The organism is Bremerella sp. TYQ1 (assembly GCF_020150455.1).
In the GTDB taxonomy this organism is placed as follows: domain Bacteria; phylum Planctomycetota; class Planctomycetia; order Pirellulales; family Pirellulaceae; genus Bremerella; species Bremerella volcania_A.
This window is the reverse complement of sequence record NZ_CP083740.1, coordinates 980,418-1,095,760: the sequence shown is the minus strand read 5'-3', so window position 1 is coordinate 1,095,760 and position 115,343 is coordinate 980,418. Positions and strand designations below refer to the sequence as shown.

76 protein-coding genes (2 of these 76 cut by a window edge) are annotated in these 115,343 nt (G+C 50.7%); 24 read left to right on the top strand and 52 right to left on the bottom strand.

The genetic code is table 11. From position 1 onward, the window contains the following. Together LA756_RS03995 and LA756_RS03990 are read right to left on the bottom strand one after the other, a co-directional pair. Positions 1 to 875: the 5' end (the start) of an FtsX-like permease family protein gene (locus tag LA756_RS03995; RefSeq protein WP_224438588.1), read on the bottom strand. The gene continues 1,909 nt to the left of window position 1, outside the view; only the first 875 of its 2,784 coding nucleotides appear in the window; it begins with the start codon at positions 873 to 875; its stop codon lies beyond the left edge, outside the window. After that, positions 872 to 1,675, bottom strand: coding sequence for an ABC transporter ATP-binding protein (locus LA756_RS03990; RefSeq protein WP_224438587.1), 804 nt, complete (start codon positions 1,673 to 1,675; stop codon positions 872 to 874). Before LA756_RS03990 ends, LA756_RS03995 begins: the two co-directional genes overlap by 4 nt. Positions 1,676 to 2,190: 515 nt before the next feature. Here LA756_RS03990 and LA756_RS03985 point away from each other — a divergent pair. From LA756_RS03985 to LA756_RS03975, 3 genes are all read left to right on the top strand, one after another. Then, a complete protein-coding gene (locus tag LA756_RS03985; protein WP_224438586.1) occupies positions 2,191 to 2,847 on the top strand; it encodes a PepSY-associated TM helix domain-containing protein in 657 nt (218 codons plus the stop codon). Between the two features lie 120 nt (positions 2,848 to 2,967). After that, the gene (locus LA756_RS03980) at positions 2,968 to 3,414 is read left to right on the top strand and encodes a DUF2271 domain-containing protein (protein WP_261362086.1); all 447 of its coding nucleotides are present in this window, start codon (positions 2,968 to 2,970) and stop codon (positions 3,412 to 3,414) included. Between the two features lie 69 nt (positions 3,415 to 3,483). Beyond that, positions 3,484 to 4,290, top strand: coding sequence for a DUF4198 domain-containing protein (locus tag LA756_RS03975; protein WP_224438585.1), 807 nt, complete (start codon positions 3,484 to 3,486; stop codon positions 4,288 to 4,290). A gap of 220 nt (positions 4,291 to 4,510) precedes the next feature. Here the strand turns inward: LA756_RS03975 and LA756_RS03970 are convergent, their stop codons facing one another. After that, positions 4,511 to 5,500: an alpha/beta hydrolase gene (locus LA756_RS03970; RefSeq protein WP_224438584.1), complete on the bottom strand. Its 990-nt coding sequence runs from the start codon at positions 5,498 to 5,500 to the stop codon at positions 4,511 to 4,513. A 494-nt stretch (positions 5,501 to 5,994) separates the two neighbouring features. On the opposite strand from LA756_RS03970, the gene LA756_RS03965 reads away from it, so the two are divergent. The 4 genes from LA756_RS03965 to LA756_RS03950 all read left to right on the top strand — a co-directional run bounded on the left by LA756_RS03965 (position 5,995) and on the right by LA756_RS03950 (position 13,490). Beyond that, entirely contained in the window at positions 5,995 to 8,727 is a 2,733-nt protein-coding gene (locus tag LA756_RS03965) for a hypothetical protein (protein WP_224438583.1), read from the top strand. 99 nt (positions 8,728 to 8,826) lie between these two features. Beyond that, positions 8,827 to 9,873, top strand: coding sequence for an NAD(P)-dependent oxidoreductase (locus LA756_RS03960; RefSeq protein WP_224438582.1), 1,047 nt, complete (start codon positions 8,827 to 8,829; stop codon positions 9,871 to 9,873). After that, positions 9,860 to 10,966 carry a dihydrodipicolinate synthase family protein gene (locus tag LA756_RS03955; protein WP_224438581.1) on the top strand — a complete coding sequence of 369 codons (1,107 nt, stop codon included), beginning with the start codon at positions 9,860 to 9,862 and terminating at the stop codon, positions 10,964 to 10,966. Before LA756_RS03960 ends, LA756_RS03955 begins: the two co-directional genes overlap by 14 nt. Positions 10,967 to 11,183: 217 nt before the next feature. Beyond that, a complete protein-coding gene (locus tag LA756_RS03950) occupies positions 11,184 to 13,490 on the top strand; it encodes a hypothetical protein (protein ID WP_224438580.1) in 2,307 nt (768 codons plus the stop codon). A 94-nt stretch (positions 13,491 to 13,584) separates the two neighbouring features. Here LA756_RS03950 and LA756_RS03945 read toward each other — a convergent pair whose 3' ends face one another. The 7 genes from LA756_RS03945 to LA756_RS03915 form a co-directional block, all read right to left on the bottom strand. Further along, positions 13,585 to 16,656, bottom strand: coding sequence for an efflux RND transporter permease subunit (locus tag LA756_RS03945; RefSeq protein WP_224438579.1), 3,072 nt, complete (start codon positions 16,654 to 16,656; stop codon positions 13,585 to 13,587). A gap of 49 nt (positions 16,657 to 16,705) precedes the next feature. After that, positions 16,706 to 17,956 (bottom strand): efflux RND transporter periplasmic adaptor subunit, encoded by a 1,251-nt coding sequence (locus LA756_RS03940; protein WP_224438578.1) that lies wholly within the window; start codon positions 17,954 to 17,956, stop codon positions 16,706 to 16,708. A 20-nt stretch (positions 17,957 to 17,976) separates the two neighbouring features. Next, entirely contained in the window at positions 17,977 to 18,837 is an 861-nt protein-coding gene (locus LA756_RS03935) for a hypothetical protein (protein WP_224438577.1), read from the bottom strand. A 572-nt stretch (positions 18,838 to 19,409) separates the two neighbouring features. Further along, positions 19,410 to 20,306 (bottom strand): SgcJ/EcaC family oxidoreductase, encoded by an 897-nt coding sequence (locus tag LA756_RS03930; protein WP_224438576.1) that lies wholly within the window; start codon positions 20,304 to 20,306, stop codon positions 19,410 to 19,412. A gap of 497 nt (positions 20,307 to 20,803) precedes the next feature. After that, complete coding sequence (locus LA756_RS03925) at positions 20,804 to 22,861, bottom strand: serine/threonine protein kinase (protein WP_224438575.1); 2,058 nt, start codon at positions 22,859 to 22,861, stop codon at positions 20,804 to 20,806. 387 nt (positions 22,862 to 23,248) lie between these two features. Next, positions 23,249 to 24,001, bottom strand: coding sequence for an esterase family protein (locus LA756_RS03920; RefSeq protein WP_224438574.1), 753 nt, complete (start codon positions 23,999 to 24,001; stop codon positions 23,249 to 23,251). 261 nt (positions 24,002 to 24,262) lie between these two features. Continuing rightward, entirely contained in the window at positions 24,263 to 25,786 is a 1,524-nt protein-coding gene (locus LA756_RS03915) for a sulfatase-like hydrolase/transferase (RefSeq protein WP_224438573.1), read from the bottom strand. A gap of 311 nt (positions 25,787 to 26,097) precedes the next feature. Here LA756_RS03915 and LA756_RS03910 point away from each other — a divergent pair, with 311 nt between their 5' ends. Then, positions 26,098 to 27,084, top strand: coding sequence for a DUF1559 domain-containing protein (locus LA756_RS03910; protein WP_224438572.1), 987 nt, complete (start codon positions 26,098 to 26,100; stop codon positions 27,082 to 27,084). 268 nt (positions 27,085 to 27,352) lie between these two features. Here the strand turns inward: LA756_RS03910 and LA756_RS03905 are convergent, their stop codons facing one another. From LA756_RS03905 to LA756_RS27230, 27 genes are all read right to left on the bottom strand, one after another. Continuing rightward, a complete protein-coding gene (locus LA756_RS03905) occupies positions 27,353 to 28,135 on the bottom strand; it encodes a DUF4198 domain-containing protein (protein ID WP_224438571.1) in 783 nt (260 codons plus the stop codon). 60 nt (positions 28,136 to 28,195) lie between these two features. Further along, complete coding sequence (locus tag LA756_RS03900) at positions 28,196 to 29,146, bottom strand: hypothetical protein (RefSeq protein WP_224438570.1); 951 nt, start codon at positions 29,144 to 29,146, stop codon at positions 28,196 to 28,198. A gap of 379 nt (positions 29,147 to 29,525) precedes the next feature. After that, positions 29,526 to 29,792: a hypothetical protein gene (locus LA756_RS03895; protein ID WP_224438569.1), complete on the bottom strand. Its 267-nt coding sequence runs from the start codon at positions 29,790 to 29,792 to the stop codon at positions 29,526 to 29,528. Positions 29,793 to 29,846: 54 nt separating this feature from the next. After that, complete coding sequence (locus LA756_RS03890) at positions 29,847 to 30,869, bottom strand: DUF1559 domain-containing protein (protein WP_224438568.1); 1,023 nt, start codon at positions 30,867 to 30,869, stop codon at positions 29,847 to 29,849. A gap of 404 nt (positions 30,870 to 31,273) precedes the next feature. Then, positions 31,274 to 33,352, bottom strand: coding sequence for a serine/threonine-protein kinase (locus tag LA756_RS03885; RefSeq protein WP_224440472.1), 2,079 nt, complete (start codon positions 33,350 to 33,352; stop codon positions 31,274 to 31,276). Positions 33,353 to 33,355: 3 nt separating this feature from the next. Beyond that, entirely contained in the window at positions 33,356 to 33,640 is a 285-nt protein-coding gene (locus LA756_RS03880) for a hypothetical protein (RefSeq protein WP_224438567.1), read from the bottom strand. Positions 33,641 to 33,727: 87 nt separating this feature from the next. Beyond that, positions 33,728 to 34,285 (bottom strand): sigma-70 family RNA polymerase sigma factor, encoded by a 558-nt coding sequence (locus tag LA756_RS03875; RefSeq protein WP_224438566.1) that lies wholly within the window; start codon positions 34,283 to 34,285, stop codon positions 33,728 to 33,730. Positions 34,286 to 34,647: 362 nt separating this feature from the next. Further along, entirely contained in the window at positions 34,648 to 35,208 is a 561-nt protein-coding gene (locus tag LA756_RS03870) for a tetratricopeptide repeat protein (RefSeq protein WP_224440471.1), read from the bottom strand. Positions 35,209 to 35,380: 172 nt separating this feature from the next. Continuing rightward, positions 35,381 to 35,947: a hypothetical protein gene (locus LA756_RS03865; protein ID WP_224438565.1), complete on the bottom strand. Its 567-nt coding sequence runs from the start codon at positions 35,945 to 35,947 to the stop codon at positions 35,381 to 35,383. Between the two features lie 36 nt (positions 35,948 to 35,983). Continuing rightward, complete coding sequence (locus LA756_RS03860; RefSeq protein ID WP_224438564.1) at positions 35,984 to 37,579, bottom strand: type II and III secretion system protein family protein; 1,596 nt, start codon at positions 37,577 to 37,579, stop codon at positions 35,984 to 35,986. Positions 37,580 to 38,019: 440 nt separating this feature from the next. Further along, positions 38,020 to 38,355 carry a DUF192 domain-containing protein gene (locus LA756_RS27300; protein ID WP_224440470.1) on the bottom strand — a complete coding sequence of 112 codons (336 nt, stop codon included), beginning with the start codon at positions 38,353 to 38,355 and terminating at the stop codon, positions 38,020 to 38,022. A 68-nt stretch (positions 38,356 to 38,423) separates the two neighbouring features. After that, positions 38,424 to 39,344, bottom strand: coding sequence for a type II secretion system F family protein (locus LA756_RS03850; RefSeq protein WP_224438563.1), 921 nt, complete (start codon positions 39,342 to 39,344; stop codon positions 38,424 to 38,426). A 1-nt stretch (position 39,345) separates the two neighbouring features. Then, entirely contained in the window at positions 39,346 to 40,206 is an 861-nt protein-coding gene (locus LA756_RS03845; RefSeq protein WP_224438562.1) for a type II secretion system F family protein, read from the bottom strand. After that, a complete protein-coding gene (locus tag LA756_RS03840) occupies positions 40,206 to 41,603 on the bottom strand; it encodes a CpaF family protein (RefSeq protein ID WP_224438561.1) in 1,398 nt (465 codons plus the stop codon). Before LA756_RS03840 ends, LA756_RS03845 begins: the two co-directional genes overlap by 1 nt. Then, positions 41,600 to 42,856 carry an AAA family ATPase gene (locus LA756_RS03835; protein WP_224438560.1) on the bottom strand — a complete coding sequence of 419 codons (1,257 nt, stop codon included), beginning with the start codon at positions 42,854 to 42,856 and terminating at the stop codon, positions 41,600 to 41,602. The genes LA756_RS03840 and LA756_RS03835 overlap by 4 nt, the downstream gene beginning before the upstream one ends. 5 nt (positions 42,857 to 42,861) lie before the next feature. Next, positions 42,862 to 43,863 (bottom strand): Tad domain-containing protein, encoded by a 1,002-nt coding sequence (locus LA756_RS03830; RefSeq protein WP_261362084.1) that lies wholly within the window; start codon positions 43,861 to 43,863, stop codon positions 42,862 to 42,864. A 41-nt stretch (positions 43,864 to 43,904) separates the two neighbouring features. Then, positions 43,905 to 45,767 (bottom strand): hypothetical protein, encoded by a 1,863-nt coding sequence (locus tag LA756_RS03825; RefSeq protein WP_224438558.1) that lies wholly within the window; start codon positions 45,765 to 45,767, stop codon positions 43,905 to 43,907. Between the two features lie 15 nt (positions 45,768 to 45,782). Beyond that, on the bottom strand, positions 45,783 to 46,589 hold the full coding sequence (locus LA756_RS03820) for a TadE/TadG family type IV pilus assembly protein (protein ID WP_224438557.1): 807 nt from the start codon (positions 46,587 to 46,589) through the stop codon (positions 45,783 to 45,785). Between the two features lie 51 nt (positions 46,590 to 46,640). Then, a complete protein-coding gene (locus LA756_RS03815) occupies positions 46,641 to 47,081 on the bottom strand; it encodes a prepilin peptidase (protein WP_224438556.1) in 441 nt (146 codons plus the stop codon). A gap of 106 nt (positions 47,082 to 47,187) precedes the next feature. Continuing rightward, entirely contained in the window at positions 47,188 to 47,538 is a 351-nt protein-coding gene (locus LA756_RS03810) for a Flp family type IVb pilin (protein WP_224438555.1), read from the bottom strand. A gap of 1,081 nt (positions 47,539 to 48,619) precedes the next feature. Further along, positions 48,620 to 49,792: a DUF1559 domain-containing protein gene (locus LA756_RS03805; protein WP_224438554.1), complete on the bottom strand. Its 1,173-nt coding sequence runs from the start codon at positions 49,790 to 49,792 to the stop codon at positions 48,620 to 48,622. A 315-nt stretch (positions 49,793 to 50,107) separates the two neighbouring features. Then, complete coding sequence (locus LA756_RS03800) at positions 50,108 to 50,599, bottom strand: hypothetical protein (RefSeq protein WP_224438553.1); 492 nt, start codon at positions 50,597 to 50,599, stop codon at positions 50,108 to 50,110. Positions 50,600 to 51,329: 730 nt separating this feature from the next. Beyond that, complete coding sequence (locus LA756_RS03795) at positions 51,330 to 53,015, bottom strand: nucleoside recognition domain-containing protein (RefSeq protein ID WP_224438552.1); 1,686 nt, start codon at positions 53,013 to 53,015, stop codon at positions 51,330 to 51,332. A 21-nt stretch (positions 53,016 to 53,036) separates the two neighbouring features. Further along, the gene (locus LA756_RS03790; protein ID WP_224438551.1) at positions 53,037 to 54,185 is read right to left on the bottom strand and encodes an NAD(P)/FAD-dependent oxidoreductase; all 1,149 of its coding nucleotides are present in this window, start codon (positions 54,183 to 54,185) and stop codon (positions 53,037 to 53,039) included. Next, positions 54,182 to 55,432: a zinc metallochaperone GTPase ZigA gene (gene zigA, locus LA756_RS03785; RefSeq protein WP_224438550.1), complete on the bottom strand. Its 1,251-nt coding sequence runs from the start codon at positions 55,430 to 55,432 to the stop codon at positions 54,182 to 54,184. The genes LA756_RS03790 and zigA overlap by 4 nt, the downstream gene beginning before the upstream one ends. A 59-nt stretch (positions 55,433 to 55,491) precedes the next feature. Further along, the gene (locus LA756_RS03780) at positions 55,492 to 56,010 is read right to left on the bottom strand and encodes a hypothetical protein (RefSeq protein WP_224438549.1); all 519 of its coding nucleotides are present in this window, start codon (positions 56,008 to 56,010) and stop codon (positions 55,492 to 55,494) included. A 217-nt stretch (positions 56,011 to 56,227) separates the two neighbouring features. Beyond that, positions 56,228 to 57,859, bottom strand: a complete 1,632-nt coding sequence (locus LA756_RS27230) for a prepilin peptidase (RefSeq protein WP_315858340.1) — start codon at positions 57,857 to 57,859, stop codon at positions 56,228 to 56,230. Positions 57,860 to 58,137: 278 nt separating this feature from the next. On the opposite strand from LA756_RS27230, the gene LA756_RS03770 reads away from it, so the two are divergent. From LA756_RS03770 to LA756_RS03760, 3 genes are all read left to right on the top strand, one after another. Continuing rightward, positions 58,138 to 58,587, top strand: a complete 450-nt coding sequence (locus LA756_RS03770) for a transthyretin-like family protein (protein ID WP_224438548.1) — start codon at positions 58,138 to 58,140, stop codon at positions 58,585 to 58,587. Between the two features lie 83 nt (positions 58,588 to 58,670). Further along, complete coding sequence (locus LA756_RS03765; protein WP_224438547.1) at positions 58,671 to 59,618, top strand: DUF1559 domain-containing protein; 948 nt, start codon at positions 58,671 to 58,673, stop codon at positions 59,616 to 59,618. Between the two features lie 48 nt (positions 59,619 to 59,666). Beyond that, positions 59,667 to 61,025 (top strand): PQQ-binding-like beta-propeller repeat protein, encoded by a 1,359-nt coding sequence (locus LA756_RS03760; RefSeq protein WP_224438546.1) that lies wholly within the window; start codon positions 59,667 to 59,669, stop codon positions 61,023 to 61,025. 211 nt (positions 61,026 to 61,236) lie between these two features. Here the strand turns inward: LA756_RS03760 and LA756_RS03755 are convergent, their stop codons facing one another. Continuing rightward, positions 61,237 to 63,060: a DUF5060 domain-containing protein gene (locus LA756_RS03755; RefSeq protein WP_224440469.1), complete on the bottom strand. Its 1,824-nt coding sequence runs from the start codon at positions 63,058 to 63,060 to the stop codon at positions 61,237 to 61,239. Positions 63,061 to 63,890: 830 nt separating this feature from the next. On the opposite strand from LA756_RS03755, the gene LA756_RS03750 reads away from it, so the two are divergent. Continuing rightward, positions 63,891 to 66,506, top strand: coding sequence for a PSD1 and planctomycete cytochrome C domain-containing protein (locus tag LA756_RS03750; protein ID WP_224438545.1), 2,616 nt, complete (start codon positions 63,891 to 63,893; stop codon positions 66,504 to 66,506). A gap of 14 nt (positions 66,507 to 66,520) precedes the next feature. Next, positions 66,521 to 67,978: a DUF1501 domain-containing protein gene (locus LA756_RS03745; RefSeq protein ID WP_224438544.1), complete on the top strand. Its 1,458-nt coding sequence runs from the start codon at positions 66,521 to 66,523 to the stop codon at positions 67,976 to 67,978. A 507-nt stretch (positions 67,979 to 68,485) separates the two neighbouring features. Here LA756_RS03745 and LA756_RS03740 read toward each other — a convergent pair. Together LA756_RS03740 and LA756_RS03735 are read right to left on the bottom strand one after the other, a co-directional pair. Beyond that, a complete protein-coding gene (locus LA756_RS03740; RefSeq protein ID WP_224438543.1) occupies positions 68,486 to 71,662 on the bottom strand; it encodes an efflux RND transporter permease subunit in 3,177 nt (1,058 codons plus the stop codon). A gap of 9 nt (positions 71,663 to 71,671) precedes the next feature. After that, positions 71,672 to 72,916 (bottom strand): efflux RND transporter periplasmic adaptor subunit, encoded by a 1,245-nt coding sequence (locus tag LA756_RS03735; RefSeq protein WP_224438542.1) that lies wholly within the window; start codon positions 72,914 to 72,916, stop codon positions 71,672 to 71,674. Between the two features lie 359 nt (positions 72,917 to 73,275). Here LA756_RS03735 and LA756_RS03730 point away from each other — a divergent pair, with 359 nt between their 5' ends. Together LA756_RS03730 and LA756_RS03725 are read left to right on the top strand one after the other, a co-directional pair. Beyond that, the gene (locus LA756_RS03730; protein WP_224438541.1) at positions 73,276 to 74,886 is read left to right on the top strand and encodes an efflux transporter outer membrane subunit; all 1,611 of its coding nucleotides are present in this window, start codon (positions 73,276 to 73,278) and stop codon (positions 74,884 to 74,886) included. Positions 74,887 to 75,750: 864 nt separating this feature from the next. Then, positions 75,751 to 76,305, top strand: coding sequence for a hypothetical protein (locus LA756_RS03725; protein ID WP_224440468.1), 555 nt, complete (start codon positions 75,751 to 75,753; stop codon positions 76,303 to 76,305). Positions 76,306 to 77,025: 720 nt separating this feature from the next. Here the strand turns inward: LA756_RS03725 and LA756_RS03720 are convergent. Beyond that, the gene (locus tag LA756_RS03720) at positions 77,026 to 78,507 is read right to left on the bottom strand and encodes a sodium:proton antiporter (RefSeq protein ID WP_224438540.1); all 1,482 of its coding nucleotides are present in this window, start codon (positions 78,505 to 78,507) and stop codon (positions 77,026 to 77,028) included. A gap of 566 nt (positions 78,508 to 79,073) precedes the next feature. Here LA756_RS03720 and LA756_RS03715 point away from each other — a divergent pair. From LA756_RS03715 to LA756_RS03705, 3 genes are all read left to right on the top strand, one after another. Next, a complete protein-coding gene (locus LA756_RS03715) occupies positions 79,074 to 81,053 on the top strand; it encodes a DUF1592 domain-containing protein (RefSeq protein WP_224438539.1) in 1,980 nt (659 codons plus the stop codon). Positions 81,054 to 81,132: 79 nt separating this feature from the next. Beyond that, entirely contained in the window at positions 81,133 to 82,575 is a 1,443-nt protein-coding gene (locus LA756_RS03710) for a sulfatase (RefSeq protein ID WP_224438538.1), read from the top strand. A 60-nt stretch (positions 82,576 to 82,635) separates the two neighbouring features. Then, positions 82,636 to 84,015: a DUF1552 domain-containing protein gene (locus LA756_RS03705; protein ID WP_224438537.1), complete on the top strand. Its 1,380-nt coding sequence runs from the start codon at positions 82,636 to 82,638 to the stop codon at positions 84,013 to 84,015. Positions 84,016 to 84,134: 119 nt separating this feature from the next. Here LA756_RS03705 and LA756_RS03700 read toward each other — a convergent pair whose 3' ends face one another. Further along, a complete protein-coding gene (locus tag LA756_RS03700) occupies positions 84,135 to 85,025 on the bottom strand; it encodes an SDR family oxidoreductase (protein WP_224438536.1) in 891 nt (296 codons plus the stop codon). A 558-nt stretch (positions 85,026 to 85,583) separates the two neighbouring features. Here LA756_RS03700 and LA756_RS03695 point away from each other — a divergent pair. The 4 genes from LA756_RS03695 (at position 85,584) to LA756_RS03680 (ending at position 95,432) form a co-directional block, all read left to right on the top strand. Continuing rightward, a complete protein-coding gene (locus tag LA756_RS03695; protein ID WP_224438535.1) occupies positions 85,584 to 90,944 on the top strand; it encodes a PAS domain S-box protein in 5,361 nt (1,786 codons plus the stop codon). Between the two features lie 236 nt (positions 90,945 to 91,180). Next, positions 91,181 to 92,266, top strand: coding sequence for a 2,3-diaminopropionate biosynthesis protein SbnA (sbnA, locus tag LA756_RS03690; RefSeq protein WP_224438534.1), 1,086 nt, complete (start codon positions 91,181 to 91,183; stop codon positions 92,264 to 92,266). Further along, a complete protein-coding gene (locus tag LA756_RS03685; RefSeq protein ID WP_224438533.1) occupies positions 92,266 to 93,981 on the top strand; it encodes an FAD/NAD(P)-binding protein in 1,716 nt (571 codons plus the stop codon). The genes sbnA and LA756_RS03685 overlap by 1 nt, the downstream gene beginning before the upstream one ends. After that, positions 93,978 to 95,432: a Y4yA family PLP-dependent enzyme gene (locus LA756_RS03680; protein ID WP_224438532.1), complete on the top strand. Its 1,455-nt coding sequence runs from the start codon at positions 93,978 to 93,980 to the stop codon at positions 95,430 to 95,432. Before LA756_RS03685 ends, LA756_RS03680 begins: the two co-directional genes overlap by 4 nt. 16 nt (positions 95,433 to 95,448) lie before the next feature. Here the strand turns inward: LA756_RS03680 and LA756_RS03675 are convergent, their stop codons facing one another. Next, positions 95,449 to 96,165: a hypothetical protein gene (locus LA756_RS03675; RefSeq protein ID WP_224438531.1), complete on the bottom strand. Its 717-nt coding sequence runs from the start codon at positions 96,163 to 96,165 to the stop codon at positions 95,449 to 95,451. A gap of 744 nt (positions 96,166 to 96,909) precedes the next feature. Continuing rightward, positions 96,910 to 100,431 (bottom strand): SHD1 domain-containing protein, encoded by a 3,522-nt coding sequence (locus LA756_RS03670; protein ID WP_224438530.1) that lies wholly within the window; start codon positions 100,429 to 100,431, stop codon positions 96,910 to 96,912. A 72-nt stretch (positions 100,432 to 100,503) separates the two neighbouring features. Between LA756_RS03670 and LA756_RS03665 the strand changes: the two genes are divergently transcribed. Beyond that, positions 100,504 to 100,665 carry a hypothetical protein gene (locus tag LA756_RS03665; protein WP_224438529.1) on the top strand — a complete coding sequence of 54 codons (162 nt, stop codon included), beginning with the start codon at positions 100,504 to 100,506 and terminating at the stop codon, positions 100,663 to 100,665. A 296-nt stretch (positions 100,666 to 100,961) separates the two neighbouring features. On the opposite strand, the gene LA756_RS03660 is transcribed toward LA756_RS03665, so the two are convergent. Genes LA756_RS03660 through LA756_RS03650 form a run of 3 tightly spaced genes read right to left on the bottom strand, consistent with a single transcriptional unit; the run spans position 100,962 to position 106,974 of the window. Beyond that, on the bottom strand, positions 100,962 to 101,915 hold the full coding sequence (locus LA756_RS03660; RefSeq protein ID WP_224438528.1) for a CsgG/HfaB family protein: 954 nt from the start codon (positions 101,913 to 101,915) through the stop codon (positions 100,962 to 100,964). Positions 101,916 to 101,919: 4 nt separating this feature from the next. Next, entirely contained in the window at positions 101,920 to 102,969 is a 1,050-nt protein-coding gene (locus LA756_RS03655) for a hypothetical protein (RefSeq protein ID WP_224438527.1), read from the bottom strand. A gap of 21 nt (positions 102,970 to 102,990) precedes the next feature. Continuing rightward, entirely contained in the window at positions 102,991 to 106,974 is a 3,984-nt protein-coding gene (locus LA756_RS03650) for an SHD1 domain-containing protein (RefSeq protein ID WP_224438526.1), read from the bottom strand. 686 nt (positions 106,975 to 107,660) lie between these two features. Between LA756_RS03650 and LA756_RS03645 the strand changes: the two genes are divergently transcribed. Further along, positions 107,661 to 109,964: a peroxiredoxin family protein gene (locus tag LA756_RS03645; protein ID WP_224440467.1), complete on the top strand. Its 2,304-nt coding sequence runs from the start codon at positions 107,661 to 107,663 to the stop codon at positions 109,962 to 109,964. 626 nt (positions 109,965 to 110,590) lie between these two features. Here LA756_RS03645 and LA756_RS03640 read toward each other — a convergent pair. From LA756_RS03640 to LA756_RS03620, 5 genes are all read right to left on the bottom strand, one after another. Beyond that, positions 110,591 to 111,544 (bottom strand): zinc-binding dehydrogenase, encoded by a 954-nt coding sequence (locus LA756_RS03640; RefSeq protein ID WP_224438525.1) that lies wholly within the window; start codon positions 111,542 to 111,544, stop codon positions 110,591 to 110,593. A gap of 31 nt (positions 111,545 to 111,575) precedes the next feature. Further along, a complete protein-coding gene (locus LA756_RS03635) occupies positions 111,576 to 113,357 on the bottom strand; it encodes an amidohydrolase (RefSeq protein ID WP_224438524.1) in 1,782 nt (593 codons plus the stop codon). Positions 113,358 to 113,380: 23 nt separating this feature from the next. Next, positions 113,381 to 113,920: an antibiotic biosynthesis monooxygenase gene (locus tag LA756_RS03630; RefSeq protein WP_224438523.1), complete on the bottom strand. Its 540-nt coding sequence runs from the start codon at positions 113,918 to 113,920 to the stop codon at positions 113,381 to 113,383. Between the two features lie 77 nt (positions 113,921 to 113,997). Next, positions 113,998 to 114,669: a hydrolase gene (locus LA756_RS03625; protein WP_224438522.1), complete on the bottom strand. Its 672-nt coding sequence runs from the start codon at positions 114,667 to 114,669 to the stop codon at positions 113,998 to 114,000. 82 nt (positions 114,670 to 114,751) lie between these two features. After that, positions 114,752 to 115,343: the 3' portion of a hydrolase gene (locus LA756_RS03620; RefSeq protein WP_224438521.1), read on the bottom strand. It continues 47 nt past the right edge of the window; the window shows 592 of its 639 coding nt (coding positions 48-639); its start codon lies beyond the right edge, outside the window; its stop codon occupies positions 114,752 to 114,754.

The window sequence follows — 115,343 nt, the reverse complement described above, 5'->3', positions numbered from 1 at the left end:
GCAGATGCCAGGATGGACAGTGCGGTCACAAAGTATGCCTGTTTCCGTGCCCCTTCCGCTTCAAATCCAGACGAGATCTTCGAGCGGATGTCATCTGTACGAAGTAGCTCAACGGCCGGATTCGCAGATGCGATTGCATCCTCCAAAACATCTGCTGTCTTGGAAGGACGCATACGGACTTCGATCAGATTAGTTGGGTGCGTATCACCAGTAAGTGTTGGCACGAGTTGCATTGGAACGTAGGCAGCCAGCGAAGCGGGGCCTCGGTTCACGCCGCCAGGCGCTCCGCCTTTGGTACGCGTCATGGCAAACTCAACCTCTGACTCAGGTTGTTGAACAATACCAACGACATCCAAATCAACGACTTCACCGTTCACTGTTCTGAATCGTATTGCGTCCCCTGGTTTCAGCCCGAGTGCATCAGATACTCCGCTGCTGACAACGGACTCAGTTTGAGAGTTAGGGTCGAGCCATCTCCCTTCCATAAGTGGGTAGCGAGATTCGGGCGAATCGGTTCCGACAACGCTCGGCCAAAACCGTCGCGGAGGTGCCCCTGCATCAGGCAATGGATTCGCCCGTCGAAACATCATTTTGAATTGAGTAACAGGATTGGCCGACTCTACAGCCGGATGGCTGGCTACGGCACTGATAACTTCCGGTGAGATCTGTTGATCTGCATCTTTGGGCACAACGAACGTTGTGTAATTGCCGATAAAGTCGTCGGTTTGTTCGTCAAATTGTGACGCGATCGCTTCATATGCTGAGACAACCCACAGAACGACACCAATTGCGGCAATCATTGCCAACGCCGTCAGGAGTAATCGTACTTTTTGCTGCCGTGCGTGGGCGACAAACAACTTCCAAGACAAGCTCATACAGCACCTACCGTTGTTTGGCCGGAGACGATCTCCTGATAGCGAATCGCGAGAGACTGGGCATCCGGTACCTGCTCCGCTTTCCAGTCAGAACAAACTGTTCCATCTTTCATAACGACGATACGATTTGCCCATGCCGCAACCGCAGGTTCATGCGTCACCATTACGATGCTTCGCCCTTCTTCTTCGTTGAGTTCTTTTAGAAGCGAACAAATCGCATTTCCGTTTCCGGAATCGAGACTACCTGTCGGCTCATCGGCTAAGATGATTGCGGGGTCCGTCACCAATGCTCGAGCGATCGCGACTCGCTGTTGTTCGCCACCACTCATCGCATCGGGCCGATGTCCGAGGCGATCGCCAAGACCGAGGCGTTCTAGAAGCTGGGTGGCTCGCTGCTTTGCATCGACATTCGGACGGCTTCCTTCCGCCAAGAGAGGCAGCATTACGTTTTCGATGGCGGTCAATGCGGTGACCAGATTGAACTGCTGAAACACCAAGCCGATTCTGCGACGTCGAAAATCGGTCAGCTTGGCGTCCGATAAGCTCGAAAGCTTCTCACCTTCGACAAAAACCGATCCGGTATCAGGACGCGTAAGCCCTGCCATCACATGCAGCAGAGTACTTTTGCCGCAACCGCTCGGTCCCATGATTGCGGTGAATTCACCCGATTGAACGGAGAGCGTAACGCCGTTCAAAGCGTTGACTTGGTTCGCTCCCTGGCGGAACGTTTTTACGAGGTTTTCCGTGCGTAATGGGGGTGAATCGGCGGCGTTTTGGTTTGGGGATGTCTCGTTCGACATTCTTCTTCCTTCGATCAAACACGGATGCAATGGGACGACGAAAGCCGTTTAAATGGCGAATTCTTGTCCAACGAATCGGGGCTATACGAATCGTCAAACGGGCTTTCGAGACAAACTTCCTGTCATGAACCTAAGTCATTGTGATGTTACGAGTTGGCGCAATCGACGGCATCACAAGGGCGACTGAAGTGGAACGTTCAGGACAATAAAATTCCAAAACGCACTTTCAGAAATTGCCAAATGGCTAAGCCTAGCTGGTAGATGTGGCTTGGCAGTCGCTATGAGAAACAAGTTGTGAATAACCTAAGATATCGCCCCAATGTTTAGCTGGCAAGTCATTCGTTAGCCAAGTAATCTTTGGGCAAGGTTCGCGCAGACTTCGCGCAAACTCGGCGCAAAGTTTGATTTGGTTACTCTGCTTGCCAATTGCGCGCTAACGGTATAGACTCGCTAGGACTTTCACTATTGAGATCCTGTCTCACCACCTTCCTGGTCGAGAGCTTACGTTGGCAGAAGTGACTTCCTCAACGACGAGTGACGCAAAAGAAAAAGCCAGTCGCGACAAGAAACGCCGCGCCTACTGGATGCGAACGATGATCCAGTGGCATTGGATCAGCTCGGCAATCAGCCTGGTCGGAATGCTGCTCTTCACCATCACTGGCATCACGCTCAATCATCCCAGCGAGATTACCGTTGAACCAACCGTGACGACGCTGACGGCCGAGATTCCCTCGGACATGCTGGTTTCTTTGAACGAACAAACCACGGAAGAAGATGCCCCGCTTCCCCGAGAATTATCAAAATGGCTTAGCGGTCAATTTGGCAAAACGGTCGGCTCTCGTCCTGCGGAATGGTCGGAAGAAGAAATCTACTTGTCGATGCAAGGCCCCGGCTCAGATGCCTGGCTGGCAATTGATCGTGAAACTGGTTTCGTTGAATACGAACATACCAACCGTGGTTGGATTTCATACTTCAACGATTTGCACAAGGGTCGCAACACCGGAGTTGCGTGGAAGTGGTTCATCGACATTTTTGCGGTCGCCACGCTGATCTTCTGCATCACCGGATTGTTTCTTCTTTACTTTCACGCACGCCATCGTCGGATGACTTGGCCTTTGGTCACCCTTGGGCTGATTCTCCCCTTGCTTTTGGCAATGCTTTTTATTCATTAAGAAATAAGCGAGTTCTCCTTCAGGAGTCATCATTAAATGCTGCATGCTAAACCACCAATGTTTTTAACGTTCATTCTTCTCTTAATCTTTACTGCGACGTCCTACGCGGCGGAATTGCAAGTGAGTGTTGAGATCCCCAGACTGAACGTGTCGGAGTACCATCGCCCTTACATTGCGGTGTGGATTCAGGACGGCAACCGCAAAGTTGCTGCCAATTTGGCCGTCTGGTACCAGATGGACTCGCCAGGTGATGAAGTCGGCACGAAGTGGCTTCCCGATCTTCGGCAGTGGTGGCGACGAACCGGTCGAAGTCTCGATCTTCCTGTCGACGGTGTAAGCGGAGCCACGCGTCCTGCTGGCTCTCACGATCTGAAATTCTCAGAATCCGATAAGCAGTTGTCTGGCCTCAAGCCTGGCGATTACACCCTCATCGTCGAAGCGGCGCGCGAAGTTGGCGGCCGAGAATTGCTTGAAATTCCATTCACTTGGCCTGTTCAAAAATCATTCAAAGAAGAAGTGCGCGGTAAAGAGGAGTTAGGCAAAGTTTCGCTCTCGATTGAGCCGTAACCCAGTCTAATTCTATCGGTCGAAGTTTCACTTTCAGAGTCTTTCCTATTTCCCCCTCAGGAGATTTCAATGCTTCGCTCATTTGTTCCGGCGATCGCTTTGCTGATGTGCGTACCACTGTCGGCGTTCGCTCACAAAGTTTGGTTGTTGCCATCCCAAACGGTTCTCTCTGGTGCCGAACCGCTCGTTACCGTCGACGCGGCCGTTTCCAATGACTTGTTCTACTTCAATCACTTCCCACTGCAGCTTACCAATTTGGCCGTGACGGCACCTGATGGTTCCAAGGTCGAAGCTGAAAATCAAGCCACTTTGCGATATCGCAGCGTGTTCGATGTTCCTCTGAAGCAGGAAGGGACTTACCGCATTGCGATCGATAACCATGGCTTGTTCGGAAGCTGGGAAGAAAATGGCGAACGTCGCCGTTGGCGCGGCACACCTGAATCTTTTGCAAAAGAAGTTCCTTCCAACGCGACGAATCTAAAAGTTTCGGAGAGTATCGGACGCATTGAAACGTATGTGACCAATGGTGGACCAACGGAAAAAGTCTTCGAGTCAACCGGCAAAGGTATCGAGTTGGTTCCTATCACCCATCCGAACGACCTGTACGCTGGCGAAAAGGGGACGTTCCGTTTCCTGGTAGACGGTAAGCCAATGGCTGGTCTCAAAGTTGAAGTCATTCGCGGTGGAACGCGCTATCGCGACGCCCAAGAGGACCAGCACGTCGAGACGAATGCCCAAGGCGAATTCACCGTCGAATGGAAAGAGCCTGGCATGTATTGGTTGGAAACGTCTTTCCAAGACGAAAACACAACCATTACACAAGCACAAAACCGACGATTAAGCTATGCAGCAACGTTTGAAGTCCTGCCGCAGTAAGCTTGCGTTTTTCTAGAAAGCGAACGGCCTGGTGCGAATCTGCGACACCAGGCCGTCACTGCTTATCTCCACTGTTCTTCCAAGCGTTGTGTATTTGACCGACACGACGTATCTGTCTTGATCGGATGCCTCTCAACCAACGCATTTGCCTTCTCTGGCTCGATGACATACTTCTACGGACTAACCGTAGTCACTTAAGTGCCCGCCGAGGAACGGTATCTCAGTTTGTTTCCCGTCGACGCATTGGACCGGAGCGATGTGACTGTGGGAACGCAAAGTGAAATGCCTCGATCAATGCAGGCGGAACAACCGTACCATGATTTTCACCTGAGAACTCTCGATATTTCACCTCCAGCTTATCCGACTTAATTTGCATCAGTCGATTCGCGAAATCGGCCGTCGTTCCAAAGGCGGTACTAGCAGCGGTAGGGTCTAACGCCGCGGCAGGTCCTTGATTTCCGGCCAACTCTAATTCGCCGACTTCGATAAAAAGCTTTTTGGGCGCGGCCAAACTTTGGACGTTCTTCACGAACTGTCTTTCAGCGGTTAAAAGTGCATAGTCATTCCACCAACCGCTCGGGCTGATCGCAATGTAGGTTTGAAATGCATTAGGCTGGGTGAAGAAGGCATGCATCACAAACAGTCCACCAAAGGAATGGCCGACGATCGCGTGATCCGAGGAACTTGCCGAATACTTCTCGACGATTCTTGGTTTCAGTTCGTTGACAATGAAACTAAGAAATTGGTCCGCGCCGCCAGACTCCGGCCAACCTCGACCGCCTCGCGATGGGGGCAGCTTAGCCGGATCTGCTTTCGTTGTCATGTCGAACGTTCGACGCTGCATGTCGAACTGTCCATCCGATGGATAGCCAATCCCAACGACAATCGCTCCACCCACCGAGCCTCGCGATCGCAAGCGATTTAAACTGGCCGCCAGAGGAAAATAAGCATTCGCATCGAGTACATAAAGCACTGGTAAATCCGAAGGAACGGTGTTCCCTTCGGGCGTTGCGACAAATATCCGATACTCCCGACCTTCTTTTGACTTCAGATCAAAAACTTCTGCATTGGGAAAGACATACTCACTCTCTGATACCTGGGCCGCTTTCGGCGGTGGAACCTCATCCGCGGAAACTTGCGAATGTGTCAGGATAATACCCAGAGCAATAACGAGGTAAATCAGCAGGTGGAGTATGCCAGCAAGTTTCATGGGTTGTCGTGTGCATAATAAAAGAGTGGACGAAGCTTCATCAGAATAATTGACCGTAGCCGAGCATATGGTCCTTCGCAAGTGCTATCGCTCGGCGTTACGCTGCACGAGGTTGACATTCCTTCCAGCATCTTTGGACTGGGATATTGGCTGTTCATGCAGCCAAAATTCGCAGGAGGACGAATTCCGGTAAACGGTCTTAGAGCCTCCTCGCAAGTTCAACAACTAACGTCGCACCTGCCCCTCTTGCAGGCTAATCGGAAACCATTTCTTAGCCGCGATCTAGATTACTCGTGACAAAAACAAATGGCCTTGCTATGATGCCACGTGACATCATGATTGTGGCGAATGGCCGCTAACATTCCAGAGATACGAGCTTGCGAGATGTCGATTCATTGAACCGGCCGTTTCGCGATTCCCCCGCCTAGGCGACGCACGACCGACCACCCAACGTCGCCCGCAACCATTTCAATCCAGAATTTTAGGATTAGAAAATGCTAAAACGTTTCCTGACACTGTTGTTCTGCGCGAGTGTTGTTCTTCTGTTGGATCGAACCACTTGTGAGGCTGCCGAGGTAATTGAGCTTTCGGATAGTGGGGCAACCAAACTGATCGCCAGCAACGCGGATGTCTCTGCAGAATATGCCGAGCTCGTCGAGGATGAGCGATTGGAGGGGCTGCCTGGAATTACGTTGAAAGAAAACGCTGACGCAGGCGTCGCCACGGATCGCCAAGAGCCTGACGCGACATTCCTTGTCAAAGCACCTACGAAAGGCATCTACCTGATACGGACGTTTGCCGTTGTCGATGACCATGGGAATAAGCTCATGGAGGAAGCGAAAGGTAAATATGACTCACTCTTCATGAAGCTTCAGGTCGATGAGACACGTCCAACGAAACGTGTTGTGTACGTTCCTTGGCATCGGCCACACCAGGTTACGGGAAAGTTCCACTTTAACGGTGACGAGCAGAAGCTGAAAATCTGGCTGCCTCAAGGTGTTCGCCTTGGATATGTCACGATTCAGCCCTACGTCGCCCCGGCAGTTCCTGAAGCTGCACAAGACTATCGTCCTAAGTGGACGCCGCCTGCAAGTCATCCACGACTATGGTGCAACGAAGAAACTCTTCCGCTTATTCGTTCTCGATTGAAATCTGATGAGCACCATGAGGTTTGGGATAAGCTTGCTCGAACGGCGACACAACCGTTTGAGATTACGTTCGCCGAGAACGAAGAAACGCCGCACAATGCCTCGCTAGAGAAGGCAGCTGAAACGAAAGCCTTCTACTACTTGATGACCGGTGACGAGAAAGTTGGTCGCGAGGCGGTTCAGTTGATGAACGATTACCTCGAGCGTGTTGAGTTTGGCAACATTCTCGACATTACTCGAGAGGTTGGCCGCGCCATTTACACCGGTTCGCTTGTGTTCGATTGGTGCCACGATCTGCTTAGTGACAACGAACAAGCCACGCTGCATAAGAATCTCATGCGATTGGCAATGGATATGGAGTGTGGCTGGCCACCGTTCCGCCAAACGATCATCACCGGCCATGGCGCCGAGGCTCAGATCAATCGCGACCTGTTGAGCATGAGCATTGCCCTGTATGAACGAGATCCGACGTTGTACCAGTACACATCGTACGTGATTCTCGAACACTTGGTTCCCATGCGAAAGTTTGAGTTTCAGTCTCCGCGATACAACCAGGGCGTCAGTTACGGAGCGTTTCGGTTCGGTTGGGAAATGCACGGCGCGTGGCTCTTCTATCGCATGACCGGCGAACCGGCCTTCGATGAGAACATCAAGGAAGTACGCAAGTTTTGGCAGTACATGAGAATGCCGGATGGAATGATGCTTCGCGACGGCGATGGTTCGAGTGGCGTCTCCGATGGACGATTCAACTATTGGAAGTACCCTCGAACGATGTTGTTGATGTACGCCTATGCCCAGGACCCGATCTTGAAGGCGGACTTCTACCGACAGGGCGGCCCGGCGAGTGACCCGATCATGTTCCTCCTGTTGAACGATCCAACACTGGAGCCAATCGAAAGCCTCGAGTCGCTTCCATTGACAAAAGACTTTGGGCCGGTGTTGGGCTCGATGGTTGCCAGAACCGGGTGGGACATCAGCCTCGATAGCAACGACGTGGTCGCTGAGATCAAGGGAGGTGGCTATCTCTTCGGAAACCATCAGCACTCGGATGCTGGATCGTTACAGGTCTATTACCGAGGACTTCAAGTCGCGGATCTGGGGCTCTACAAGTTCTACGGCACCCCGTACGATCGTAACTTCAACAAGCGATCGATCGCCCATAGCATGATGCTTGCTGTTGACCCGGACGAAACATTTCGAAGAGCCGAGTCGAACGACGGCGGCACGCGTTACAACCAAGTGGCTCCGCGGACTCCCAAAGAAGTCCTTAGCAATCCGTGGTTCGATAACGGGAAAGTCATTGCTACCAGCATTGGGCCATCCACCGACAAACCGCTTTTCAGCTACTTCAAAGCGAACTTGACGAAGGCCTATTCAAAGAAGATGGCGGACTATAGTCGCGGCTTTTGCTTTCTCAACATGTTTCGTAGTGACGTTCCCGCGGTTATCGTTCTGACCGACGATATGACGACCGCGAAGCCGGAGTTCCAGAAGTATTGGCAAATCAATACGCTGAACGAACCGCAAGTGACGAACGATGGATTCATCCTTTGGAACCAGCGAAAGGAACTTGAAGGAAAGACGCATGTGCACGTTCTTAAACCGGCTGCGAACAATCGCACTATTGAAGTGCTCAGCGGCAGCGATGCGACAAACGTCTTTGGCATGCAGCTTGACCCGCCGCCATCTTCAGCGCCTGAGGCCAACGGCTACAGAGTTATGGTTTCGCCAAAAGACGACGCCAAACGGGATCGCTTCCTGACGGTGTTACAAATGGTCGACGGTAACTCGAAACCGTTGCCAGTCGATTTTCAGGAACAAGAGGAAACGTACGTCATTGCCATTGCAGATAGATTGGTCGTCATGAGCAACGACTCAGGGTTCGTCGAGAATTCGTTTTCTCTGCGAATACCAGACGATTCTCAGCGTCAGGTAGGCCTGCTTGGCTTGAAATCTGGGCACTGGACCATTTCAAGCGACAACGGGCAACCGGCTATTCGCGCAGAAGTGAAAAAGGGAGATCACGCCATCTACTTTCAAGCCAACCCAGGCAAGTACGAAGTCGAACTTGCTGAATAAACTTACTCGTCCAACGGCCGTTGACGAAGCTGCCGTTTTCCGCTTTTCGGCAGACATGCGAACCAAAGCATGTTCCCATTCGTGAAAGAGACCACCGGTATGACAGACTCAGAATCGCCCATGATTGAAATCAACGACGAAGATCAACTTGACCAATGGCTGACCACGCCGAGCCAAGCATTGATCGAATTCATGCGTCAGTTGCGCGGAGATATTTTGATTCTCGGGGCTGGCGGTAAAATGGGACCATCACTTGCGGTTAAGGCTCGTCGAGCCGTTACCGAAGCAGGATCCGACTGTCAGGTTATTGCGGCAAGTCGCTTTTCCGATAGTCGATCCGAACAGTGGTTAAACGACCAGGGCGTTTGCACCCATAAGGTCGACCTTTTGGATCGTGCTTCTGTCGAACAACTGCCGGAAGCTGACAATATCATCTTTCTCGTAGGCTCAAAATTCGGGACGAGTACCAATCCATCGCAGACATGGATGGCCAATACCATTGTCCCAGCGAATGTCCTTGAGCGATTTCCTCGCTCTCGCTTTGTGGCCTTATCGACGGGCAACGTTTATCCTTTTTCGCCAATCGAATCTGGCGGTTCGCGTGAGACAGATCCTGTTGGCCCTATCGGCGAGTATGCTCAAGCGGCCCTCGGTCGTGAACGAGTGTTTCAGCATTATTCCGTCGCTAATGGCACTGAAGTCGTTTTGGTTCGGCTCAACTACGCGGTCGACCTCCGCTACGGCGTCCTGGTCGATATCGCAACCAAAGTTCAGTCAGGCACTCCGATCGACCTTACTTGCGGATATCTAAACTGCGTCTGGCAAGGCGATGCCAACGATGCGATTCTTCGGAGTTTGGCTTTGGCCGCTTCTCCGTCGCATGTCATCAATTTGACCGGCGAAGAAACATTGTCTGTGCGAAGTATCGCGGAAGAGTTCGGAAAGCTGATAGGAAAACAAGTCAGTTTCGTCGGCGAAGAAGCTCCAACCGCGCTGTTGAGTAACTCCACTGAAACGTGGCGACAGCTAGGAATACCGGAGACTTCGACCAATACCATCCTCCAGCAAACTGCCAATTGGGTCTCACGCGACGGACGTCTGCTCAACAAACCAACGCATTTCGAGGTGCGCAATGGAGCCTTCTAAAGCATCTTCACTCACGCATTACAACCGCTTCCCGTTACCTCAGCCGTGGGTAATGGACGCTATCCGCTCTGGTATTGCTATTCCTGCTCACCCACTGGCACTGACTTCCGATTACAAATTGGACGAGCGACGCCAACGTGCGCTAGCAAGATACTATCACGCTGCTGGGGCAGGCGGCTTGGCCGTAGGAGTTCACACGACTCAGTTTGAAATTCGTCAGCCGCAATACGGGCTGTTTCAGCCGGTATTGGAACTGGCTGCCGAGACGGCGAGAAATTGCGACGCAACTACCGATCGTCAAACCGTGCTTCTAGCCGGTATTTGTGGTGATACGGACCAGGCTGTTTCCGAAGCACGGATCGCTCGCGAGCTGGGCTATCATGTTGGGATGATTTCGCTCTCTGCATTAAAGAACTCAACCGACGAGGAACTCGTCCGTCATTGCGAGTCCGTAGCAGCCGAAATTCCTATCTTTGGCTTCTACATGCAGTCAGCCGTTGGAGGACGTGAACTGTCGTCCAAATTCTGGCGAGAGTTGGCCTGTATTCCTAATCTGCTTGGAATAAAGATTGCTCCGTTTGATCGGTATAAAACACTCGAGGTTGTGCGTGCTGTCGCTGAATCAGGGCGTTCCAACGAAGTTGCCCTTTACACAGGCAATGACGATAACATCGTCCTCGATTTATTAAATGAGTACGAAGTTGGAGCCCCGCAACATCCCACGCGGCTCCGGATTGTTGGCGGTCTCCTTGGACACTGGGCATGTTGGACCAAATGTGCCGTGGAGCTGCTACAGGAGTGTAAAGCGACGTGGAAGGAAGTTGATATTCCTTCCCGTTTATTGACACTTGCATCTCAGGTCACTGACTGTAACGCGGCATTGTTTGATGCTCGAAATAACTTTCATGGATGCGTGGTCGGTATTCATTACGCTCTTCAGAAGCAAGGGTTACTCGAGAACCTAAATTTGCTGGATCGCAATATCGGTCTTACGTCTGGACAAAAAGAGGAAATAGACCGAGTCCACCAAGCCTATCCTCATCTACACGATGACGATTTCGTTCAAACCCACCTGGATGAATGGTTACGTTAGCTTGGAAACACTCGCAGTATATAACGTTGCATTAGACGCTGCTTAACTTCCGCCCGCCCTGCCCTTCCCGCCAATCTGCCTGTTGCTTGGATAGAGTGAATCGATGCCCACCCCTGACAACTCCGCTTCTGAATCAGATAGAACGTTTCAACGTCGAACGGCCCTCGCCTTATTGGGAATGGGAGGGTTCGCATGGGCAAACAAGACAGCCTTGGCGATGTCCGCCTCGGAAGCTTCCAGTAGCGAAACGGATCAACCGTTTTACTCTCTGCCGACCGTCGCGGATATGAAACAGTGGAACGATCTGAAACGTGACACGATCATCTGTACCTTAGGCTACTTTGCCCCAGGCGACGGAGGCAGTGCATTCTATGTCGTCAAAGAAGCCGATAAAGATCGTTCCGCGAACGATGGAGATGTGATTGCACTTAAAAACGATCTGCAGGCTCGCTTACTTCCAGATGGGCCCATCAACTATCACATGTTCGGTGCCAAAGCAGATGGCACCAGCGACGATGGCGTTCAGATTAAACGTGCCCACGTCTTTGCTGAAAAACATCAGATACCTGTCATCCATCGCTCTGGTGAATTCTGGATTGAGAAGACGAACAGCATTCCAATCACAACCAATGTGGATTGGGGTAACACGATCTTCCATATCAACGAAAAGTTTAACGAGAAAGCGAAGCCTCGTTTTGTCGTCAAAAGCGGATCGCCTGGGAAACGAATCGACTTGGATGATTCGCAGAAAGCTTCGCTTCTCAAGAAACTTCGGCCTGGCGTGGCAGCAATTTCTGAGTTAGCACCCTACAAAAACTGCCTTGTGAGTTTTGTCGACAAAAATGATCAGATTGGATTTCGAGCGGGAAGCAAATACAAGGGACAATCTTGGAACCGAGAAGAGCTGTTCTACGTCGAGCAAGATGGACGAATCGTGGGAGACATTGCTTGGGAATTTAAGGATTACACGTCGCTTACGGCCTATCCTTGCGACGATTCTTATTTAACGATCGAAGGCGGCGGGTTTTACCTTTCCGGTGACGTACCTGGCGATACTTACAACGGCTATTACAGCAATGGGTTTCGCGTAGAGCGAAGTCGCACGATCATCCGTAATCAGTGGATGGGACTTGAGCCTGGCCAGCGCGACACATCGATGCAACCGCGGAGCGGCTTTTATAGTCTGAGCCGGGTATACGATACCGTTCTGGAAAACATTCGACTGATTCCGTGGGAACAAAATCGGTCTGATCCCAAGAAACGCGTCGCAGCAGGAACGTACGGAATCAGTGGCGGGAGAATGCTTAACTGCACATTCCGAAACTTAACGGCCGAAGGCACCTGGCTTCATTGGGGAGTCTTTGGGACTAATATCAACAAGAATTTTCGGATCGAAAATTGCCGACTGAACCGGGTCGATGTCCACTTTCATTGTTGGAATTTGACGATCCAAGATTCGATTATCGGAATGCGGGGCATATCGGTAACGGGGGGAGGAACGTTGACCGTAGAGAATACGGTTGAGCATAGCAATTCGCTGATAAATCTGCGGCGCGATTTTGGGGCGAAATGGGATGGCGATATTCACATTCGCAATTGTCGACTTGTGCCTCCTCATGACCGCCCCGCGACTGTTGTCTATTGCCACCCTTCGCAGTTCGACTATGGTTACCCAATCGGTTGTGCACGTACGATTACGATCGAGAACTTAGTTGTTGACTACAGTAACTTCCCCGAATCACGCTCGTTAGTTTGGTTGTTGAACTTGCCTGCGATGAAAGATACCGAGGAGAACCAGAGCGGTACCTTCTTCCCGCACCTGATCGCGGTTCGCAATGTTAGCGTGCGGGGACGTAGCCAGGGAGTTCGTCTGATTAACGTCCCTGATCCTTACGGGTACACGCTATCGCAGAAGGGGGACTTCAACGGCGATCTACTTCAGGCCAATTGCCAAATGGTTTTCGAGAATATTCAGTTGGAGGATATCGCAGAATCTGCCCCGGATCACCCTGACAGTGCACATCTTCGCCTCGGAAGCACGGGTGAAACAAAATATGCCGAAGACCGAGGACTTTACCCGCGGATCCGAATTACTGAGTGTTCACCTCTTAGTATGTATTTGGGCGGAAGCGCCGCGAGTGTTAGCATTTCCAACTGCCAGATCGACCGGCTAACGGCATCTCAGACCGGGCCGTTGAAAGGGAAGTTGGTACTGGATAACTGTTCCCTGCGACCCAAAGTTGAAAAGGGTACTTCTCCGATCTACGCCCTTGATGCCGAACTCGGCACGCACTTGACCAATTGCACCATTCATCCTCCAATCGTCGAGGGCAAGTCGGAGCCTGACGATTTTGATCGGATTGATTTCGTCCAAATGAACAAGATCGTACGGTACTTCCATGCCAATACGACTCTTTCCAACGAGATGCTGCGCGATTTAAAAGACAAGAAGCAGATGCTGGAGCCAGGATTCATTGCGATGCTGAAAAGCCACCATGCCCTTGAACCGGACAAGCTGGCCTAACTGCCAGCCGGGTCAATTTGCGGTCGTAAATGCTCACTAATCCATACCCGACCCAAGAGGCAAAGCTCTGCAGGCGGGTAACTGATCGTAGCCACTACTGCTCCGATTTTGGAACGGCAATGCCGTACAGCAAAGCATAGAGCGTCGGCACCATCACCATTGTGAGAAGGGTTCCTACGATCAGACCAAAGAAGATCGTTACAGCTAGGGCCACCCAGAAGACGTCTTGCAACATCGGCAACACTCCTAGGACGGTCGTACCAGCCGCGTTCACGACGGGATTCAATCGCGACACGGCCGCTTCGACAACCGCATGATACGGAGTTAACCCCTTCCCCAGATTTGCGTTGACTTCATCTAGTAAGACCACCACGTTCTTAATCATCATCCCGGAGAGACTCATCGCTCCGAGCAACGCAATAAATCCGAACGGCGTGTTGGTAAGCAGGAGACCGCCGGTGATCCCAATGATCACAAACGGGATTACACCAATGCAAATCATCATAGGCCGGAAGCCGTTGAAGAGTGCGACCAAAATGAAAAGCATCACAACGAACGCGGGGACAATCCCTGGGACCAGCGCCTCCTGAGACTGCTTCGCGCTTAAATACTCGCCATCCCAATCGAGGCGGTAGCCTGGTGGGAGTTCAATAGCCTCGAATTTCGCCAAAACCTCATTCCGGAGCGTAGGTGCGGTCACGTTGTCAGGCGAGCATTGAACGGTAATTGCCCGACGGCGATCCCAGCGCCAAATCAGAGGGTTCTCCCAAGTGACTTCGACACCATCAATAACTTGAGAAGCGGGAACAGCATGCGTCGCAAATTTTGGCGTGATCAATAATTCATCCAACGATGTGGCGGCTTGCTCTCGTTCAGATTCAATATTCCGCGCGACAATGGGAACGATATCGTCTTCTTGGCGATATTGGCCCACGACAACACCATCCGTTGCACGGAGCATGGCACGCGAAAGATCTTCTCGAGAAATGCCAGACCATCGGGCTCGTTCTTCATTGAATTGTGGAGAAAGAACTTGGACTGGCTCGCGCCAATTTACCCGAACTTCCTTGGCCGACGGCGTATCACGGAGAATGTTTGCACCTTTTTCAGCTAACTGGCGAAGGACGTCTGGATCGGCATTCGCTGGACCACTAAACCGTGCTTCAACCTTCCAATCGTCGAAAGCACCAACGGCATACTTTCTGACACGGACCATCGCTTCGGGGACATTTTCCTGAACCCAAGCGTCGGTATCGGCAACTAGTTCATTGACGCCAGATAGCGAATTCGTATTGATAATAATCTGTGCGTAGGAGGAATACGGATCTTCAGCGCTGACAGGTAAATAAAATCGAGGTGGTCCCTTACCGATGAAAGTGCTGACAGATGCCGTAGCGTCATGCTGCTGAACAAAATCTTCGATTCGTTGAACATCAAGACTGGTTTGCTGAATTCTCGTTCCTTCAGGCGCCCAATAGTCGATCATGACCTGCAATCGACTTGAGTCAGGAAAATACAGTTGCGGCACCCAGCGAAAGCCAACAACGGCGACAAGCAGCAGTGCGACCATGCTTCCCAAAAATAAAATCCGGAATCGGATCGTCCATCGCAGTAAGCCTCGAAACAACTGGTAGAACTTGCTCTGATAAGGCTCCGCGGTGGTGCCGCTTTGCTTAGGCGCAGGTAGCATCGCGATACAAAGCAATGGAGCGATGGTCTGACAGAAAAGCCAGCTCAGTAGAAGCGAGATGGCAACGACGGTGAACAAGCTACCGGCGTATTCTCCCGTATCGTAGCTGGACGCGAAAATTGGAAAGAACGCCATACATGCAACGACGGTAGCTCCCAGCAAAGGAATCGAAGGACCGCTTGCTGCTTCTATCGCAGCCTTCTTGCGATCCATGCCTTGAGAAATACGGACCATGATCCCGTCGGTCACCACAATCGCATTATCGACCATCATCCCCATCGCAATGATGAGTGCCCCTAGAGATATCCGGTGCAAATCGATACCCATGATGGCCATAACGATAAATGTTCCCAGGATAGGGAAGACCAAACCGCTGATTCCAATAATAATGCCAGGCCGAATTCCCATGGTTATGGCGAGCAGCGCCAGGACGATAGCCACGGCTTCGATCAAGCTGACCATGAACGACCGAATGGACTCAGCAACTTGGTCAGATTGCCACGAGATCCGCTCGACGTTGATCCCGATGGGTAAATCAGCAAGGAGCTGATTGATGCGTCGGTCAATTCTTTTACCTACCTCGACCACGTTCTCACCGGCGGAAGGAGCGATGGCAAGTGCAATGGCTTGTCGCCCGTTGTGACGGAGCATATGACTAGGCGGATCGATGTAACCAGTATGGACTGTCGCGAAGTCACGGATACGAATGATCTCGTCCCGTCCATCAACAACGCCTGCGATCGCCAGATCACCGATTTCCTCAGGACTACCAAATTCGCCGGTGGGTGAAATGCGCATTCGCTGCGTCAGATAATCAACTTCGCCTGCGTCAACAACCAGATTTTGCCCCTGCAGAGTATCAATGATTTGGGCAGGGGTAAGGTTCAGTTCGGCTAGTTGCGCAGAGGAGACTTCCAGGTAAACACGTTTCTCTTGTACGCCCCAAAAATCGACGCGAGCGACTCCTTTGACGACGCTTAATTCCTTCCGCATATCTTTGACGTACTTCTCCAGTTCGGCGTAACTGAAGCCATCGCTGCTCACCGCAAGAAGAAAGCCATAGACATTACCAAAGTCATCGCCAACGACGGGCTTCCCGGCCCCGCTGGGCAAAGTTGGCTGCACGTCTGCAACCTTTTTTCGGAGTACATCCCAGACTTGCGGAAGCCGGTCTGACCAATAATTGCTTTTGATATCGACTTTAATAATGGAAAGCCCAGGACGTGAATTGGAATAAACATTCTTCAATTCCGTCATTTCTTGGAGCTTGGTTTCGATCCGGTCAGTAACTTCCAGTTCCACCTGCTCGGCACTTGCCCCAGGATAGGTCGTCGTGATGACGGCCGTTTTCACAGAGAACTCGGGGTCTTCCAATTGACCAAGCTGAAAATAGCAGAAGACTCCTCCGACGATGATCAAGAGAACACCGAAGTAGGCAACAGCTCGTTTTTCAATCGACAACGCAGCCAAACTCATGGACGATCCATTCACGTTAAACGACAGGAACTGAATTTCCTGCTTCGAGCTATTTAGGAAGTTTGACTTCTTGTCCGTCACGCAAAGAGTTAACGCCGGAGATCACGACCAGATCTCCGCTCGTTAAGCCGTCAGAAACGGTAATACCGACTGGGGTGAGGCCTCCAGTTTCTATTTCACGACGTGCGACTTTACTCGTGTTTGGATCGACAATCCAAACAAACGTTTGTGGACTGTCTGAAGGAGTAAACAATGCATTCGTCGGAACAATTAGCTCTTCAGGAACATCGTCATCCGATTCCACAGGATGATTACGAACCGTCGCAGCCATACCAGGTAAAATCTGAATATCATCAGGCTGATCGATCTCGATCGTTACCGGGTAAGTACGTGTCGTCTGCGAAGCTTCGCGGCTGACCTTTGTCACTTTGCCGAAGAACTCCTTTCCAGGAAACGCATCGAAGTGACATGAGACCTTCTTCACTTGCGGAACCAGGGAAATGAGCGTTTCCGGAACTTGAATGGTGATTTCGATTTGAGTTGTATTCAGCAAGCGAAAGACGGGCTGTTTGGCCTGAACGGTCTGAAAGTTATCGACGAATCGTGCCGCGACTTCACCGTCAAACGGAGCTGTCATCGTCGCGTAGTCCAATTGATTCTTCGCCGATTTTACTGCCGCTTCCAACGCTCGAATCTCGGCTCGCTTCGCTTCGAGATCTTCTTCTCGCGCTCCCTTCATCCCGATGTTGAGCGCTTCTTCAGCACTTCGGACATCAGCCGCCGTACTTTCCATTCGAGCCAGCGTGATATCGAACTGAGACTGCGAGATGGCTTTCGACTTGATCAAATCTTCACTGCGTTTGTGCTCTGCGGTGGCCTGCTCGAAAATAGATTTGGCTTGTTCCAACGCTGCCGTAAGTTGGGCGATTTCTTCAGGCCTCGCCCCACTTTCCATGGCGGATAGATTTGCCTTCGCACGCTCTAAGTTACCCTGATTACTTGCCAAGGCAGCCTCGAAGTCGCGGGGGTCGATGACCGCAATCACTTGTCCCTTTTTGACGAGGTCGCCGACATCGACAGGAACTGAGACAAGTGGCCCTGACACCTGGAACGACAGATCGACTTCGTCTTTGGCTTTGGCCCGTCCAGGAAACTCTCGACTATTAACGGCCGTCAAGTTTCCGACTTGAATGGTCCGAACGGGTCGGATTGGTGGAGCCTCTGCAGGCGGAGCACCGCACCCTAAAATTGCTAGGAGCAACGTCGCCGTCGTGGCAACCGATCCTCGATACCTCAACATGATAGATCGTCCGTAGTTGTTTAAGGGTTTTGGGCGTCAGGGTCGTCCAAGTGCACCAAAAGCCACTGCTGGGTAGTCCCATCTGCAAAGTGAACCAGTGCTGGTGCGGTATCTTTCGTGAGATTGGAAATGCCCGCCTCCATGATAGGACGCGACTTTCCGACGACATTCCAAGCACATCGTTGCGTTTTCTTATCAACCATGCCTTCGATGGTTTGTGTCTCATTCGTAACGGTGTTATTCAGCGTTCCGGAAATGATTCCTTCTTTACTGATTGCCAATTGTAGAAATAGAGTTGGGTCAGGTCCTTCACTCTGTCCATCTTCGGTCAGTGCAAAGACACCCAGTGGCATCCATTCGCATTCTTCCGCAGGGATATCAGGCGCACTTTGGGCGATCTCTTCGGCTTGAGCGGCATACTCTGCTTCGGTGCAGTAAACCTGATCTCCGTAGTAGACCGAGCCATCTTCGTAGTAAACGTTCTCGCCGTACTCGTAGTAATATGGTTCCGACCAACCATAGTCGACCCAACCTGTTACTCCAGACCATGCGGCCCAGCGAAATGGCCGTGTTATTGCCCAGGCTCCCCATAGCGGATGATCGGACCAGAAATCACGAATTGGATGGTCGTGAACGTGATCACGTATCTCGTCCCTTCGCTCTTGTCGATGCTCGTGACGCTCGCCTCGATTATCAATTCGATCGGGACGATTCCCAGCGATAGGTCTTTCCCCAGACCCAGGACGATCTCCTAATCCAGGCCGCTCGCCTGGGCCGGGACGATCGGCGATTCCTGGACGGTCCCCTGTGCCCGGTCGATCAGCAATCCCCGGTCTATCTCCCCCTGGCCGATTTCCCGCGCCGGGGCGTTCGGCAGGCAACGTACTTGGACGGGAAGATGAGTCTCGAAGGAAATCTGCTGCAGCACTTCCAGCCGTAGCGCCTCCTATCGCTCCAGCAGCGTTACCAGGGAGCGTGCTTGGGCGCGTTCCTGACGGAAGATTGCTTGGACGTGACCCCGGTGACGAGCCTAGTCCCAGAAACTTTTGAACGTCACTAGAGCTTGGGCGGCCTCCCCCGCTCGCGCCACCAGGCCGTGAACCGAGTGAACTACCAGGACGACTTGCACCTCCCGCGGGACGAGTGCTCGGTCTAGGAGGTGTGACGCTCGGACGGGAAACGCTAGGCCGAGATATACTTGGACTTGATGGTCGAGATGCAGGTCTTGGCGCGGGACGACTTACCGCTGGCGAACGGCTGACCGACGGTCGACTAGCCCCGCTGCTAAATCCACCTCCACGAGCTCCTCCACCGCGACCACCTCTCGCAGAGGCATCATTCACAACGAGCAGGCTCACTGCAAGCGTCACAAGCATGAGAGAGTAGGATCGTTTCATTTCACCGCCTCAGAATAGATCGATTGGATTATTTGGTAGGTTTCGTTGAGGTGCAACTAGTCCATTAACTTCCGGCGGACAACGACAGGATCTACGTTGGGCAATAGTTCACCGCCGACGACGCGCGAAACCGATTGCCAGGTGAACGAGTCGTCGTTAATCTTTTGGAACATATTCACGGAAGACGATTTGCTTCCATCAGGAGCCACTCCCTGGATTTGGACTTGCCAGGCGTCACCCTTTTGGCCCCAAACTCCTTCGCCGAAGCCACCATCTGAATCAAACACCCAGGATCGGATTTGCTTTGTCGACGGGTCCCAGCCGATGATCTGCATACCAGATACTTCAATGCGATCTCGAACACTGACCGCAAACATCCGTCGAATGAAATTACGGTTTTTGGTCCATTCACACGTCGTTTCTACGGTGGTGTCTTCGTCCTCATCTATCCACGAACCAATCATCCATTCCAACGGTTTCAACTGTTCATAGTTAGTCGAAGCGACAGGAACAGTTTCTTCTGTGACTCGATCTAGCAGCCACTTACCATCTCGTTTGACGTAGATGGCTGTGTACTGGGTATCTTCAGGATCTGATTCCGGATGAAGAATACGAGCCGTCCCAAACTCGGCAGCGACCGTAGGTGAAATAAATTGCACAGAATCGGTCGTCGTTGTAATTTTGATCCCTTGGTTTGCAGCGAAGATCCCTGAGAATTGAGATTCGATCGCGGTTTGGCCAACTACCTGCGCTCCGCTGTCAGGATTCGTATAAACCGCGTCCGGGGACCACATCGAAGCCAATAGCTTCGCGTCCCCAGCATTGAATGCGTCGGAGTAGTCTTGAACAGCCTTGCGAATCATTGCTTCGTCGTCAGCCTGGTCTGCTGAAAGGGGTACGACCAAGGACGTCCAACAAATCATTCCGAACAAGATGGCTTGAATACGATTCATCTATTTGATTCCCGATCGTTCAAATGCAAATGACGGGCGGCAGGGTCTTCTGCAATTAACTCAGCGCTGGACGGTCAACTGACTCGGTAAGACCCAAGTCAGGTCAACGGTATTTGTAGTATACGGTAAAGATTTTCGGATGTCGCTCGGCTACGCCATTTTCGGTTCGCGGTTAAATATTGCGACCAGATTTCGGAGGATTAGGAATCCACGAGCGTCCTCGCGTGGTGTGTTTGTTTAGGAGAATGCCTAAATCCAGCTTCCTTTTCACGAAGTCCTGGGCCAAGACGGTACGGCGGCCTAATAGAAATTAAAATACCGCGGAGAGATTTGGTGTTTCAATCTTTGGCATGAGAAGTTTTCGCAAGTTCATGGGAAAACGATATTGCTCAAACGGAATCATTCCTAGAATCTCACTTCAGCAATTGCGCAAACGGTGAGGTACGTTGAAAACGATCAAAAGCATACGTTCGAACGTTTTCCAACAAATCGAAGACCTATTTAGGTAATTCGACAGTTACTTCTAGATGGCCGTCGCTGGTCGAGATCGACTCTCGATCTAATGAAGTGGGCCTGTTTCGCTGCCACCAGGTCTCTGCGTCGGCTTCCGTCCATGACTGCTCAACAGAACAAGCCGCCAATTCCTTGCTCAGCTGTCGCGCATTTTGTGGCCGCTCGTGTGGATCTTTGGAGAGACATCGAAGAATCAGTTTTTCTAAGTCGGCGGAAGAAGAATGCTCGGATCGCTCGCTGAACGGCAACGGGGATGAATCAACATGTTGCTTGATGATGTCTAATAGGCCATTGCCGTCAAAAACAGGGCTCCCTGTGAGCAGGAAATAGCCCACTGCGCCGACAGCATACAGATCACTTCGCGCATCGACGGAACTGGAATCCTGTATCGCCTCAGGCGACAAGTACAAGGGTGTTCCCACAATTCCAGTATTCTGGGTAATCGATATCTGCTTTTTGGAGTCGATCGATTTTACAAGGCCGAAGTCTAACACTTTGACAAGATCAAACACTCCACCCCTGGAATTCACAATGATGTTCGCAGGTTTAATATCGCGATGGATCAAGCCAACGGAATGAGCTTCGTGCAAAGATGCACAAATTTGACGAAGTATCGAAACCACACGACCATCTGGCTGCGCACCGTGAAGCTGGACCAGGTCTTCCAGATTCAGCCCGTCCAGATATTCCATTGCGTAGTAAAAAACACCATCTTCGGTCCGACCATAGTCGTAGATGGCGATCGTGTTGGGATGGTTCAACTGAGTAGTGTGCTGTACTTCTCGTTCAAAGCGGGCGATGGATTGCTCATCGCTCTTTTCAGAATCAAGAAACTTCACCGCAGTAGGTCGATGCAGCAGAGCGTGATGAGCACGGTAGACAACCCCCATGCCACCTTCTCCAAGCTTCTCGTCCAATGTGTACTGCCCCAAGCGACGCGCTTCCGATGTCGCCTGACGCATCGCGGACTGCAATTTGGCGATTCGCAAAGTGAATACAAAAATTATCGCCGCGGCAACCGCTAGTAACCCTAGTAGACTAAAGAATACGTTTCGCAGGATCGTGAGGGATCGAAACGCCTCCGAAACTGAAATCTCTGTTGCGACGCCAATCCCATATTCTGGCAGCCAAGTCCATGCACCAACGACTTGTGCACCTCGATAACCATGGTAGCCCGCCACATCGACGCCCGACTTACCATCGATTGCTGCTGTGGCCATCTTCGTAAGTGGCAGATCCGAGCGAACTTGATTTGATCTTCTGCCTGAAGTTAGATCGATGCCTGGGTCTCGGATCGATAAGTTCAAAATGGAGTTTTCATGATCCGAAAGTAGTCCATATTGCCTCAGTTCCGCATCAAAGCGACTTTCAGACACGATGATTCCACTATCATCAAACGCGTAGGTTTCGCCCGTATCTCCAGATCTCGCGACGCTAAGAATAGGTAGAAACTCCTCGGCTGGTACGATCCGAAGTCCCAATGCACCGATGATTTGCCCGTCCTTATTCTCGATTGGAGCTAAGGCAAACATCGTAGGTCGCTCTGCTCGTAACTCTCCTTGGGAGTCTGGCAGAAGGACTTGGCTTTTCGTCGGATACGCAACAGTCGGTTCACCATTTAAAGCTCGTTTCAGGGCAATATTCGTAGAACCGAAAACGGCTGGACGACCGACAGGATCATTTCGAGCTGCAGCCACAACAAGACCATCTGAATTGACGATTATAAAACCGTTATATTCTTGCGCTTCGAGGGTCGGCTGCAGTTCTTCTCTCAGGTCATCGAGCTCTGGCCGTCGCAACAAATCGATCTGGCGAATTCCTTCCTCTTTGGCAAAATCGATAAGCGTAGTGGCTAATGCGGCGACTTGTATATCGTTAGCCTCTGTAACAGCGTTCGCCTCTTGCGATCGCATCCAGATTCGTAAGGCAGTAACGTCCGTTTCTAAAAGCATCTGCAATTCGGAGGCTAGTTCATCGCGAATCGACTTCTCGAGGACACCCCGCAGAACCCAGCCTAACGTCGCTAAAAATACGGCAGCCAAGATTGGCCATATCCAAACATGCTTCATCTGAAACATATTCGTCTTCACTGCAGACAAGACTAAGCTGCGTGCTTTGACAACGAATGCATGCGATCTATTTGACGAATTGTCCGGCGTTGGCATTACATGTCACGCTTAAAGCGTCGTACCTAATGGATCGTTCCGACTGGATTGATGCACTGTTTCACTTAGGTGGTCACCCGCCGCTTGGCTGAGCAGGTCTCGGTATCAACTTCCACCATCGAAAGGGGATTCGTATCGTCTAGCGAACCAAGCAGTCCATCAAGTGTACTTCACCTCCGATGAAACATTTTGATTAAATTGTCGCCATTCGTTTACATTGCGCTGTGCCGAATTGCAAATACCGGGCTGAACCGATTGGGCAATTCACTTAGCCGGTAAAGCCCCTGATTGCCGAAAGCTTTCAGCGTGGAACTCAACGATTTCTTTGCCACGTTTTTCGTATATCTTTTGAGCACTATGCGGTGCTCCGTCAACGATAATTCGCTGGAAGGGAATTTTGAGGGACTGCAGAAACTCCATGTACTGAAGATTATTGGAGTAGTTAAATCCCTCGGTACCGACATGCAGCATGATGCGTAGTGGTGGCTTTTTCGTGTCCGCATACTTCCTTGCCAGATCCCAGGCATTGTCGCCAGGTGCAAACACCAAACTGGGGTTCTCTCGTCCGTTATCTTCCGAAATTCTTTTTTCCGTTGCGTATCCGGACCCGCCTGGAGCTGCAGAGTAAAACAGTTCTGGGTGCTTGAACATGATCCGCGTGGTGCCCCGGCCCCCTTGTGAAAAGCCTTCAATACCGCGACCTTCGCGATTCGCAATGGTGCGGTAGTTCTGGTCAATAAATGGAATCAACTCTTTCACGAAGACATCCTCACCCATCGCATTCATGCAATCGGCTAGATTGTAATGACTCACTGGCCCTCCATTGACGAAAACGTAGATCATCTCCGGTGTTTTCGCATCCGTCATGTAGCGATGAATGTAGTTTGTCAGACCGACGCTTTTGTTTTCATTTCCGGGACGACCACCATGCAGGTAATACACGACGGGATAACGACGATCGATGTCCGATGCATATGACGGAGGCAGGTAGATGCAGTAACCTACTGCCTGGTTCATTGAGGGACTCTGAAAAATCCCATGCTGAACGCCTGTCGGTAGCTTGCGAGTCGGGTTGACCCATTTGAATGGCGGTGGTGTTTTCTTTTTTGCTTGCTGTGCACTCAAGTCAGACGTGTGAGCGACGGAACAAACAGTCATCAAGACAAAAACTAAATTTCGAAACATCATACTCATTGATCAATGCTTTTGACGGGGGAGTTACCGATTACGTTGAGTAGCTAGTCCATTGAATGGGACGCGAGCTGGCAACAACGAAGTCTAGTTGGAATCGGAATCTTTGTAGGTGCCAACCAACTGTTCCGGGCTGTCGGGATCTAACTTCCAAAAAGGTGGGGGAATGAAACCTTCCTTTCCAATTCCATAGGCAGGAATGGCGTCCTCTGGTTGGAGTGCGCGAAACTCGATCAATTGCTTTGCCAATTGGTGAACCTTTCCCGGCTTCTGTTTCGCGAGATCTTTCTTTTCATATAAATCTTGGGCGAGATGGTACAAACGAACTCGATGAGTGTCACTTTCTAATTGCTTAATGTCCGTAAACTGCGGACCATTGACCACCAGCTTCCATCCTTCGTCAATAATAGCCAAATGCTCTGACTTGGGACCAGATTGCCCATGATACGAATACCATGGTCTGTCCAACGTTTGTGAGTCTTCGGAATTGAAAAGGGAGATCAATTCAATGCCATCGATCGTGTTATTCGTTAGGGAGGCACATTGACCACCGGCCGCGGCGACAAGCGTTGGTAAAACGTCGATGTAACCACTTACCTGGTCGGAGCTAATCCCTGCTTCAATTTTTGCAGGCCATCGAACGCATGCTGGCACGCGAATTCCGCCCTCGAAAACGGTCAGTTTTGATCCCTTCAAAGGCTTGTTGATATCACGGAGATTCCCTACGCCGCCGTTGTCGCTAAAGAACCAGACGATCGTATTGTCCGACTCTCCCGTTGAATCAATAGCTCGAAGAATGGTGCCGATACCTTCATCCATTCGCCCGATCATTGCTTTGTAGATATCGCGTTTCGTTGCTCCACGGCCGTTCCCTTCCGAGGCATCCACGTACTTTTTCAATGCATCGTCAGGGGCCTGAAATGGGGAGTGCGGAGCATTGAACGGAACGTAGCAGAAATAAGGAGAATCTGACGTCGCAGACTGCCTGATCCATTGGGCAGCGGCGTTAGCAATTAAATCCGTTGCGTACCCTTGTTCACTGGACGTCTCGTACCCTAAATGCCAATCACGAACACCGTCTCGTGAAAGCTCGAAGTAATCGATAGCACCATTGTAGTGGCCGTAAAAATGAGTGAAGCCTTGGCTCAAAGGGTGCCACTTGGCACGTCGATGGCCAAGATGCCATTTGCCGAAGATCCCGCGATTCTCGTAGCCCAGCGTTGCTAACATCTCCGGAAGCGTCACCTCCGACGTTGGCATACCAAAATCGCGATAGGGAGGAATCACTGCCCGGGCACAACCGAATCGAATCGGATAGCGTCCCGTCATCATGCCGGCTCGTGTTGGAGAACACATTGGAGCTACGTAGAACCGATTAAGTGCAATTCCCTCGGCAACCAACGAATCGATGTTAGGCGTCTGAAATTCTTCGTTGTGATAACCTACCGAATTCCAACCAAGATCATCTGCAAGAAGGATGACAATGTTAGGAAGTTCGCTCGTCGTAGAGCGGATCTCTGAAGCACTTTGCGAAGCTTGATCCGCCGCGAAGACACGCGCAGAAAGAAGGATCAAAAGAATCACGGGTGAAGCACTAATGCGGGCAATCATAAATCATTTTCTCGCAGTCCAATGAAATTTGAAGACTCATTGTAAATTGCCGCTGCTTGCCCTCAAAAAAGAAATCAGTCGATAAGTGGCCGACTCGTAGAATTGCTCTAGTCCGATCCCTTGCCCAATCGATAGCGAGCACCACCGCGTTACGGATTCCCAAAAGATCTACAACCTCCTTGCGTAAATTTTCTTGACACGCCATCAAATATCAGTAGATTCAGAATATCCCACGGGGGATCTCTCTTCTCCATCCATGCTATTCAAGATCCGTTATTCAAGCTTCTGTTTCATTTTTCAGGGTCAATGACATGAGAAACGGTCGTCACGCATTTACTCTCGTAGAACTTTTAGTTGTCATAGCGATCATTGGTGTTTTGATTGCGCTTCTTTTGCCAGCCGTCCAACAGGCCCGTGAGGCAGCGCGACGGATGCAGTGTTCTAATAACTTCAAGCAAATGGGATTGGCACTGCATAACTACCACGACACGTTTGGATCGTTCCCCTATGGAGCACGTGCGGGAACAGTTACCTATCCCAATTTGTCAGGGGTGAATTGGAGAACTTCTATCTTGCCGTTTCTCGAACAGAATGCTCTGTTTGATCAACTTGACTTCGAAACTGGAAGTTTTAGCGGGTACCGTAGCTTTCCATTCGCTGGAAGCAATTTGGTCCTCGAAGGGTTGGTTATCGACGGTTACATCTGTCCGTCTAGCCCAGTAGATCCCTTAGTTGCCGCACCTGGCGGGCTTAATAATCCTGCCGATGGAGACAAAGCAGGAATGATGCATCACTATGTCGGCATCGCTGGAGCCTATCCAGATCCTGCGGGCCGCACTGATGTCGTCAAGCAAACTTCCAGGGGATACGCAGCGGGAACTGGCATGCTTCGGCCAGGTCAAGTGACGAAGTTTCGAGATGCTACTGACGGTACCTCGAATAGTCTGGCTGTTGCTGAACAGTCTGCGATGGTTGGGAACGAAGTCATCGCAGCTAACTACGGGGGTGGTTGGACCGGGCAACTAGCAAATTACCCCGTGAGTTCCATTACCAGCAGTTCTGACAATTATTACTACACCGGTCTGACCACCGTACGTTGGCAAATTAACTACGACACCAAGACTTCATCATCGAGTAGCCAACCGTACGAGAACAACACCATTCTCAACTCATTCCACCCTGGCGGGATCTTAGGAATGCTAGGTGATGGATCAACCAGGTTCATTCCCGAAACCATCGACATGGAAACACTGCGGCGTGTCAGCACGTGCAATGATGGCCTCACCGCATCGCTCTAAGTCTTGCAAAAAATGCTCAACAGAGCCAATGAAGTTCGCTAACTCTACAGGCTACTCATGTTAGCTATTTAGATAACCCACAACGGATCCGACCAAAAGAGTTGGTCGGATCCAGATCTCGCGAAGTCAGAGGAGCTTACGGCACAACGTAATTGGCGCGAAAGACACGACTTCCCAACAGAACTCGTATCTTGGACAGTTGTCTAGTTCGCCGTCGCAAAAAAGACCTGGAATTGCCCATTTGCAAAGCCAATTTTTCTTAACGAGCCTACTCAATATCCAGAATAAGACTGCTAACGAGAGCCGTCTTGGCATACTCTTTTCCGTTAACTTTCCCGGCTTCGTCCAGTAAGGTTTTACTTCTGATGGCGTAACGGCCTTTGGAAACTCCATCTAACTTTGCAATGCCGTTTTCGTCAGTTGATAAACGCTGCCGTTCGCCTTTGACATCTGTAATGGAAACACTTAGCTGCTTGGCTGGTTCTCCATCAAGATAAGCGGCAATAACAAGCGTGCTTCCTTCTAATCGTGGGATAAGTTCTAAGCGATAGGAAAGATGCTCGAACGCCTTATCAGCGTCTTTGTTTTTAATGGCATTTGATGTCACGTATTTGCAGAAATACCATTCACGTATGGGCGGTTCTTCTTTGTGTTCCCGAGAGGAACTTTCTTTCGCTTGGGATGTCTGGCTTACTCCACTTCCTGACGCTGGTTTTAGTCGTCGTGACTCTTTCACGCCAATGTCGCATACCGTTGCGAGCATCTTCGCCGGATTTGTTAGGTTAGCCGACATCTCAGCCGTCTCCTCATCCAGTTCAATTTTTTTCATCGGTATCGCTACCGGAGCAGAGTCGGGACTTACCGCGTAAACCTTCGCTTTAAGGATTCGATGAATCATGCTTGCGCGGCCAGGTTCGGGGCTATCGCTGTACCACAATTTAACGACGTTGTCCTCGCCGTCAGGCACCAAGACCCAAAGTGAATGGGCTAAAGAAGGAGTTGGCACAAAGGCAAACGCGACAAGTACGATGATTGCGAATAGACGATTCATAGGTATCGATTTCCGTGGCAGTTTGAGATACTGCAAATTGTGTCAGGAGTGCGTCAGTGTTTAGGAAATCATCTCTACCCACATGACGTAACCGATTATGCCGGCCAATGCGACGCTTATGCCAAGCAGGGCAGTTCCGATTGGACGAGTACGCTTGATCTGCCACCACATGACCACGCCTGAGATTCCCCAGAAGCACATCGTGAAGGACATTGCATCGACGAAGACTGCCCAAATCGATCGAACGTTGACTTCCTCGCCTGGGTATCCGCGTGCTTTGTGAAGTTGAAGGAGGTATCGCCGAAACGACATACTCGACAACTGTGCTTCGCCTTCCTCAGGCTTATCTTCCGTTCCTGAAACTGATCCTGTTGCAACGTCGTATTGAACGTTCCAGGTTTTTTTATCGTCTTTGATTTTGAACGATAACGGTTCCAGGGAAACCGCGGAAATGGACGCCCCTTCAAATCCGCTTCGAGCTAGAATCGTCGGCAATGCCTCTTCGAAGAGCATGATTGGCGAGTCAGCGACTTCCAGGCCAGAATCAATTGCGAATGGGGCTACATTGGCTCGACTCCCTCGTCGCGATGGACTCCGCTGTTCACCAGTTTTCAATTCACCTTTGTTTCCCTTTGGTTTGTCAGCGTCACTCTTTTCATTTTTTGAATCTCCCTGATTCCGCTCGGAATTTGGTTGGTATTCTCCCTTTGCCTCTTTGCTGTTGCCTCCACCGCCGTTACCGCCACCACCTCCGCCTTTGCGTCGACGAGGTTCACGAATCGTTCCGCCATCCGCGGTTTCGTTCAGAAACACCTGGTAGTCTTTTTGATCTGCACCAACGAACGCTGCGTTCAAGCCCGTTCGGCCGTGGGAGATCTTTTCGGGATCGAGCAAGGTATATTTGCTGTCACTCGTTTCATTCAATTCGGCGACCACTAAATTGGCGATGTCGGCAGCAGGAATCATTTGCCCTAAGGATGTCCCTTCAACGGCATCCTGGGAGAAAGACATCTGGAATGTATCCGAGAACCAAGTCGGATGATTGAATAGCACGCCGGTCACTCCGTATAGGAAAACCCACGGCAGGAGAAATAGACCGGTGTACAGATGAAGACGTCTTGTCCACTGCATTGCTTCACGTGAAAAGGCATTCCGTTTCGGTGAAGGCTTGGCGTCAGTGGGCTTTTTCCCCTCAGAATTTTTGGCAGCTTGACGCAATACTTCTAATGGCGACAGCTCCTTCTTACTACCCTCGCCGGGTGCTGCTCCCTTAGACTTCGTTTTGTCCGGTGCATCGGCAATACTTGAGGATGGCGGGTTCATACGGAAACGTTCCTTAGTATGGATCTACGACTAAATTGCGTTAAAAACCAATAGACTGCCAGTAACCCTAACCATCCGTGGTTTTCTTTTTTGCTCGAGCATCCTTGATGATCTGCTTCCGCTGCTCTTGGGTAAGCCTTCCAACAATATTGGGATTCTCCAAGTCTTCTACGGTGAACTTCTGAGCATCCTGGTCTGAGTAGCGTTGGACGTTTTCTGGTTCACTCGGGATCTCCTCCCCTTCACATCCCGTCACGACTAAGATCGTCAGGACGGTCAGCAGACCTGCCAATGAACGGAAGGACGATGTGTAAGTGCGGCAAAAAGTAATCATGGGAGTCGTTCTCTTCTCTATCTCGCTCGTCATCAATGGTCAGGAGCAAACACATTAGTACTGATCAGCGGGCGTCACTTCCCCGAATGATTTCGTACCTAGTGCCACATAGATCTGCTCGTTGATCGTTTCTGAGATAAAGTGCACCGAGCCATCTCCAAAGATGAACAATCCTCCGCCTGGGTGATCGCTACGGAACGCGGCGGCGCCATAAGTCAAAGCATCGGTGGGCAGCGAGGCAGGAGTTGTTGTCGTATCCGTGTTGAATTTGTAGGCAACGGTGCCGTAGCCATATCCTCCCCAACCACATGCCCAGGCAGGACCATTTTCGGATCGAACTTCCGGTGTGGCTGGATCGCTATCGTCATCAACCGTATAGCTGTAGGTCGACTCGCCAACCATGAACGTGTTCGAGAGCCCGTCGGTGATGTCTCGCATCTTGCGATGCTTATAGATTCCGATCATCCCCATTTCTTCTCCATCGTCGGGGTGAGGGTTGCCAGACCGAACACCAATTCGACTCCCCTTGATGCTGCGGTTACCGATACAAGCAAGATAGCTACTTGGGGCAAGGACTCGTGTTACTCCACCGAAAGTACCGGGTGGCTCCGGCATCGAGGGGCAAAGAAAGAGCTGCAACGACGTTCCAGCCCATTGAAAATTGTTCCCCTCAGCTGTTCGCGACACATAACTTCCGTTGACGCTAAAGTCATACGAATCGCCAGCGATCGTGCTAAATGGCTCCTCCATTTTGTAGATATCGCGAAGAGCACGCTGTTCGACGTATGGGAGAATCTGAACGAATAGACTGTTATGGTCGCCTCGTCCTCCCCCGGTTCCAAATTCAACACGATAGGCCGCACAAGGAAGCTCGCGCATCGTGTCATGGAAGTTGTGAGAGGCGAGTCCAATCTGGCGTAAGTTATTTTGACAACTCATACGCCGAGCGGCCTCTCGTGCCTGCTGCACTGCTGGAAGAAGTAAAGCGATGAGAACGCCAATAATGGCAATTACGACTAAGAGTTCGACAAGTGTGAACGCTTTGTGAGTACGAATAGCCAGCTTGCCGCGCAACATTTGGAAAATCTCCGTGAATCAAATCATTATGGATGTGCGATACTTCTGACGATCCTTCGAATGATTCGTATCAAAGAATCGAAGTGATGCGCCAAAGCAACGCGAAGAATCAAAGGTATCGGGGCCTAGCATGGCTGGAGGGCGACAGAGTGCAGACCTCTGTCGAATCTGGCTGTTCGAGCTTTCGTGTGGAGCACAGAACGTGTTCTGGCACTTCACAAAGCATCTCGTTCTCGGCAATTACCAATGACTAAAGTCAAAATTCGACTTTCGCCAAGTACATACGAAAAAGGAGGAGCGGCAGGGACAAGAAAGATGACACTTTGTCTCAATTCGCCTTGAGACGGACGCTTACTTTTGGCCGAATAGTGCTGTGCAGCAAACCGAATGAGATATTCACATCCCTAAGGGTTCAGCACGGGAGATGTTCTTGGGACTAACGGATAATCATCAACGGAAGAATTATTTTCACCCACTAGCATCCACGGAGTGAGCTGCTCCATCGAAGGTGTTATTGCAACTCGATGATTTAAGACCGCCAACGCTTTTTGCCGTCGAAGTTGGAATCGAGGGTCGACGGGAGGCAATTCACCATGAATGAGCTGGTACGCTTCCCGATAATGAATGACTAATTCCAACCAGGCAAACCATTTCATTGGCGGTGCTCCGTTGAGTTGTTCGATCGACTCATCTAATGAATTATCAAGTAGTTCTTTGGAACGACGCAGCGACTCATTCGCTTTATCTAACTGCCCTGAGTGATGGTAGGCAATTGCGAGAAGGGGCAAGCCAATTCCAATCCCACGCCAGTCAGGCACATCGGTATGAGATTCCTGTAAACGGTCGATGGCCTGATCGATATTACCTAGCCTCAGGTGTGCCCAACCAGCGAGATACGGTTTAACACCAAAGGGCATTAATGAGCTTCGCGTCGGCTCACCTGAAGGCAACGAGGATTGGTCAAGAATAAGCTGTTCGGCCTGCTGCAGAACACGCAACAAATCAACTCGCGTTTGCTCGCCCACAAGTTGGCCACGAAGTTTTGTTCCAATGAATCCTCCCTGTGAAGATTCCAATTGATGAACGATTTGAGAGCAGGCCTCCTTATCGCCATAACAATGAAGCAAAAGGGAAACACCTTGAAATTCAATTCCGTCGACAGGAGCCCCCAACTCAATTGCCTTTGAATAATCGGCAAATGCAGCATCCCAAATTCCAAGACGTGCGAGTAGCGATGCACGTTCCACCCAAACCGAAAAGTGTTCAGGCGATTCCTTCGTTGCTTGCGTAAAAGCCTGATAGGCTTCTTCCCAATGGCCCGATTGAACATACGCTTCGCCGGTGACCAGTAAAGAATTGGCTTTTTTCAATCGTTGCGTAAAGCTCTCGATTTCCTCCTTAGAACGATTGGCACGCATTTCGTATTCCCGTGCTTGCTCCATCGCTCGATATGCGACATGGGCTTGCCACAAGCTGACAGTTGTGGCAAGGATTAAAGATAATAAGATGACAGAAGCAGTCGTCAAAGCAATCCGATTACGCCTTGCGAATTTCGAGAAGAGATACCATCTCGAAGTCGGACGAGCCTCGACTGTCTCTTCACGCAAGTAACGTTTGACGTCATCAGCCAATGCCGCAGCACTCACATAGCGTCGTGAGCGATCCTTCTCAAGCGCTTTCATCACGATACAGTCGAGATCTCCTTTTAGAAGTGATTTAAGCTGCACTGAGTCGAGTCGCCGGTTTTTGGACATTGTCGCGGAGCTATCAGCTCCCATCGTGCTGACCCGTGTACTTGGGCGAGGCGGTTCGTCATCGCGAATTAGTCGTCTTAACTCATCAAAACTAGCCCCGCTGACGCGCGCAGAATTCACCGGCGTTTCGCCGGTAAGAAGTTCATAAAGAACGACTCCTAAAGAATAAATATCACTCCGCGTATCCACATCAGTGTTACTCATTTCAGCCTGCTCTGGACTCATGTAAGCAGGCGTCCCCATCATGGCCGCGAATCGCGTGTAGATTGTTTGGGCAACGAGATCGTACGTCATCGCTTTGACGAGCCCAAAGTCAATAACCTTTGGAACGGCACGACCATCTTGCATCGTGACTAAAATGTTCGATGGCTTGAGATCTCGATGGATAATGCTTTTCTGATGAGCGTGTTGGACTGCGCCACAAATCGAAATGAATAGCTCGAGACGCTGGCGAATATCTAAACGATGGTTGTCACAGAACTCATCGAGTCTTACACCTCGAATCAGCTCCATAACGAAGTACGGCTGTTTTGTTTCTGTGACTCCAGCGTCAAAGATTCGAGCAATATTTTCGTGGTCCATCATCGCTAACGCTTGGCGTTCTGCCTCGAAGCGACTTACGATTTGCTGCGAAGCGATACCAGGCTTAACGATCTTAATTGCCACCCGTCTACGAACAGGCTCCAATTGATCAGCGACGAAAACGAGTCCAAAGCCCCCTTCCCCGATCAGTTACATAAGTTTATAGGAACCGATCATCGTACCAGGAGCGTACTCAGGTTCCTGCCACTCTATGTTTTTCTCTAGCTTGGGAGCATTGGGCGATGGCTGAACAATTGCCGAAAGAGGCCTGTCGACGAGATTTCTTTCACGGTCGTTTTCTTCGAGTAACGCCACAATTGCGTCGTGAAGTTCGTCGTTTCCCATGCACGCATCGCGAACGTAGGCATTGCGTTGTTCAACTGGTTCTATTTCCAACGCATTACAGAAAATGGACTTTTCCAGCTCGATCGACATCCCGAGTATCCGTGCGTGCTGTTAAAGAATAGTCTGACTAGGTAATACGCGAATGCCGGCCAATCGGGGCCATTCTTAGTCAAATTCTTAAGCCTTCGATCCCAATTCACGACCGAGCCAAGCACGGACGAAAGCCCAATTTCTCTTTACTGTTCGTGGCGACATCTCTAGGACCTCAGCAGTTTCATCGATCGTTAGCCCGACAAAATACCGAAGCTCTACTAACCTCGCTAACGCAGGATCGGATTCCGAGAGCTTCGTAAGTGCTTGATCTAGATCCAGGAGGTCATCAAGATTTGGAAAGTTCACAACGACATCGTAGTCTTCGATGCTAAATCGATTGAGATTACCGCCACGCTTGAGACTCTTACGGCGACGAATGTTCTCGATGACAATATGTCGCATCACCTCGCCAGCCGTGGCGTAAAAATGCCCACGGTTCTCCCAGTGCTTCTTTTCGCCTCGCGCTATTCGAAGATAGGCTTCATGCACGAGAGACGTTACCTGAAGCGTTTGCCCACTGGGCACGTTACGCAAACGGAAACTAGCTAAGCGACGCAATTCCGAGTAGATCAACGGAAGCAAGTCGTTCGAGCATTCATTGCCTGAAGGGAGTTGGTTTAGAATCGGCGTAATGGTGGACATTGCGTACCATGCGATTCGTTAGAAATGAATTACGACGAAGCCTAATCGAAAAACTTCCCACCCCTAGGAAGATAATTTGAGCGATCAAGCCCTGCGCTCAGCATCGAGGGGCTACACTTAATGAGACTGATTCTCACCAATGCAGACATTGCTGTCAATCAGTAAGACTAGAAATTCTTAGCACGCGAACTTATTGAACTTCGGAGAAAGAAGTTGCGCTGAACTTCCAACCGATGATTGGTCGACGTCCTGAACGGATCTACGGATCTGTAATCTGTTCGGCCCTACGAATTTCACATCGTAGTCAATTGTAGCTTCGTAAAAGTCACTTTGCTGACAGAGGCATGCCGTATCGTCGTCAATCATCTTCTTACGTTTGGGCGATTCGCCGCGAGCGCGGGCAAATGATCAAGACCGTCCAGGAACTTTCGCGACATATCCTGTTTGGGATCCACGCTAAGAGCTTCCTGGAATGCCAATCGGGCCTCATGATCTCTATTTTCCTGGGAGAAGAGCACACCCATGTTGTGATGGGCGATGGCAGGACCCACCGCGTTTTCATAGGTTGCATAAGCTTCCTCTAGTCGATTCTGCTTAAAAAGGGCCCTTGCTAGATTGGTCTGCGCTTGCGGATGACTGGGGGATATTTCTAGCGCTTGGCGAAACTCCCCTTCTGCTCTTTCTAACTTACCTCGTTGCAAGTAAAAGAAACCGAAATCGTTGTGAAGGTCTGGATCGTTAGGAGATTTGGAAAGAGCGATGGTGAACTCGCTTTCCGCCTTGTCTGAGATGCCGAGCTCATCGTAAAGGATGGCTAGTTGCTTGGAGTAATCATGAGCCTGCGGGTCCTCGGCGCGTGCTCGTTCCAACAGTAATGCCGCTTCTCGAAAGTGACCCTCTTGATGAAGCGTTTGAGCAGTCACCAAGCACGCTTTTACCTTGGGGTTCTTAGTCGAAGCAGGCTTTGCTACGTTGACGGCATTGCCTGATTCCAAACTTGGTGACTTTGGGCTCCATGTTTTGCAGCCAACCAACGTCACTAATACGATTGAAACAAGGAATAGTACTTGGCAACTTCGGATCATGGTTTGCTCCTTAGTAGCCAAATTGAATGGAATTGCCAGTGCCAGGGTTACCAGAGAATCCCTGAGCACTGCCTGTCCTGATTTGTGAGCCGCCAAGATACGTACTCGAAACGCTCGGTGCTTCTATTCCATACATCGGTTCCGCTTTCGCGTACCCAAGCACTACCCATTGCTGCGGCTCGGGAAAGTCCGTCTTGGCGAGAATGCCTTGAATGTAGGCTAGCCGTAGCTGATCCAGCTCTTGGTTTTCCGATACTTCGATAACAATCGGTGAACCAAGGCGTATCGCTAAGTCAGGAAGATCGGCCAAGTGACGTTTTCCGAATGGCCCGAGCTCCGCCGATGCACCAATCCACTCTGCCCTGTAGATAGTTAGTTTGTCGATATCGGCAGCGTTGGTATGCACTTGTTGCCATCCGCAGGCATACGTGCCCAGAGGCTGTGGTACTGCTCCCGGCGGGATATCGGCACATCGATCCCAACAGAAAGGGCTGCCACATTTGGTACAACAACCCGTCTGCCACAGACAGATCGTTAGAACCAGCATCGCCCATGCTTTGTTTTGAAATTGGGTCATGGCGTAATCACTCACGCTTCTGTTTTTTGAAGCAAACTATTTGTACAGGATTGGTTGATCACAGCAGTTGAATGCACGACCTGTCGGACCGATTAGGAATTGGCATTCATCACAATGATTTCCCACGTGTTGACGGTGATAGTCAGTACGAACGGGACTGCGATATCCCTTGGTGTGACGACTTTCGAGTCGATTCAAGAGAAAGAATTCGATATCGTTTGGTTCGTGAATATCATCACCAGGCAACGCTGGCCCGGTACATGCGTCGATGGGATGGACCAACTGAGGAGTGATCAAAACGACAAGCTCCTGCTCATCCGCAGATGTCTGATTCAAACCACCTGTACTTCCAATGACAGGAAGATCGCCCCAGAACGGAATTCTTTGGGCATTACTTCCAAAGTTATGTTGAATCAGTCCAGCAACCGCCAATGTCTGCCCTTCTCGCAGTTCGACTGTAGTACTGAAATCGTTTGATTGAAGCCCCGACACACTCGTCCCACCTGCCGCACTACTACCACCAACATTCGTTCCAAGGTTTTCATCTCGGCTACTGACCGTCGCATTGACAACCAGACGTATACGATCCCGATCAACAATGTTGGGGGTGAAATTGAGCTGCACACCGAAAGGTATGAACTGCACTCCCTGCGCGGAACCACCATTTGTGATGATTGCTGACGGAACAGGAAACTGTCCGCCTGCACTAAAACTTGCCGTCTGCCCGTTAAGGGTAGTCAGCGTTGGCTCCGCGAGTGACTTTGCAAGGTCCAACTGACGCAATGCTCGGATGGCGATATCGATCTGGCCCCCATCTAATGAGGCCATGATATTCCCGGCATTTGCCGAAGATGACAAACCTCCGGAAAGAATGCCTGCGGTCGTTTGCTGAAATACGGTTCCGGCGTCGTTTGCAACCGAGAAATCCATTCCAATACTGCGTGCGGCGCTGCGATTGACCTCAGCAACGGTCACTTTCAGCATGACTTGCTGGTCGCCCGGGATCTGTAACAAGTTGACAATATTTGCATCACGAAGCGTCTGAGAAAGTGTATCAATCTGCTGCTGCACGACATTATCTGTCACTGTAGCTACCGTTTGATCTCGGAGCACGATCTCGCCATTTTGAAGCTGTGGTCGCGATGCAGTGCCTGGAGCATTTGCGGCGACAACCTGCAAGATTTGAACAGCCTCGATCGAGTCTTTCGCCTGTCCTCGGACGATCAGTTGATTTCCTACAAATTGCAGTTCGACATAACTATTGGGAAATGCCTGATTGATCTCGTTGCTCAAGTTCGTATAGGTCGCTGACAACTGCTGCGCCGTTTCTACATCAGGCAGCACACGAATTAAATAACTAAGGATCCTCTGTCCACTTTGCTGTGTTGGGTCAGCAACCCAAATATTTAGGACTGTCGTACCTCGCCGAACGCCTACCAACGAGATTTCTCTGTCAGAGATAACCTGATAAGTGGCGATCCGGTCATCTGGAAGATAGATCCGGATGGGAGTTTCCTTAAAAACGAGAATTCGAGGTCGCCCTTCGATAATCGTTAGAGTGTTTTCAGGGTCAATTGTTCCTTGAACAAACTCCCCATACTCTTTTTGAATAGCCTCCGAAGGCTGAGGCACTCTCAACCCCGGCGGAATATCTTCCAGTCGTTCGAGCCGATCGACTTGCGGTATCACTGGCGGCTGGTCCACGAACACCGGAGGTTGAGCGACCTCTAACGGACGACTTGGGGCCTGAGCGATACGAACCGTCGACAAAGGCTGGTCTGTCTGAAAATTGTGAACAAGTGGTTGCTGCGTACTCTGAGCCGTTGCAGAAGAAATCGCCCCACCAAGAACGATTAAGATTGCCAGCGATTTATTGAACAAGAATGCACGCAACATCGAGCCATACCAGGTTCGAGGAATGTCCGTGCGCAATGTGATCCATTGAATTGCACGGCTCTGCTGATTATCAAGTCCCTTTGCGTGCTACCTTACAGCAACACGACTTGATATCGGCAAAATCGTTGCATGCGATGCAGCCCGTTTATCCGAAACGGCTGAGATTTGGAAGTGTCTTAACGCCCACCCATGCTAGCAAGGCACTTATGGAACGTAATGTTCTGGTCAAATGTATTATGTAACGAGACTTCTTGTCCGACTTCCAGCAAAGGCTTTGTGCGAGAAGTCGTTTCAATTACAAAACCAGCCTTCTTGTTAGTGGCAACAGTAATCCATGGTCTCGCATTTAGCTTGCGGGAAAGTACCTCGCCTGACGATGAGCAAAAATAGATATCAATGGAAAAACGCATGAACTGCGTGTGCACGGAATGACACGGGGCGAGCAGAAGCCCTTCGTTGCTTTCTAACCGTCGAGCAAGCTGAAGCCCTCGAAACCGGCTCCAAAATGTCATCGCCAATTGCAGTCGCGTAAGCAATACAGCTCCAGATTGCGCATCGATCAACTGAGTAGTCGGTCGCATTAGAAGTTGCGTACTTGGGTAAAAGTATCTGCCATTTGGATCAACTGGATGAATACCGGGCCAAGCGTCCAGACAAAGAGCCCCGGCAGAAAACAGATCACCAGTGGGAACATTCTCTTCGTAGCGAGTCCCATGGCGAACATATTGGCCCGTTCTCGACGGCGTGAACGCAAGTCATCTGCCTGTCTTCTAAGAACGTCGGAAATCCCCATACCCACTTGATCTGCTTGTACAAGTGCCGATGTCAAAATGGATAGTCCTGGCACATCAGCTCGCCACGCAAGACGGCGAAGACACTCTGAGCGCGCACGACCAGACATAACATCAGCTTGGTAACTCCGAAGCTCTTTGCCCAGCGGTCGAATTGCTAGGCGTGTCTCCATGACACGGGAGAGCGCCGCATCAAACCCAAGGCCAGCTTGGCTAAGTGTCGCTAATAGTTCCATTGCTAATGGCAAGTCTTGTTCAATTTTTTGTACCCGATCCCTTCGTCGCTGACGAACGATAAGCCATGGCGTGAGGCCAAGCGTGACCGCAAGAAACCAGGGGGCTAGGTAGGCAAGCGGAAGAAAAACTTCTCCCGTACCTCCAGGGACCAATGTAATCGTCCGAATCATCAGCAACTGTGCGCCGCTAAAAACAAACAGAAGAGCAACGATCGCTCCAACAGCCACAAACATGATCGTGGAGACTAGCCACCAAGTCCATGCGTCCTCACTTCGATACCCTGCACGATACAACCAGCGTTTAAGCCAAGCCATATCTCGAAGATCTGTCTCGCTTGTCTCGACACTTTCCTCGTTAGAATTCCAACGTGATTGAGTCAATTGCCAGGCCCGCAGCATACGCCACAGTAGGGCAATTCCAATAAATGAAATCCCCCAAAAGCTCGCAACGAAGAAAATCCAAAAGTTACTCATTTCAAAATTTCGGCCGGCTCATCCAATGCATCCAAACGATTCCAACAGCTTGCAGCAGCATCGAGCCTGCAACAAAAAACTCCCCCGTTGGTGAAGTAACGAATGCCTTCATCTGATCTGGACTATTTCTCCACATTACTAACGCAATAAAGTAAGTCAGTCCGAGAATTGCGATCGTCGATATATCGGACTGCGTCGCATTCGATCGAATGCGACGGGCAATTTCCAAACGATCACGAATCGTTTGCCCAACAGCGGAAAGTGTAGGTGTCAGATTTCCGCCTACTTCCCAGTGAACAGACAATGCGGAGGCGAATAATAGGTAGGTATCAAGTGGAATACGAGCAGCGAGTTGAGCAAAAACGGTCCGAGCATCCTCGCCGAAATTGATTTTCCCTAATATCTCTTTGAACTGCCCACGAAGAGGATCTCGCAGTTCTTCGATAACAACGCTCATCGACGTGCTGAGACCAGCCCCTGCTCCCAGGGTTCCAATCATCAGGTCAATTGCTTCGGCCAATTGCTCTTCCAATTTTGCAGCCTGCCGCTGTGCATTCCAGACTTCCAAAATCACGAGGAGCAATGCAACGATCAGCCCCATCGTTAGAGAAATCACGACACTTAAGCCAACCAACCAAAACACCATAACCGATGCAAACGCTCCGCAAATCCAGGGAAGCCAAAGATAGCGGCGAATAACTTGGCGTTGTGGTAGCGGTTGGGTATTTTGCTCGTCGATTAGCTCGACAATTTCAAGGGATTGAAAGCGATCCAGGGCTAACGCACGCAACTGAGCCTGATGCATTCGATACGCCACCATGCCAAGGACACCAATCGTTCCGAGTAGGATTACCGTTCCCACTACGATCCTCCGGCCTGAAACAGCGACATAGGAAGGTCGGTTCCGAGAGCTCGGAGTTGATCAACCACGCGAGGAACAATTCCTGTGCTTTGATGTTGCCCCTGAATTCGTTTGCCCTCACGGCCTTGATGACGGAAGCGATAGATCTCTTGAAGTTGGGGCGTATTTCCCTCGAGTCCGGCGATTTCTGCAATGGATTCCACCCGACGTACACCATCTTCATAGCGACGCACATGCACGATGACCTGGATTGCAGAAACGATTTGCTCTCGAATGGCACGTGAAGGTAGATCAAGTCCTGCCATCAATACCATGGTCTCAAGTCGGCTCAAAGCGTCTCGGGGACTGTTTGCGTGAATCGTCGTCAAGCTTCCATCATGCCCAGTATTCATCGCCTGAAGCATATCGAGTGCTTCGCCGCTACGCACTTCCCCTATAATGATTCGATCCGGTCGCATACGCAGCGAATTCACCATGAGGTCACGTGATGTTATGACTCCTCGCCCCTCAACATTTGGAGGACGGGTTTCCATTCGGACGACATGTGTTTGATCGAGCATTAGTTCTGCCGCATCCTCAATCGTCACGATTCTCTCGCGGTCAGGAATCGATTCAGCTACCGCGCCAAGGAACGTCGATTTACCAGAGCCAGTACCACCGGAGACAAGGATGTTACGCCGACCAATCACCATGTATTGCAAGAACTGGTGCATAGTTTCCGAGAACATACCTAGTTGCAGCAGATCATCGGCTCTTAGACGTCGCTTGCCAAAACGACGAATCGAAAGTGTTGGGCCATCGATCGTTGCCGGTGGGAGCGTTGCATTTACACGACTGCCATCCGCTAAACGAGCGTCGACCATTGGCGAACCTTCATCGATACGGCGTCCTACTCGAGAAGCAATTCGCTGAATTATACGGATGAGATGGTCATCATCGCGAAATTGAACTTTAGTCTGTTCTAACTGGCCAAATCTCTCCACGTAAATCTGATGTGGCCCATTTACCAGAATATCGGTTACCGCCGGATCTGCCATCAGGCTGGCCAAAGGACCGACGCCTAAGGTTTCCTCCAAAAGATCATCGACCAACCGAGCCCGTTCCTGATCATTCAATGGAACGACAGTTTCTTCGAGTGCCTGATCGACAAAATCCCGTACGAAGCGATTCAGATCCGATTCACTTGCCCCGATTAAGTTACGACGATCTAGGTCATCGAGTAACGTTCGATGCAAATCAGCCTTAACGTTTAAGTAGTTAACGCTTCCAGATTCATTCGCCAACGGAACTGAAGTTTGCAGCGTTTGGCTGCGTTTCTTCTCTTCACGCTTCATCCGCTGAAGGGGAACGGACGCAGTATTGCGACCAAAAAGATCACGCAGTGAATCGTCGCTCATCGATGCTCCTTCAGCTGAACTTCCAGGAGACCGTGACCATTTTTCACATCTTGGCTCGAGTTTCCATTAACCGGAAATGCAACACCGTTGGCATGTAGCTCACCGCGTGTCTTCGCTACTTCATTTATGAAACGCTTAAGTTCGCGTCCAAACCCAAAGTAGCCTCGAGCCGTTGTCGCGATGGGAATGCCTGTGTTTGCAGCACCAATAACGTTTCGATCGTATGGAAACACCCAGTCAATCGGACGCCGAAGTCTTGTTGCAATGTCGCTTGGACTTAAACTCCCCGATACGCGTTGCTGACGATTTAAAATGATCTCCGTTTGATCTGCTGGATAGGAGAACTTCTCGAGGAGCTCAATTAGCTTGGCCGTTCCAAGAAGAGTTGGAATGACGTTTTCTGTGACAACAAAAGCCCGTGATGTCAAATCAAGAATTGCCAATGAAATCGCATCAAATACGGGAAACGTATCGACAACTACGTAGTTGTAAGAGCGGCGAGCAAGTGACAAGACTTGCGTCATGACTTCCTCATCGACCTTTGCTGCCTCGACGGCATCTCTTGGCGCCGCCAACAAATGGAGTCCAGACGAGTGAGTTACCGCCATCTCTTGAATGAGCGTGGTATCCAAACGGCTCTGTTCCTTTGCCGCTTCCGTGAGGGTTGCCGAAGGCCGGAGATCAAGCATCGACGCAGCAACTCCAAGTTGTAGTGATGCATCGACCAGCAATACTTGTCCAGGGAACTGCTGAGCAAGTCCAACCGCGGTGTTAATGGCCAAGGTAGATTTGCCAACACCGCCTTTGTTGCTAACAAAGGCAACTACAGCTCCAAGTTTCGCCGGCGCCTTCTGAGCACTCTTCTCTACGCGTCGGACTAACTCATCAAGTTCTCCAAGCGAGAATGGATAGTGAAGGAAATCCTTCACGCCGCTCCTCAGCACATCAATTACGACCTGACTTTCAGACGTGCTCCCAGAGAATGCCCCGTCCCTGATTACGCCGACAACTGTCGTGTTTGGAGAAACGGCAGACATCTCTCTCGCAAACGATTGAATCGGCAAACTATTATCTCGCATCTCAACCAATGCAATTTCCGGATGGCGAGTGCGAGCGATCTCGACAGCTTGACGATTGTCTTGAGCGGCTACCACGACGAACGAGCGATCCTCGAACGACGACAACAAATCTTGCAATTCGTCTCGTAACTTTGGGTCCCGGGTAACGGTAAGTACTTGAGGTTTGGTGGACACGAGCGTTAGTCTTCTAAGAATTCATTCGCGGGGGTCAACGATAGGCAATAAGTCTGGACAAAGTTATCTTGAGACAAGCTAAGGAGTTGGTGGTATTCCTCGAGACTTGGACGGTCATCACCCTCAGCGTCGAGCAACAATCGATTTGTCGCATTTGTTTCAGCCACGTGACCGGCCTGAGGCTCGCCATCTATCACAAAGCCAAATCCGACGATGCGATCCGAAACGGAAGGAGCATAAATGGCAACGTATCCAGTTGGAGAAGTTGCTGGGTCTAATTCTTGGTCAGGAGCGATGTTGCCAACGCTATACCAACTGGGTAGTTTGCCTTCCGCGATAATGATTGCATGAACAATTGAATCGTTCCATTCGTCGAGTGAAGCCGCGTATTGAACGCCGCCAACAGGCTCTCCATCTTGCTTTACAATAGGCGGTCCCATCGCCAATGCAGGAGTGATCGAGGCGATTGAAGCTGATCTAAGGCATATTCCCCGATAGATCGCCTCGCTTGGTCTTGACGGTGTGCGGATTGTCGCACGTCCGAAAAGGTATGGCTGCGGCATAGAATCATTTCGAACACCATCAACCGGAGCGACTGCCGAGCGTCTTATGCGGGCTATGAAAGTTCTCTCAGTTTCGCTGTACTCTAAGTCTCCGTTGGGAACGTTTTCAGCATTCGACGCGAGATTAGGTATCCATCGCTTTCCGCGGGGATCTTCTACGACGCCTCCTGATGGTGGTAAATCATTATTAATGCTCAAAACAGATTGCTGAGTAGCGTACGATTCGAAGTTCTGATCGATGTTTGGGTGAAAAGTTTGAGCTGCCAGCCAGCGCGGCTTATCTCGGTTCGAGTCGCCCGTGAGCTCTTCTCGAAGTCCTGCGATTGCGGCAGTATCGGTTGCCGACTGCATCTGTCGAAAGTGGACTCTCGCCAATCCCAAATCAATGACTAATGCCGCCATTCCAAGAACTATCCAAAGCAACATAGCAAATAAAACCAGCACGTAGCCTTGTCGTTGTCTTTGTAGACATCGGGAGATTCTCATCACTCTCCCCCCTTATCGTTTGCATTTCCCCCGTCTTCCAAGGGTAATAAATCACCAAGGTTCAGCGGTTTCGTGGGTGAGCTCTTTCGATCCCCTAAGAAGACAATCGGTTGACGATCGCTTCCAATCATCGAGTCGAGAACATGAACTGATTCTGTAGGGTCTGCTGAATCGGAAATTGGCTCGACATCATTCTCATTTCTATTTCCCCTGAGGATGGCCGTTAATCGCGTTTCAACGGCCAAAACCTCACTCAATTTTGAGATCTCATCCGGAGAAACGGCGATGACCATGGGAGATTGAACATCTTGTTGGGTACTACCATTAACCGCACCATGCATCCGCATTGCCGACGAGCCAGGCGGTGCAATCACAGTCGCTCCGCGGAGAACGACCTGGGTATGAGCTCCGGCATCGAGTCGTAGACCACCTTGCCGAATTGCGGAGGAAACCGCTAGATCTTTGGCACCAATACGCTGTGCCATCTTTTGGAAATCAACCGGCCGTGTGGCGATCAGGTCGAATCGATCCCCCAGCCCAAGCCCCGCGACTCCGTTAAGCTTGGACGCATCGACCGTATAAGCAACTTGTCCGGCAGGCACAGCCGCAGAAAGCCCAGACGATGTTCCTACAGGGAAGAAATCTTGTTCCGTAAAGAACGTTCCAGGCGCTTTGGCGCGTCGAACGACGCGACCCACAATTTGATCTGAAGTCGCCAGAACATTCAGATCTTTCACTTGTTCATCGGCGAGCAGGATGGTCCGTGGCTGTCTCGCTCCACCAGGTATTAACTGCGATAGGTGCAACTCCGTATACGGAATCGTTTCTCGTGGAGTAACGACTACTCGCGTCATTCCCTCAGGAATATTTGATTCCAGTTCGGCACTTGGACGTCCCGAGTGAGCGACGACGGTAATAGGAACGTCCATTGCCAGTACTTCGGTGACTGAAGGTATGTCACCTTCGTGAACTGCTAAAACGACCTCTTCAACAGGAGTGTTTCTTGTTGATGTACCATCGATTAACGAAGATGAGGTAGTCGTTTTGGCACGGCGATAAACGGGTGTAATTACTTGAACATCGCTGGCGATTAAATGCGGTTCGGAAATATCTTTGTCGCGAGATTTCGTTGATTGTTTGCCAGCCATCATGGACGACGCAAGAAGACCATTTCCGGCCAATGCTCCACCGCTACCTACTTTTTCGATGGGAACGCTTGCAAGAAGGTCAACTTTATCGCCAATGTTCAAGCCGTGGATGCCAACTAGCTTACCCGCCTCTAGCGTGTAGGCCTTCATTCCATTAGGAACACCACCGACAGTTCCAGCTCGAGTTCCCTCAGGTAAGAAATTACCCTCCGTAAAACCGAAATTGGCTGATTTGTTCCGATCAAGCACGCGACCGATGATATTTCCCAAACGCAGATAAGCACCTCCCACTTCGTCGACATTGGGCAAAGGCACTTCGTCGCCGGACGAAAGAATAAAGACAGGATAGGTTCCTCCTTGAATTTCTTTTGTTTCAATCGACTGAACGACACCTTCTGTGATCTCGCCACTCAGAGTCGTTCCTTTGAGCTTACTACCCACGGCAGAGGCCGGCGGCATTTTCATGTAGCGGATTTGGCCGGTTTCGAAATCGATGAGATCATCCCGTCCAACACGATGGTAGGCTGCCAAGGGACGAGGGTTTGATGGGATCTGCAGCGTTGGCGGTTCCGGAGCTTTCAAAAATGGAATTTCGATTCCAAGTGCTACCAGCGTGCCTAACGTGCCTGCGAATAACACGGCCGGCAAAACCAACACAAGAAGCAGTGGCAGGAAAATGGACGGGCGTCGGGACGAAGTATTTCTTTTGGCCATGTTCAATTTCGCAAATTAAGGCGTAAATATTTCTCTGCGATAGATCGCCTGGCCAGTTACGATCCGTCGATATGGCCTCACTTGTGTGCCCCATTCATATTGACGTCCGAGTCCATTCTCACCGCCATAAAGTTCAACTCTTGGGTCAAGTCGATTGGGAGCACCAACGTTAAACTCTGAACTTGGGTTTGAAACTTCGATGAACTTGGTGTTTGGATCACCGAACTGGGAGTCAGCAAGAGGCGACTCCATTGCCGTCAAAAATGCGGAGTGCACCGGGTAATTGATACGAAGAGCAACAACACCACCACGATCGGTCATCGGAGGGAAAACGCTATCGCCTGACTCATCGACCAGTTCCTCGACTACATCGATCCAGTCGCCATCTTCGGAGAAGTCCGCGTCAAAGGTTCTAGCAATTTGAATCCGGGTCTGACCACCAATTTGCCGTTCTCGCGCTCCAGGAATACGAAACGTTTCACCGTCGTCGACCATGACAACGGAAAGCTGTCGATTGACCAAAGGCCAAGATTGAATTGTCTCAGCAAGGTTTTCTCCCTCGCTGTACTCGTAAATCAGAAGCGATTCCCTGAAGAGCGAATCCTCAATGGTCTCGGTTCTAAGAACTTCTCGTAAACTTGGTGCTGTTACGCTGGCTGGGGTTCGAGAAACCTCTCTAGCCAAAAGATCGGCCGATAACTGCACTTGCTGTGCCACGTAAAGAGCATGTCCGAAGGTAAAAATTGCCCCTAGCAGGAGGTAAAGCACCAACGCAACAAGGGCGAATTCGACCAGGGATTGACCTTTCCTTTGCGTATTCATGTCACTTTCCGAGGCTATACGATACTATCTTTGAAATTAGCAGTCCTGTTGCTATACGATGTCTACCTTGTAAATCCATTCCAATATTCCACAACCCACTAGACCTGCTAAGATTGCCGGTACGTAGGCGTAGTCTTTCTGGCCACGCAATGCGGCAATAATTGCCAGAACTCCGCCAGCTATGGCCATGGCCAGAAGCGTTATCAATAGCCCAATTGGACCGATCACCCAACCCAAAGTTGTGATCAATTTCACGTCTCCCCCTCCCAGAGCGCCGAGCCAGAAGAAGGGTAACGTAGCAATCACACCTAAGCCGAAGCCTAGAGTCAGGGCTATCCAAGGGAGTTCAATCCAACCAATCACCTTGGCAACCAACCCCCAGCACAGCAGGACAATGGAAAGCCAATCTGGTATCTCTCGCGTCCGTAGATCACAGACAGTTGCGATCGCCAGCACGCACAAGGGCACCAAAATTGTCCAATCAACCGTCACGAAATGCCTGATGGATTTGGTCGTAAAATGAGAACCCCCGTGGGCCGCACAAGGCAAACCCACGGAGGTCCTACGCAAAGGTACGCGTAATAAGCGTAGCTATCTTCTACTCGCCCGCTTCCAGCACCAAACCGCCAAATGCGTTACGAGGAGTCGTATTTAGGCCGACATTTACACCTAGACGCGGGGTCTCGGAATTTGCTGCAATTCCTTGAGCATCCAACGCAATCGTGCCTTCTTCGGCTGACGTGGTTTCAATAAGTTTGCCACTGGCGATCGGGCCGTTATCGTCAACATGAGCCCCTGGCAAAACGGTAGCAACAGCAGCGATCAGGTCGCTGGTTTTGTGACCGAAGACGGAAACAGCTGCAGCACAGATTAGGGCCACGCCAGCGATGATCAAACCGTATTCGACTAAACCCTGCCCCTTACGGTTTCGGAAAAGCTTCAAAATCATGGGGAGAACACCTTGTCATAAAAATCTAACATTTGGAACATAATCCCGCCGTAAATGCAGGAAACACTTACCTTTGCGTCCGCACGTTGGAATGGCGCCGATTGGTCGTGGGCTACCAATCTTGGTTTGTATCAGCCTGCGAGCATTTTGATTGCCAACAATGGCCTAAAGGCAACTGCAATACTGCCCTGCATCGCAAACTAGATCAGCTAGAACTGTTCTCGTGACTGTTTCATTCGTCCCGTTGGCGAAGTAGCCAAAGAAGACAGTCTTCACAGAGAACGCATAGTCGTGACGTGTAAGCGGCTGAAAAGCGAATGCACAATTTCTTACTTGCTGCCGAAACAACGAAGCCAGGATAAGATCATCCAGCGGTCGAAGCTTCTAATGAGCTTTCGCCATAGATACCGCCACTAAAGAGAAATTGGCGGCGCTCGTCCCTGATATGCCAGAACAAAGTTCGACTCGGGGCGTTGAAGTTTTGAGAATGATTGAGCAACCGCGAGCGAATGCCATTGATGCATCGCTACCGTTGCCGGAGTAACCTGCTTAAGGCTTGCTAAAAGTTTGCATAGCCCACAATCGTGCTGATCTCGCATTGTGCCATCGAACTGGCCTGAGGTCTCAGCAAGCGCCGTAGCCGTGTCTGGCAAGGATTTATGCGAGTGACCACAGCAAGATGTGCTTGCACCGTGCGAGTGCCCATCGTGCAAATGATGCTGATGCCCATGCTCACTCGATGCGGAGTGGCATGTCCAGCCGTGGCAATGCCCGGCATGTCCCATCCCTGGCAGCGAATGCAACGCATCCCCGAACCCTACTACGATAAGCAGGGCAGCAGAGAGCAAGATCGATGTGCTGCGGTAAAGGGGTGAAGTCATGACCGAACTGATTTTCACTGAAAGCAATGTTACTTTCCGTATTGTTGATACAACCGGAATTAGTGTCAATGCCTTAGCGTATAAATTGCATGTTAATAGATATGTATTTTTAAGATCGATTGCGATAGAAGCGAGACCATAGGAGCCATCGGACTTCCAGCACTACTTGAAATGACGAGATCCAAGAGCCGGCCATCAAACTACCTTGGAGCAGGAACAATCGGTTTCTTATGGTCACGAAACCCATCGATATGGAGCCACCAATACTCTGTGTCTTCGCCGCAGATAGGGCAGAGGCCGTCGCCGGACCCTCCTCGAGGCGGTCTGACGAGTGAAGGAGGCACATACTCTCCTGTCGGCGGGTCTCCCGGCACAGGATTCACGCCACCATCGTCGCCCGGTGGATAATCTCCATGCGAGCCATCATCGCCGGGGGAACTGCCTCCCCCGGTGTTACCCAAGTCGTCCACGAAGCCTTGAATCGATTCACTGATCAAATCAATACTTGTAGCCTTGGCGAGGACGTCAGCTTCAATTTGGTCTCGTAGCATTTCGACGTGGGCATCGCCGTAAACAAAGAAGACACCTCCTGGATGCCAACTTCGAAAATTGTCGACCGATTCGTCGTGATTTAGTCCAATGGATGATGTCCCCAGGATTCGGGCAAATGGATACGCAATACCTGGTCCCGCTCCGATCCATGTTGCGGCGGCTTGGTTCTCAGATTTAGAGGATCCACGTTCGCCTACGAGCACGGTATTGGACGAACCGTAGTAGAAGTCGGCAAGCTTTACTTTGCTGTTGTGGTGGAAAGGACCTCGAATTGCGCCGCCGTCGCATTGTTGCCCGGTAAATGCGAGCGAATCACATCCAGACGGTCTTCCTAGCCCAAAGTTTGCGACGTAGTTAGACTCTGGCAACTCGTATAAAGAAATACCGTGATCGACGAATTGAAGTGGTGGAGTATCGATGTCAGACGGACAATGAAACAAACCGATTGCCTGTGTTCTCACGACATCATTAGCTGGATGCAGAATAAGCCAATCCAAGGCAATTCGATTGGCCAAATTGTCTTGCTCAATAAATGGGAGCAAATGCGCCGCCCATCCCCAACCGGTTGGGCCCAAAACGTCGTGCTCGACAGACTCTGATTTTCCCGTCCAGCCAGGGGGGAATTTACCATGAACATCGTGATGATTGAGGAGTCCAATTCCTAACTGACGCAGCTGGCTTTTGCACTGTCCCTGACGTGCAGCTTCGCGACTCTGCTGGATCGCAGGCAATAACAATGCGAGAAGGAGTCCTAAGATTCCAATAACGACAAGGACTTCGACAAGCGTGAAGCCGGTTTTCTTATCGCTGCAGATGCACACGGCATGGTCCTTGCTGACAAGAACGAACAGTAGTCCCTGTACCAACAGGGTCTTCAGTTCGAAAAATTAATAGAAAAAAAGGCTGCGCTGAGCGTTTTTCCCAAAAGTGGACCTTCGCGTGCCTTCAGTCTAGTTATTGAGATAAATGGCTGCAAGTGAATCAGATTTGGAATAAGAAGCCGCCGTTTGATGGGAATTGACGGAGCATTTCTGCCTGCGGACTGTATCGTCGCACTAGTATGGGGAAAGAGAGATCCAGCTTAGAAACCATCGGCGTATGAAAAAGCTGCCGACTCCATAGAAACAAGCCGGCAGCTAGTGTAGTTTTACCGCGGAACGCTGTTTCTCAGCAGCTTGCGACTTTTCGAAGAGTTGCTTTATTCCTTTCATCAGCTCTTCATGTTCTGAATGCAGTTTCTCATGTAGCTTCGCAAACTCTTCGTGCTTTTTCATGAATTGCGCGTGCTGTTCCTCTTGAGCTTCGTGGTCACTCGCATCACCAGACTTTTCATGTGCTTCGATTTCTTCGTCGTGGTGGTGTGCATGATCTTCGTGGGCTCGAATTTCCTCGTCGTGTTCAGCTAATTCGGCGTCATGCTCAAGATTCTCCGCTTGCAATCGCATTAACATCGAAAGAGCTTTCAGGTGTTGCACGTGCCACTTAGCGTGTTCTGCCTGCCATTTATCATGCTCAAGATGGGCCGCTTCGTGCTCTTTTTTCATTTCTGCATGGTCATCGGCATTTACAGCCCCACAAAGAAAAAGAGCAACAGCGAAAGGTGTGACGAAAGGTACGACAGTCTTCATGGAATTTCCACCTTTTAAATTTGATAACGGATCTGCCAACTACGAACCTTTGCGTGTCTTAAGTCATAGCTCTCATGGCACAATTGGTCAAATTTGTCACAGAGTGCGTTGCGGCGTTTTCAGATGAAAACGTCTTCGCTATCGGAGATATTGTGCGAAAGCTCTTGCCAGGAAGAGACGAATTGCCGGGCAGGGATTGAAGAACGTTTGCTATTGTTCCACGAAAAAAGCGTCATCTCCCGGTACTGGAGGCCTAGCCTAGAAATCACATCGGTTTCGTAGCTAATGATCCAGTCGATCAGGCGGAGTGTTAACTCCAGATACCGTCCTCGATTGTCGTCCGTGATTGGCGCCGACGACGGCAAATCAGATTCAGACCAGGGTGGATTGATCAACTCCGGTTCTGCCATAAACCGCGGAGCGAATTTGTTCCGGAATAGAAAGACGCCCCCTAGATTACGATCTCCGAAGAACGCGCCGAATCCTCGTAAGACAACGCTCTGCCCCTCGGAAATTGACAATCGATAAACGCTACTGGAACAGTCCTCCCTTTCGGGCGGAGGCTTGAGCTGATCAAAACCTTGCTCGACGAGCCAGTTACCCTGAGGACGCAAAACATCGCGTCCCCAGCACCAGCATTGCTGATTAAATAGGTCGGCAGCACGCCGGCGAAGTTTTTCGACCCCTCGTACTCTCGACGCTACGAGGGGGCTCTGCATGTTACGTTTGATCACAGAATCCACGATGCTCCCCAGGCAAGAATCAATGAGAATGCCACAGCGAATCCACCCTGGCGTAGAAGTAGCCAAGCTGCTTTCCGCCAGTTTGTTTCTCTGGCAATAGTGAGAGCTGTCACCAAGCATGGCAGCAGTACGCCAGCCAGATAGACCGCTGTAAGTACCTGAGCTGCCGACATAGGAGTCGTAAATCCTTGGTCGCCTGCGAAAAGAAAAATCCCATCCTTTCGAATCGATGACAGAATAACCGGCAGGGAAGCCTCCGCTGGTAGATTAAAGATTGCCATTACAGGACCAATGCTGCTTGACATCGCGTCAAGAACTCCCAGTTGCGCCAAGAGCGATGCGATGATACAGATCACTACAAAGATAGGCATCGCCTGAAAAAAGAACTGCTGGATCGTTGAACGAGATTCACGCCATAACGCTCCAATAGTTGGCCACTGCATGAATGGGCGTCGGGGAGTCATCAAGATGTTCAGTTCGTCTCGGCCGGTGCGTGTCGATGACAGTCTTAGAAATATCACTGTGGTAAGAAAAAGATAGGACAAGTACGCGAGACTTAGCAGTGCGGGACTATTGCCAAGCTGATTCGCTGCTGATGATAAAACTGCGAGCGTAGCCGGAAGTTGGTAGCTGCAAGCCGCGCCAAAAGCAATTGCCGCTACGGCCGTATCTCGCGAGCATCCGGAGCAGGCACGTGTACTAACAACAGCGGGAACGTTGCAGCCGAACCCCATCATGATTCTGACGATATCTCTTCCACTTAGTCCAATTGGTCGGACGTAGGGATGAAGAGCAATATTGATTCGTTCAACGAGTCCGGTAGTCTTGTAGACGCCGAGAATGACAGAGAACAAAACGACCGTGGGTAGCGCCCAGACAAGTAGAAATGGCCCCATATCAAGCAAACCATAGCCAAACCCATCGGTCTTGTTGGTCACAAGCACTCGCAGCCAACCCGGCCAAGTGGATTGAATCGAAGCCACAAGTGGCTCAAGCCACGTCTCAACGATTGGGTGCAGGATATTAGCCAGTTCGTTCGCACCAAAGATAGTTGCAAATGCAGGTAGAACCAGCATTGCGGTTGCGAACAATGGTCCCAAAATGCGATGCTCCAAGATGCCAGGCTTAGGTTCGATCCGCCATCCTGCACGTGATTTTAAGTGACTGTTCGCAAACTCTGCTGGTGTTTGCAACGCTTCTCGGATCTTTCGTAGCTGACGTTCTTTTAAGCAGCGGCCGTCAACCGCGATAAAAGGGACGCCAGACTCATTCGAAAGACGTTCAAGTGCTTCCATGGCCGCTTCGCCAGGCTGAACTTTGTCCCAGTAGGAGACAACGACTATCCCTTTCTTTCCGTTGACCAATGGGAGTAACTCAGTTAAGTCGTCGTCAAGCTGCGTGGCCTGCGCCACGAGCACTACCGTTTCATGCTCTCCTAGAGCATTCAATGCATGTCGAGTAGTCTCAGTATCCGATTGCCGAAAGATACCCGGGGTATCCATAAACACGAGGCCATCCGTCTGGTAGCGATCTACCGCGACGGTGGATCCACGGAAATTGGCAACGTTCGCCGGTAAGCCTGCCAGCGATGAGACAAGAGTCGACTTGCCAGCGCTTTCCATGCCAACAACCAATACTGTTTGGCAGGCTGACTCGGTCAATAGCTTGGACATTGTTTTCAGTCTTTCACGTAACTAGCAGGCGCAGTCTTCGCCACAGCAGGAGAGATCATCGAGATACATGCCCCATTGGCGATACATTTCCAACTGCTCGGCGGGAAGCCCCAACCGGTCAGCAATCGCCTTGGCAACGACCGCAAATCGCTGTCTAAACTTGTAAATAAAGCAGAAGACATGCTGGTCGTGACGTACCATCGGTCCGACAAGAAAAAGTCCTGGAGCGATTGTTGACTCGTCGCTATTGGTAAGAAGAGGGAAGCCATCTTCTTCTCGCGACTCAAACAGGCTGGAAACTAAGCGAACGCTTCCACGAAACCCTGTGGCCAAGATAGGTGAGGTCTTCGAGGCAAATGTCTCGCCTGACGTGCATAGAACGCGATACTCGTCGGTTCCTTTTTCGACCTCGTAGACGTCGACGCCACTGACAAGCCGAACCCGGTCCGCCACGTCTTTTTGTCGAAGCCTTTGAACGGTGTACGTCGACAAGCTCGTGCTTGGGTCACTATCATCTCGCTTCCATGGAGCATTTTCAGATCGGTCTAGGACGGTGACCTTCTTACCCGACTTAGCAAGATGAACGGCCGCATCAATCCCGCTCTCATAACCACCTATAACAAGGCAATCGTCCGCAGGCAGTTCTTTCCATGATTTCACGCTGGCATTGTGGATACAATGCTCGCTTCCAGGGAATGGCCGATCCTGTGGATACTGAAATTCACCGCCTGCCCAGATCACAAAGCGTGCATGCAGCTTACCCTCGTTCGTCTTGACTAAGTAACCGCGATGACGTGCCACGATCTCGTTGACTTCCGTACCGACGCGAACCGGTAGCTGAAAGAACTCTGCGACATTCTGCAGGAATGCAGCATATTGTCGCCCGTTTGGATGCTCTTCCTGCAAGCTAAATGCCGGCGAAGTCCCTATGGCGACTGCGTTGATATCGAGCATGCCTACCGAGTTCGTGGGAAACGACGGCGTGATAAACCGCATTTCTTTGGGCCAACGAGCGAAGGACGCTCCCACTTCATGACGGTCGAGAATCAGGAAGTTCTCGATGCCTGCATGCAATAGCGCAACCCCGACTCCCACACCCGCCGCACCGGCGCCGACGACGATTACATCAAACTCGTCCTGGAAAGACTGCTCCTTGTCATCGGCTATCATTCTGATCCGACCTCCTCTGATTCGCTTTCATCAATTTGAATCGCAGGTAATGGATCTGGCAGGTCTTTCCATACCTCTGGCCCTGAGGCATATTCCAAATCAGTCAAAAGGCATTTGTGCAATCGCTCTTCAATCAGCTCCTGGTCTAGATCGATACCGATAAATACCAGCTCCTGCCGACGATCACCGTACTTACCGTCGAACTGACTCAACAATTGCGTCCGCTCTTGTGCTTCGTCAGGCCAATACTCGTCGTTTGCTGCATCCCACCAGATTCCTGCAGGATTAAGTTGAATAGAGACGCCTGCCTGAGCCCACTGATAGGCATAGTCGTGGCGTGTAGCGAACCAAGCGAACCCTTTGCTTCTCAGCACGCCGGCGAGGAAGCTCTTTTCGCTGTTGAGCATGTTCCAAAGCCGTTCAGCGTGAAAAGGTCGCCGAGATCGGAACACGAAGCTGCCGATGTTGTACTCTTCGGTTTCCGTCGCCTCTTCACCACGAGGAGTTGTAAGCCATTCGGGATGTTCCTCTGCTTCTTGTAGGCTGAAGAGTCCAGTTCCCAGAATGCGTGAAAGGGGAACTTGGCCATGTTCGGTTGTTAGAATTTGAGCTGTTGGATTAAGACGCTCAAGAATTGACTTAAGCAAGTTTAACTGGTCTAAATCGACCAAATCTGATTTGTTAACCAGGATAACATTTGCAAACTCGACTTGATCGACCAGAAGATCGACAACGTTGCGAGTATCTTCTTCACTCAACCCGATCTTGCGGTCAACAAGATCGTCCCAAGACCCAAAGTCTTTCATAAAGTTCAGGGCATCAATCACAGTTACCATGGTGTCCAAAGAAGCAAAGTCCGAAAGGCTTTGACCTTCCTCGTCTACAAAAGTAAACGTTTCGGCAACTGGGAGCGGCTCGCTAATACCGGTGCTTTCGATAAGCAGGTAATCAAATCGCCCCTCCTGTGCCAGACGGCTTACTTCCACCAAGAGGTCTTCACGCAATGTGCAGCAGATACAACCATTGGTCATTTCGACCAGTTGTTCCTCGGTCCGACTAAGTGCTGCGTTTCCATCCCGAACAATCGCCGCATCGATATTGACTTCGCTCATGTCATTTACGATGACGGCAACTTTCAAACCTTCACGATTAGAAAGAATATGATTGAGAACCGTCGTTTTTCCCGCTCCTAGGAAACCAGACAGAACAGTCACAGGAAGTTGCGGCGAAGAGTTGTTGGTGATCATGGATATCCTTTTCAAGCGGGGAACCAATAGGAACCTGGCAAAGATTGTCTCGATACAAATTATTCAGGATGATGAAGCGCCAGATTAACTTCCACGCGTCGAGAACGTCGACGTTCCAGCTCCTCGTAGAGATTTTTCTGAATGGTTTCACGCTTCTCAGGTAACAGGTGACAAAGTTCATCGGAAAGGAAAAGCAAACCAGCATTGGATGCGTTATCGGGAACTTCAATTAGGCGAATTCCGTGGTTCGACAGTCGTTCTCGCCAAATAGCGTCATCCGGCAAAGTTGACCCCGCCTGATAGAAATAGACACTACAAGCGCGTAGCCTAACTGCACGACGATTCATCGTTTGATACGAGGGCAACTCTCCCGTCTGGATCCAAGCCATCGCATCCCGAGATTCAAACAATGTTCCGCCTCCAACACGAACTCCTAGCAACACAGACGCCTCAGCCAATAGGTCGGGCTGTTTTGCTCCGATTGATCTTGGCAATTCTCTCTCCTGAGCTTCGGCGGCTACTGCGCTACAGATAAGCAAGAAGCACGACAAATACATTGCGAAGCGAACGCAGAACATGTCCTTCCTCCTGGATAAAGCTGAACACTTCCCTCCTGCGTGTCTTCTCGGAACACCCGTGCAACTCCATTGCACATCCAACGATGTCGCAATTCTACGCAAATGCAACTCGTTTGCAAGCAGTCGTTCTTGTATAGCGATCAGACAGTCAGAAGTTCTGCTAGAAGACCAGACAGACTCAGTTGCCAAAAAAAGACTCAGAGTTGCCGATCGAGTTTTAGATTTCTCTCTCTACCCTGTCGAATAGATAGGATTTATCGAGACTTTTAGGATTCGCTCCCGAGATCATGTAACGATTTCCTACCAAGAGCGATCCGTAGATCATGGCAACGCCTAGCCATCCAGGTACCGATGTCAGATGACTAGGCCACCAAGGCGCACCATACTCAATCGCAAACCGCCAGACGATGTGATGAACGAAGAATGCGACGAAGAAATGGACCGTGATTGGTAGACTTTCAAGGCCCAATCGCGGCAACAATGAAGCGACCACTCTCAACAGCAATCCGATAACCGTCACTGCAATGACCGCTTGCCAGCCCAACGTAATGCCGACTACAGCCAGAAAACTGACGACTTGTCCATTGGAGCCAACATTCGACTTGGTGGAACTTATCCCCAGCTTAGTTAGAAATCCGAGTACTGCGCCAGCTAAACAGCCACTGAAGCATTGCAATCCGGCTTGAAGACTTGGAGCTGACAGCCAGGTGGATGCATTAGTGATCAGTGGCACAGGCATAAGATGCGGCACGATTAGCGGAGGCAAAAGTAGCATCGCTAGTGTTGACCACTTTGTTCTTGAATTCACTCTCTCGCCGTCAATGTCAATCAAGACGCATGAGAGCAAGACGCACAAGGCAAGACAGTGGTACGCATACATTCCGATGAGATCCCACTTGGTGTACATCAAGATCCAGACCACTCCGCTGTATGTGTTCGGCTGACGTACTGGGATATTCGCACCACCCGAGATTAGTTCAACAAAATATAGCGTGAGAAAGAGCAGTGCCGTGGTGAGCTCAACAATTGGATATCGGGCAGAAATCTTGGAATGACAAGCACGGCAGCGTCCCCCCAACATAAGCCAACCAAATATCGGCACGTTGTCGCGTCCCTTAATTTGCGTGCCACATTGTGGGCAACTTGAACGCTGAAAGACGACGGACTGCCCCCGCGGAACACGATAAGCCACGACGTTCAAGAAGCTGCCAATCGTTGCTCCAAACGCGAAAAACCAGAGAGCGCTGAATGCCTCCATGCTGCGAAGCCGGACCATTTCAGCAAAAGAAAGATACTCTCGCATTTGTACCGAGGGAGAAGGGAATATCTGGTTAGTGATCCATTCACTTGTAGGAATAAGGATCATGTAGACAACAAATGCAAATACCACGCTCCAGAACGCCGCTTGCTTCCATTTGAGACGCTTCCAGAGTGAGGTGGTCCGGAGATGCAGTCTAGGCACGAATTCCGCAAAGTCAGCGTATACAATCAGACCCAACATTGCTAAGAAGATCTGTGGAGAGAAGAGATTAAGGGCCGGATGAGGAATCGACAAATCGCCGTGCCAGATTAGGTAAACAGGACCTACCAATCCGAGAGTCACTAGAGGCGTAAACCAGCGACCGCAGAAGTATCCTCGTGCGCGGCATAGGATCCAAATTCCAGCGACGATAATGGCTAGTCCTTGTGGTGCAAACAAGACGCCTATCGACCACGCAAGAATTCCAAATATCGATTGGAACATAAGCCCCATCGCCAGGTATTCGCCGGTCAAGCTGCGCTGAAAAACAGGACATTCTTGCTCAAATTGGACTGCCGAATCGTTTAGATCGAGCTTTTCTCCCGACATATCCAACCCGTTTGCTCCGCATTATCTTTGCTCAACGAATCTTTCTGCGGCAGAAACACTACGCCCGCTCTGATCGAAGCAGTAGGCGAGATTTGACCTATCACAATGGGTCGATTCCTTGCCGCATAGCTTCGAATGCCGCGACAACCTGTCATGGTGAGTTCATTCTGACGCCTGCCTCGTGAGGCAATTAACTTTTTTGCCACCCAGGACGTCTTGCGAGTGTATTGCATGTAGATATACTACACAAGACACTTCAGAGGAGTTTAGGCAAAGAGATGATTAGTAACCTGAAATTCGCAACTCTGGCGGCGGTGGGTTTATTGACCCTAGGCTGTTCCTCTTCCAGTGACCCAGGCGAACCTAAGCACTTCGTCAGAGGGGTGGTACATGTCAACGGCGAACCAGCCCATAGGGTAGCGGTTACCTTTCACCACAACGATACAAGCCTGCCCTCTGGCAAACGGTTCGCAACCGGTGTAACGGACGAGTCAGGACAGTTTGAACTATCTAGTGAAGGAGACCGAGACGGGACAATTGCAGGAAACTATTCGGTTACCTTCGCTTGGTTGTCGGCCAATGATATCTCGGCATATGACATGTTTAGAGGAACGTTTTCTAAACCTGAAACCAGTACGTACAACGTCATCGTACCGCGTTCAGGACAAGAGGAATTGATCTTCGATCTGAATGTTCCAGAAGAAAAACTTCGACGTCCAAAAAAGTAGTGTCTTTGCTACTTTGATTTCGTTAATCAAAGCAGCAAATTACAATTCTTCCTAACCCAATTTGGGCAACCTTGAGATCTAAGATGACGCGTTCTAAGAAACGAACTGGGTTTACGCTGGTCGAACTTCTGGTAGTCATTGCCATTATTGGAATATTGATCGGCCTACTTCTTCCTGCAGTCCAGCAAGCACGCGAAGCCGCGCGACGACTTGAGTGCTCAAACAACTTAAAGCAGCTTGGCCTGGCAATTCACAACTATCATGACACACATGGAAAGTTTCCAAACAATAATCCGTTGGTTCAAAGAAGCTCTGACAGCAAAAGATTTATTCAGGGGCCTTGGACGATAGCAATCCTCCCATTCCTTGAGCAAACCAATCTCTATGATCAATGGGATCAGAACCTTGGTTTTGGAGAAGGATCGAATCGTGCTTTACTCACGACTCCCGTTCCTGCGTATCGCTGTCCCTCTACGCCGGGCCCTGAAATCGCGACTTTCGCGGGAATTACGTCACCTTCGTTTGACGCGGACCGAGATTCCATTAGTGATGGAGTAGCTTATGACGCGACGGCAGTTGATTACCATGCACCCATTTCCGCTCATACACCTCCCATGGACTCTTCGTCCGCTCGTGTGGATGCGGCCATGCCGCAACTGTCGTCTGTCGGGTTTCGCGACATCACCGATGGTACTAGCAATACGATACTATTCGCCGAAGTCGCTGGATTTCCTAAACGATATAATCGAGGCAGTGCGGTCGGTGACAATGCAGCCGTTTTCGGTCACCTTGGCGCATGGAACCGTATTCTAACGATACGTAGTGACGCTTCCGGCTCGACACTATATGGCGGAAATTGCCTGATCAACTGCACCAACTACGCGTCGACGAATCTTTACTCATTCCATCCAGGTGGCGCACAAATCTGTCTCGTTGATGGATCCGTTAGGTTTCTGTCGGAAACAGTCGAAATGGATACCTTCTTTCGGCTGATGGCTTCACAGGATGGCTTACCGCTTGGTGATTATTAACAAAGTCCTGCACCCATTCTTAATCAAAACGAAAACCCAGCGCTAAATATGAATCCTTTTCGTCATTTCCTATACGCTCTTATTCTGGCGGCAACAATTCAACAAGTCTGCTTGGCAGCTTCGCCGAATGTGTGGGGAGCATTTCTAGGAATAGACCACTCACCCATCGATCCCAGCAGCATTCCAATCGCTTGGTCTCCAACAAAAAATATTGCTTGGTCGATGCCGCTGAAAGGCTATGGACAGTCGAGCCCGGTTATCTTTGGTAATCGAGTCTTCGTGACCACGATCGAAGGCCCTAACAAGGAAAAGAATATTGTAAGTTGCTTTGACTTAAACACTGGTGAGTTTCAGTGGCATAAATCCTTCGTCAGCAGCGATCCAGTAAAAAACAGTACTTTTGTAAGTCGTGCTGCCCCAACACCTGTGGTTGATAAGCATTGTGTTTATTGTTTTTTCGAAAGCGGCGACATAATCGCATTAACTCACGCCGGAGAAACAAAGTGGCAGATATCTCTTTCCCAAAAGTACGGCAAGTTTGAAAACGAATACGGACTTGGTTCCTCCCCAATCATGACTCAGGGCACGCTCTTCGTGTTGATCGATGACCCGGGCCCTTCTTATTTAATTGCTCTGGATTGCAAGACAGGAACGATCGTCTGGAAGACTGACCGCATGAGTCGAGGAAGTTGGACTTCTCCTATGCTCTTGAGAATTGGCGATGAAACCCAGATCCTCTGCAGTTCCGCAGGAACTATCGACGCATATTCTCACAAAGATGGTTCACTATTGTGGACTTATGAAGGTGTTGGCGGAAACCGTATTTGCAGTCCATTCGTTTTCGCCGACGGATCGTTCCTTGTAGGTTCACAGACAAGCCGTGAGTTTAAGGACGAAGATTCGGTAAAACAATCCAACTTCGCTATGAAAGTTCACAAGAAAGGGGATACTTGGTCTCCTGAGATTTTATGGCGCAACGAGAAAATGACTCCTGGAATGGCTTCTCCCGTTGCTTTCGGAGGGTATGCCTACTGGCTTGGTCGAACGGGGGCAGTACTTTGCTTTGACGTCAGTACAGGCGAAGAGAAATACGCGGAAAGAATTCAGCAGTCCTGCTGGGCAACGCCACTGGCGATCGGCGATCGACTCTATCTCTTTGGAAAAGATGGTCTAACAACAGTGATCTCTGTTGGCCCTAAGTTTAATGTGCTCGCAGAGAATCAGCTTTGGGACGAAGAGGCTATTACCACTGACCAATCTATTATCGATCGTGAAACAGAGCCACGTCGCAAGGCCGCGGCAGCCATGCACGCGGGCCCAGAAGTCATGGGAGTAGCCTGCGTAAGCGGATCATTAGTGATTCGTACGGGAGATCGGCTTTTCTGCGTAAGACTTACCAATAAATAAGAAGCACAATGAGCTAAGACAGTGACTAGCTCATTTGAAGGTTTTAGTAATTTCGCGTTTAGACTCCGACGACGTACCGAGAGAATAGATCACGTTTGCAATGATATCTGCGAGGTCGTGATTGCTATTCAATGCAGTAGTTATCTTAGCTTCAGACCACGCAACGATCTTCGACTTCTCAGGCATTCCGCCAATGGACAATCGTCGTGACTTACTTCCGTATCATGACCAACCAATCCTGATCGACTTCTCTTGGTGGAGCTCCTAGTGTCACCACTGCTCCCCCTTTAACTTGAGTGAAACTCCCCTGCTGAAGTTTCTCACCCGTCCGCGGATTAAACCAACTTACTTGGTATGCTCGAGCATCGTCTGACAAATTAAGCTTCGCTTGACCTCCTTGGCTTAGATAGGCAAGGTATATCGAACCAGGTTTGGCAAAGCAGTACGCTGGACCAGAATCCGAATTAACTTTCAGCAGAGAATCCATGTTTCGCATTTCCCAGAATGGGATCTCATGCGCGTCAAAGAATTCCAACGCGATGCGGCAGTAATCCCAAGACTTGTCTCGACTGCGAAGATCTTCGCAAATCAAGTCGTTTTGAGGAAGCTTATAACCGAAGTAGTACTCGACCCCTGCCCCACCGGCCATGAGCGTTCCCCACAAGGTTTGCTTTCGGATGTCATGTAGGTCGTATGTTTTGTTCTTTTCGCCAGCCTTTCCGTCACTCCCTTCGTATCCGGGATCTGCGGGAACACCAAATGACGCAGGTCCTTGTTCGTCGTTGGCACATACCCACGGACGTCCTGTCTTGGCCGACTCGGTAATCCATTTCAACGTTCGGGAGTGTGCTTGATTCCATCCGTTCTGCAGGGATGCCCCAGTGAGAACAGACTGGTCACCTATCAGTGGTGGGTAAACTTTATCCTGCTGATTGGGAAACGTATGAATCACAAGGTGATGATCATACGGATCAACATCTCGAATGTATTTAGCCATCTCACGCTGCTGCTTGGGAGTCTGCGTGTTCTCCTCGCCCAGATTCCAATTCAACGCAAGTTCGTAACCAAACCGTGCCACCAACTCTCGGCAATACAATTTACGCTCGGTCCCTAAATCTCCATTGTCAAGCGATGTAGGAACGTCGTCGTCCATTTCAGTTTCCTGCATTTTGAAGTGCAGGTAGACACCCTTCGATTGTGCGTGGTCAAAAACGATTTGCCATTGGTCAAGTTTCGAGCAGTCGTAGTGAAGTGGGTCGTTTCGCGAAACAAATGGCCACACATTATCGCCGTCACCACCGGCGTTATATGGCAAAAACGAAATGCTGTTACACCCCTTATCGGCGATGTAATTGACTGCACCTATCATTCCTTTACCCTTGCCATTCTTCCAGGTCGGATCTCCGGCTTTCCAATCTTGGATATGAGCCTTCCAGGTCTTCAAGGGGATTTTTGGTTTGTGGGCGCTCGTGTTGTCGAAGTCTTGATACGCCAAAAAGGTCTCTGGAGCATCTGGGCCAGCCTTTAAGTAGTACTCGCCGGAACCTTTAAATTGCAGGTAGTGCTTTCCGACATATTCCAGGCGACCACGTCCACGGAAATCACGTCCCGTTTTGTCGGAAGGTTCTACTTGGAAACTTCCTGTGATACCTTCAGCACGTTCGACTAGCTCTGATCTTGCTTGTTCGTCTACGGCGCAATTCTTTCCTTGCACAAAGTGAACAGTGTAAGTCCACTTGCCAGGCTTATCAGGCGAAAGGTGAGCTCGCCACTTATTTCCCGATGTAGCCGAACTCTCAGCGGCATTGCCATCAGCCGCAAAGTATCCCGGAATAGAATAACGAGGACTGCCCGACTCGTGCTGGAAGTCAACCGTCATGCTATAGTCCGTAAAAGGATTTGGGGCAGAGTCGGTCTCATTTGCCTCGGGGCCATTCAACGTCAACGTAACTTTATGCCAAGCCTTGAGCTCTCCGCTTAATAGGTCATCATCAGCCTGGGCGTAGCCCACTCCAACAGCAAAGCCACCAATCATAAATGCCACGAAAAGATAATTCTGCCAGCCTGACCACCACGCGCGAGTAACTAAACAAAGGTGGAGCATTTTCGAGATTCTCCGAGAAGAGTTTGCAACAAGATGGATGTATGTCACTTTTTTAACGCGATGAACCCAAGTAATCCATCAATATCATCAGACATTTCTGAACATTGCGTCTTTTGGCTTGGGCTTAGCTTTCGCATCCGCAGGCACTCTTCGGGCATCGCCGCGATATGCAGAGAGACCGATAAGTTGGTCCATCCACCGACATGAATGGAATGACTTTCGGTAGAGAACCGGAGCTACGCGCCTGGCCCGCGAAGTTCAGGACATTCGTCGCCAGTGTTCCCATGATTTGCCAAACGCCATGGGAACTACTATCGAACTTTCAATGGCAATCACCTCACGGCGGTCTTAGTAACCTGAGACCAAGGCGGACCTTAATCAGTCACCAGGACACTTCGAGGCGATCCATCTAAATTATGCCTCCGAGACGGCTTAATGATGTGTGTTGCCGTCGATCGCACATCGCTGTCGTCCGTCCTTTGACAAGCCAAGATTGCATTCCGAAGAAAAGGAGCGACAACCCACTGAAGGAATCTGATTCACAATATTCTCAGTTCGATTTTGCTCATTCCAGATTTCCCCCAATTAACGGAAACCACAAGTCCAAGTACCGCGAACCATTAGAGCGAGCAGCATCTATCCAAAATTTTTGGGGTGACTCTCTTTTCCGATAGCACTATACTGAGACGTCACCTCCCAAACCCGCCCGCGTTTCTCTCGCAACTTCCTCCCCCTCCTTCCATAGGCAATCTCAGGTGAACATGATGTCTCGTGGAATCGCCGTCGTATTTTTGATTGTGTTCTCTGGCAACTGCTATGCCCAAGTTGAGGTTCATTTCGAATCGGAAGTCCGTGGGATCTTTAAAACCCATTGTTTTCATTGCCATGGCGAGGAGGAAAATGTTGAAGGTGGACTCGACCTCCGCTTAGTACGGTGGATGCTTGACGGAGGTGATTCAGGTGTGGCGATTGTTGCCGGCAAGCCTGAAAAAAGCTTGATCTACCAACGACTCGTATCGCATGAAATGCCGCCCGATGCCAGCAAGCAGATCTCAACGGATGAACTAGCAAAAGTAGAACATTGGATCCGTGGTGGCGCAAAGACAGCTCGTCCCGAACCGGAGTCATTAGGAGATGATTATCTCATCACTGACGAAGAACGGGCTCACTGGGCATACCAAACCATCAAACGACCGGAAGTTCCTCATGTCGAACATGCCGACAGCGTCGCTAATCCAATCGATGCGTTTCTTTTGGCGAAGCTGGAGAAACATGGTCATCAATTTAATGAGCCCGCAACAGCAGATCATCTCGTCCGAAGACTTTCATTTGATCTACTGGGTCTTCCTCCAGAAATAAAATGGATCAGTGAGTTGCAAACGAGCCAAGATCCGAACCACTGGAACACATTGGTTGACAAGTTGCTTGCGTCGCCACACTACGGAGAACGCTGGGGAAGGCACTGGCTAGATGTCGCAGGCTACGCTGACAGCGAAGGATATAGCGACGTTGACGCAGAGCGACCACATGCTTGGCGATACCGCGACTATGTGATTCGAGCATTTAATGAAGGGATGCCGTTCGACCAGTTTATTCGTGAACAATTAGCCGGGGACGAATTGATAACTTCCCCCATGAACAACCTTTCCCCCAAAGACGTTGAACTGCTCGCGGCGACTGGTTTTTTGCGAATGGCTCCCGATGGCACCGGCGGTGCTGTTGATGACGCTCAACAAGCAAGAAATGACACAATCGCCGATACGATACACATCGTGTCTTCTTCGCTGATGTCGGTCACGTTATCGTGCGCCCAGTGTCACGATCACCGCTACGATCCCATATCGCAGGAGGACTACTATTGCTTTCGTGCGGTGTTTGATCCAGCTTTCGATTGGCAGAAATGGAAGAACCCCAGACAACGGCTCATCTCACTTTACACAGACGCTGATCGCCGAGCGGCGGCCGAGGTTGAAAAAGAGGCGAAACTTATTGACGCCGCTGTCCTCAAAAAGAGAAATGAGTTCATCGCTTCGACATTTGAAGAGCAACTCGCAAAGCTTCCCGATGAAATTCATGAGTTGGCTCGATCCGCCTTTACCACGGATGTAAAAAAACGTACACCAGAGCAAAAAGAAATATTCCGTAAGCATCCTAACCTAAACGTTTCGGCCAGTTCGCTCTATCTCTACAACCGCGAGGCAGCGGATGAGCTAAAGAAGATGCAGAAAGACGCGGCTGACGTCCGCGCGAAGAAACCAAAGCAGGAATACGTACGTGCGTTAACGGAGGCACCGGGGAATGTTCCGACCAGCCGACTATTCTATCGCGGTGATTACGCACAACCGAAACAAGAACTAACACCGGCCGGTTTGACGATCGTTCGTCAGACCTCAGACCTAGCAGAGATACCGCTTTCATCGTCAGGTTTACCGACGTCCGGAAGACGTTTAGCTCTTGCCGATTATCTAACTGATCCCAAGCATCCACTGACCGCCCGAGCAATTATGAATCGTGTTTGGATGCATCACTTTGGCATTGGCCTAGTTACAACGCCAACTGACTTTGGCGTGTTAGGCGATCCGCCAACCCACCCTCGATTGCTCGATTGGCTGGCCGCTGAATTTATTGCGAGTGGCTGGGACTTGAAACACATGCACCGACTGATCTTAACCTCCAACGCATGGAGACAGGCAGTTCGTGATAATGCCGCACTCAAAGCAGCAGATCCCGACAATCGATGGTATGGAGGTGCTCGTTTAAGACGGCTTGATGCGGAGGCGATTCGCGATAGCTTACTAATGATCTCTGGCGAGTTGAATCCGAAACAGTTCGGGCCCCCGGTCCCAGTCATGCCGGACGTTGTAGGACGTATCGTGATCGGCAAGGAAAATTCGAGTGCGGGACGACCTGGCGAAGTTATTGATATGAAAGGAGAGGAACTTCGGAGGAGTATTTACATTCAAGTGCGCCGCAGTCGCCCTCTGAGCATGATGGAAACATTCGATCAACCCGCCATGAGCCCGAATTGTGATCAACGGCGGCCATCGACTAGTGCTACTCAGTCTTTGCTTATGCTCAACAGTGTCGACTTGATCGAACGTTCTCGAATGACTGCGTCACTACTCATTAAGGCGTTTCCTGATGATCCAGCCAAAAGGATTGAGTTGGCCTGGTTAAAGATGTATAGCCGTAGGATCGAAGAGCAAGAATTGTCCGACGCTCAGGCATTCGTCCAGTCAATGACAAACGATCTTAAAACACAAACAGCCTATCAACCAAAAGCGGAAAAGCCACCAGGTCGATCCGCCGATGAGGAAGCGCTTGCCATATTGTGCCAAGTTCTGCTTAGTTCCAATGAGTTCTTGTACGTTCAATAACATTAAGGAAAAACATGAATTCACCTCATGAACTTGCCGTCGGCAGTCGTCGCCACTTTATGGCCACCAGCGCGATGAGCCTTGGTTCATTGGCTTTTTCCTGGATGCAGCAGCAGGAAGCTTTGGCTGCTGAACAAGATAAACCACCAATTGGACCACAACTTTTCGATACGACGCCAAAGGTTCCTGCGAAACCGCCTACTGCTAAGGCGATGATTTCGCTTTGGATGCAAGGAGGACCAAGTCATCACGACCTCTTCGATCCTAAACCGGAAATGAAAAAGTATGATGGGAAGGAATTCCCCGGCGAACTGAAACAAGACAACAAAGCCCAAGCCAGCTCGAAGGTTTTCGCGTCCCCCTGGAAGTTTTCTCCGAGTGGACAATGTGGAATGGGGCTTTCAGAACTTTTGCCGCACCTGCAAACGGTCGCCGACGAAATATGCTTAATTCGCTCGATGAAAACCGGGGTAAACAACCACGGCCAATCAATTCGTGCGTTACAGGGAGGTCGTATCACCGGCGGTCGACCAACTCTTGGAAGCTGGATGACCTACGGCCTGGGTTCGGAAGCCGACAATCTACCAGCGTTCGTTGCGCTGATTGACCCAGGACAACTTCCGGTGCTTGGAGTCGAGAATTGGTCAAATGGATGGCTACCGTCGATCTACCAGGGAACGGTAATTCGGCCAACCGAACCGAGAATCTTGGATCTTACTCCACCAGCTCATCTAAAAGGATCTGCCCAGCAAAAGACTCTGGAGTACCTAAAGAAGCTAAATTCCCGCCACATCCGGCACTTCGCCGACACATCGGACCTTCAAGCGAGGATGGCCAGTTATCAGCTGGCAGCCAAAATGCAATTGGCAGCTACCGAAGCGCTCGACCTGTCTCAGGAGACGGAGGCGACCAAAAAGATGTACGGGATTGATCAAAAGGAGACGGCCGATTACGGCAGCCGTTGCTTGATAGCACGACGTCTAATTGAACGAGGCGTTCGCTTCGTTCAGGTTTATACCTCGAATCAGCTCTGGGATAGCCACGGCCGTATCGCGACGTTACTCCCGAATGCCTGTAAGAAGGTAGACCAGCCATCTGCCGCATTAGTCGCTGACCTGAAGCAACGGGGATTGCTCGACGAGACGGTGGTTCACTGGGGTGGTGAAATGGGACGCTTACCGGTCGTGCAGAACGATGCAGGCCCCACAAAGATTGGACGTGATCACAACACCTATGGTTTCAGTATGTGGGTTGCAGGTGGTGGATTTCGAGGAGGTTACGTCCATGGCAAGACCGACGAATGGGGACACCACGCGGTCGAAGGAGTAGTCAACCACTTCGACTATCACGCTACCCTGCTCCATCTTTTCGGGCTAGAGCACGAAAAGCTTACCTTTCGTCGAAACGAACAAGATCAGACACTGACCGACGGACAACCCGCAAAGATCATCCATGAGCTACTCAACGTCTAAACGAGAGTCCGACTGCGTAGCCCCGATATGCTTACAAACTACTGGGTTCCACCAAAAAGGTGTCAGAGTTTTGTGATGACGATCGCGAGTACCATGTCGCCCATGATCTCCTGACGAAGTAAGTTTCCAGCCTTATCAATCATCGCAAGATGAATTTGACTCCCGAAGGCGTTGCACACCAATAATTCGTTTTTGCCATCCTAAGCTAAAACAATAATCAGCGTTCGTGCTATAAGACTTCGGCGCGATCACATGCGGCAGGAGGAAGGATAGGCGAGAAATGATTCTAAGTCATGATCATGACACATGGACGCCACAACGCACAAGCCTGTTCGCTGTGACGTGGGTCCCTGCTATAAGCGGTGTCAAAGCAGAACTCCTCCTTGAGGTACGCGACCTAAGCAGCGAGCGCACTACTCACAGCCGACTACGATAATCCCGGCTTCTGGCAATTTCTAATCCGTTCGACAGTGGGCAACAGAATACACTCGAAAAGTTCTCCGAACACTAAGAGGCTTCGTTACCGCGATCACTTTTATCAGCCGTGACGAAGGGCCGAAAGTACCACCGCTTGATGGCAAGAAGCACTTTTCCAACATCATCTGCGGCAAGCTGTGCACATGGGATCAAGATAAGTGTCACGAGTGTTGCAAACATCACTCCGAATGCAAGTGAAGCGGCCATAGGGATCAAGAACTGAGCCTGCAGAGATTTATCCATCAGCAGCGGTATTAGCCCTACGAATGTCGTAATGGAGGTCAACATAATAGGGCGAAACCGACGGGCACCGGCCTGGAGTGCTGCTTCGCGTAGCGTGGCTCCTTCGGCACGACGTTGATTTACGTAGTCGACCATAACCAGCGTATCGTTGACGGCAACCCCAGCCAATGCGAGCATCCCAAATACTGAAAGATAGGACGGGGTAATATCCATAGCGATATGCCCTAACAATGCTCCGATAATGGCGAATGGAATCGCTAAGAGCACAAAGAATGGCTGGCCAAGCGACTTCAACGCAACGGCCAACAATCCGTACAGCACAAACGCCAATACGCAAGAGCCAAGAATCGTCTGCCGCTGTGCATCTTCGGCCTCGGCAACATAGCCGACGTACTGAAATGTGAGATTATGCGGCTGGCACAATTCTTGAATCTTCGGCGAGATTTCATCAGCAATTCTTAGAATTTCCACCGTCGCATCGACAGGCTGGGCACCGCAGCGGAGAATCTCTGCGCCGTTCTTACGTTCAACCGACGATGGCGCCTTAGTAAAGGCAATTTCTGCAACTGTTGAAAGTGGTACATCGGCGCCGCGCGGCGTGCGAATTCGCATTCGCTCTAACGTGTGCAACGTTTCTCGCTGTTCGATCGGAAGTCGTACCATTACTCGGATATTATCAATCCCACGCTGCAATCGCTGTGCTTCCTCGCCAAAAAATGACTGGCGAACCTGCTGAGCGAGAAGCTGTTGTGTCAAACCGAGTTCAGCAGCTTGTGATTTTAGACGTAGTTCGAGTTCGTCTTGTCCATAGTTCACATTCGCCCAAGCGGAACCAAACTCTTTATACTCTTCGAGCAAGGCTTTGATCTGTCGAGCGACTTCCGCTTTTTCTGGGGACATAGGTCCCCGAAGTTCAATATTCAGATTTTCGTTATCGACATTACGATCGCGGTTGATGCTTGAATCGGAACGAATACGAAACTCTGTTGCTTCAGGAATCGAGCCGATTAATTCGTTCCATCGTGTTGCCAAATCACTATTTTTTGGGCCAGTCGCACTTCGCAGTGAAGGTGCCAATACTTCGAACGATATCGCCCCACGTGACTTGTCGAAGTCTTGATGGATTCTGGCACCACCTACAAGCTTTGAGATATTCCGAACTAACGATTCGCCTGTGCCTGGATCGACAAATTCTTTTTGAACTTGCAGCAGCGCCGCTTCGATACGATTCATATATTGAGCCGTGGTTTCCAATGCTGTGTCATCAGGCATATCAAGCTCTGCACTGATTCGCTGCTTTTCAACTGACGGATAAGCAATGAACTCCATGCGACCACTCAAGCAGTATCCAGCCATAAGCAGCATTGCAGAAACGAAAATCGCGAGAACCGAAATCCGATGCCGCACCGAAAACTCGAGGCAAGGTTGATAAATATGTTCAATAACATACTCAAGACCATCGGCAATCGACGTTTGAACACGAGTTATTGGGTTGTCATGAGGTACCGGTCGTAAATGCTTCAGATGCGCCGGAAGAATCAGTTTTGATTCGATTAAGGAGAAAAAGAGTACGGGCGCAACAACCGGAGGTACCTGCGATGCGAAATCGCCCCAGCTTCCCTCAAAGAACATCAGCGGAATGAACGCCACCATCGTTGTTAACGCACCAAACGTTACGGGAATAGCAACTTCGTGCGTTCCTTCGACGGCTGCGTCCAAGGGAGACATCCCCTCCTTCATCTTCAAGTAGACGTTCTCGCCGGTCACAATTGCATCGTCCACAACGATCCCCACCACAATGATGAATCCAAAAAGGCTCATCACGTTGGCAGTAACACCGAAGTAAGGCATGAGTATCACGCCACCGGCGAAACCGACAGGAATGCCCGCAACGATCCAAAAAGCGAGGCCAGGCCGGAGAAACAGGCCCAGCAGTAGCATCACTAGCAGGCTACCTTGTAACATCGATTCAATCAGCGTGGTCAGACGCCCGCGAATCTCAACCGACTCGTCATCCCAGATAAACATCTCAATGCCTTCTGGGAAGCGGCTACGCGTATTCTCGACATACTGATGAACTCTGTCTGAAATTTCGATTGCGTTTTCATTACCGGTGCGCATCACTTCGACAAACAAGGCCGGTCGTCCATTGAATTCAACGATCTTCTCTCCTTCCTCAAAGCCATCGGTCACTGTTGCAACTTCACCAAGAAGTACGTCAGATCCGTTGATCGAGAGAATGGGGATTTTGCTGAACTCTTGTTCGCTATAGGCCTGACCGCGAGTACGTACAATAAAAGTTCCACTAGCACTTTCGATCGAGCCTGCGGGGAGATCGATTGAGAACTGCTGAATGGCATTGGCCAGGTCCTGCAAACTCAATCCATATGCCAAGAGTTTGGTCGTATCCACCTCGACGCTGATTTCGTACTCACGATCTCCTTGGACTTGGGCCCTGCTGATACCAGGTAGCGCAATGATATCTTCCTGAACAGTGCGAGCGACTTCTCTTAATTCATGCGGAGTAAGATGTCCGGTAACCGCAATACTGAGAACTTCCCACCAATTTGACGAGTCAGGTATAGAGATCTGTGGGCGTTCCGTCTCTTCAGGAAATGTTGTAATGGTGTCAATTCGTTGAGTTACGTCTTCCAAAAGAACACGAAGATCCGCGTCTGGTTCGGCTTCTACCCATATTCGACCGCTTCCCTGGCGCCCGAAGGAGAAGATATCGCGAATCCCCTCAACACCTTCTAAGGCTTCTTCGATTGGAACCAAAATGGCTTGTTCAACGTCCTTAGCCGTTCCTCCTCGGTACGTCATCTCAATGCTGACGGAAGCCATGCTCCTTTCAGGCGATACCTCGAGTGGAATTTTGTAGAACGCCGTGTAGATACCGCCGATTAAGATGGCGAGCATCATAAAGTTCGCGGCGATTCCGTTTGTTGCAAACCAGCGAATCATATTGTGTCGTCAGTTGGTGGCGTTTGTGTCAGATTCGCGCGTAGATGACTCGGCGATTGAAAGTCGTGAAGCCGCGGGAGGAATAATTTCGATTTTCGCCCCCTTCGGTGTGAACGGCATCGGAGTCGTTGCCAACCACATCCCTTCTGGGATCGAAGCTGCCGGCACGATCACGTGCTCGGCATCCGCCCAAATCGCATTTACCTTCATTGGCAGCAAAGTTTGTTCTTCCTGGTGAACAAGCACAATCTGATCTAACTGACGAACCGCAGCTCTTGGCAGCGCAATCACATTATGAAGGACACGCCCTTCGATCGAGGCAACCACTGGTTGGCCAATTCGCAATGGAGGTTTCTCGGACTTGCGACCGAAAGGATCGTCGATTCTTGCAATGGCAAACAGGTCTCGCGAGTTCTCATCGAGCACCCCTTCAGTACGAGCAATTTTGCCACTCCAACTGAACTTGGTTGATGATAAGATTCCATCGCGAAATTGAACGGCCAGTTCAGGGTCGTCAGCAAATTCAGGCAGATCAAGAAACTCTCTCTGTTCCCCTGAAATCGGCAGCCGAACTTCGACGTAGTCAATTGCAAAAACATCGCCGAGGGGAGAGTTCGTTCCCGCCAGCTGCCCAATCCCAATCAACTTCGTCATGACACGACCGCTGAAGGGAGCGAGAATCTTGGTTCTTTTCAAATTCAACTTGGCCTGTTGGACCTTGGTTTCCGCTAATGAAACATTGGCTTCCGCTTGTTCGCGACTTGCCGACGCCGTTTCGACTTCACCCTGGGAAACCGCATTTGACTCGACCAGCCGCAACTTACGTTCTTCAACCAGTTTGGCGAGTTTGAGTTCGGACTTAGCAGCGTCCAGTTCCGACTCGGCGATAGCGAGTGCTGTTTCGTAGTCGCTGGGATCGATCTCTACCAGCACATCCCCTTTGTTGAAGTAAGCCCCGACCTCGAACGCTGGACTGATTTCAGCAACCGTTCCAGAAACCTGAGAAGTTAGCGTCACCAAGTTATGGGGCTGGACAACAGCGTGTGTCTTCACCACGACTGGATAGTCGACAACATCGATATCTTCTACTCGAGAGCGGAGTAGGACTTTCTTCGGCTCTGGCCTTTCCGACTTTTCGATCTTGTCAGACAACAACTGAAAGCCATACCAACCTGCCGCAAGAATGCCGCAAGGGATTGCAAGCCTGAACAGGATACCTGCCCAAAAGGAAGGATTCGCGGAGGGAGCTGCCATAAGTTAAGACCACATCGAGCAACTAATATTGGGGGGACGGTTATCAGGAGAGCAATTGGCTACAAACTAACTTTCAACCCCGAGAAAACCGGAGAGTATCGAATATATGTGCGGCGTTTGGCGTTTCTTTGGCACCTCGTCGAGTTGTCTCCGAGGCAGAGAACACGAATATCAAGCCAATTCGCCAAGATCCGACTCCGAGGCGGCTGTTCGGATGGCGTCGACTTTAACGCCTTCCGATAGCAGCTAATGTTAAGCTGTTCAGGCAGGGACGCGTTCATTGTACCATGCGTGCCAGATGCTCCGATGGTAGGACAAGTGCGGTCATTTCGAGTCTTACCGGTTTTTCCAGAAATCACATGTTTTTCATCTATAGACCGCAATCGTTCCGCCCAACCTGGCCTGGCTGGGCGTTGTTATCCGTATGTATCACTCTAACAGGGCTAGGTTGCACAAGTCCGCAAGATTGGTTTGCTAACGGATTTAAAGTAGGGCCAAATTACTGCACGCCTGCGGCACCGGTCGCAAATGACTGGATCGACGCCCACGATAGGCGAATCTTGGATGAACCAACGGATGTCACCGCATGGTGGGCGACCTCCTTCAACGACCCCGTTTTAAACCAACTTGTTACCGAGTCGTATGCCCAAAACCTGACGGTTCGCCAGGCCGGCGCTCGCATTACGCAGGCAAGAGCACTTCGACAAATTGTCGTCGGCGAGTTCTTTCCGCAACAACAATCTGTCGCGGCACAATACTCTCACAATCTCAGCACAGGTAGCGGTTTCGATCGACACTTTAGCGTTTGGCGTGGATCGTTTAACTTGGCCTGGGAAATCGACTTCTGGGGAAGATATCGCCGTGCAATTGAGTCGGCAGATGCGGACCTTGACGCAGCGATCTACGACTATGGAGATGTCGTCGTTACGCTCGTGGCGGACGTTGCTGCAACGTACATCGATATCCGAACACTGCAAACACGCCTGGAACTGGTCAAGCTGAATGTTGAGAACCAACGGAAAACCTACGAGTTGACGGAGATTCGGTTTCGAAACGGCGAATCAAGTGAGGTCGACGTTCAACAGGCCAAATCAAGTCTGGTACAAACCGAGGCACTGGTACCGCAAGTAGAGATCGCACTTCGACAATCGCAAAACCAGTTGTGTATCTTAATGGGTATGCCGCCTGAGCTGATATTAGAAATGCTAGGCGATGGCAAGATACCGGACGTGAAGTCTGAAATTGCTCTTGGAATTCCCGCGGCCACGTTGTTGCAGCGACCAGACGTCCGCCGTGCTGAACGGAATTTGGCATCGCAGAGTGCCTTGATTGGCGTTGCTGAATCAGAGCTGTATCCACACATAACACTCGTCGGAACGGTTGGCAGAAGTGGCAATCAATTCAAGGACCTTTTCCGGACTGGCTCGGGCTTTGGTTCAGTCGGCCCAAACTTGGATTGGAACATTCTGAATTACGGGCGACTGGCCGGAAATATCGAATTCCAGGAAGCACGATTCCAGGAACTGCTAGCCTCTTATCAACAAATAGTATTGAATGCTAACCTCGAGGCGGAAAATGCGATTATTCAATTCCTGAAATCTCAGGAGCAATTAAGACTACAACTGGAAGCAGCCGAGGCAGCTGATAAGACCAATGAGCTGATTACCCTTCAATTCGAAGAAGGTGAGGAAATCGACTTCAATCGTGTCTTTAGTGTTCAAAACACCAAGACACAGCAAGAAGTCGCCGCTGCCGCTGCCAAGGGGGATGTAGCTCAAAGCGTAGTCGCGATTTACCGAGCTCTAGGCGGTGGCTGGCCTTCGCCTTATCTAACGCAACCGATTGGGCCGTTATCTGAATCAGAGGACGCCCCCAACCGAGCAGAGGAAATTGACGCTCCACCAGCGAATGAACAACTTCCCATCGATGCGATCTTGGAAAATCCAATGGGTGGAGCAATTGATCAGTAGTTAATAGGCCCCTTTCCTCTCAGATATACGAAAAACGTCTGTCTCACAGGTCACAATATCTGGGCATTTTCTACCAAGTGAGGGAAGCAACGGTCGTTGTTGGGGTAAATCTCAAACCAAGTCATGTGACTCTCGAACATTCATTTCACTGGATTACCCAGCTAATCTGCGGAGTCCGAGCTAGAGGCCTAAGACTCGGAGTCGCGAGATTACGAACACATCTAGCGGCCCGTATACAGTACAACGCGCCAAAGTAACATTCCTTGCTCACTCGCGCTGGTGAATCGCACAGTACCTCTCTTTTCTATGTCTGACCTTTCCCTAATCATTCCTCACGGTAAATCAGCTTCTGTTTCGATCTTTCCTTTTCGAAGTTTGTCCATTCCCTATTGCTCATAGTAGTCGATCGAATAACGGGACCCGCTATCGGCACGGAAATACCGATCGACAAAAGGAACAAACACAACTTCGTCATATTCGCTAGGTTGAATCGCTTAGGACGTCCTGTAAAACACTCTTTTTCAATCAACTAAGATCAATCTCACACCTGAGGCGGTTTTCAGAAACCTGTGGAACAAATCCTCTGTCATTCCTGGCTAAATAATTGCGAAACGGGTTCTCAGCAGACACAATGGGGGTCGCCTTTAAAGAATACGAATTGGGACTGTCGGTCCCTTTCGCCGAAGTCGTTTTGATTGAGGAGATTTGAATCCTGTGAAAAGTTCCAAGCCTCTTGCACGAGTATTCCTGACGTCTGCAATAGTGGCATCGGCATGCTTTCTCGTAAACGTAGATGTCGAAGGCGCGGATGCCCCCAAGAGTAAAGTCGTATTTTCTGACGACTTCGATCAACCGGTACAGTCGATTGAGGAGCTCGAACGTTGGGAATTCCTCGACGCTAAAACGTGGACATGGAAAGACACAAAGGACGCTGGTGGAGTTATCGAGATCACCGAACGCGGCAGCGAGTATAAACCACCTACACGCAGCCCTGGTCACGTCGCTTTAGTCAAGGACTTGAATGTCGGCAACTGCGAGATCCGATTTCGTGTCCGCAGCACAAAGGACACCGGTAACCATCGCGACTGTTGCATCTTCTTTGGCTATCAAGACGCATCGCACTTCTACTACTGCCACTTAGGAGCGAAGCCTGACCCGCACAGTGGTCAGATCATGATTGTCAATGAAGCTCCTCGATTAGCGCTTACAAAGAACGAGAAGCTTACCCCCTGGGACGATCAATGGCACGACGTCATGGTACGCCGCAATATCGATACCGGACTGATTGAAGTCTTTTTCGACGACATGACTACGCCGCACATGAGTGTTACGGACAAGACGTTCGGCGCAGGGCGAATTGGTATTGGCTCGTTCGACGACCTCAATGCCTTCGATGAATTTAAGGTATCCACGTTCTGACCAAGAACTGCGAAGCGAAATATTATTTTGAATGCCAACTTGAGTCTCAGCTTGTACAGTGAGACTCTACTCATCGAGATTTCTTCCCGTATTTCGGTGTAGGAATGACCTAAATCTAATAACCCACGTTGGGCAATTCCTAGAATTGCTATTCAAAACTTACGCAAAAAAGAAGAGCACGCATGCAACGTGCATGAAGGCCTAGTTTATCCATGAGATCGTTCGTTCGACGATCTAACGGTGGCGATATTTTCGCAGTTTTCTACGATCCTGACGAGGCTTTCGTCTCTGGTTCTTTCGGCGTGAGTACGCCAGTTCCCACTGCTCATCAGCGTGCAGCTCTTCACGCTTACCTGCCATCAAACGACTCCTTTCGATGGTAGATGTAACGCAAATCGCTAACTTGCGCCGGTTTATGATGTCCAGGCTTTTGAAATAGCCTCTAGTATACGGACGGCCCGAGTCTGATGTCGGTCTCGGTAAGTTCCATCTTATGCATGCCATGAATTCCCAGATTTTCACACTCTAGGGCCCATCGAGACATCAACTACCAGAATTGTCTATCAGAAGCGACGGCAAGATTGGGTTCATCAACAGTGAACCGGCCTCAAACATCGCTGATCAATGCTCTGTCCCACATTGAGCACGAAACGTGTTCTTCACATTAAAACCGATAGTCACGACACCCAGCTTCAGCGTCGGCTAATTCGCCACCAGAGGTTAGTGCTCATCTATTTTTCCTTGCCCCGCAAGACCCAGCCCGCGAAGCATCGGCCCCATGGTCAGTCCACCGACAAGAATCGAGAAGGCAACCACCACGTAGGTCATTGTCAGGACGAGTTCGCCGACGTTGTCGTACTGCGATTGCTGTGCGTGGATCTCCTCCTGGAGCGATAGCGCCAGGGCAACACTGATCCCGCCGCGTAGCCCCCCCCAGGTCATGACTTTAATCGCGTGTGGAGTAAATTCTCGACCGGTCACCTTCTGCAAGGCAGTCACGACAGTGCCTACGGAAAGGAACCTCGCCAGGAGCGCCGCGGGAATCGCCAACACACCGGCCAGAAGATAGGACACTTGGAACGAAAGCACCAAAACTTCCAATCCGATCAGCACAAATAACACCGCATTCAGCAATTCGTCCACCAATTCCCAGAACGTATCCAGGTGCTCGCGCGTTCTGTCGGACATCGCTAGCGTTCGACCATGGTTACCCAAAATCAATCCCGCGACCACCATCGCCAATGGCCCGGATAGGTGCAGCGTCATCGCTAAGGCATAACCGCCTGTAACGACCGCCAGTGAAAGCAAAATCTCTGTCGCGTAGTGATCAATGCTTCGTAATAGGAAGAACGCGATCATGCCTAGCACGAAACCCAGGGCAAGCCCACCGCCCGCTTCGAGGGCAAAGAGCTTGGCGACATCCATTGCTGTTGTCTCGGCGTGTTGTGGAGCATCGTGCGAATGTTCGCGTCCGAGTTGTTCCGCAGCACCTGTTGTATCGGCCGCGACGATCGGTGGATCTCCATCAACGTCGGGCAGATCTGCCAAGTCTTTTTCGCTCGGTTCTACGACATGGTTCAACTCGTGCTTCTTTTCTAAGTCTTCATGCGATTCCCCATGGTGGCCCAACCCGGCAATTCCCAGCAGTGCAATAAACACCACCACACCCACGCCATCGTTAAATAACGACTCCCCTGCGATCTTGGTCTCCAGAGGCTTGGGGGCCCCCAGGCTCTTGACAATCCCCAAAACCGCGATCGGGTCGGTTGGCGCGACGATTGCCCCGAAGATCAGACAATAAATGAATCGGACCTCGATACCGAGCCAGCCGGTGATGATATAGGTGAGTCCGCCGACGATGAACGTCGTAGCGAGGACGCCAACGGTAGCCAGCAGTGCGATGGCCGCAGACTGCTTCTTTAGATCGTTGAGGTCGACATGCAACGCCCCGGCAAACAGCAGGTAACCGAGCATGCCTTCCATCAGTGTCTGGTCAAAGTCGATCGAGCCGACGAGCGTCTCGGCCGCGCTGAGAACGCCTGCTTCAGGTACGATCCAATCGATTAGCAGCAGCGCGACCGCGTGCAGCATCGCCAGCAGCATCAAGCCTACCGTCGTCGGCAGCTTGAGCACTTTGTGGTTGATGAACGCGAAGGCCGCTGCGAGGGCCACTAGGATGCCGGCAATATTGAAGAAGCTCATGGCCACCTTTATACCGCACTTCGCTAAAGGAAAAAGTGGGAGAACACTTCCTGTCCGCCTATCAGCGCGTCGAACACGGACGCGCTTCGCGATACGGATGGTAAAACGATCAGAAGAGTGGAAGTGGAATCCGCCGTGGCGTTGGCAGCATACTCTTCAGTGATTCCGCTAGTTCGCATCAATCCTCTAAGGAAGAAACGGTCGAAATCACGGGAGTGAAATGCGTCGCCCCCTGATCAAGCGAGTCAAAATCGCAGCCAATTGGAGGGCTTCAGGCAAACTATCCAAATGGGACCTTCTCGTGACTGTTATCAAAGCTATTTTCCGTGACCGGCCGAGAGCAAATCAATCGGTTTATACATGTTTTCAGCAAAACCGATACGCATAATTTTGTTCTTGTTTCTGATCGCGTCAAAGGGGAAAATAGAGGCCTAGCTTCGTAAATCATTACGAAGATTCATCCTACCTTAATCCAGCGGAACTGCCCTCACCTAGAGTTACGCAGTTCTCCTACCTGTGCTGGAAACGCGAATGGGGACGTGCCCCAGTTTTCAAGGAGATTCTGCGTGAAAAGTCGAGTGAGCGTTAACGTAGACGCAACTGGCTCGTATTTCCTGACGGCTGACGCACCTCATTTCCTGTGCCGATCGCTCGCTTGGCTGACCGCTTCCTTACTAGGACTGATACTTGGCTTCTCTACCATCTCCCCATGTCTAGCGGAGCCAGCTGACTTTGCAGCACTTCAGGCCGATGCCCGGAAAACGTTCAAAGAGAAGGTCGGCCCCTTCGTCAACAAATACTGCATCGATTGCCATGGCACACGCCCCGAAGCTGGCATCAACCTGCAATCGGCCCTGAGGTCGCCAGGGGCCACTGCGTCATTCTTGCATTGGAAGAAGGCGGTTGCCAATGTCAAAGTACATGATATGCCCCCCGAGGATGCGGGGGAGATTCCGACGGAGCAAGAGCGTCGCGACTTCGTCGAATGGATTGGCAAGCTCAAATTTTTGGCTGAACGCGATCCCGGCCCGTTTGTGCTCCGACGTCTGAGCAAAGTCGAGTACGCCAACACACTTCACGATCTTTACGGTGTCGATCCATCGATCGCAGATAGTTTGCCGGAAGAAGTTGTTGGCGAAGGATATCTCAACTCCATTTCTCCCCTTCAATCCGAGTTGTTTCTCGATATTGCCAATCAAGTGGTTAATCGAGTTGTCGCTGGCAAGGGAGATCCACCGACTGAGACTCAAAAGCGACTTTTTGGTGACCCTCCTGCCGAAGGTGCCGATCCTCGTGCTGCTGCACGTAAGGTCGCACTGTCACTCGCTCGAGATGCCTATCGTCGACCTCCAACGGAAATGGAGTTGGATGTTTTGGTAAGCATCTTCGATCTCGGTCGTGAAAATCAATTGAGTTACACCGAATCGATTGGCTTGATGTGGAAGGCGATTCTCGTCTCTCCCCAGTTTCTTTTCATTACCCCAGCGGCGGAAGTCGACGCGGAGACGACCATTGCTCTGTTGGATGATTACCAATTGGCTTCACGACTTTCGTATCTGCTGTGGAGTGCTCCGCCCGATGCGGAACTATCTGCCCTTGCAGATAAGAGCGAACTACATAAACCACACGTTCTACGAGCTCAAGTAGAGCGGTTATTAAACCACGATCGATCACGAGCGTTGTTCGATGGTTTCGGAGCTCAATGGCTAGGAGTCGATAGGCTAGAAAGCCAAACGTTCGACCCAGAGTTGTTCCCACAGATGACGCTGGCACTTCGTCAGGCGATGGCAGAAGAAACGCGTCTCTTTTTTCAAAGCATCATTCAAGAGAACCAGAGCGTGTTTCGATTCGTCGATAGCGACTATACATTCATGAACGAACCGCTCGCAGAGATATATGGCCTGGACTCACCAATACAAGGCCTGGAAATGCGGCGGATCAAACTGGAAGACCCAAACAGAGGTGGCATCCTTGGCATGCCGGCTACTCTGGCAACCACTTCCTTTCCCAATCGAACAAGCCCTGTTAGACGCGGCGTGTGGGTACTTGAGCAGGTCTTGGGGGAACGAGTTCCACCACCCCCACCTGACGTACCTGAACTCGCAGAACAAGAAGGGAAGAGTTTTGAGGGATTAACTTTGCGTCAGCGAACTGAGTTACATCGTTCGGAAGCTACTTGCGCGAACTGCCACAGGGTGCTTGATCCGATCGGCTTTGGACTTGAAAACTTCGACGCGATCGGACGTTGGAGAGAAAAGGACAACGCTGGGGTTGCGATTGACTCTGCTGGCCAGATTCCTGCAGGTGAGACCTTTACTTCTCCCGAGGAACTGAAGCAACTGATGGCAAATCGAAAAGCAGATATAGCTCGTAACCTTACCGAAAGGTTCATGGCGTACTCCCTGGGACGAAAGCTGGAGGGATACGACGAAGTAGTAATCGACAAATTGATGGAGAAGCTTGCCCAGGACGATTACCGAATGCGAACCATGATTAAGGAGGTGACTGCCAGCTACTTGTTCACCCACCGTAGAGTCGAAGACTAACGTTTCGACAATTAGATGATCAATCATGTCACTTTCTGGCTAAATCACTAGTACTTTTTTGCCAACAAGGCTAGTTCCCATGTCTCGATGGTTTTTACGTATGGCGATAATCGCCTTCGTCGCGTTTCCCAGTTTCTGTTGCGCAGCGGAGCAAGTCAACATCTTGTTGATCACCGCCGACGACCTGGGTGTTCAACTTTCGTGCTATGGTGACCCGATCGCCCAAACTCCCCATATCGATCAGTTGGCTCAGCAATCGGTTCAGTATCAAACCGCTTACGTCAGCCAAGCCTCATGCAGTCCTTCACGTTCAACAATGTTCACCGGCCTCTACCCTCACGGAAACGGCCATTATGGACTCGCCAACGCAAACGTTGGTTTCCAAGTTCATCCTGAACTACATGATCAATTGCTGCCCAATATGCTGAAGCAGGCTGGCTACCGGACCGGCATTACGGGAAAGCTGCACGTCAATCCGGAAAAGCAATTCCAGTTCGACATGCGCACCAAAGATGGTTTCGGAGGACGCCAGATTAAAAGGCAAGTGCAGGACGCCAGAGAGTTCATTTCTCAGTCGAAGGATCAACCGTGGTTCCTGATGTTCAACCTGTTTGATCCTCACGTTGCTCGCAAACGAAAACCAGGTGGTGGACAAGGACCGCAGTATTTTCCTGATCAAATCGAAGGGTTACCCAAAAAGGTTCTCACCGTCGAGGATGTTCCCGCTTGGCCCTGGCAACAGATTGATTCACCGGAACAACGGACCAAGATTGCCGGCTATTACAACTGTGTTCACCGCATCGATGCGGCCATCGGAACGCTGATGCAAGTGCTGCACGAAACGAACCAATGGGACAAGACATTGATCATCTTTTTAGGTGATCACGGCCCCCCTTTCGCCCGCGGCAAGACAACTTGCTACGAAGCAGGCCTGCGAGTGCCCTTCCTGGTTCGCTGGCCTGGCGTCTCGCAACCGCACATCTCGCAACGTCTTGTGGGAAGTATCGATATTTATCCCACCGTCTTAGAAGCTGCTGGTGTCAAGTTACCCAAGCGGCTGCATGGTCGCTCCCTACGCCCAGTACTGACTGACGCGAGCTCGGTGGACTGGCGTAGCACATTGGTCGCTGAGTTTCATTACCATGGTGCGTCTCCCTTTTTCCCGCGAAGAGCCATCACCGATGGACGATATAAGTTGATTCGCAACCTCAGCGCCGGCAAGTCATCTCCATCCGCAACCGTTGATGGCGACCGAGCTCCCACACTCGCAAAGCAACTCGCATTGGATCATCCGGCCCGTAAGGCCATGGAGCGATTACAAAATCCGCCTGAATGGGAATTATACGACCTCAACGAAGATCCAATAGAATTTACAAATCTTTCGAACGATCCAGCCTACTCCGAGCAAAAGGAGCGGCTCAAAATTGCTTTGGCTCAATGGCAGACGCAAACCGACGATCCTTTTGCTGACGCCAATTTTCGTCGAAACATTGAAGAGAAATACTCAACGACTTCTCGTTAGTTTGCAGTACTTAGTGCAACTCGTTGTCACTTGGATGTGATTTATCCTAAAGGCCTTGCCATGAGTAACAACCGATTCATCGACCGCCGTACTTGTTTGAAAGGCATAGGAGCGGCTCTCGCCTTGCCACTTTTGGACACGATGGGGTGGGCAGAGGCCAGTGAGGCCAACGCGTTCAAGCCGCCTGTCCGTCTGGGGTTCATGTATATGCCCCATGGCGTGATTATGGATCAGTTTTGGCCGGCCGATGCAGAGAGTTTTCTTAAGTCGCCGCCACCTGCCCTCGAGTCGCTGCGCCCTGTACTTGATCAATGCCTGATGATGAAAGGGATAGAAGGGGTTGCCAATGGCCCATTTAAAGGCGCTCCGCATGCACTCGAGCTATCGACCTGGCTGACGGCCGCGCTCCCTGACCCAGACCGACGAGATGAAATCAGCATCTCAATTTCCGCTGATCAAATCGCCGCAAACGCTTCGGGAGCATTTACCACGCTACCTTCGCTAGAACTTGCCACGATGCCGCAAACCTGGAAGGAGAATCAGGCCGGACTAAACGAGGCATATTATTCACACTGTAGCTTTCGTTCTCCGACACAAGCTGTTCCAGCCGAGATAAACCCACGTACGGTGCTCAATCGGTTGTTCAACAAGAAGGGGCAGAACGGTCAGGCATCCGCCGGAGCGAGTCCTCTCGACCGTAGCATGCTCGATCTGGTCCTGAGTGGTGCACGTAATCTCCGCCGCACGTTGTCGGCCAACGATCAACGAAAACTGGACGAGTATCTCGATAGCGTGCGTTCGGTCGAACGCCGAATCGCCGCGATTGAACAGCGACAGAAGGAAGCCGCCCTTGAGAAAGCAGGCGTCCGATCTAGCCGAAGGAATGATTCCGATTCGCCACCGATCGAGATCAAGATTCCCGAAGGAGACAAACGCAGCGAGTACATGCAGGTTATGTGTGACCTGAACGTTCTAGCATTTCAAACCGACACAACTCGCGTCAGCACTTACATTGGTTCCACGCCCAATGGTGTCTCGTATCCGGAACTCGGCTTTTCCGATAAACACCATTCAACAACTCATCACAACAACCAGCCAGAAAAGGTCAGCAAAGTGGCCGCCATCACGGCGTTCAATATCGAGCAATTCGCCTACATGGTTAAAAAGATGAACAGCCTTCAAGAGGGCGATGGTACGCTGCTGGATAACTGCATCATGATGTGGGGCTCCGGCCTAGAAGACGGTGACCGGCATACCCGAGCCAACTTGCCATTCATCGTCGCCGGAAAAGGGGGCGGCTCGATCAACACTGGTCGATTCCTTCCCGATACTAAAGGAAACCAAGGCGATCTGCTTACAACCCTCCTAGCCGCCGCCGGAGTAACCCTCGACCGCCCACTAGGAATCGCAACTAAACAGATTCCAGAAATTCTGACTTAAATTGAGTATATGGTTCATACTACCTCAGAAAGATCAGGACCAGCAGGCAATTCGTATGCGTATTAATGGCCTAACTTGTCGACCATCTCGTGGTTATACCCAAATCGATCAGTGCGCGATCACCCATTGATGATCTCGCCTCCGTTGGGATGCAGCACTTGCCCAGTAATGTAAGAAGAATCTTGGCTGGCCAGAAAGACATAGCAAGTTGCACATTCCCATGGTTGTCCTGCTCTTCCCATCGGGGAATCGGTGCCGAACTTTTCCACCTTATCTGCCGAGAAGGTGGCTGGGATCAATGGTGTCCAAATTGGCCCAGGCGCAACGGCGTTTACGCGGATTCCGTCGCTGACAAGCTTTTGGGAGAGCGAGCGTGTGAAGCTCACAATAGCTCCTTTTGTCGCGGAGTAATCTAGCAAGCCAGGGCTACCTCGATACGCGGTAACAGAGGTGGTGTTAATAATGGTGCTTCCGCGGTGCTCTTTCAGATGGGGAAGGCCCGCCTGAGACAGAAAGAACATCGGATAGATGTTCGTACGAAATGTCTTATGAAGCTGTTCCTCTGTAATTTCGTCGATGTTGGAGGTTGGATGCTGTTCGGCCGCGTTATTGACGAGAATGTCTAGCCGTCCGAATTCTCGCACCGTACTCTGAACGACCTCCGCACAAAAATCTTGTTGACCCAAATCTCCCTTGATTAGCAAACACCTACCATTTTCTGAATCAATCCGTTGTTTTGTCTCGTCGGCGTCCTTATCTTCATCCAAGTAGACGATTGCGACACTCGCTCCCTCTTTCGCGAATAGAACGGCAGTGCTTCGACCGATGCCACTATCTCCACCAGTGATTATGGCGACTTTTCCACGTAATTTGTCACTTCCTCGATAGTAGTCAGGTGCTACGACTGGACGAGGGTTCATGAGGTGCTCGTGGCCTGGCTGGGAATCCTGGTGCTGTGGAGGAAAACCTTGGGAATTTCTTTCTCCGCGTTGCTTCGATTTATTGCTCATTTTAGAAACCTTGCTGATCTCCGAGGACGACAAAACTCAGCGATTGCGACCTGCAATTCCTGAACCGAACACGTAACACTACGAATCTGATCCGACATCACCGTTGAAACCTGACAGACGTCGCCTAGCTCCAATTCATTTGGCACGACAAATGCACCACGCGTGGCGTTTACTTACCAACCATAGACGTTCGCGATCCTCAGCCATTCACTCTTTGCAAGAACACGATCCCTACTCGTTCAGAAAGTTAACGCAATTTGGACGTTTCGGTGGCTTCCACACGAGAATCAGGCAGGACTCAGGCGATGTCTAATTGACGTGACGGGCGGTCATCGGTGAAATAATCCAGCCTTTAGGTTACAAGCCGAAAACCTTGGTCTACTATCAGCACGCTGTACTCAACACGCTCATGATGGACGAGACTCGCTCAAGGCTTTTCCAGGTTGATGCTGAGGACCTAGTGATCTCAGCCAATTGATGGCTCTTATCCTTTTCAACATTGGGTAAAGGCAATCACCTATTCCCTAACTGACGACTCCCACGGGCGGCACGCACATCATGCGAGATGACAACACAGATTTCCTAACTGGCGGCGGCGAGATGGGAGATCGGACACGTAAATTTGACTGGAGCAGAACGTCATTAGGCCCCATTTCAGGCTGGCCACAAGGCTTAAAAACTGCCGTACAAATTATGCTCAGTTCTCGCTACGCGATGTGGCTTGGCTGGGGAACAGAATTCGTCTTTTTTTATAATGATGCCTATGCCAAGATGACCCTAGGGCCAAAGCACCCCTGGGCCCTAGGGAGACCAGCCAGTGAAGTTTGGTCTGAGATATGGGCTGATGCGGGGCCACGTGCTGAGTCGGTCGTCCAGACGGGCCAAGCAACTTGGGATGAGGGCCTTCTCCTGTTCCTGGAACGTAACGGTTTTCCCGAGGAAACATATCACACATTCTCTTACAGTCCGTTGCCGGGCGAAAACAACACAATCGGTGGCATACTTTGCGTTGTCACGGAAGATACCGAGCGAACAATCGGTGAACGTCGGCTCCGAACTCTTCGAGAATTGGCGGCTCGAACTACCGATGAACCTAGATCGGCAGAGCAAGCCTGCGAGACCGCGGCGAAGATATTAGCTGCCAACCCTTATGACATACCTTTCGGGTTGATCTATCTAAACAGTTACGACGGCGAAACGACTTCGTTAGCGGGAGCAGCTGGCATCGATCAGCGGCACGACCTGTGCCCTAACTTGGTCGAACTATCGCGTAGGGAAACCTTCTGGCCATTTCACCAAGTATCCGAATTTGGCAAGAGTATAGAAGTCGACAACATCTCACAGAGTTTTTTACCAGATTCTGTCGGTGTGTTCCAAGAATCGCCAGAGACGGCACTTGTGCTCCCGCTGGCGAAATCAGGCCAAGACACACTCGCTGGTTTTCTTATAGCAGGCATCAGCCCTCGTCGCCCATTTGACGACAGCTACCGAGGATTTCTTGAGCTTGTTGCAGGACAGATTGCCACGGCTGTGTCCAACGCCCGTGCCTACGAAGAAGAAAAATCTCGCGCCCTTGCATTGGAGGAATTAGACCACGCCAAGACAGCGTTCTTTTCTAATGTGAGCCACGAATTCCGCACCCCTCTTACCCTAATGCTGGGCCCCCTAGAAGACATTCTGTCTTCGCCCGAGAACGACGGCCTTTCCGCTGAAGTCAAACAACAACTCACGTTGATTAACAGAAATGGTCTTCGTCTTCTTCGATTGGTCAACTCTTTACTCGATTTTTCACGAATCGAAGCCGGAAGAGTTCGAGCAGCGTTCCAGCCGACAGATTTGCAGGATTATACATCTGACTTAGTAAGCGTCTTCCGATCTGCCGTGGAACGCGCTGGCATGCAATTGAATGTGCAATGTGAAGACCTCACCTCGCCAGTTTACGTCGACCGTAATATGTGGGAGAAAATTGTTCTCAATCTTGTCTCTAACGCTTTTAAGTTCACCTTTGAGGGAAGCATTTCTGTCGAGCTAAGCGAGTTAGGTGAGCATGCCCAGCTGATAGTCCGAGATACAGGAACCGGGATCCCCTCGGATCAGCTCTCCAGACTTTTTGACCGCTTCCATCGCATCGAAAATGCCCAGGGGCGTACCCATGAGGGAAGTGGAATCGGGCTCGCGCTCGTACAGGAACTGGTCAAACTACATGGTGGGAAAATCGACGTTGAAAGCGAACTAGGCCAAGGCAGTTGCTTTACTATTCTCATCCCTCTAGGAACAAAACATCTACCACCTGATCAGACTATCGATAGCGATCCTATGGCAAATACCTCTGCCACCGTCGATCCCTATATTGAAGAAGCTTTACAGTGGCTTCCTGAGGACAGTATCGATGGCCCAGACTCGAGCGTTTATTCAGGCATAGCCGAGCATCCAAGAGAGTTTTCTATTGACAAAATAAAACAAGATGGAAGACCGACAATTGTCCTAGCAGATGACAACATCGACATGCGTCAGTACGTCTCTCGCTTACTCTCAGACGCATATCATGTGACCTCGGTCAGTGACGGCGAGACAGCTTGGTTAGAAATTGAGCGGGAATTGCCTGACCTCGTACTGACGGACGTCATGATGCCGAAGCTGGATGGGTTCGGACTCCTCGCCAGAATTCGCGAAACGTACGAGACCCGTGACCTGCCCGTAATTATGCTCTCGGCCAGGGCAGGTGAAGAGAGCCGTGTAGAAGGTATGGATGCAGGGGCCGATGACTATCTTGTAAAGCCATTTAGCGGTAGAGAGTTGTTGGCCCGCGTTGGTGCACATATTCAGATTGCCTTGCAAAGAAAACGGTCGGCCGAGGAACTTCAGCGTAATGAAGAGCGCCTTCAGCTGGCATTGTCCGCGGCAAGAATGGTTGCCTGGCAATGGAATCTTAGTACAGATGATTTCATTCTCTCGGAAAACGCCCAGCAGTTTTTCGCTCAGCTTGCAACGAACCCGCCCGTGAACAAAACGGACTGTTCGCACCTTATTCACCAGGATGATCGCGCTCGCTACGACTCAGCTATTACGCAGGCCATTCAACGCAACGAACAATACAAGATCCAGTACCGTGTCGTTTCGCCAAATAATGAGGACACTACTTGGATTGAAGAAACGGGACGCGTCGTAACGTCGGATAAAGATAGCACCAGATCGCTCGTTGGTGTGTTCATGGACATCACGCAGCGTCGTGAGGCAAGCACCGCCCTGCAGCAAGAGCGTGACTTACTGAATGTGACGCTGAAAAGTATCGGAGATGCGGTCATCACCACGGATGTTACTGGTCAAATCACCAATTTGAATCACGTTGCAGAACAATTAACTGGCTGGATGGTCGACGAAGTCGTTGGCAAACCCCTCGCGGACGTATTTCGGATAATTAATGAACAAACACGCGAGACGGTCGAAAGTCCCGCGGAACGGGCACTGCGTGAAGGCGTTATCGTCGGGCTTGCAAATCATACTCTCTTAATCAGCCGCGACGGAACCGAGTATCCCATCGACGACAGCGCTGCACCTATCCGCGGTAGTGACGGTTCGCTATTGGGATGTGTGCTTGTTTTTCGTGACGTTACCGCGCGACAACAGGCAGATCGTAAGTTGCGGGAAAGCGAAGAACGCTATCGCCTGATTGGCCATGCAGCCAACGATGCCATCTGGGACTGGAACTTGGTCAATAACCAAGTCAATTGGAACGAAGGACTTCAAAGGCGATTTGGCTATCCTCTGTCTGAAATAGGTAACGATGCTAATTGGTGGAAGGAGCATATTCATCCAGATGATCAAGATCGTGTCGTTCGTGGAATCCATACGGTTATCGATAGTGATGGTGAACTCTGGCAAGACGAATATCGATACCGTCGAGCAGACGGATCGTATGCACATGTCTTCGATCGCGGAAAGGTTGTTCGCAACGAAGGTAAACCTGTCCGTATGGTAGGCTCGATGCTTGACCTAACCGAACGACTTCAAGCTGAACAGAAGCTTCGCGAACAAGAACGCCAGTATCGAGGTATTTTCGAGTCGACAAGCGATGCCGTACTCGTATTTGACTACGAAGGTTACCTACAAGAGGCCAATCCGGCTGCCTGTAGCATGCACGGCTACTCCTATGCAGAATTTATCGGCATGCATGGAACGCAGTTTGTTCACCAAGGCGACCATTCTAAATTTGCTAGCTTTGTCGAAGCCGTCAGCAGTGGACAAGATTTCCATGTCGAGGGAAGGCATGTACGCAAGGATGGCGAACAGATTCTCATCAAAGTGAACGGTACAGGTTTCAGCTATGGCGGAAAACCGGCACTTTTGGCGGTCGTTCGCGATATAACTGAAGAACGGCAGGCGCTACAAAAGCTTCAAGAAAGCGAAGAACAACTCCGCCTGTTGGCAGAGACGATTCCACAACTCGCCTGGATGGCGGGGCCCAACGGTGACATATTTTGGTACAACTCGCGATGGTATGAGTACACCGGTAAAACTTCTAAGGAGATGGAAGGCTGGGGGTGGCAATCGGTCCACGATCCTACCGTACTTCCTACGGTATTGAAACGGTGGAATTCTTCCCTTGAGACGGGAACACCGTTTGACATGGTCTTTCCAATTCAGGGAGCCGATGGCGAGTTCCGCCCGTTCCTCACTAGAATCAATCCGCTACGAGATCAAGCTGGAAACGTCCGATATTGGTTTGGCACCAACACGGATATCAGTGAGCAACAGAGGATTCAGGAAGAGCTTCGCGAACTCGCGGCCCAACTCTCCGAAGCCGATCGTCGGAAAGATGAGTTTTTGGCAACTCTTGCTCACGAGCTACGAAACCCACTAGCTCCTATTCGGACCGGGCTTGAACTGATGAGCCTGTCCGGGGACGATCCAGCGACAGTTGCCGAAGTTCGACCAATTCTAGAACGGCAAACGAAGCAGCTAATTTCTCTAGTGGACGATCTGTTGGATGTCTCGCGAATCACGCGTGGCAAATTTGACTTAAAGAAGTGTCAAGTGGAACTGTCGGAGGTGGTTCGAAGTGCCGTCGAAGCATCTACACCAATCATCGATGAGCTTGCGCATAACTTGGAAGTTTCGATACCCGAACAAACGATTACATTAGAAGCAGATCCTCATCGACTGGCCCAGGTACTAGCAAACCTATTAAACAATTCCGCAAAATACACTCCTGAAGGCGGCAATATTCAGCTTATGGCCATTCAAACTGATGGCCATTTGGAGCTTTCTGTATCTGACAATGGGATTGGTATTCCAGAGGATATGTTAGGGCGAATTTTTGACATGTTCGCGCAGATCGATCGCCCCTTAGAACGAGGCTATCCTGGTCTTGGAATTGGCCTAACGTTGGTAAAGTCGCTGATCGAAATGCACGAAGGCACCGTAGCCGTGGAAAGCAACGGTCCAAACCGAGGCACCAAATTTACAGTTCGGCTTCCAATCTCTCCTGCCAATATCGCTTCAAATACCGCTACTACCGACGTTGCTCAGCTTGGTAAATTGTCATCAAAGCGACGCGTCCTTGTAGTCGACGACAATAAGGCCGCCGCCAAAATGCTTAGTATGGTCGTCCAAATGCTGGGCAATGAAGTAGAAACTGCTGACGACGGATTGCAAGCGGTTGAAATAGACGAGCAATTTCGTCCTCAAGTCATCTTCATGGATATCGGCATGCCTAAGATGAATGGTTACGAAGCTGCCCGACATATCCGTCAGCAACCATGGGGCAAAAAGATCGTACTGATCGCGCTGACTGGTTGGGGGCAGGAAGATGACAAACGGAAAACAAAAGAAGCGGGCTTTGATCATCACTTGGTTAAACCCGCTGAGCCTTCGGAAATTCAATCCTTGCTTGCTTTGGTTCCTCAAGAGCCAACCTAGTCGATAATCGAGCCTCATCGTTAGCATTTGTTCTTACAAATAATCCTCGGTAAGCTCTATAACCTAGTATCTTGCTTCATTTTATTCGCTGCACAAAGTGTATTTCTTTGCAAGGAACCGTTCTGCGGCGTGCATCATGCAGTTTACCTTGGCAATAACGGCACGGTTATTGCATCACGCACGTGTGTTCAGTTTTTAGGCCCCAAAGTCATATCGCCAGGAACGAGCACGCCACTATGGTAAACGGCATTGGTGAACTAGCTACCGTCATTTCGCGCCCACCACTTCTCGAAGGTCCTTCGCCGAAGAAGACTCCCGCCGCGAATGGAATACTTGAGGCAATCGGGTTAACTCCCTTAATCTGCCTAACTCGCTACTTGGATCGAAACGATGTCACTTTATATGCCAAGCTTGAATCGCAAAATCCAGGCGGTAGCGCTAAGGATCGGCCGGCATCTCAGATGCTTCGCGAAGCGATAACCTCCGGAAAAGTGAATGCAGGCACAACCATCATCGAATCGTCCTCCGGTAATATGGGAATCGGTCTTGCTCAGGCATGCCGCTACTACGGCCTTCGATTCATCTGCGTCGTTGACCCACGGGCTCAAAAACAGAACCTCGCTATCATACGGGCATTAGGAGGAGAAATTCATAAAGTAACGACTCCTATTGATGGCGATTTCCTCGCGGCTCGCCTGGCGCGCGTGTGTTTTCTTCTTGAGAATACTGCTAATAGCTATTGGCCCAACCAGTATGCCAACTCAGAGAATCCGAAGGCACATGAATTGGGGACGATCCGCGAAATTGATGAGGCCATGGAGGGTAGTTTAGACTACCTGTTTGTGGCCACGAGCAGCACGGGCACAATACAAGGTTGTCGCAATTACCTCCGCTCGCGGAACAGAAAAACTGAAGTCGTCGCCGTAGATGCTGTGGGAAGCGTATTATTCGGAGGGACGGCGGGACGTCGCACGATTCCAGGACTTGGTACTGGTCGCGAACCTGCGCTTGCTCGCAACCAGTCGTTCAATCTCATACATCGCGTTACCGATCTCGAATGCGTCATCGGATGCAGGCGGGCAGCAGCGACCGAGGCGATGCTAGTTGGAGGATCAGGCGGTGGAGTCCTCGAGGCTATTCGCGCTCGCCAGCATTCACTAGCCGGGAAGACTTGTGTAGCAATCCTGCATGACTCCGGGACGAGATACTTAGATACTGTATTCAACGACGAGTGGGTGCAAAAAGAGATGCGCGTTACCCCTGAAGAATTGGACAGGCTTGCAGGCACTCCCAAATCTGTCTCGGAGGAGTCGGGGACATAATGGTTTCAATACATATTCAGTCACCAAGCAATCAGGGGCATCCTTTATCCTACGGAAATACGCCTCACAAAATTGCGATTATCGGAGGAGGACCACGAGGTTTTTATTGCCTGGAATCGTTGAGCCGCGCGCTAAGATGCCACCCTCGGACTGGACCGATAGAAATCGATATATTCGATTCTTGCCCCTACATTGGTTCTGGAAATGTCTATGACGTCAACCAACCTGATTTCCTTCGAATGAACTTTCCCAATGGGAAAATCGACGCATGGAGTCATGGCGAATTTCGCGGCAAGGACGAGTTGTCGCTCCTGAGTTGGCTTCAGGCCAGTTATCCTCAATGGGCCAATCCAGAAGGATTTTCTCCGCGGGCTGTTGTCGGACGATATCTTCACGAGTGCTTTGAAATAGTCCGATCCAGCTTGCCCGAAAATGTTACCCTCAACGTCCATCACCTCCATATTGCGGACGTCAAGAAATGCAATTCTCAGTGGATTATATCTACAGAGGATCATAGGTGGGTGGCCGATGATCTCGTAATGACACTCGGACACGAAGGATGGCGCTCCACTAACTCACTTGCCGAAGGCGATGACCGGCGACTGATTGAGCGGGTATTTCCCGTAGACTCCCAGCTTTCCCGCACGCGTGTCGCATCGAAGATCAGAGTGGCAATTCGAGGTTTTGGACTAACCTGGATTGATGCTAGCCTGGCTCTAACTGAGGGACGCGGCGGTCAATTTCAACCAGCCGTAGAAGATTGGACTTACGACCGCTCAGGTGACGAACCATCTAAGATCTATCCTTACTCGCGGACAGGCCGCCCGCTTCTAGCGAAGTCGATTGAATCGCAGATGGAACTACCACCAATTTTGTCAGATATTTGGCAAAGTGGATCCGAAGCGATTTTAGATGCCGCACGATCCGCTGATCCTTCGCAACAGGTGCGAGATCTGTGGCAATCGGTAACACGAACAGCCGGCGACGTCTATCAATCGATTCATCCAGGTTTAAACAGCACTCTATCGAAATCTCGTCTTGACCAATGGTACAAATGGTGGAGAAGCACGTTCTTCCCAGGTTTTAAAGCTTACGACTTGATGAAACAATCACTCAACGTTGGGCTCGGTCTGGCACCACCGAACGAAGCTTGGGTATGGGGCGAAACCTGGCGACGAATTTATCCAGCTCTTGTGGAACGAGTGAGTCATGGAGGCATATCTAATGAAGCTTGGAAGTTGTTCCGCCCTATCAGTGCCGAGATGGAACGAATAGCATTCGGCCCTCCGCCTGAGAATATGAGTCGAATGCTCGCACTTATCGATTCAGAGGTTATTGACCTCAATTTCGTCAAAGGGGCCAAACTTGCCGTGCGACCTAATCAGCTTGAACTAATTCGCGACGGTATCGTCGAAGAAGTCGACGTTGCGATCAATGCCGTCATTCCTTCACCATACCAAATTGATCCCCATGGCCCCCTCTCTCGCCTTATCGCTGACAAAACGATCTCTTGGCAGGACCGAGACATCGGTTTGCAGATTGATCAACGAGGTCGTCCCCTTTCTTATCCCCACGAGAATCTGGCCATTTTTGGTAGGGTCACCGAAGGGGCTGTTCTGGGCAACGATACTTTGAGCCGAAATCTCCATCCCCATATCGAAAACTGGGCTAAAGAAACCGCCAAACGCATTTTCCTTCGAAAGCTCTCCCATTGAACAACGCCATCTTTCCGACGTCAGGCATTAGATTGAATTGCCAGGGGGTGCTGCCTTTAGATGCAACATTGCCAGCTTGGATGGAAGCGATCCTGACATGTCCTGAACTTCATCAGTGGGTTGACGAGTACGGCTCTCCCTTGAATATTATCAATACCGAGCCGTTGACTCATAATGTAGAAGAATTGAACAGAGTCACTCAAGAATTTGGAGTCGACTTTCAAGTCTTCTTCGCACGCAAGGCGAATAAGTGCTTGAGCCTAGTTGATGCCGCCGATAAAGCCGGGGCTGGACTCGATATTGCCAGCCTGCAGGAACTGCAACAGGTGATCGAGCACGATATTTCCGGCACAAACATAATCTGCACGGCAGCCATCAAGGATGAGTCACTTTTCTCTGCCTGCGTACAGCACGGTGTAACTATTGCTGTCGACAACGCAGATGAGTTAACACAATTGGAAACGCAGTTGAGATTTGGGTTGCCAATCAAGGTTGCGTTACGACTGAGTGGATTCGAGTTTGGCGGCACACAACTCGACTCTCGCTTTGGTATCAACATCAATCATCTGAGTTCGTTTCTTCGCACCTTCCACCAAACGATATCTCATCCGTTAATGGAGATCGTCGGTATACACTTTCATCTCGACGGATACTCTGCCGGTCAACGAATGGCTGCGATTACTCAGTGTCTACCGATCGTCGATGTCCTGAGAAACCTTGGGCATTCAGTACGGTTTCTCGACATCGGTGGAGGAATACCCATGTCGTATCTGGAAGACGAACGCCAGTGGGATGCATTTTGGGAGAATCTTCATCAAGCTGTCTTAGGTAGGATCAAGCCCATTACGTACAGAAATCATGGACTAGGATTTATGGATGTACATGGAGAAGTCTACGGCCGTCGAAATTGTTATCCGTACTACCAGAGGTGCGTTCAAGGTGAGTGGCTTAGAAAAGTTCTTTCGGCTGGATTTGAAGATCAAAGGATTGCGGATGCCGTAAGTCAACGGAACCTGCAACTTCGCTGCGAGCCAGGCCGAAGCGTGCTGGATGGATGTGGCATGACGGTAGCCAAAGTTGTATTTCGGAAACAGCACCCCAATGGAGAATGGTTCATTGGTCTCAGCATGAATTCCACACAATGCCGAACGAGTAGCGATGACTTCCTCGTTGACCCAATCTTAGTTCCTGTGCCGAACGGTCGTAGGGGGAAAGAACTGGAAGGTTATCTGGTGGGGGCTTATTGCACTGAGTCGGAATTAATAAGTCTTCGCAGATTCCGATTTCCCAACGGGATTAACGTTGGGGATCTGATTGCGATTCCCAACACGGCTGGATATTTTATGCACTTTCGGGAAAGTCGGTCTCACCAGTTTCCACTGGCGAAGAACGCGATTGTTACGTCCTTCTCGCCTCCAACAGTTACGATCGATGATCCCGTTGATCACTGATCCAATGGAAAATGCTTTACTTGCCGCATGTTCCGACCGATTCTACTGCAATGAATTGCGGTTTGCGTTGAATACATTCCGCAAGTTTTTCATGCACCTTAAGTAGCGTCTTCAGGTCCTCCTCTATTTCTAGCTCTGGATGAACTTCCGACCAGAAATGTGCGGTACGCACAAATGCTAAGAATACAAGTAAGTGCTGAAACTCGGCGCGATCCATCGCACTGCTAAGAGCTTGAAGGGACGTCGATGCCTGGGACGTCTGCAAAAATATGTGCGCAGCACAAGCAAAAAGCATTTCTTCGGAGTTGCTTCCACTTTTAGGCAAGGGAAACAGAGCAGTGGGAGTGTTTTGCAGTTCATCTAAGAACGGCACTAGCAATTGTCCACACGGAAGATCGAGCTCAAGCAAATGGATAACTTGATCGATCGTCTCTGGCTCACAGCGAACACTTCCTGAAGGTCGGCCTAGCCCAATCAAAAATCCGACATGGCGGGCAAGGCAATAGTGAACCTTACAGAATCGCGACAGGTAAACAAAAAGGCGTTCTTTCAACAGTGGTGGTAGTGGATTGTCTAGATACCCAAACTTGGCAAATCCCCACAGGTTTTCCGTGATCTCGGGGGCTTCGGGACCTAATCGAAAGAAATGGGGAAGCACCCCCAATCGCCGTTTAACTTCATTTTGAACTTGCGTAGGATCGTTAATTATCTCTTCAATGGGTTCATCGCTCATGCTTACCTGCGATCTAAGTCAGGAAAATTCTGCGCCAAGCAGGTCTGAACAACCGCTCACAGTTGTGAGGACACGTCTAAACGTCGAGTCAAGTCCCAGCCAGATAAATTCAGCTTACGGCATTTAACGTAATTTGGCTACGCGCAATCTGGACCATTTAAATATGCGACCATCATGAAAAGCACGGATAAACGTCGATAGATCCGTGATTGTGTCACGTAAGTCCTTTTGGGGACGGCATTGTGATCAATCGGCAGATTCTTACCTCCGACATCTTCCCCTTATACTCCTTGCAATAAATGCTAAATGACATTCTCGTCATATACTTTGAATATCATATACCCAGATATTTTTATAGCGTAAGGATTACCAACGTCGCTCGACTCAGTCAGACAACCGTATCACCTCTTTGGTATTTACAAATCACTGTCGGAGTACCATCCTCGCTGCTCCAATGAGCAGCCTTAATGGGCAAAGGCATCAATTATTCGAAGTTCACTCCCGAAGGTAAGCCGCCGCATACACTAAGAATTTTTCACGAATCATAATTGCATTGGCGAGATCGAACACCGTGGCTTTTGGTAATCGGTTATTCATTCGTGAAACGGTACATTAACTCGGCTCCCAGATGCTCGGTCGACTTGCGGACACGTTCGAGTTGGCTGAAAGCGTACTTAACCCCGACAATATCGGCTACGCGAAACTTTACCTCCACCGGCCATGAACTATCCTGGTGGAGCGTTATTAGTTACGCTCTGCAAGCTCTTTAAGAAAACGCTGATCGCTTTCTGACAGCACCGACAAGGGAATCTCTATCTGATTCCCCTTGGCAGTCTTTAAAACCGCCGACTTCATGTCCAATTTCACAAGCGCCGCGTCGACGTGAAACTTACCCGACTTGTCGGTCCAGGTTCGCATAGGAGAAAGTAGCTTGCCATCGTCTACCAAAGGTTTTCCTTCCTTTTTGCCAGCACCTATAATCAATTCCACTTCTTGGGCGAATCCCTTGGAATCGAGCGTAAGTAGTTTTGTACTATCAGGCGAGAACGATACTCTGGGTACTCGAACCCCTTCTTCTGAGTAAACTAGCTTTTTGATCGAGGCATCCCAAACTTCGAAGCGTCCAAAAAACATATCGCGTTTCCCGTCCTTAATGGCAAAGGGATAATAGCTCGCGATGAACCGACCATCATTGCTCATCGCGATCGGAATGCCCGAAAATTCCGGCCAGACGACGCTAGTGGCTCCATCTGACGACCGCTTTATTAAGTTATTCTCGATTCCGCGTCCAACTCCCAACAAGGAAACATCTGGCAGAAAACCGGCAACAAAGTCGAGCGTTTCGATTTTCCCAAAGTCGGTCCCATCCTTCGCATCAAATGCACGCACACCGGTCTGCTCTTGAATTGCGAGCAGCATCTGGTCGTCTGGGGTAAATGCGATTTTGGAAACCCCTCGCGAACTATCACAACCGATAAAGTCAAATTGCTTTTCGCCAGAGTGAATGTTCCACACGCACGAAATGGCATCCTGTCCATTTGCCGCCAGACAACTTGCATCGGCCGAGAAAGCCAGATTGGCTACGGCTGTTTTCAGGTCTGTCCACTGCTTAAGTGGGCGAAGGGTTCTAGCATCCCACAAAATGACACGTCCGTCCTGACCACCGGTTGCGAAGGTATCTCCTGAAGGACTGAATACCACGCAGTTCACTCCCTTAGGATCATCCAATAGGCTCGTGATTATGTCACCCGTTTTGGAATTCCAAACGCAGATCGTCTTATTGCGCTGATGCGAAACGGAAACAATAAACTCTCCGCCCGGAAAATAGGCAATGTCCGCAACCCGCTCGCCAGGACTTATCAAATTCTCACGTCCGGTGACTCTACCTCGTGAGAATTCAGGTGGCGGCTGGACCGGCGACGACTTGCCATCATCGATTCCTGCCGCTGCTCGAAAAGAATCGCCCGATCCGTCAAAAAACACCTGAAGTCGAAGTGTTCGTCCCCCCGCTTTGGGATAACACTCTGCTACTAGCCCAAAGTTGTTCGTGTGCCGCAGTTGGCTAATTTGATAGGTTCCGTCGTCAATACGGATAGGCGACTTAGGATCATTGAAGGTCCAGTGATTTTGATAATGCCACGGTACTGCCCCCAAGGACCTGATCTCGCCGGATTCTAAATTCGCCTGATACCATTGTTTGCCAACGATATGAAGAATTTTGGCTTGCTCATCGTAATAGAACTTTCCTTCGTCGTAGCTGGACAAAAGCAGGGTCTTTTTATTGTCTGCAAGACCGCGGCTATAGAAACCAAGCTTTTTGTCTTTCAGAGAAATGGCTAGTTCCCTGTAGATTTCGCCATCAACTACCCAGCCGCCTAGCATTTCGCTCCAGGAATGGTCGAGAACACGAATGGAGCAATCTTCTGGATTGATCAACAGCGGATAGTGATAGAGAACCGGGCTTTTACTCGAACGAGTCACCAGCAGACCGCGTTCGATGACCTTCCCATTCTCTCGTCGCTGAAGCAGCTCGATATTGGTAGCGGCAAATCGAATTGTGAGGTCATCCGGGCGCACGCTACTTAAATCCGCCGGTAACGTTTCCTTAGCCTCATAGAAAATTTTGATTTGGTGATTTCCTTCTGGATCAAACTGCACGTCCGCAAACCAAGTCCTGCCAACATAACCGCAAATTATGGCATGACCAGCATCCAGTGGCGTGACACTTAGACTTACCTCGCGGACGGTCACATCGGGTATTTCATCACGCGACAAAATCGGCAAGCCGTGATCTTGGGTTAATTCATGGCGTTTCCAGGTGGAAGTATCCAGGACGGCCAACTTTACTCCCCCGTCGCCGTCACCGGAAGTGATCCAGATATACTTGCCGTCATACTTAAACGCGCTATAAGCGTTGCGTCCCTGATCCGCGATCCTGCGAAAGCCGTCCCCCTGGGAATAGATAAAGTAACCATCATCGGCATTGACCAGATCCCATTTATCACCCAGCGCGGATATTCCTCGAAAGGTCTTAAACTGTTCGAAATCAAACCGGCGAAACGTCAGATTGTCGTTCACAGGGGCATTGGCATTACCGCGATGCACGACGGTCGCGGCACGCGTCACCTGAATCTCGTTTAGAATCGCTTGGGCAGTCTGGCGGACATACGGCAGCGTTTCTTTGCTATTGATCAAATCTTGTAGAAACGCACGTCCTTCCAAGCTCCGCATGGTACGTGGTTGTTCATCGGCTAGTAGGAACCGGCGTGCGAAGAACTTGTTATCGGATAGATGCTGGTATTTCAAGATTACCTGTTTAATCATTGCATAACGCTGTGGCGACGGAAGGTCGATGATCGCGCGATGCAACAGATAAGAACTTAGCCTCCATTCTTTCATCTCTGCCAGGCCATGAACCAACTTCATTGCCAACTCATTGTTGAGTTCGAGAAATTCACGCGCTTCCTGGGCCAACTCTTTGGCCTCGGAGTCACCCTGCATGTAATAGGGCCTGCCAGTAATGACGTGCTGTTTGAAGATCAACCAATGCCGCTTTGCCAAGTCGAAGCGTGACTTTTCAATCATCACACGCAAATGCTGTAAGGCGAATCGCTTGAGTCTGATATCTCGTTGAAGTTCGTCCAGATACTCAAGATGATGATCTTCCAATCGCCGCTGGATGATCGAAACGGCTTGGCTATGAATCTCCGGCTGATCCGGAACAAGGAGTAGGCTTGCCTCGACTAGTGCTTGCGCCTCGTCCCAGTTGGCCAGCCGGATGAACAGATCGGCCCGCTCATTGAGCAATTTCACTTCCTGCTGTGGGTCGATCGTGGCAGTCTCGATACCTTTCGACGATGCCAATTCCTGGGCATATTTCAACAAAGCACCGGATACCGCACCTGGCGAGATCGTTACGTCCGTCTCGCTAAGAACTTTCGCGCCTTGCTGAGCCTTCAAGCTCAGTCTGACACGGTGATCATCTCCCTTTCCCTCATTGCGATATTCCCCCAGTACATAGGTGGGCAGCTCACGCACAACGTTGGCACCGTCGGCGGCGAGGTTGTATTCGCTGGTGATCGCCTTCGCTTCATCTAATTCCACGACTACCACGCCTGAAGAGTCGAGTAGAGTTCGCTCGAGAAGCTTGGCGTAGGTCGACTTCAGATAATCGTACTCGTAGGTAAGATCATCACTCACGAAAGGAGGCACGGCAAAGATGTGCTGAATCGAACCCTGAGATTTGGCAATGCCGTCGTTGGCCAATTTCACTAGCAACTGAGCATCACTAGTCGGGTCCTTCCCTAGCAGCATCTTCTGGCTCATCAAGCGAACCCCTTGATTGGTTTCTGCGACGACCAGTTGGGCGTACTGCTTCTTTTCCTCTTCGATCGTCCGCAGTATGATCAGCACATCCGCTTTGAGCACCGTGCCGATCGAACGTCGGTCCTTGCCCGACTGAGCACCGAAGATCGACTGCAGCCGCTTCTCGTTAAGTAGTTTCTGAATCTCGGTACGTTCGACCCACTGGGTATCTGGCCGCCCTAGCAGTTCCGCTTCCATCAGCCCTCCCAAAGCGGACTTATCAATATCGATCAGTGCACAACGCTGCTCCGCCGCAAGCGAAATCGTGGGGGCCAGAAACAGGACGGTCCAAAAAACGAGGCGGTACGATCGTTGCATAGAATCTCTATCAGTACGTCCACTGCTTGCGTTAAGACAACGAGGGGCAAGCTTCTTCAAGCTTACCCCTCGATCGCAACTAGATTAGGGTCAGTCGTTCTACTTCTTTTTCCCTACTTTTTACCGGCCGTTTTCACGAGCTTGGGAATCATCCGCTCGGCAATTGTGGCTGCGGCCAACTGTAGCGCCGACTTGCCAGCAATCTGCTCGTTGATATCAACGACTACCGATGTCTGTCGGTCGATAGCGATGATTTTACCGGTCTTGGCATCGATCGCTTTGATCTCGACGCGAGCCTTTACCGGAGCCAAGTTACCTGCCCGGGCCGTGAATTCGCTGAAGCCCTCGCCAACGATCTTGATAGCAGCAGCGTCCTTCGCCCCGTCTTTGGCATCGACCACTTCAAAGCCAATTTCTTGAAGGTAGAGCGTCATCTCGGTTTCAGCAGCTGGATCGATTGTGGCGCGGCCGATGTGCCGTTCGTCGATCGAAACACTAACAACAGGCAACGTCGCTTCGCCGATCTTTTCCTTCAAGGCTGCGATGCGTTCGCTCTGTGGAACAACCTTGGGGACCAACTGCTTTGAATTCTTACCAATCTCTTTCACAATTTCGGCGGCCAAGGTTTCGGCCAGCTCGTCAATATCTTGATCGACCTGCCCCTTGATGCTTGCACCAGCGACGCGGCTTGTTTCCGTTCCAATGATCTTGGCCACGAGCACTAGCTTATCACCAGCTTGAATCACGCTTCCGGTCAGAATCAACTTGGCGCCGGTCAGCTGACCAACTTGAACGGCTTCTGTTGGATTGACCAGCCCCGACACGCTGAGCTCTTGTTCCTGCAAGATCTTGGCCATGTCTTCACGATCCACGAGGTACATGTTGGGATCGACCACTAGGCTGGCAAACAGCAGGTCGGACACCTGAGCTCCCAAACCTTTTACATCCGCACCGCGTTCCTGAAATGGGAAAATGGCGGTCGGATAAACCACGTCCTGCGCCTTGATCGTGCTCGCCGAGCAAGCAATAAGCAGGGCCAGAGTCATACAAAAAAAGAACTTGTGCATCGTGTTATTGCTCCGTAGGAGAAGAATCAGTTTCCGAAGATAGTTTTTCCAGCAACCCCGCCAGCAAAAAACGCGGCGTCGGGCTGCTTTCCCAATGTTGAATCAAATCAAAACAAGCGAGGATACAAGTACCATCATTGGCAAAGCGAACTTGCCACCAAGGCCAACCGCCAAGGTCTTCTGAAAGACGGACTCGAAGTTGCCCTCGCCGCGATTCCAATGCCACCGTATTGCGTTGCTGCAGCTGCTCGGCCGACAAATCAAAATCTGGGTTCAGTCGCTTGTCGAGGTCACGTATTGTCTGCTTCGACGCGAACTGCACGCTGGCTAATTCAGGATATTCTCTCCGCGTCGGCCACGGAAATTCTCCGTCGACTGGCGTCAAGCACAGTACACGTACCCCGCGCTGGGCCAGCTTCATCAGATTATTGGTCAGCCCACGATTCTTACTCAGGGAAGTCCCACCGCCAACAATCAGGATGCCTCCCTCGAACTCTGTTAGCACATTTGAATTGGTAATACGTTTGAACGGAATCTTGGCTTCTTCGAAGCGTTCGACGGTCAACTCTTCTGGATCATAGAGATGAATATCAAGTTTCTCGAGCCATTCACGACGATTTACAAATGGATCGTCTGAAAAAAGCCAGATCGGCTGCTCGTGCTTGGCGAGTTCCTCGTTCTCGCCGTCGACAATGGTAACGACCATGCGAGTTTCGAAGACTACTCCGTCTCGCACCGGTGGGAATTCGATCGGCAATTCGTACAAACTTGACCTACCATCGGCTAGTTGAAGCGTGTCCTCGCCGCGAGCCAGAGTCTTGGCACCAGCAGCGTACCTCCAAAGAACTTTGCCCTGAATAGGTTTTGTCGATACCAACTGATACAACAGTTCATCCTTCTGCCCGCCAAAGAAGTCACACTGTGCTGAAATAGGTTGAATCGATGCAATTTTCTCATCCTCTTCAGCTGCCCAGGCATGTGTTGCGATCACAAGGGCGCAAAGGATTGCCGAAAGGCTAGAGAGCGATTGCTTCGTGAAATATTGAGTTGCCATGGGCACATCTAACCAAAAGAACTAACGTGGGCTCAGTTGACGAACGTATTTCTGATCTTCCTGCGAAAGACGGTTAAAGGGAATGAAAATCGACTGCCCTTCGGAAGTCTTCAGCTGAACTTGCTGCCCCTGGACACGCTCAAAGATCGCTTCGCGCTGGTGCTTTCCGGTACTGTCCGTCCAGGTTCGCATAGTAGCTACCGCAGGTGCAGCCAGACCTGGGCGAGATACTGCTTGGGGGATCTCCACTCTTCGTAGGCCGCCACGATACAGCGTGATCAGCAAAGCATCGTTTGCGGGCGTGAAGGTATACCCTTCGGCCAAAATACCATCGATACTGGTCAATTTGGTCTTCGACGGCAAATCCCAGACTTCCACTCGATAGATCTCTTTCCACTCGTCGTCCATGAAGAGATCGCGAACATAGACTGCTAGAAGCTGCTCGTCGCGCGAAATAGCGACGGGGTAGCCAATCATGCCAGGCCACAACACCTCGGAGGTCGCATCGATGGAGTTCCACTTGATGAGCGTATTGTCCGCATCATCGCCAATGGCGAGTAACGTACGGTCTTCCAGGTAGCCCGCAGCGCGTGCGATCGACTCAATACTTCCGACCATGGTTCCATCGTTGGCATTCCAGGCTTCAGATGTGCTATGAGACGAGGTCAAAAAAAGCGAATCATCCGCGCTGAATCCAATCCATTGGATGCCCATATTTTTTCGTTCCACATCGTAAAGGTGTTTTCCCTTCGGAACGTTCCAGACACTCGCAGTCCTATCTCTGCTTGCTGCGGCTAAGAGATTGTCATTCCAAGAGAAAGCCATCGCAAATATCTCTTCTGATTGACCTTGGCACTCGGCCAGAGGCTGAAGCGTCTCGGCATCCCAAACAATTACTCGTCCATCTGATCCGCCGGTGGCAAACATTTGGCCGTTATGACTGAAGACAACCCTTGTTATTCCTGTCGAATCACTCTGCAAATTCGCCATCAATTGACCATCGGTGCCATTCCAAACCTGGATTGATTCATGGGCCGTTCTGCCCGCAGTAACGATCAACGTATTATCTGGCGAGTAAGCTAGACTCAAACAACGTGGCGGACGTTGCCAAAGGTTTCTATCTTTCACGGGAACTGTTTGAGCTATTTCCCTGGGTGCCGTCGGCTCTTTCTGTTCTACGTGGACACCGTTTAACGCTTCCTTCAGCGAAACGCCGGTGCCATCGAAAAGTACCTGGATGATACCTGATGGCCCGTCAATCTCAGAACAACTTATGATCGAACCAAAGTTATTACTATCGGTGATAACTCGTGTTTGAAAGGAACCTCGTTCATAGCGGATTGGCGGCGTTTTTTCGGACGCCCCCCAGTGATTGGAATAAAGCCACGGCACCGGACCGAACGACTCCAGCTTTCCGTCTTCTAATTTTCCTCGTTGCCAATCGACACCGACGACATTCACTTCGCCCGACTGATTGAAAAAGAGATCTCCTTCCCGAATACCGGGCATAACAACTTCCGGCTTAAAATCAGGCAAACCGACGCGAATCAAACCGATCGAATCGAACGCAGGGGGTGCTGCGCCCGCGTAATAAACTGATCCGTCACGCATCGCTCTCGAATCGACATCTGAAATTCGGTTGTGCCAGCGAGACGTCGAAACTTCTACGCTGAGATCTTCCGGATCAACGAATAACGCGTGCTCGGTAACTTTGTAGACAGGGCACCCGCGGCTAATCATTACCATTTGTTTCGGTGGGCCGCCAGACTCCGCCGCTACCGACATAGTGCGCACGGCTACCGGTTGAAATGCCAGATCGACGCTTTGCCAGTCCGCTTCACGATCGGTTATCGTGACTATTTCTTTTGCCTCGTGAAAGACTTGGACTTGATGCTCTCCTTCCGGACTAAATCGAACATCAGCCAGCCAAGTTCGTCCGATTGCACCAACAACGATCGCACGTCCTTCGGCAACCGTCGTCAACGACACGGTCGGAGAAACAGTGCTGGTGCCGGGGATTTCATCCGGACTCAAAAGAGGCAAACCATCCGCCGTAGTCAGTTGTGTTGCGTCTCCACTGATAGGATCAATTACCCATACCTGAGCCGCTTGCCGATGGACCACAGCGGCAACCCACACATACTTGCCATCGAATGCCACTTTTTGAATGAACGTGTTGCGAGGTGCTTGCCAAAGTTGGCGTAGTCCCTTCTCTGTCGAAAAGACAAACAAACCCGCTCTGTTAAAAAAAGCATCGATCCCATTGTTTAGCGGAACGCACCCTTCCATCCAATTTAACTTCTGCTCTTGCCCGTTCTTCGTTTGGTAGGTCAGCTCGACTCGCCGGAAGGTCAAAAGCGATTCGTTTTTCGGGTCGCCGGTGTTTTGAGCTCTCTCCTTTTTCCGTTCGACACCAATCGCATCGAGAATCTGTTGGGCAGTTTGCTTGACCTGCTCGTTCGCGTCGGTATGAACTAGCAGCGCATTCAGGAATCGGCGTCCCTCTAGACTTCGCAGAATATCGACCGTGTATCCGCCATGTGCGTAGGCGCGAACCATCGAGCTGACGCCAGGTCGGTCCTGGTACTGAAGAATTTTACGGGTTAACTCCGCATATCCCTCGGCAGGCCTCATCACACGAACTATGTTACGTGTCAAAGTCGAGCTAGATCTCCAGTCACCCAATTCCGCATATTTTTCTGCCAGCTGCGTCGCCAGCCGGCGCTTCTCACTTTGATGCTCTTTTTCTCGTTCGATCTGCTCTTTCAACAATGCGGAGCTGGCATCGTGGTTTTTCAGAACGCTTCCACTGCTAAAGTACAGCAAGCGAAAGTGTTGCTGGGAACGTTCAGGAGGGTAATTCGCAATCAATATTCCCAAGTGGGATAGCGATCGACGACTGAGTTCTCTGGCTTTAGCGAGCTCGTTCAGAATGTGCCTGTTGTAAGAACCGGCCAGTTGTCCAGCGAACTTGATCGCTTCACTATGTATCTCCGGTTGATCTGGATACAGCATCAAACTAGCTTCGATCAACCCCAACGCTTCCGCCCAGTTGCCCAGCCGAGCAAACTGTTGGGCTCGCTTGTTGAGCTGTCCAGCCTCAACCGCGGGACTGACAGTCTTAGTTTCGATTCCCTGCGTCCGGGCTACCTTACGGGCACTCTCGCGCAGAAACTCGGCGACTGCGTCAGGGCGGAGTTCCACTTGCTGTTTGTCCAACTCCTTCGCCCCCTGCTGAACGCTAAAGGTGATTTGAACTTGACGCCGCTCGTCTTTCCCCTCATTCCGAAATTGCCCCAGCAGGTAGATCGGCAAACGGCGTTTGACCGTACCGCTCTCGGACGTCAATTCTAGTTCGCTAGCGATCGCTCGGGCCTCGTCCAGTTCCACGACTAGCACGCCGGGCGAGTCCAGCAGCGACTGCTCCAGTAGTTTCGCGTACGACGATTTTAGATAGTCGTACTCGTATGTCAGATCATCACTCACAAATGGTGGCACAGCGAACACCAGGCGGATCTCTTGTTGGGCTTTATCAATCGCTTGATCGATCAGTGCTACCAACACCGTCGCATGCTCCTCAAGATTATCGCCCAGTACAAACGACTGCGTGAGCAGACGCAATCCTCGATTGGTCTCGGCCACCACGAGGTCGACGGTGGTTCTCTGTTGTTCTTTTCTGGTGCTCAGCATGACCAGCACATCTGCTTTGAGCGTCTGTCCGAGGGCCATACGGCCGTCGCCGGCATCTGCCGAAAGCAAAAGCTGCAGTTGCTTCTCTTTCAGCAGACGATTGATCTCCGTCCGCTCGAGCCACTCCTCGCTAGTACGTGTGATTAACTCGGCCTCAACCAGACCAGCTAACGCCGAATTGTCGACGTCAATCAGCGCACATCGCAGCGTCTTGGGCCTCGCTTCCGACGGCTCCGCCTGAACGAACCGGCCAGCGGCTGAGAACGTCGATAGAAGTACGAGGACGAAAAGGGAAACTTTCTGCCGATATCGCATACTGAGAGACATCGTTGATGCGGCGTTCCGAATGGATAATTAAGGATGAGAAGGTACCGCTCCAGGGACGCAAATGATCTCCCCACTGAAGAGGCATGACCTTCAAATCATATCATGCTTCAGCTGAAATAAAAACGAACCTGCTACCTATGAACTGTGTTTTCGCAAATCAAAGCTTTTCGTCCGTGATATTCGGATCGTACTACCGATAAACACTGCATGCCCCCCGCTTTGAGAATTGAAGATTCCCCTATTGCAACAGCGTTCGCTCAGACTGGCAACTCACTTGCTTTACGAGCCCAGTTTCTTTCCGTCTAGCCTGGTGTGATCGAGACCCTTCTACTCCATGCACAATGGCTACCTCTAGTTGACCTGTGAACATGTGTCTCTCGGCCGCATACCCATCTAACGTTGCCCTACATCAGCATGACTAGCAAACACCGAGCCCCTTACCAATTGTCAGCCCGTCTCAGCGACACCCTAATTGGAAAGCACTAAAGGTCCAGGTTTGTCTCAATCTGCCGAACCCAACACCTAATTAACCCGCTAACTGTAGCCGTCGCAGCTTGAAACGACGCATTTGTGTTTGCTAAGCTTAATTTTGATTGCCCTTTTTTCCCCTCAATCGGTTCGAACTTTCATTGTTTGATGGATGTTTGTTCCGGTTCATAGCGACCGTGGAATTTATGCTGCGTTTTTGCTTCATTCGAGATACCGTTTGGCTATTTCTGTTCATTCTATTGGCTTGTCCCCTGGCCGCAGTGCAAGCGAATGTCCCAGAAGACAACCGTGACGAGCCAACGGACGAAGTTGACAAGATTCTAGAGGGACACTCATTCCACGGTGATGTATTCAATGAAGGGCCTCGTCAGAAGGCTCATCTCATGGGTGGGACGGGGCAGGTTCAATTTCCGATTAGCACAGACAATCCCGCAGTGCAAAAGTTCTTCGACCAAGGCCTAGGTCAGTTTTACGGGTTCTGGTATCTCGAAGCCGAGCGTTCCTTTCGACACGCAGCATCACTTGATCCAGACTGCGCAATGGCATATTGGGGAGCCGCGATGGCCAACCTCAAAAACCTGGATCGTGCTAAAGGATTCATAGAAGAAGCGGTCGCGCGCAAAGATAACGCTGATGAACGCGAAAGGATGTACATCGACGCCCTCGACGCCTACGTCAAATTCGGCAAAAAAGAACAAAAAGAGAAGAGAGATGATTCCTTCACCAAGTCGCTAGAAAATATTCTGCTGAAGTATCCAGATGATTTAGAAGCGAAGGCATTGTTGGCATTGCACTTGTATGAATCAAAGTCGTCAAGCACGAGCTATTTCGCCGCGAATGCGCTGCTCGAGGATATCTTCGAAGTCGAGCCAATGCACTCCGCGCATCACTTCCGCATCCACCTGTGGGACAGGCGGGAACCGGAGATGGCTCTTCGCTCTGCTGCCCTTTGTGGTCAGTCATCACCAAGCATTGCTCATATGTGGCACATGCCTGGACACATCTATTCCCGATTACATCGTTATCATGATGCAGCTTGGCAGCAAGAGGCTTCGGCCAGAGTCGACCATGCTCATATGATTCGCCATCAGGTCATGCCGGATGAGATTCATAATTTCGCACACAACAACGAGTGGCTCATTCGTAACTTGATTCATATCGGACGGGTTCGCGATGCGATTGATTTGGCCAAGAACATGATCGAACTTCCGCGTCATCCTCGATACAACACCCTCGCCAAAAACGGCAGCACAACTTACGGCAGACGCAGATTGTTTCAAGTTCTCCTAACCTATGAGCTATGGGACGATCTGATCGACTTGGCAAATTCCTCCTACCTGGAGCCTACCGATGACGAGAGTGAACAAATTAAACGTCTTCGCTACCTCGGGTTGGCGTATTTTCAAATAGGAAACATGGAATCTGGCAAGGCTCAAATCGCAGAACTCAAGCGCCGCTTAGAAACGCTAAAAGCTAGTGCAGATTCGGTTACGAAAAGTGCAAGTGAAGATACCAATAAGGAAGACGCCAAGGAATTGGCAGAAAAGGCTCGCAAGGAACTTCAGTCGAAAACCAAGAATCTCGAAACAACTATCCAAGCTCTGAAAGGGCACGAGGCGATCGCGAATCAGGATTTTAAGAAGGGCTATGAAATTCTCAAAGATGCCAGCGACGTTGATTCGGTGTACCTTGCGAAAGTTCAATGGCAGGCCGGTGACCATGACGCTGCGATAAAAGCCTTGCGAAAGAATGTGGACTCTAGCGAGAATGAAGTATATCCACTTGCTGCACTCGTCGAGATTTTGTGGTTGTCCGGAAAGAAGGTCGAATGCAAGTCAGCGTTCGACCAATTGCGTCAGCTTTCCGCCCATATTGATCTTGATACTCCGCAGTTTGCTCGCCTGACTCCCATTTCTAAAGAACTAGGCTATAAGGACGATTGGCGGATTCGATGGCAAGCTGCCGATGACGTCGGAGATCGACCATCTCTTGATTCTCTAGGTCCATTCCGCTGGCATCCTCCTCAGGCTCCCAACTGGGCTTTAAACGATGCTCAAGGTAAACAGCACGCATCGACTGATTTTCAGGGGAAGCCCTATGTGGTCATCTTCTACCTTGGTTCCGGATGCCTTCATTGTGCCGAGCAGTTACAAGCTTTTGCGCCGCGAATCAACGAATTCGAGGAAGCAGGTCTCGGCATGATAGCGATTAGTACCGACGATCGGAAAACGTTGAAGAAATCGATCGAGAATTACGATGAAGCGGGACTCCCCATTCCACTTGTTTCTGATGAGCCATTGAATGTGTTCAAAGCGTTTCGGGTCTACGATGATTTTGAAGCTCAGCCCCTCCATGGGACCTTTTTAATTGACGGCAATGGAAACGTGCGTTGGCAGGACATTAGCTACGAACCATTCATGGACCCTAGTTTCGTGCTGGCGGAAGCAAAACGACTTCTATCGCAAGATTCCGATGCAAGAGCGAATTAACATTCTGTTCTTCGCTGTTCCCGTGCTAAACTCGGGTCTTTGTCTGCAGCTTTGTCGAGCAACCCATGTATGTGACCTCAGGACGTACGATCCTTGGTTGACAATTTCTACTTGAAACACGAGAAGCTAACGGCAACTAATCCCATTTTGCGTCTAGCCTGCTCTTCCAATCTCATTACCCTGTTTATCCTGCCTTAGTATCTCTACCAAGTCGCTGAGACAAAGGCCAAATGGAGGTTCTTAGGGCTCTAGCTGAGACGAATGGGGTTAAGTCTCTTTTAGATTAGAGACAACCGCGCATAGAAAACGCGTCCACGCAACTCGTGCATATTCCTGGAATAAAACGCCACACTTCTATCCCTGCCTCAATGAAGGCACGAAAAAACCCTGGTTGAGCTTTATTTGCCAAACCAGGGTTTAAGTGGAGCGAGACTGACGGTGTTCGGAATAGAAGAGAGACATCGCTCCAGCGAGAAGTAATAACCCGAGTATTGGGTGTAGTCCTGGTCGAATTCTTGCATTGGCAAATCGGCCAGACCAGCTGCTGCGAGGTCTGGGCCTTCAACCGTGCTCTCGGTCCTCTGTCGTACACGGAGCGGAGTCAGTAAGAATTCCGCGATATTTTCTCACCATTCCGACAAGTCCAATACGACCTTTCCTCGAATTCCCCCTGCCTCGACCATTCGGTGAGCATCTTCTGCCTGGCTAACTGGTAGTACGGCATGGACAACTGGCCGGATAGATTTCCGCTCCACCATACCTCTTATTCTTTCCAGTCGGCTCCCGTTCAGAGTTGTGAACATCAAGTGAATCGCGAGATTCCGCTCGTACGCTGGAAGCAACGACAACTGGTACGGCGTGTCCACGATGCTCACCATTCGCCCACCTGAGCGAACAACTTCAATGCTGCGGGCGAGCGTTTCTCCTCCGACGGTGTCTAACACGACATCGACGCCTTTGGTTACATCGAAGACTGCCCGCACAAAATTACAAGTGCGATAGTCGAAAACATAATCCGCACCAAGAGTTCGGACGAATTCGACGTTCCCGCCTCCACACGTCGCCAGTACTACCGCCCCTGCAGCCTTCGCCATCTGGACGGCCAGCGATCCAACGCCACCCGCTGCGGCGTGAACCAGCACCTTTTCACCCGGCTGGAGGCATGCTCGCTCAAAAAGAGCCTCCCAGGCTGTCCCGCCTGCCAGAGGTATCGCAGCTGATTCGGTATGGGAAATACCGCCGGGCTTGCGGGCGACGACCGTTTCCTCGATGAGATGGTGTTCAGCATATCCGCCGGGAGCGAAGAGTGGTGGTGTGTAGTAAACTTCGTCGCCCGGTCGAAATGACTGGACAGCTTTGCCCACCGCCGCCACCACGCCAGACACGTCAGATCCTATGACCGCAGGGAGCGGGACTGCCTCTGGGTAGTCGCCCCTCCGCTTTTGGATGTCGAGTGGATTAACGGAGGTCGCCAGCACACGAACAAGTAACTGAGTCGGGCCTGGGGGGTGAATGTCCGGGAGTGTAGCTACTTGCAGCACTTCCGGCCCACCGAATCTATCGAAAATCACAGCTTTCATCGATCGACCTTTCCGCCAAAATTGCGTTAGACTAAACTCCACAACCGCAGCCTGTTTCCCAGATACGGCCATCGGCTGCCATGATCGGAGTGTGTTCATGGATCGGCGGGAGGGCTTGGGAATTGTCATAACCGCCAAACCGGGCGATCGGCGACCAATCTGGGCTCACGGGCGGAAGGGAAGGCGAGAGGTTGGCATACTCACCCGCTCCATGTACGACGCGTCCTCCGACGATCGTCAGGACGCTCTCCAGTTGACGAATCGCATCCTCCTCAACCGAAAAATAGTCGTCGCTCAATACAGCCAGATCTGCGAACCGCCCCGGTTCCAATGTTCCCTTCTTCCCATCCTCATGACTGAACCACGCACTACCGTGTGTATAGAGCCGTAGGGCCTCTTCTCGAGTCAGACGGTCAGCTTCATCATGCAGCACGGTTCCACCCACGGTCTTGGAAGTGACCATCCACCATAGGCAGGTCCAGGGATGGTAGCTCGCCACGCGCGTGCCATCGGTACCAGCTCCCACGGGCAAACCCATTTGCAGCATCCGCCTGAGAGGTGGACGTCGTTTTGCCGATTCTATTCCGTAACGGCGAATATAATACTCGCCTTGATAGGCCATACGGTGCTGAGTGGCGATGCCGCCACCTAGTGCCTGAATCCGTTCCAGATTCTTCTCCGAAACCGTTTCGGCATGGTCGATGAACCAGCGAAGCTTGTCGATCGGATTATCGCGGTGAACGCGTTCAAAAATATCTAGGAATCGACCAATCGACTCATCATAGGTCGCATGGATTCTCCACGGCCAGCGGGATTCGGCGAGCTTGCTGACGACAGCTTCCAACTCGTGTTCCATGATAGGACGCAGGTCCGGTCGTGGTTGGAGGAAATTCTCGAAGTCAGCGGCACTCCAGACGAGGTTCTCCCCAGCGCCGTTCACGCGGAGCAGGTCGCTCCCATCGCCTGGTTTCGTCATGCTAAGCCAGCGACTGTAGTCATCCAACTCTTCGCCCGGCTTCTGGGCAAACAGGCTGTAGGCAATCCGTACCGTGAGATGACCGTCTTCATCGAGCTTCTTTACCACTGCGTAGTCTTCAGGATAATTTTGGCCTCCTCCACCGGCATCGGACACGCTCGTCACTCCGAATCGATTCAGTTCTCGGAGATAATGTCGAGTCGAGTTTAGCTGATCTTCCATTGATAGTTTCGGGGCGTTGGCGATCGTCGAATAGAGAATTAGAGCGCTCGGCTCGGCAATCAATAGGCCGGTCGGATTGCCTTTGGAGTCGCGAGCAATCAGTCCGCCGGGAGGGTTCGGCGTGTTACGATCGAAACCAAGCACTCGGAGCGCGGCCTGATTCAATAGTGCTGAATCGTATAAGTGCAGTAAGAAAACGGGTGTATCAGGGGCGGCTTTGTTAATCTCATCCAGAGACGGCATCCGCCCTTCTTTGAATTGAAACTCGTTCCAGCCGCCTATAACGCGGACCCATTGCGGCGGCGGTGTGTTGTCGGCCTGCTGCCTAAGCTGTTCCAATGCTTGCGAAAGACTAGGTACGCCGTCCCAGCGAAGTTCTAGGTTGTAAAAGAGTCCGGCTCGAATCACGTGCAAATGAGAATCATTAAGACCTGGAATCACCTGTCGATTCTTAAGATCAATCGTCTTAGTCGACATGTCAGCGAGGGCAAGGATCTCATCATTCGTACCAATTGCCAACACATTTCCATTTTCGATAGCAATTGCTTCGACCTCAGGTTGTTCAGCGGCCTGCGTTGTGATTTTGCCATTGTGTAAGATTAGCTGTGCAGCCATGGTTCCAGCCTTGTTGGTTTGAGTTATTTCTTGTTCGACGCCTGTAGCCATCCAGCCAAGAGCTTGGTGAGTAATGGCATAACAGCCCAGGTAAGTGTGACTACGACGAAAATATTGACGATCGCCGCAACGATCAGTTTCGGCATGACGACCAGCAATGGCGGTAACGCAGACGACCAGAGCAATACCGTTGGAAAGACGCCCAGCCAAGTAACGAGTGCCATCTTCCAACGAGGAGGCGCGTGTTTTGATTCACGGAAAAAAGCCTCCAATCCATGCAGCCGTCGAACTGCCGAATCTCCGACCACGAGAGGCTCGGACCGCTTCTGCCACTGAAGGAAGATCTCCGATTGGTAAAAGCGGCGGCTTGCATCTTCGCTGTCGAAAGATCGAAGTATGCCGTATTCGCACCCCTTGGTTCCCGGAACCGGTTCGATCAGGTGTACGCCAGTCGTGCCTGGCTCACGCCGTGACTCGCGGGCAAACTCTCGCAAAGCGTGCTCGAATTCTTCCTCACAACCCGGCTTGACTTGCCGCGTCACGGCAACATGAATACTGTCCATTGAAGCCTCGACAATTCATGGCATACGGAGCACTCAATTTATGAATGCTCCGCATTACCGGTTGTTCCTAGCAGCCGTTACTTCCGAGACTTGCGGGCCGGAGGAGCTTTATGGACCATCGTATAGGCATACTCGATACCGACGCCGTATCCGCCACCATGCTCACGAAAGAGATCCATCAACGCGTTGTAATGCGTCTTGTCGGCCCAGTCGCGTTGGAATTCAAGCACGGTAGCGACCGTTGTCATTCGTACCGCACCGGCCTGAACCATCCGCGAAAGAGCCGCGTCATGGGCAGCCAGCGACGTACCGGCACAAGCGTCGTCTACAACGTAGATGTTGTACCCTTCGGCCAACATGTTAAGTGTCGGCCAAGTGATACAGACTTCGGTCCAGAGTCCGGAAAGGATGATATTCTTTTTACCGGTCGCCTTGATGGCATCGCGAAACGCTTGCGTGTCCCAAGAGTTCATGCCGGTTCGTTCGATTGGCGTATGGTCGGGGAACACGTCGAGTAGTTGCGGCCAAGTTGGCCCGCTGAACGACTCCGTTTCGACGGTCGTAATGATCGTCGGAACGTCAAATTCCTTGGCTCCCTTGGCGAGCATCAGAACGTTATTGACGAGCAATTGCCGATCAATTCCGCTAGCGACGCCAAAAGACATTTGAGGTTGGAGGTCAATGAACGCGAGGGCACAATTGTCCTTGGTCAGCAGGCCACCGTCGGTATGAGAAGCGATGTTTGCCATGATATGATTTTCCTGATCCTTTTTCGTTTCAGTAAGTTTGGGCTACACGTGGACCGACGGAAGACTTTCCGCCAACGTCAGCTTATCTGGGGCTTAAACCAAGCAGTTGCATTTCCCATGCGAATGCAACTCCGCTCCCGCCACCATGATCTGTCATAACTTCGACCATGCCTGGGAGCGTGCTTTCTCTCGCCCAATCACGCTGCCACTCCGAAACAACGGCCAGCCAGGTGAGCGGTACGGCGCCGGCTTGAATCATCCGGCGAACCGCCATTTCGTGGGCTTCGAGGGTGACACCGCCGGACGCGTCGGTAACTATGAAAACTTCATAATCGTCCCCCAAGGCTTGAATGACCGGCATCGCAAGACAGATCTCCGTCCATAAAGCCGCGACGACTAGCTTCCTTCGTCCTGTTTTCTCAATCGCATCGACAACGCGTTGGTCTTCCCAGGTATTGATAAGCGTTCGATTGATGGGCTTTTGTTCGGGAAAGACGTTTTGTAGATCTTTGATCAGCAGACCACCACGTTCTTCCAGCACGGTTGTAAGGATCGTTGGTACGCCGAATACTTTGGCCCCCTTGGCCAATCCGACGACATTGTTGACGACCATCGTCGGCTCGTGGCTATGTAGGTTTGCGAACTGAAAGGGCTGGTGATCAATGAGCAGAAGT

Bases quoted from the DNA above. Each gene is read 5' to 3' on its own strand.
- LA756_RS03990 (WP_224438587.1), bottom strand. From the start codon at position 1,675: ATGTCGAACGAGACATCCCCAAACCAAAACGCCGCCGATTCACCCCCA.
- LA756_RS03975 (WP_224438585.1), top strand. From the start codon at position 3,484: ATGCTTCGCTCATTTGTTCCGGCGATCGCTTTGCTGATGTGCGTACCA.
- LA756_RS03970 (WP_224438584.1), bottom strand. From the start codon at position 5,500: ATGAAACTTGCTGGCATACTCCACCTGCTGATTTACCTCGTTATTGCT.
- LA756_RS03965 (WP_224438583.1), top strand. From the start codon at position 5,995: ATGCTAAAACGTTTCCTGACACTGTTGTTCTGCGCGAGTGTTGTTCTT.
- LA756_RS03960 (WP_224438582.1), top strand. From the start codon at position 8,827: ATGACAGACTCAGAATCGCCCATGATTGAAATCAACGACGAAGATCAA.
- LA756_RS03955 (WP_224438581.1), top strand. From the start codon at position 9,860: ATGGAGCCTTCTAAAGCATCTTCACTCACGCATTACAACCGCTTCCCG.
- LA756_RS03950 (WP_224438580.1), top strand. From the start codon at position 11,184: ATGTCCGCCTCGGAAGCTTCCAGTAGCGAAACGGATCAACCGTTTTAC.
- LA756_RS03945 (WP_224438579.1), bottom strand. From the start codon at position 16,656: ATGAGTTTGGCTGCGTTGTCGATTGAAAAACGAGCTGTTGCCTACTTC.
- LA756_RS03940 (WP_224438578.1), bottom strand. From the start codon at position 17,956: ATGTTGAGGTATCGAGGATCGGTTGCCACGACGGCGACGTTGCTCCTA.
- LA756_RS03930 (WP_224438576.1), bottom strand. From the start codon at position 20,306: ATGAATCGTATTCAAGCCATCTTGTTCGGAATGATTTGTTGGACGTCC.
- LA756_RS03920 (WP_224438574.1), bottom strand. From the start codon at position 24,001: ATGAACCAGGCAGTAGGTTACTGCATCTACCTGCCTCCGTCATATGCA.
- LA756_RS03915 (WP_224438573.1), bottom strand. From the start codon at position 25,786: ATGATTGCCCGCATTAGTGCTTCACCCGTGATTCTTTTGATCCTTCTT.
- LA756_RS03910 (WP_224438572.1), top strand. From the start codon at position 26,098: ATGAGAAACGGTCGTCACGCATTTACTCTCGTAGAACTTTTAGTTGTC.
- LA756_RS03905 (WP_224438571.1), bottom strand. From the start codon at position 28,135: ATGAATCGTCTATTCGCAATCATCGTACTTGTCGCGTTTGCCTTTGTG.
- LA756_RS03900 (WP_224438570.1), bottom strand. From the start codon at position 29,146: ATGTCTTTCTCCCAGGATGCCGTTGAAGGGACATCCTTAGGGCAAATG.
- LA756_RS03895 (WP_224438569.1), bottom strand. From the start codon at position 29,792: ATGATTACTTTTTGCCGCACTTACACATCGTCCTTCCGTTCATTGGCA.
- LA756_RS03890 (WP_224438568.1), bottom strand. From the start codon at position 30,869: ATGTTGCGCGGCAAGCTGGCTATTCGTACTCACAAAGCGTTCACACTT.
- LA756_RS03880 (WP_224438567.1), bottom strand. From the start codon at position 33,640: ATGTCGATCGAGCTGGAAAAGTCCATTTTCTGTAATGCGTTGGAAATA.
- LA756_RS03875 (WP_224438566.1), bottom strand. From the start codon at position 34,285: ATGTCCACCATTACGCCGATTCTAAACCAACTCCCTTCAGGCAATGAA.
- LA756_RS03865 (WP_224438565.1), bottom strand. From the start codon at position 35,947: ATGACCCAATTTCAAAACAAAGCATGGGCGATGCTGGTTCTAACGATC.
- LA756_RS27300 (WP_224440470.1), bottom strand. From the start codon at position 38,355: ATGACATTTTGGAGCCGGTTTCGAGGGCTTCAGCTTGCTCGACGGTTA.
- LA756_RS03850 (WP_224438563.1), bottom strand. From the start codon at position 39,344: ATGAGTAACTTTTGGATTTTCTTCGTTGCGAGCTTTTGGGGGATTTCA.
- LA756_RS03840 (WP_224438561.1), bottom strand. From the start codon at position 41,603: ATGAGCGACGATTCACTGCGTGATCTTTTTGGTCGCAATACTGCGTCC.
- LA756_RS03825 (WP_224438558.1), bottom strand. From the start codon at position 45,767: ATGGCCAAAAGAAATACTTCGTCCCGACGCCCGTCCATTTTCCTGCCA.
- LA756_RS03820 (WP_224438557.1), bottom strand. From the start codon at position 46,589: ATGAATACGCAAAGGAAAGGTCAATCCCTGGTCGAATTCGCCCTTGTT.
- LA756_RS03810 (WP_224438555.1), bottom strand. From the start codon at position 47,538: ATGATTTTGAAGCTTTTCCGAAACCGTAAGGGGCAGGGTTTAGTCGAA.
- LA756_RS03800 (WP_224438553.1), bottom strand. From the start codon at position 50,599: ATGAAGACTGTCGTACCTTTCGTCACACCTTTCGCTGTTGCTCTTTTT.
- LA756_RS03795 (WP_224438552.1), bottom strand. From the start codon at position 53,015: ATGTCCAAGCTATTGACCGAGTCAGCCTGCCAAACAGTATTGGTTGTT.
- LA756_RS03790 (WP_224438551.1), bottom strand. From the start codon at position 54,185: ATGATAGCCGATGACAAGGAGCAGTCTTTCCAGGACGAGTTTGATGTA.
- zigA (WP_224438550.1), bottom strand. From the start codon at position 55,432: ATGATCACCAACAACTCTTCGCCGCAACTTCCTGTGACTGTTCTGTCT.
- LA756_RS03780 (WP_224438549.1), bottom strand. From the start codon at position 56,010: ATGTTCTGCGTTCGCTTCGCAATGTATTTGTCGTGCTTCTTGCTTATC.
- LA756_RS27230 (WP_315858340.1), bottom strand. From the start codon at position 57,859: ATGTCGGGAGAAAAGCTCGATCTAAACGATTCGGCAGTCCAATTTGAG.
- LA756_RS03770 (WP_224438548.1), top strand. From the start codon at position 58,138: ATGATTAGTAACCTGAAATTCGCAACTCTGGCGGCGGTGGGTTTATTG.
- LA756_RS03765 (WP_224438547.1), top strand. From the start codon at position 58,671: ATGACGCGTTCTAAGAAACGAACTGGGTTTACGCTGGTCGAACTTCTG.
- LA756_RS03760 (WP_224438546.1), top strand. From the start codon at position 59,667: ATGAATCCTTTTCGTCATTTCCTATACGCTCTTATTCTGGCGGCAACA.
- LA756_RS03755 (WP_224440469.1), bottom strand. From the start codon at position 63,060: ATGATTGGTGGCTTTGCTGTTGGAGTGGGCTACGCCCAGGCTGATGAT.
- LA756_RS03750 (WP_224438545.1), top strand. From the start codon at position 63,891: ATGATGTCTCGTGGAATCGCCGTCGTATTTTTGATTGTGTTCTCTGGC.
- LA756_RS03745 (WP_224438544.1), top strand. From the start codon at position 66,521: ATGAATTCACCTCATGAACTTGCCGTCGGCAGTCGTCGCCACTTTATG.
- LA756_RS03740 (WP_224438543.1), bottom strand. From the start codon at position 71,662: ATGATTCGCTGGTTTGCAACAAACGGAATCGCCGCGAACTTTATGATG.
- LA756_RS03735 (WP_224438542.1), bottom strand. From the start codon at position 72,916: ATGGCAGCTCCCTCCGCGAATCCTTCCTTTTGGGCAGGTATCCTGTTC.
- LA756_RS03730 (WP_224438541.1), top strand. From the start codon at position 73,276: ATGTTTTTCATCTATAGACCGCAATCGTTCCGCCCAACCTGGCCTGGC.
- LA756_RS03720 (WP_224438540.1), bottom strand. From the start codon at position 78,507: ATGAGCTTCTTCAATATTGCCGGCATCCTAGTGGCCCTCGCAGCGGCC.
- LA756_RS03710 (WP_224438538.1), top strand. From the start codon at position 81,133: ATGTCTCGATGGTTTTTACGTATGGCGATAATCGCCTTCGTCGCGTTT.
- LA756_RS03705 (WP_224438537.1), top strand. From the start codon at position 82,636: ATGAGTAACAACCGATTCATCGACCGCCGTACTTGTTTGAAAGGCATA.
- LA756_RS03700 (WP_224438536.1), bottom strand. From the start codon at position 85,025: ATGAGCAATAAATCGAAGCAACGCGGAGAAAGAAATTCCCAAGGTTTT.
- LA756_RS03695 (WP_224438535.1), top strand. From the start codon at position 85,584: ATGCGAGATGACAACACAGATTTCCTAACTGGCGGCGGCGAGATGGGA.
- sbnA (WP_224438534.1), top strand. From the start codon at position 91,181: ATGGTAAACGGCATTGGTGAACTAGCTACCGTCATTTCGCGCCCACCA.
- LA756_RS03685 (WP_224438533.1), top strand. From the start codon at position 92,266: ATGGTTTCAATACATATTCAGTCACCAAGCAATCAGGGGCATCCTTTA.
- LA756_RS03675 (WP_224438531.1), bottom strand. From the start codon at position 96,165: ATGAGCGATGAACCCATTGAAGAGATAATTAACGATCCTACGCAAGTT.
- LA756_RS03660 (WP_224438528.1), bottom strand. From the start codon at position 101,915: ATGCACAAGTTCTTTTTTTGTATGACTCTGGCCCTGCTTATTGCTTGC.
- LA756_RS03655 (WP_224438527.1), bottom strand. From the start codon at position 102,969: ATGGCAACTCAATATTTCACGAAGCAATCGCTCTCTAGCCTTTCGGCA.
- LA756_RS03650 (WP_224438526.1), bottom strand. From the start codon at position 106,974: ATGCGATATCGGCAGAAAGTTTCCCTTTTCGTCCTCGTACTTCTATCG.
- LA756_RS03645 (WP_224440467.1), top strand. From the start codon at position 107,661: ATGCTGCGTTTTTGCTTCATTCGAGATACCGTTTGGCTATTTCTGTTC.
- LA756_RS03640 (WP_224438525.1), bottom strand. From the start codon at position 111,544: ATGAAAGCTGTGATTTTCGATAGATTCGGTGGGCCGGAAGTGCTGCAA.
- LA756_RS03635 (WP_224438524.1), bottom strand. From the start codon at position 113,357: ATGGCTGCACAGCTAATCTTACACAATGGCAAAATCACAACGCAGGCC.
- LA756_RS03630 (WP_224438523.1), bottom strand. From the start codon at position 113,920: ATGGACAGTATTCATGTTGCCGTGACGCGGCAAGTCAAGCCGGGTTGT.
- LA756_RS03625 (WP_224438522.1), bottom strand. From the start codon at position 114,669: ATGGCAAACATCGCTTCTCATACCGACGGTGGCCTGCTGACCAAGGAC.